Origin of the sequence: Pedobacter sp. SG908 (assembly GCF_011759615.1) — a bacterium.
Taxonomy (GTDB): Bacteria; Bacteroidota; Bacteroidia; order Sphingobacteriales; family Sphingobacteriaceae; genus Pedobacter; species Pedobacter riviphilus.
Map to the genome: position 1 here is coordinate 2523570 of NZ_JAAOYY010000001.1, position 115343 is coordinate 2638912.

Annotated in this window: 90 protein-coding genes and 1 riboswitch (2 of these 91 cut by a window edge); of the genes, 31 read left to right on the forward strand and 59 right to left on the reverse strand. The window is 40.2% G+C overall.

Annotated features, from left to right (window positions below):
- A protein-coding gene (locus FHT21_RS10355; protein ID WP_167294592.1) for a CHRD domain-containing protein crosses the window boundary here: on the reverse strand, window positions 1-134 show its beginning. 304 nt of this gene lie to the left of the window's left edge; the window shows 134 of its 438 coding nt (coding positions 1-134); it begins with the start codon at window positions 132-134; the stop codon falls past the left edge of the window.
- 615 nt (window positions 135-749) lie between these two features.
- On the opposite strand from FHT21_RS10355, the gene FHT21_RS10360 reads away from it, so the two are divergent.
- Window positions 750-4727, forward strand: a complete 3978-nt coding sequence (locus FHT21_RS10360; protein WP_167294593.1) for a hybrid sensor histidine kinase/response regulator transcription factor — start codon at window positions 750-752, stop codon at window positions 4725-4727.
- 312 nt (window positions 4728-5039) lie between these two features.
- On the opposite strand, the gene FHT21_RS10365 is transcribed toward FHT21_RS10360, so the two are convergent.
- From FHT21_RS10365 to FHT21_RS10405, 9 genes are all read right to left on the reverse strand, one after another.
- The gene (locus tag FHT21_RS10365) at window positions 5040-7250 is read right to left on the reverse strand and encodes an alpha-galactosidase (RefSeq protein ID WP_243853956.1); all 2211 of its coding nucleotides are present in this window, start codon (window positions 7248-7250) and stop codon (window positions 5040-5042) included.
- 51 nt (window positions 7251-7301) lie between these two features.
- Complete coding sequence (locus FHT21_RS10370; RefSeq protein WP_208398903.1) at window positions 7302-9344, reverse strand: alpha-galactosidase; 2043 nt, start codon at window positions 9342-9344, stop codon at window positions 7302-7304.
- An 8-nt stretch (window positions 9345-9352) separates the two neighbouring features.
- Window positions 9353-11686 carry a glycoside hydrolase family 95 protein gene (locus tag FHT21_RS10375; protein ID WP_167294594.1) on the reverse strand — a complete coding sequence of 778 codons (2334 nt, stop codon included), beginning with the start codon at window positions 11684-11686 and terminating at the stop codon, window positions 9353-9355.
- Window positions 11687-11854: 168 nt separating this feature from the next.
- Window positions 11855-13075 carry a DUF4998 domain-containing protein gene (locus FHT21_RS10380; protein ID WP_167294595.1) on the reverse strand — a complete coding sequence of 407 codons (1221 nt, stop codon included), beginning with the start codon at window positions 13073-13075 and terminating at the stop codon, window positions 11855-11857.
- 34 nt (window positions 13076-13109) lie between these two features.
- A complete protein-coding gene (locus FHT21_RS10385) occupies window positions 13110-14345 on the reverse strand; it encodes a DUF5000 domain-containing lipoprotein (protein WP_208398904.1) in 1236 nt (411 codons plus the stop codon).
- 16 nt (window positions 14346-14361) lie between these two features.
- Window positions 14362-16293, reverse strand: a complete 1932-nt coding sequence (locus FHT21_RS10390; protein ID WP_167294596.1) for a RagB/SusD family nutrient uptake outer membrane protein — start codon at window positions 16291-16293, stop codon at window positions 14362-14364.
- Complete coding sequence (locus FHT21_RS10395) at window positions 16293-19544, reverse strand: TonB-dependent receptor (protein WP_243853958.1); 3252 nt, start codon at window positions 19542-19544, stop codon at window positions 16293-16295. The genes FHT21_RS10390 and FHT21_RS10395 overlap by 1 nt, the downstream gene beginning before the upstream one ends.
- Before the next feature lie 389 nt (window positions 19545-19933).
- The gene (locus FHT21_RS10400; RefSeq protein WP_167294597.1) at window positions 19934-21526 is read right to left on the reverse strand and encodes a solute:sodium symporter family transporter; all 1593 of its coding nucleotides are present in this window, start codon (window positions 21524-21526) and stop codon (window positions 19934-19936) included.
- A gap of 9 nt (window positions 21527-21535) precedes the next feature.
- Window positions 21536-22558, reverse strand: coding sequence for a GntR family transcriptional regulator (locus tag FHT21_RS10405; RefSeq protein ID WP_167294598.1), 1023 nt, complete (start codon window positions 22556-22558; stop codon window positions 21536-21538).
- Window positions 22559-22925: 367 nt separating this feature from the next.
- On the opposite strand from FHT21_RS10405, the gene FHT21_RS10410 reads away from it, so the two are divergent.
- A complete protein-coding gene (locus FHT21_RS10410) occupies window positions 22926-23126 on the forward strand; it encodes a YtxH domain-containing protein (protein WP_167294599.1) in 201 nt (66 codons plus the stop codon).
- Between the two features lie 148 nt (window positions 23127-23274).
- Here FHT21_RS10410 and FHT21_RS10415 read toward each other — a convergent pair whose 3' ends face one another.
- Window positions 23275-24717: a SusD/RagB family nutrient-binding outer membrane lipoprotein gene (locus FHT21_RS10415; protein ID WP_167294600.1), complete on the reverse strand. Its 1443-nt coding sequence runs from the start codon at window positions 24715-24717 to the stop codon at window positions 23275-23277.
- Between the two features lie 8 nt (window positions 24718-24725).
- On the reverse strand, window positions 24726-27935 hold the full coding sequence (locus FHT21_RS10420; RefSeq protein WP_167294601.1) for a SusC/RagA family TonB-linked outer membrane protein: 3210 nt from the start codon (window positions 27933-27935) through the stop codon (window positions 24726-24728).
- A 318-nt stretch (window positions 27936-28253) separates the two neighbouring features.
- Window positions 28254-28360, reverse strand: a riboswitch (SAM riboswitch).
- Window positions 28361-28498: 138 nt separating this feature from the next.
- Between FHT21_RS10420 and FHT21_RS10425 the strand changes: the two genes are divergently transcribed.
- Window positions 28499-29767: a TlpA disulfide reductase family protein gene (locus FHT21_RS10425; protein WP_167294602.1), complete on the forward strand. Its 1269-nt coding sequence runs from the start codon at window positions 28499-28501 to the stop codon at window positions 29765-29767.
- A gap of 1041 nt (window positions 29768-30808) precedes the next feature.
- On the opposite strand, the gene FHT21_RS10430 is transcribed toward FHT21_RS10425, so the two are convergent.
- The 12 genes from FHT21_RS10430 to FHT21_RS10485 all read right to left on the reverse strand — a co-directional run bounded on the left by FHT21_RS10430 (window position 30809) and on the right by FHT21_RS10485 (window position 46811).
- Window positions 30809-32485 carry a trypsin-like peptidase domain-containing protein gene (locus FHT21_RS10430; protein ID WP_167294603.1) on the reverse strand — a complete coding sequence of 559 codons (1677 nt, stop codon included), beginning with the start codon at window positions 32483-32485 and terminating at the stop codon, window positions 30809-30811.
- A 2-nt stretch (window positions 32486-32487) separates the two neighbouring features.
- Window positions 32488-33075 (reverse strand): TlpA family protein disulfide reductase, encoded by a 588-nt coding sequence (locus FHT21_RS10435; protein ID WP_167294604.1) that lies wholly within the window; start codon window positions 33073-33075, stop codon window positions 32488-32490.
- 60 nt (window positions 33076-33135) lie between these two features.
- Complete coding sequence (locus tag FHT21_RS10440) at window positions 33136-35007, reverse strand: protein-disulfide reductase DsbD N-terminal domain-containing protein (protein ID WP_167294605.1); 1872 nt, start codon at window positions 35005-35007, stop codon at window positions 33136-33138.
- Between the two features lie 21 nt (window positions 35008-35028).
- Entirely contained in the window at window positions 35029-36162 is a 1134-nt protein-coding gene (locus FHT21_RS10445; RefSeq protein WP_167294606.1) for a TlpA disulfide reductase family protein, read from the reverse strand.
- A 68-nt stretch (window positions 36163-36230) separates the two neighbouring features.
- Window positions 36231-37652 (reverse strand): PKD-like family lipoprotein, encoded by a 1422-nt coding sequence (locus FHT21_RS10450; RefSeq protein ID WP_167294607.1) that lies wholly within the window; start codon window positions 37650-37652, stop codon window positions 36231-36233.
- A gap of 10 nt (window positions 37653-37662) precedes the next feature.
- Entirely contained in the window at window positions 37663-38472 is an 810-nt protein-coding gene (locus tag FHT21_RS10455; protein WP_167294608.1) for a DUF4843 domain-containing protein, read from the reverse strand.
- A 30-nt stretch (window positions 38473-38502) separates the two neighbouring features.
- Window positions 38503-39993 (reverse strand): RagB/SusD family nutrient uptake outer membrane protein, encoded by a 1491-nt coding sequence (locus FHT21_RS10460; protein WP_167294609.1) that lies wholly within the window; start codon window positions 39991-39993, stop codon window positions 38503-38505.
- A 34-nt stretch (window positions 39994-40027) separates the two neighbouring features.
- The gene (locus FHT21_RS10465; RefSeq protein WP_167294610.1) at window positions 40028-43360 is read right to left on the reverse strand and encodes a SusC/RagA family TonB-linked outer membrane protein; all 3333 of its coding nucleotides are present in this window, start codon (window positions 43358-43360) and stop codon (window positions 40028-40030) included.
- 278 nt (window positions 43361-43638) lie between these two features.
- Window positions 43639-44757 carry a FecR family protein gene (locus FHT21_RS10470; protein ID WP_167294611.1) on the reverse strand — a complete coding sequence of 373 codons (1119 nt, stop codon included), beginning with the start codon at window positions 44755-44757 and terminating at the stop codon, window positions 43639-43641.
- Between the two features lie 144 nt (window positions 44758-44901).
- A complete protein-coding gene (locus FHT21_RS10475; protein WP_167294612.1) occupies window positions 44902-45486 on the reverse strand; it encodes an RNA polymerase sigma-70 factor in 585 nt (194 codons plus the stop codon).
- A gap of 309 nt (window positions 45487-45795) precedes the next feature.
- Complete coding sequence (locus FHT21_RS10480; RefSeq protein WP_167294613.1) at window positions 45796-46287, reverse strand: anthrone oxygenase family protein; 492 nt, start codon at window positions 46285-46287, stop codon at window positions 45796-45798.
- Between the two features lie 302 nt (window positions 46288-46589).
- The gene (locus FHT21_RS10485; protein WP_167294614.1) at window positions 46590-46811 is read right to left on the reverse strand and encodes a cold shock domain-containing protein; all 222 of its coding nucleotides are present in this window, start codon (window positions 46809-46811) and stop codon (window positions 46590-46592) included.
- Between the two features lie 120 nt (window positions 46812-46931).
- Between FHT21_RS10485 and FHT21_RS10490 the strand changes: the two genes are divergently transcribed.
- A complete protein-coding gene (locus FHT21_RS10490; protein ID WP_167294615.1) occupies window positions 46932-47657 on the forward strand; it encodes a LytTR family DNA-binding domain-containing protein in 726 nt (241 codons plus the stop codon).
- 191 nt (window positions 47658-47848) lie between these two features.
- Here the strand turns inward: FHT21_RS10490 and FHT21_RS10495 are convergent, their stop codons facing one another.
- Window positions 47849-48028: a histone H1 gene (locus FHT21_RS10495; RefSeq protein ID WP_057933955.1), complete on the reverse strand. Its 180-nt coding sequence runs from the start codon at window positions 48026-48028 to the stop codon at window positions 47849-47851.
- Between the two features lie 355 nt (window positions 48029-48383).
- Here FHT21_RS10495 and FHT21_RS10500 point away from each other — a divergent pair, with 355 nt between their 5' ends.
- From FHT21_RS10500 to map, 3 genes are all read left to right on the forward strand, one after another.
- Window positions 48384-49538, forward strand: a complete 1155-nt coding sequence (locus tag FHT21_RS10500; RefSeq protein WP_167294616.1) for a helix-turn-helix domain-containing protein — start codon at window positions 48384-48386, stop codon at window positions 49536-49538.
- Window positions 49539-49728: 190 nt separating this feature from the next.
- Window positions 49729-50340 (forward strand): Crp/Fnr family transcriptional regulator, encoded by a 612-nt coding sequence (locus FHT21_RS10505; RefSeq protein ID WP_167294617.1) that lies wholly within the window; start codon window positions 49729-49731, stop codon window positions 50338-50340.
- 73 nt (window positions 50341-50413) lie between these two features.
- The gene (map, locus tag FHT21_RS10510; RefSeq protein WP_167294618.1) at window positions 50414-51214 is read left to right on the forward strand and encodes a type I methionyl aminopeptidase; all 801 of its coding nucleotides are present in this window, start codon (window positions 50414-50416) and stop codon (window positions 51212-51214) included.
- Between the two features lie 13 nt (window positions 51215-51227).
- On the opposite strand, the gene FHT21_RS10515 is transcribed toward map, so the two are convergent.
- The gene (locus FHT21_RS10515; RefSeq protein ID WP_167294619.1) at window positions 51228-53981 is read right to left on the reverse strand and encodes a glycoside hydrolase family 2 TIM barrel-domain containing protein; all 2754 of its coding nucleotides are present in this window, start codon (window positions 53979-53981) and stop codon (window positions 51228-51230) included.
- Between the two features lie 216 nt (window positions 53982-54197).
- On the opposite strand from FHT21_RS10515, the gene FHT21_RS10520 reads away from it, so the two are divergent.
- Together FHT21_RS10520 and FHT21_RS10525 are read left to right on the forward strand one after the other, a co-directional pair.
- Window positions 54198-54461, forward strand: coding sequence for a hypothetical protein (locus FHT21_RS10520; RefSeq protein WP_167294620.1), 264 nt, complete (start codon window positions 54198-54200; stop codon window positions 54459-54461).
- 8 nt (window positions 54462-54469) lie between these two features.
- Window positions 54470-54661 (forward strand): RNA-binding protein, encoded by a 192-nt coding sequence (locus FHT21_RS10525; RefSeq protein WP_167294621.1) that lies wholly within the window; start codon window positions 54470-54472, stop codon window positions 54659-54661.
- Between the two features lie 190 nt (window positions 54662-54851).
- Here FHT21_RS10525 and FHT21_RS10530 read toward each other — a convergent pair whose 3' ends face one another.
- Window positions 54852-55976: an AI-2E family transporter gene (locus tag FHT21_RS10530; protein ID WP_167294622.1), complete on the reverse strand. Its 1125-nt coding sequence runs from the start codon at window positions 55974-55976 to the stop codon at window positions 54852-54854.
- Window positions 55977-56189: 213 nt separating this feature from the next.
- Here FHT21_RS10530 and mnmE point away from each other — a divergent pair, with 213 nt between their 5' ends.
- From mnmE to FHT21_RS10545, 3 genes are all read left to right on the forward strand, one after another.
- The gene (mnmE, locus tag FHT21_RS10535; RefSeq protein ID WP_167294623.1) at window positions 56190-57548 is read left to right on the forward strand and encodes a tRNA uridine-5-carboxymethylaminomethyl(34) synthesis GTPase MnmE; all 1359 of its coding nucleotides are present in this window, start codon (window positions 56190-56192) and stop codon (window positions 57546-57548) included.
- Window positions 57549-57866: 318 nt separating this feature from the next.
- Entirely contained in the window at window positions 57867-58427 is a 561-nt protein-coding gene (locus FHT21_RS10540) for a helix-turn-helix domain-containing protein (RefSeq protein ID WP_167294624.1), read from the forward strand.
- A gap of 6 nt (window positions 58428-58433) precedes the next feature.
- On the forward strand, window positions 58434-59633 hold the full coding sequence (locus tag FHT21_RS10545) for a site-specific integrase (RefSeq protein WP_167294625.1): 1200 nt from the start codon (window positions 58434-58436) through the stop codon (window positions 59631-59633).
- On the opposite strand, the gene FHT21_RS10550 is transcribed toward FHT21_RS10545, so the two are convergent.
- Window positions 59630-59977 (reverse strand): helix-turn-helix domain-containing protein, encoded by a 348-nt coding sequence (locus FHT21_RS10550; RefSeq protein WP_167294626.1) that lies wholly within the window; start codon window positions 59975-59977, stop codon window positions 59630-59632. The two genes, FHT21_RS10545 and FHT21_RS10550, sit on opposite strands and share 4 nt — an antisense overlap.
- Before the next feature lie 270 nt (window positions 59978-60247).
- Here FHT21_RS10550 and FHT21_RS10555 point away from each other — a divergent pair, with 270 nt between their 5' ends.
- Window positions 60248-60652, forward strand: a complete 405-nt coding sequence (locus FHT21_RS10555) for a hypothetical protein (protein WP_167294627.1) — start codon at window positions 60248-60250, stop codon at window positions 60650-60652.
- Between the two features lie 34 nt (window positions 60653-60686).
- Here the strand turns inward: FHT21_RS10555 and FHT21_RS10560 are convergent, their stop codons facing one another.
- The gene (locus FHT21_RS10560) at window positions 60687-61952 is read right to left on the reverse strand and encodes a thioredoxin family protein (RefSeq protein ID WP_167294628.1); all 1266 of its coding nucleotides are present in this window, start codon (window positions 61950-61952) and stop codon (window positions 60687-60689) included.
- 399 nt (window positions 61953-62351) lie between these two features.
- On the opposite strand from FHT21_RS10560, the gene FHT21_RS10565 reads away from it, so the two are divergent.
- Entirely contained in the window at window positions 62352-62660 is a 309-nt protein-coding gene (locus tag FHT21_RS10565; RefSeq protein WP_167294629.1) for a hypothetical protein, read from the forward strand.
- On the opposite strand, the gene FHT21_RS10570 is transcribed toward FHT21_RS10565, so the two are convergent.
- Entirely contained in the window at window positions 62645-62875 is a 231-nt protein-coding gene (locus FHT21_RS10570; protein ID WP_167294630.1) for a hypothetical protein, read from the reverse strand. The two genes, FHT21_RS10565 and FHT21_RS10570, sit on opposite strands and share 16 nt — an antisense overlap.
- Window positions 62876-62899: 24 nt before the next feature.
- Here FHT21_RS10570 and FHT21_RS10575 point away from each other — a divergent pair, with 24 nt between their 5' ends.
- Genes FHT21_RS10575 through FHT21_RS10585 form a run of 3 tightly spaced genes read left to right on the forward strand, consistent with a single transcriptional unit; the run spans window position 62900 to window position 68372 of the window.
- Window positions 62900-63637 carry an Error-prone repair protein ImuA gene (locus tag FHT21_RS10575; RefSeq protein WP_167294631.1) on the forward strand — a complete coding sequence of 246 codons (738 nt, stop codon included), beginning with the start codon at window positions 62900-62902 and terminating at the stop codon, window positions 63635-63637.
- A 2-nt stretch (window positions 63638-63639) separates the two neighbouring features.
- Window positions 63640-65136 carry a DNA polymerase Y family protein gene (locus tag FHT21_RS10580; RefSeq protein WP_167294632.1) on the forward strand — a complete coding sequence of 499 codons (1497 nt, stop codon included), beginning with the start codon at window positions 63640-63642 and terminating at the stop codon, window positions 65134-65136.
- An 11-nt stretch (window positions 65137-65147) separates the two neighbouring features.
- A complete protein-coding gene (locus FHT21_RS10585; protein WP_167294633.1) occupies window positions 65148-68372 on the forward strand; it encodes an error-prone DNA polymerase in 3225 nt (1074 codons plus the stop codon).
- A gap of 200 nt (window positions 68373-68572) precedes the next feature.
- Here FHT21_RS10585 and FHT21_RS10590 read toward each other — a convergent pair whose 3' ends face one another.
- The gene (locus tag FHT21_RS10590; RefSeq protein ID WP_167294634.1) at window positions 68573-68752 is read right to left on the reverse strand and encodes a histone H1; all 180 of its coding nucleotides are present in this window, start codon (window positions 68750-68752) and stop codon (window positions 68573-68575) included.
- Between the two features lie 102 nt (window positions 68753-68854).
- Window positions 68855-69184, reverse strand: a complete 330-nt coding sequence (locus FHT21_RS10595) for a hypothetical protein (RefSeq protein ID WP_167294635.1) — start codon at window positions 69182-69184, stop codon at window positions 68855-68857.
- A gap of 577 nt (window positions 69185-69761) precedes the next feature.
- On the opposite strand from FHT21_RS10595, the gene FHT21_RS10600 reads away from it, so the two are divergent.
- The 3 genes from FHT21_RS10600 (at window position 69762) to FHT21_RS10610 (ending at window position 78050) form a co-directional block, all read left to right on the forward strand.
- Window positions 69762-73742: a hypothetical protein gene (locus FHT21_RS10600; protein ID WP_167294636.1), complete on the forward strand. Its 3981-nt coding sequence runs from the start codon at window positions 69762-69764 to the stop codon at window positions 73740-73742.
- Between the two features lie 41 nt (window positions 73743-73783).
- Entirely contained in the window at window positions 73784-77563 is a 3780-nt protein-coding gene (locus tag FHT21_RS10605; protein ID WP_167294637.1) for a DUF6443 domain-containing protein, read from the forward strand.
- A 238-nt stretch (window positions 77564-77801) separates the two neighbouring features.
- Complete coding sequence (locus FHT21_RS10610) at window positions 77802-78050, forward strand: hypothetical protein (RefSeq protein ID WP_167294638.1); 249 nt, start codon at window positions 77802-77804, stop codon at window positions 78048-78050.
- Between the two features lie 963 nt (window positions 78051-79013).
- Here FHT21_RS10610 and FHT21_RS10615 read toward each other — a convergent pair.
- Window positions 79014-79586, reverse strand: coding sequence for a UPF0758 domain-containing protein (locus FHT21_RS10615; protein WP_167294639.1), 573 nt, complete (start codon window positions 79584-79586; stop codon window positions 79014-79016).
- A gap of 197 nt (window positions 79587-79783) precedes the next feature.
- Here FHT21_RS10615 and FHT21_RS10620 point away from each other — a divergent pair, with 197 nt between their 5' ends.
- Both FHT21_RS10620 and FHT21_RS10625 read left to right on the forward strand, forming a co-directional pair.
- On the forward strand, window positions 79784-80197 hold the full coding sequence (locus FHT21_RS10620; protein ID WP_167294640.1) for a hypothetical protein: 414 nt from the start codon (window positions 79784-79786) through the stop codon (window positions 80195-80197).
- 56 nt (window positions 80198-80253) lie between these two features.
- Window positions 80254-80484, forward strand: coding sequence for a hypothetical protein (locus tag FHT21_RS10625; protein WP_167294641.1), 231 nt, complete (start codon window positions 80254-80256; stop codon window positions 80482-80484).
- Between the two features lie 61 nt (window positions 80485-80545).
- On the opposite strand, the gene FHT21_RS10630 is transcribed toward FHT21_RS10625, so the two are convergent.
- The 24 genes from FHT21_RS10630 to FHT21_RS10745 all read right to left on the reverse strand — a co-directional run bounded on the left by FHT21_RS10630 (window position 80546) and on the right by FHT21_RS10745 (window position 101531).
- Window positions 80546-81034: a hypothetical protein gene (locus FHT21_RS10630; protein WP_167294642.1), complete on the reverse strand. Its 489-nt coding sequence runs from the start codon at window positions 81032-81034 to the stop codon at window positions 80546-80548.
- Window positions 81035-81266: 232 nt separating this feature from the next.
- Window positions 81267-81968, reverse strand: a complete 702-nt coding sequence (locus FHT21_RS10635; protein ID WP_167294643.1) for a hypothetical protein — start codon at window positions 81966-81968, stop codon at window positions 81267-81269.
- A 186-nt stretch (window positions 81969-82154) separates the two neighbouring features.
- A complete protein-coding gene (locus FHT21_RS10640) occupies window positions 82155-82316 on the reverse strand; it encodes a hypothetical protein (RefSeq protein WP_167294644.1) in 162 nt (53 codons plus the stop codon).
- Between the two features lie 130 nt (window positions 82317-82446).
- The gene (locus FHT21_RS10645) at window positions 82447-84159 is read right to left on the reverse strand and encodes an ATP-dependent helicase (RefSeq protein ID WP_167294645.1); all 1713 of its coding nucleotides are present in this window, start codon (window positions 84157-84159) and stop codon (window positions 82447-82449) included.
- Window positions 84150-86195 carry an AAA family ATPase gene (locus FHT21_RS10650; protein WP_167294646.1) on the reverse strand — a complete coding sequence of 682 codons (2046 nt, stop codon included), beginning with the start codon at window positions 86193-86195 and terminating at the stop codon, window positions 84150-84152. Before FHT21_RS10650 ends, FHT21_RS10645 begins: the two co-directional genes overlap by 10 nt.
- 268 nt (window positions 86196-86463) lie before the next feature.
- On the reverse strand, window positions 86464-87501 hold the full coding sequence (locus FHT21_RS10655; protein WP_167294647.1) for an HNH endonuclease: 1038 nt from the start codon (window positions 87499-87501) through the stop codon (window positions 86464-86466).
- 114 nt (window positions 87502-87615) lie between these two features.
- Window positions 87616-87792: a histone H1 gene (locus FHT21_RS10660; protein WP_167294648.1), complete on the reverse strand. Its 177-nt coding sequence runs from the start codon at window positions 87790-87792 to the stop codon at window positions 87616-87618.
- A gap of 37 nt (window positions 87793-87829) precedes the next feature.
- Window positions 87830-87967, reverse strand: a complete 138-nt coding sequence (locus FHT21_RS10665) for a hypothetical protein (protein ID WP_167294649.1) — start codon at window positions 87965-87967, stop codon at window positions 87830-87832.
- Window positions 87960-88220 (reverse strand): hypothetical protein, encoded by a 261-nt coding sequence (locus FHT21_RS10670; protein WP_167294650.1) that lies wholly within the window; start codon window positions 88218-88220, stop codon window positions 87960-87962. The genes FHT21_RS10665 and FHT21_RS10670 overlap by 8 nt, the downstream gene beginning before the upstream one ends.
- 41 nt (window positions 88221-88261) lie before the next feature.
- Entirely contained in the window at window positions 88262-89572 is a 1311-nt protein-coding gene (locus FHT21_RS10675) for a hypothetical protein (protein WP_167294651.1), read from the reverse strand.
- 12 nt (window positions 89573-89584) lie between these two features.
- Entirely contained in the window at window positions 89585-90640 is a 1056-nt protein-coding gene (locus FHT21_RS10680) for a hypothetical protein (RefSeq protein WP_167294652.1), read from the reverse strand.
- Between the two features lie 3 nt (window positions 90641-90643).
- Window positions 90644-91738, reverse strand: a complete 1095-nt coding sequence (traM, locus tag FHT21_RS10685) for a conjugative transposon protein TraM (RefSeq protein WP_167294653.1) — start codon at window positions 91736-91738, stop codon at window positions 90644-90646.
- Window positions 91739-91767: 29 nt separating this feature from the next.
- Complete coding sequence (locus FHT21_RS10690) at window positions 91768-92061, reverse strand: hypothetical protein (protein WP_167294654.1); 294 nt, start codon at window positions 92059-92061, stop codon at window positions 91768-91770.
- Window positions 92058-92684, reverse strand: a complete 627-nt coding sequence (gene traK / locus FHT21_RS10695) for a conjugative transposon protein TraK (protein WP_167294655.1) — start codon at window positions 92682-92684, stop codon at window positions 92058-92060. The genes FHT21_RS10690 and traK overlap by 4 nt, the downstream gene beginning before the upstream one ends.
- A gap of 60 nt (window positions 92685-92744) precedes the next feature.
- The gene (traJ, locus tag FHT21_RS10700; RefSeq protein WP_243853960.1) at window positions 92745-93878 is read right to left on the reverse strand and encodes a conjugative transposon protein TraJ; all 1134 of its coding nucleotides are present in this window, start codon (window positions 93876-93878) and stop codon (window positions 92745-92747) included.
- Window positions 93879-94033: 155 nt separating this feature from the next.
- Window positions 94034-94735, reverse strand: coding sequence for a TerB family tellurite resistance protein (locus FHT21_RS10705; RefSeq protein ID WP_243853962.1), 702 nt, complete (start codon window positions 94733-94735; stop codon window positions 94034-94036).
- Window positions 94722-95441, reverse strand: coding sequence for a hypothetical protein (locus tag FHT21_RS10710; RefSeq protein WP_167294657.1), 720 nt, complete (start codon window positions 95439-95441; stop codon window positions 94722-94724). Before FHT21_RS10710 ends, FHT21_RS10705 begins: the two co-directional genes overlap by 14 nt.
- Complete coding sequence (locus FHT21_RS10715) at window positions 95425-96108, reverse strand: conjugal transfer protein TraI (protein WP_167295557.1); 684 nt, start codon at window positions 96106-96108, stop codon at window positions 95425-95427. The genes FHT21_RS10710 and FHT21_RS10715 overlap by 17 nt, the downstream gene beginning before the upstream one ends.
- Window positions 96109-96284: 176 nt before the next feature.
- The gene (locus FHT21_RS10720; RefSeq protein ID WP_167294658.1) at window positions 96285-96668 is read right to left on the reverse strand and encodes a hypothetical protein; all 384 of its coding nucleotides are present in this window, start codon (window positions 96666-96668) and stop codon (window positions 96285-96287) included.
- Between the two features lie 76 nt (window positions 96669-96744).
- Window positions 96745-99213 carry a TraG family conjugative transposon ATPase gene (locus FHT21_RS10725; protein ID WP_167294659.1) on the reverse strand — a complete coding sequence of 823 codons (2469 nt, stop codon included), beginning with the start codon at window positions 99211-99213 and terminating at the stop codon, window positions 96745-96747.
- Window positions 99210-99530 (reverse strand): DUF4133 domain-containing protein, encoded by a 321-nt coding sequence (locus FHT21_RS10730; RefSeq protein WP_347878496.1) that lies wholly within the window; start codon window positions 99528-99530, stop codon window positions 99210-99212. The genes FHT21_RS10725 and FHT21_RS10730 overlap by 4 nt, the downstream gene beginning before the upstream one ends.
- A gap of 9 nt (window positions 99531-99539) precedes the next feature.
- A complete protein-coding gene (locus tag FHT21_RS10735; protein ID WP_167294661.1) occupies window positions 99540-99884 on the reverse strand; it encodes a DUF4134 domain-containing protein in 345 nt (114 codons plus the stop codon).
- 70 nt (window positions 99885-99954) lie between these two features.
- Entirely contained in the window at window positions 99955-100482 is a 528-nt protein-coding gene (locus FHT21_RS10740) for a hypothetical protein (RefSeq protein WP_167294662.1), read from the reverse strand.
- Between the two features lie 158 nt (window positions 100483-100640).
- Entirely contained in the window at window positions 100641-101531 is an 891-nt protein-coding gene (locus FHT21_RS10745) for an RteC domain-containing protein (protein ID WP_167294663.1), read from the reverse strand.
- A 402-nt stretch (window positions 101532-101933) separates the two neighbouring features.
- Here FHT21_RS10745 and FHT21_RS10750 point away from each other — a divergent pair, with 402 nt between their 5' ends.
- On the forward strand, window positions 101934-102551 hold the full coding sequence (locus FHT21_RS10750) for a Crp/Fnr family transcriptional regulator (RefSeq protein WP_167294664.1): 618 nt from the start codon (window positions 101934-101936) through the stop codon (window positions 102549-102551).
- 178 nt (window positions 102552-102729) lie between these two features.
- Here FHT21_RS10750 and FHT21_RS10755 read toward each other — a convergent pair whose 3' ends face one another.
- Window positions 102730-103521: a hypothetical protein gene (locus tag FHT21_RS10755; RefSeq protein WP_167294665.1), complete on the reverse strand. Its 792-nt coding sequence runs from the start codon at window positions 103519-103521 to the stop codon at window positions 102730-102732.
- Between the two features lie 327 nt (window positions 103522-103848).
- A complete protein-coding gene (locus tag FHT21_RS10760) occupies window positions 103849-104673 on the reverse strand; it encodes a glycosyltransferase family 2 protein (protein WP_167294666.1) in 825 nt (274 codons plus the stop codon).
- Window positions 104674-105671: 998 nt separating this feature from the next.
- Between FHT21_RS10760 and FHT21_RS10765 the strand changes: the two genes are divergently transcribed.
- The 8 genes from FHT21_RS10765 to glf all read left to right on the forward strand — a co-directional run.
- Window positions 105672-107321, forward strand: a complete 1650-nt coding sequence (locus tag FHT21_RS10765) for a vitamin K epoxide reductase family protein (RefSeq protein WP_167294667.1) — start codon at window positions 105672-105674, stop codon at window positions 107319-107321.
- A gap of 109 nt (window positions 107322-107430) precedes the next feature.
- Window positions 107431-107685, forward strand: a complete 255-nt coding sequence (locus FHT21_RS10770) for a hypothetical protein (protein WP_167294668.1) — start codon at window positions 107431-107433, stop codon at window positions 107683-107685.
- A 58-nt stretch (window positions 107686-107743) separates the two neighbouring features.
- Window positions 107744-109267, forward strand: a complete 1524-nt coding sequence (locus FHT21_RS10775; protein ID WP_167294669.1) for a TlpA disulfide reductase family protein — start codon at window positions 107744-107746, stop codon at window positions 109265-109267.
- 158 nt (window positions 109268-109425) lie between these two features.
- Window positions 109426-110127 carry a glycosyl transferase gene (locus FHT21_RS10780; protein WP_167294670.1) on the forward strand — a complete coding sequence of 234 codons (702 nt, stop codon included), beginning with the start codon at window positions 109426-109428 and terminating at the stop codon, window positions 110125-110127.
- Window positions 110090-110761 carry a hypothetical protein gene (locus FHT21_RS10785; protein ID WP_167294671.1) on the forward strand — a complete coding sequence of 224 codons (672 nt, stop codon included), beginning with the start codon at window positions 110090-110092 and terminating at the stop codon, window positions 110759-110761. Before FHT21_RS10780 ends, FHT21_RS10785 begins: the two co-directional genes overlap by 38 nt.
- A gap of 85 nt (window positions 110762-110846) precedes the next feature.
- Complete coding sequence (locus FHT21_RS25120; RefSeq protein WP_167294672.1) at window positions 110847-113033, forward strand: peptidase domain-containing ABC transporter; 2187 nt, start codon at window positions 110847-110849, stop codon at window positions 113031-113033.
- 7 nt (window positions 113034-113040) lie between these two features.
- Window positions 113041-114324: an HlyD family efflux transporter periplasmic adaptor subunit gene (locus FHT21_RS10795; protein ID WP_167294673.1), complete on the forward strand. Its 1284-nt coding sequence runs from the start codon at window positions 113041-113043 to the stop codon at window positions 114322-114324.
- A gap of 187 nt (window positions 114325-114511) precedes the next feature.
- On the forward strand, window positions 114512-115343 hold the 5' portion of the coding sequence (glf, locus tag FHT21_RS10800; protein ID WP_167294674.1) for a UDP-galactopyranose mutase. It continues 275 nt past the right edge of the window; 832 of the gene's 1107 nt are visible here — the first part of the coding sequence; the start codon lies at window positions 114512-114514; the stop codon falls past the right edge of the window.

Genomic DNA, 115343 nt, shown 5'->3' on the forward strand with positions numbered 1-115343 from the left:
TCGGTACGGCCGGCAATGGTCGGAGTAATTTTTGCAGCGCTTAGGTCAACCTTCCATTGCTTTCTGATATAGATTTCGGAGGTGTAAACCTCTTTCTTACAGGCGCTAAAAAACAGCAAGGCAAGAACAGGCATTAGGCAATGCCTTTTTAATGATAATAGATTCATAAATTTAGGAGTTGATTTTGTTTTGGAATGTCGATTTTATTTAACCTGGAAAACCAAGCGCTAATTAAAATGTGTACCTCCATTTTGGTTGATTATGATGCTTAGACAAAAAATGTCGGTGCACGCCGCTCAAATCCCTAAGTTTTAAAAGCGCTGCTTTTAATAAGAGTAATTTTTGTTTCATGGTTGGTTTGGTTAATATTTACTGTTGGCTTTCGGATGGGTTGATATCAGATTTGCCCACAGCGTTGGTTGTTAGTTAAATTTGGTTAAGCCAATGGCAGAAATGGTTAATCTCTGCTGATGATTGCTCTTTTACCATCTTGCATTCGCTTTACCAAAATTAGTTGGGCATAAAATGAAAAAGGTCGAAAATTGTAAATGAAAGGGTAGAAAAACTGTAATCCCTTAATATTTTGATCAATTCGCCCTATATTTAATCGAAATACATCAACTGATTATATCCCAAAAAAATAACCCAAAATGATAATGCTGCGTTTAAGCGCGATATGTTTTTCCCTGATGCTTTTGATGTGCACTTCCCTACACGCACAAAAGCCAATTGTTTTTAACCACCTCAGGATGGAAAATGGCTTGTCACAAAATTCGGTGATGGCCATTGCGCAAGATAAAAACCAGTTTATTTGGATGGGCACCAGACATGGATTAAACCGCTATGATGGCTACCGTTTTAAAGTTTATAACAATAGCGCCGATAACCTTAACAGCATTTCGAATAATGTGATTAACACCCTATTAACCGATACTAAAGGAAGATTATGGGTAGGTACAGAAAACGGCCTGAATATTTACAATGAAAAAACCGATCATTTTTATCGCATCAATAAACGCAGTTCTGCGAATTCCTTTAGCTGCGATTCAGTAGAATGTTTATATGAAGATCCTCAAAAAAATATATGGATCGGTACAGATAATGGTCTCAACCTGCTGATAGATGTCGAGAAGCAGATTTTTAAAAAATTTCTTTTCGATAAGCCCAATCATAAATCTGGCCTTAGCTTGATTTTCTCGATTCTTAAAGACGAAAAACAAAACCTTTGGGTAGGTACTTATAATGGTTTAGTACGTATTTACCTCGTTAAGGGCAAATATCACTTTGAGATTTTCAGGCACAACCCCAACAATGAAAACAGCATCAGTTCTAATGCCGTAAAAAGTATTATAATTGATAAACAAAAGAGGCTTTGGTTAGGTACCTACAATGGCTTAAATTTATTTGATTACGAACACAAAACCTTTAAACGGTACAAAACCAGTGCGACAGATCAAAATTCGATTGTTAATAACGACATTCGAAAATTAACCTGCGACAAGGCGGGCAATATTTGGATCGGTACACAGGAAGGATTAAGTATCCTCGATCCAAATACCCGAAAATTTAGTAATTACCGTTACGACCCTGAGCAAACAGACGGATTGAGCCAGAATTCTATCCATAGTATTTTTCAAGATATTAACGCCTCAGTTTATTTGGGTACTTATTACAAAGGTGCAAATGTTGTTTACCCATCTGCAACACCTTTTACCGTTTTTAGAAATTCGAAGAAACAACAAGGTTTGAGCAGCAATATTGTAAGCGCCATGGCCGAAGATCAATACCATAACCTATGGATTGGTACTGAAGGCGGTGGTTTAAATTACATGAACAGAAGCAACAATACCTTCACCTACTATAAAGCAGAACCAAACAGCAGCAACGGGCTCAATTCCAACCTAATTAAAACCTTGTGCCTCGATAAAACAGGACAGCTATTGGTGGGTACACACCGGGGTGGTTTGTACGCATTCAATCCCTCAGATCGTAATTTCAAGAAAATAATCAATGTTAAAGATGTAAAAAATAGCCCGGGGAGCTCAGAAGTGATTGCCATAACTGTAGATAGCGAGGGCACTGTTTGGGTAGGCTCCAACGATGGATTATCTACATTAAAAAAAATAAATGGCCATTATGCTTCTACAACGGTTAAAAGCCCATTAGAGCAGAACCTAAGGAACAAGTATATTCAGGTTATATTTGAAGATAAGGCCAAAAATTTATGGATTGGAACGGTGGCCGGACTATACGCTTATCATCCGGCTACTAAAAGAATTACAGCCTATTACCAGAACAAAAGCAACGCAGGTAGTTTAGATCATATTAATTGCATTGTTCAGATAAAGAATGGAAATATTTGTGTTGGAACCTCTTTTGGAGGTTTAAGCATTTTCGATAATAAAAGCAGAAAATTCAAGACCTACAGCGAAAAGGATGGCCTGCCAAACGGTAATGTATTGGGAATTATAGAAGATGAAGAAAATAACCTGTGGATCAGTACAGATAAAGGACTATCTAAGCTGGTTACCAAAACGGGAAAATTCATTAATTACACCAAAAGTGACGGTCTAGCAGGCAACGATTTTAATATCCGATCGTTTTTTAAAGATAGTAAAGGCGAGTTGTTTTTTGGTGGTTACGATGGTTTAACAGCCTTTTATCCCAGTCAGATTGATATTAATAGGAATGTTGCACCAATCACCTTTACTGAACTCAAACTATTCGATCAACCTGTAGCGGTAAATGCGCCAGATGGACTGTTAAAGGAAGATATCAAAAGCACTAAACAAATTACCTTTAAACACGACAATAACAATTTCACTCTCGATTTTGCCTTATTAAATTACATTAAACCAGAAAAAAACAGTTACCGTTATATCCTTAAAGGTCACAGTAAAGATTGGATAAAAACCGATGTGCCTAGTGTTACCTATACCGATCTTCCCGCAGGTAATTATACCTTTATGGTAACGGGAAATAATAATGATGGAAATCCCGGCAGCAAAGCTGCAACCCTTAAAATAACGGTTCTTCCACCCTTTTGGGCTACCTGGTGGGCCTATATTATTTATTTGGCTTTCTTTTCGGGCTTACTGTTTTTAATTGTACGTTATCTTTTTGTGCGTGCGCTGCTTAAACGTACAGAAGACATCCAGAAAATGAAACTAAATTTCTTCACCTATGTGGCCCACGAAATCAGAACGCCACTTACTTTAATTCTTGGCCCGTTAGAAAATCTTTCCAAGCAATATCAAACCGATACCGAGTTAAATCGACAGATTATCCCGATAAAAAATAACGCAAACAGGCTAATGCGGCTTATTACCGAATTAATGGATTTCAGGAAAGCTGAAACGGGGCATCTTACCCTGCATGTTACAGAAGATAATATCGTCGATTTTATCAACGAAATATTCATCTCCTTCTCTCATCTTGCCCAAACAAACGACATACAATATGAGTTTGTACACGAGCAGGAAAACATCAACCTCTTTTTTGATAAACGGCAGCTCGAAAAAGTATTGTTCAACCTGTTATCCAATGCCTTTAAATTCTGTGATAAAGGTGGCAAAATCTCTGTTTCTCTATTGGAAATGGAGAATGAAGTAGCAATTAGCATTTCAGATAACGGATTGGGTATACCTGCAGAAAGTTTAAAAAATCTTTTTAGTGATTATTTCCAGGTAGATGAGCAACACTCCAATCAAATCGGCTCAGGAATAGGTTTGGCGCTTTCGAAAGCAATTGTAGAGGAACATAAAGGGCATATTGCCGTAGAAAGTACTCCTGCTGAAAATGGTAAACGTGGTTTCACTAATTTCACGGTAAGGTTAAAGAAAGGAAAATCGCATTTTAAAACAGCAATTTTTGATGGGGCAAAAGATTATCCTACCCATCCCGATATCTACACGCAACAGCCCGAAAAAGAGCTAACAATTTTAAAATCCAAGAAAGAAACTGATATTTCCACCGAAACCATATTGGTGGTGGAAGACAATAGTGAAATCAGACTGTTAATCTCATCGTTGGTAGGCAAACATTATCAGGTAGCGGAAAGTGAAAATGGATTAATGGGTTGGGAAACAGCAGTAGAAACACTGCCCGATCTGATTATCTGCGACATTATGATGCCGATAATGGATGGTATAGAACTTTGCCGTAGACTTAAGGAAGATGAACGGACCAGCCACATCCCTGTTATTATTCTAACTGCCCGCTCTTCTCATATCCATCAGGTTAGTGGTTTGGAAACTGGCGCCGATGCCTATATTACCAAACCTTTTAGTCCTGAATTGCTTTTGCTGAATGTTCGTAATCTACTGATGTCGAGACAGGTAATGCGTCAAAAATTCCTGAAACACATCCATTTACAGCCGAAAGAACTCACCATTAATGCCATTGATGAAGCTTTTATGCTAAAACTCTTAAAATATATTGACGAGCACATTGCTGATGAAGACTTTGGGGTATCTGAACTGGCTTCGATGGTTGGTATGAGCAGGCCTATTTTGTATAAAAAAATCAGGAAACTCACCAACCTCTCCGTAAATGATTTCGTTAAATCGATCCGTTTAAAGAAAGCAATGGAGCTGTTTAAACAAAATAGGTTTACCATTTATGAAGTGGCTTATCAGGTCGGTTTTAACGATCCAAAATATTTCAGCAGGGAATTTAAAAAACAGTTCGGGAAAAGTCCACGAGCTTTTATGAACGGGGAAGAGTAGTTTGGAGTTTTTAGTTGGGAGCTCTCAGTAGTTTTGAGCCCAAAGTCTTGAGTCCTCAGCCCAGAGTCAGTTACTTGTGGATAGTTCCCCTTACGAAAAATCGTCATTCCCAACTTGATTGGGAATCGTAATGCTTGAGTAGGACTTATAGATTGCATTAAGATTCCCGCCTGCGCGGGAATGACGACCACATTAATTAACGTTCAACTTTTCACCTTATCTCTCTGCAAACTTTGCGGTAAAAAAATGGAGAAACCGTTATTAGATCTCTCCATCTCGCTGCGCTACAGTAGAGATAACGAACTGGTTAATTTACCTCGCTTCTTCCAATTTTAACACTACACTGGTTCTGGTCGCATTAAGAATGGGATTAAAGCCCACTTTCATCAAGAAATCACCAGTATACGTTTTAACACTATCTATCGGTGATTTTGTACCTGGATAAAGGTTGATTTCTTTAATCTGGTATTTCTTTGTTGGATCTAAGCCATTTAATTTAATCGGATATTTACTGTTTTCGCCATAACGGTAGTTTACCAGATAATTAAAAATCACCCCTTCTGTTTTTTGCTCATTTACATATAATATAGATGCTACACTGCCCGTACGTGGATTGGCCAAACGGTATTGTTCACCCTGCCAAATAATCCCTTTTACTGCATTGTAATTTTTAATGGCATCCTGGCAGAACTGAAGTTCCTTCTCAGGTAGTTTGCTAACAACGATATCAAAACCCAATTTCCCCATCATCGCTACATCAGTGCGAAATTTTATTGGTTGTTTTCCCCAATCGGTTACGTGGTTAGAACTGCTGATGGCAGGATAAAAATAAGAGTATTCCCATTGAATGAATATACGCTCTAAAGGATCGGTATTATCACTTGGCCAAAACTCTGTAAAATACTGTAAGGCAGCATAATCTACCCTACCACCTCCGCCAGAGCATAACATCATTGGCACAGTTGGATATTTTGCGCGGATTCTTTGCAGTACACTATACAATCCCCTTACATAATCGATATAAAAATGAGATTGATTTTTTAAATGTGTGGAGTATGCATTATAAATTACCGCATTACAATCCCATTTAATATAAGCCAATTTCGGATTTTTGGTAAACAGATCGTCAACCACACCGAAAACAAAATCCTGTACCTTTGGGTTACTCATATCGAGTTCCAACTGGTTTCTAAAATAGTATTCAGGTCTGTTAGGCTGTTTTACCACCCAATCCGGGTGTTTTTCGTAAAGTTCGCTTTTTGGATTAACCATTTCGGGTTCTATCCAAATTCCGAATCTGGTTCCTACATTATCGGCCTCTTTTACCAAAGAAGCTATTCCGTTTGGTAATTTCTTTTTGTTCTCCTGCCAATCGCCAAGCCCGGCATGATCATCGTTACGCGGATATTTGTTCCCGAACCAACCATCATCAAGCAAAAAGAAATCGACACCCAGTTTTTTGGTATCCTTTAATAAATCGGCCAACTTTTGCTCATTAAAATCGAAATAAGTGGCTTCCCAGTTATTCAAGAGGGTTAACCTACTGCCTTTTCCATCTAATATTTTATAATTACGTGCCCAATCTTGTAATTTCCTACTGGCATCGCCTTTTCCCTGATCAGAATAAGTGTACAAAAAAGCAGGGGTTGTAAAAACTTCACCTGCTTTTAAGCTATAAGGCGAAGCATAATTGTTCATTCCGGCAATAATGCGGAGGTTATCCTGGTAATCCAGCTCAAGATCGACCTTAAAATTCCCGCTCCATTCCATCGCACCGTATAAAACATTGCCTTCATTTTCTTCAGCAGGTTTATCCATCGAAATCATAAAAACAGAAGGTTGAAACAAATTTGCCCTTGTGCCCAGTTTGCTATCCAAAGTTTTAATACCATGGGTAATTTCACTTTGTTCTGGCTGCATTTCCTTAGCCCAATCGCCATGATATTGGTTTAACCAAAAATGTGGTGATTTTAGATACAGATTGGCCGATGCATATTTATGCAATACCACTGTGCCTTTCTCACTGTGTTTAATCTCCGTCCACTGTTCTATTACATCCTGTTTATAAAAAGACTTATAGAACACCGTTACCTCAAAATTATAAACAGGATCTTTTAATCTGATCTTTATTAAACTCACATTATCATCAATAGCAGTAACGGTATGATCAACATATTTCAGATCGAGGGAGTTATTGCCGTCAGCATGGGTAACACTAATAGCTGGTTCTACCAAATTCCTTGATCCTGATGGCGTATACACCGAATTTAACTGACCAGTATAATCTTCTGTTTGTTTGTACTGACCATTAACCTGTGCATATTCCTGTTTATCGGCTAGTTTTTTTCCAAAAAATATGGTGTTTACATCTTTTTTTGCATCGGCCTGTAAAACCAGTGCATTATGGGCAGTTTCGATGGGTATAATGGTTTGCGCTTTGCTATTCGACATGGCAAAAAGAGAAATGGCCATTGCCAATACGCCCTGCCTGAAGTAACCTGTAGTTTGATGTGATCTGTTCATTGTATTTCAATAGTAATCGATAATGTTTTATAGATAGCGGTTGATTAAAAGTTATGGTTTGAGCGTAATTTTAAAGATCGTTGCATCTTTTGCTGCAAGTTTGATTATTTGGTTGTTTTTTAAGGATTCTTTTTTTCTACTAATTAAATTTTCAGTGCCATACACCTGATCTAATTTTAAACCGATCCTGGAGAAGTCGATATTGAAATCATTTGCACCTTCGCTATAATTAAATACAGCGAGATATTTCACTCCGTTAAGTTCTTTTACAAACAGTTGTGAAGCTGATTTGCCCCTGTTTCCTTCTACCGGAACAAATGCTTTTCCATCCTCCAAAATCTTTAAAATTTCGGTATTGTTCAATAAACGCCGGGCCGTGCCTATCCATTTTCCCTGACGCGAAAAATCATCGCCAGTAATACAGGTACCCGTAACGATGGCCGATAAAAACCTGGCCGTATTTTCTCCGTCGGATTGATCAGAGAATACCACATGGTCGGCGTCGATATAATCGTAAAGGTAAGTTTGCCACCAACCATTGCTTACACTATTTAGGGTGTACTCTGTATCTTTTATCGATTTAAAGGCATCGCAGGCAATCCGGCGCACATGCACATACCTGCCAGAAGCCATGCTTGGTGAAATGGCTGCATAAACCAACATTTTACCATCAAGCTGTTTTAACAAGAACTCCATTCCGGTTTTATAAGCCTGCATCCCCGTGGTGATTTTAGGATTGTAAAAATGATCGGATTCTATCGCCGCATGACCTAAAAAATCAATTTTGATCATTTCGAAACCACATTCTTTAAACTTATTGATTACGGCTGCAATGCGTTGCTGCGTACCTGGATGCGTGGGGTCTAATGCCCTTGCCCCGTCTATATCATGATAACCAGAACCTACTTTAGTCCACATCTCGCCAAAGGTATAATCTGTTCCTTCGGCTTTGCGGTTGCCCCCGCCTGCAAACCCCCAATCAACAAATGGTGCCCAATAGATACCCGGTTTTAATCCCTTTGATTTGGCATGATCGGCAAAGGCTTTTAGTTTGGAGTAATCACCCGTCAAACCACCTTTTAAAAGGTTATCCCAATACGAATCGAGATCGATATAAGCTACGTCCCCGCTCCTGAAACTTTTCAAGCTATCAGTAAAAAAATCAGCTACCTGATTGACTTTTTCGAGTGTGATTTTCTCCTGCATGGCACCCCAGCTGTTCCAGCCTACCGGAGTAGCTTTATCCCATTTAAAAACAATGGGCGGTTCCGAAACCCGGTTTAGTTTGGCATAAGTTTCCATGCCTAAACGCCAATCATCAAAAGCACCGAAAAATACTTTCGCCGAACTTACTGACACGCCACTTAAATAACCATGCGGAATTTTATCACGGGTAATACCTTCTTCGGTATAACCACAGATGGCCTGTACACTGATCTTTTTATCGCCATCCATTGTAGTAATGACACCTGTTTTCCAGCGGGTGTGGTCGATAGAACCGATTACAAAACCTTTTCGAGATTGATCATGGTATAAAGACGTTACTTCAGCACTTGAATTTTGCACATTGGCTGTTAAAGGCACTGTATTATAAGAAATGAAAGTATCGTTATCAAATGGTACAAATAAACTCGTGGGTGCATCTAAATTTCCCTGATCGATCAGGTTTCCGCTTAGGGGAACAATATGATTAATGGATAGATCAACACCCTGTAGAGAAATTTCGATTATGAAATAGTTTTTATCGGCATAAGTATAAAAGATCTGCTGCATGGTAGGCAAACCACTTTTCCTTAACCAGAATGTATGCCGAATACCATTACCAAAGCGATTTTTAATGGATGTTTGAGTATAGTTGATCTTATCATAGGTTTTAGAACTGAGCAATGTTTTCTGATATTCAGCCTGCGAAAAAACATTTAAAAACAGTTTCTTCGCCCCGTCCGATACATTAAAAGTACCAGTTTTAATATTGTAGTCTATTTTGCCGGTTTTGCCATAACTGATCATAATTGCAGAAGCAGATCTGCCGGAAAAGAACAGCATGCCTAATATTAAAAGTGCCTGTTGTTTGAATAAAAATTTAAAAATCATGTATCGTTCTAAAGTTTAACCGAAGTTATGGTGCTTAGCTTTCCGTTTATTTTAACTTTTACCCTCTGTGGTGTTGCTGAAGCAATTTTATAGGAGGTAATTTTACCATCTTTCCAGTTCATATCAACCGTAAAATTGCCCCTTGCTTTTAGCCCTTTAATTTCGCCAAAAGCTTTCCAGGCATCCGGAATGGCCGGTAAGAGTTCGATAAAACCATCGTGACTCTGAATCAACATTTCGGCAATGGCCGCAGCAGCACCAAAATTGCCGTCAATCTGGAAAGGTGGACCGGCCGATAGCATATTCGGATAAACACCGCCACCTGCACCATAATTGATATCGGTACGCAAAGTAGGTTTTAAAATCTCCCTGAATAATTTAAATGCCCGGTTCCCATCCTGTAACCTAGCCCAAAATAACTGTTTATAAGCAATTGACCAACTTGGTCCATCATCTCCCCTAATTTCGAGCGTTTTTTTGGCGGCTTCGGCCAGTTCGGGTGTTGAAGTTGGTGTAATTAAACCAGCTGGATAAACGCCGTATAAATGCGAAATGTGGCGGTGCTGTGGATCGGTTTCTTTATAATCTTCTAACCATTCCTGTATACGGCCATCTTTGCTGATTATACCCAATGGAGGAATAGACTTTAATTTCTCCTGTAGCAATGTGCTAAAGGCTTCATCAGTTTTAAGGAGTTTAGCAGCAGTAATTACATTGTTAAAAAGTTCACGAACAATCTGGTTATCGATGGTTGGTCCCATCGAAATGCTTGCGGTTTTCCCATTGGGCAGGTAAAAAGTATTTTCAGGCGATACGGACGGAGAAGTAACCAACCAGCCTGTTTTTGGATCTTTGATCAAGACACTTTGGTAAAATGCCGCCGATCCTTTTAAGATCGGATAAATGCTTTTCAGGTATTTTAAATCCCGACTATAAGCGAAATGATCCCATAGATTGCTGCATAACCAGCCCGAACCTGCATTTGATGCCCCCCATGAGGCACTTTCGCCAGGCTCAGTAAAACTCCAAACATTCGTGATAACGTGGGCAATCCATCCATCGGCATTGTAATAGGCTTTCGCTGTTTTTGCACCGTGTTCGGTTAAATTCCTTACCAGTTCAGCCAATGGAAGGTTTAGTTCCGATAAATTGGCCGGCTCGATGGCAAAGTGGTTCATTTGTACATTAACATCCAAATGGTAATCGCCGTTCCATGGGGTATTGATCTGATTGGCCCACAAACCCTGAAGATTTGGGGGTAAAAGTCCTAGCCTGGTACTGCTGATGCTTAAATAGCGCCCAAACTGAAAGAACAAAGCGCTTAAAGAAACATCATTTTTATAATCTTTATAGAAATGATCTAACCTTACATCGGTTGGTAATTTTGCAGCTTCGCCTTCGCCCAAATTGATTTTTAAACGGTTAAACAGTTTGCCAAAGTTTGCACTGTGATTGGCCAGTTCTACGGCATAAGCTTTTTTTTTCGCTTCTAGCAAAGCACTTTTCACCCTCGCTTCAAAGTTTGCATGTTTAAAATTGGTTTCTGCCGCAACATAAACAATGATTTCGGTTGCATTTTTTATTTTAAGTATATTCCCCTCACTTGTTATATAACCATCTTTAAGCTTGGCACTTACGCGGCTCATGTACTTCATTCCTTTTCCATCAGTTCCATTATCTAGCTGACCAAACATCAACAGTTCATTGCCCTGGCTGGCCAATGTTGCTTTTTCGGAACGACTGATGGAAATGTTGCAGTTCAGTTTTTTGGGATGATCGGTCGTGATACGGATAATATCTACATCATCATCAAAACTGCAGAAATATTCTCTTTTGTATTTTACTCCATTGAGCGTAAATTCGGTTGTGGCCACCGCTTTATCCAGAGACAAAGTTCTTTTGTAAACCGTTGGTTTTACTTCTTTAACACCAGGAAATTCATAATCGAGTTGCAAATTTCCCAATGTTTGGTACTTGCCCCAGGTTGCTCCACCCGAGCCCTGGCCTTTACATACAAAATCGCGGTTAACCAGTTCCTGTGCTTCATCGTTTTTGCCTTCTAATATTAGCTGCCTAATTTTAGGTAAACTTTTATACGCCTCGTAATTGTTGGCATCTTGTTTCCCGCCGCTCCATAAAGTAATATCATTCAGTACAATACGCTCTCTGATAATGCCTCCATCTGGTGTCATACCCAATTTACCATTACCTAAAGGAAGGGTTTCTTCCCAAATTTTAGCAGGTTTATCGTACCACAATATTAAAGGCTGCTGCTGGGCAAAGGTATATTCACCTATGAAAAACGATAACAATGAAAAAATAATCAAATACTTCTTATACATAGTTTCATTTGTGTGTTGTTATATTAGTGGTTAAAAAATGAATCCAGTCACTGGGTTCGTCATTTCGAGCGGAGTGCAACGAAGTCAAGAAATCTAGATAGATCTCTCCATTCTACTGCGTTCCAGTCGATATGACGAAATTAAATTATTAATCGAATCCAATTACATTTACTGCTTGTTCCAAAACCTGATTTCGCTCATATTGCTATAATTTCCATCACCAGTGGTTACATGCTTAATCCTGACACGGATATAACGAATCGGTTTCCCTGCGTTATCCAATTCTGATGTAAAAGCATTTTTTCCATCATCGGTTCTGGTTATATCTTTTAAAAGCGTCCATCCTTTACTTACTGCCTGTGCAGGCCAGCCATTATCGCTGGCCGATAAAGTAGTGGTGGCATTGGTTAAATCGGCCGTTCCCCAAACTTCAAAACGATCAGGATTATTACAACAATCTCTTCCTGTTTCTTCTATGCGGGCTAAATTGGTGTAAATTTTACCTAAATCGAAGGTAATTACATGCGGCATACCACTATTCCCTGCGCTATGGAAAATATTCGGATAACCCTGCGGACCAACGCTTCCATCCCATAATTTACTGATACTGGTACCCGACTCGTAAGTCTGCGCATCGCCTGGTAAACGCACTTCGTTAAAAAGTGATCTATCGCAAAGCACATAGGTAAAAATCTGCGGAAAGGTAGAGAAATCAGACACTGTAAATACATCCAACGAACCTTTGCCCGGAATATAGGATGATTTATATAGGATGCTGGTTCCGGCTTTATAATCAGGCAGTATAATGGCCGTATCTGCAGGCAAAAGAATTTTATCTACACTTGTGCCTGCTGTGTTGGTGTACCTCACAACCGTATTTACATTAATGGTATCTGGTGTTTTAAAATTCAGCTGTACAGATCCATTGCTGTTCAACACATAAGGGTTTGTGGTGTTGTAAGGTCTGTTCAATAAACCCAATTGATATAGCGGACCAAAGACCCTAACATTTCTGGCTTCAATCGGGATGGATTTATGTCCTTGAGCATCGTAAGAATAAACCGTAAAAGTATAGGTGTATTCCTTTAAATTTGGGATGGTTACTTTAATCGTATCCAGTGGATTATGGGTGGTGGGGATAACCACTACCGAATCGGCATTGTTGTTCCAGTACACGGTATATTTAGTTATACTTGGATCGGGACTTGGATTCCACCATAGGGCAGTTCTCAAATTGCCTGGTTTGGTAACAATATTAGCTACACGGCCTGGATAAACAATCTCTCCATCCTTTAAAAATTCTTTAAAGGCAAGATCATCTTTGGTACAGCTGATGATTACGGTTACCAATAACAACAGCAGGCCGCTATTTTTATATATACTTTTCATATCTGAAAATTTATCATTTTATGTTATCTGTTAACTACCTCGGATCGCCGTAAAAGGCCATTTCCATGGCGTGTGCAAATGTACCGTTAGACCATGTTGTACTTACCGAAAGGCGGATATAACGCACTTTAGGATTGGATAACGGGAAGTTGAAGCTTACCCCTGCTTTTACAAAATCGTTATCGGCAGTGGTGTGCGCTACGGGCGTTGCACCCGATGGAGGATTCGGATAGTTGTAATTACCCATATTGATCCAGTCGCCGATAATGGTACCTTCTGGTGCGGATAGAGGAAGCTGCGCATCACGTGGAGCAGCCACATCAGAACCCCATACCGAAAATACTTTCGGGTTTCCGTGTCCATAAGCAAACTTGTCGCTTCCGTCAGGTCTTTCCCATAAAACAAAGCGGCTTAGTTTTGCACTTATACCCAATCCAAATGTAGCGATGGCAGGCATTGCGCCACCTGGGGCAGTATGCCATCCATTTGAGCCTCCGTCGGTTTTACCATCCCATAAATAAGGAAGATCCCAGCCATAGGCAATTACACCATCAGATGGAAGCCTATATTGAAAAAATTTGCCCCTATCCAATAAGGTTTCGAAAAAAGGCGTAATGGTTTTATATGTTGTATCGGAGATATTTCCAAAATTATCGGTTACATAATAACCAATTTTTTTAGGCACCGGAGCATAACCCCTTACCGAATAATTGATTAAATCAGATTTGCCATAATGCTGATCGATTACATCGGAAACATTGTTATCACCCACAGCGAGAAGAATAATCCCCAGATTATTTTTTGATGGGTTTGTACCCGTAATCTTAAAGCCCCCAAAATCAGGATCGGCATTAATGGTCGGTTTGGCCAGTAAATATGGCGGGGTATCTGGATTAACCCTAACCACCACAGGGTCTGATTTAACCTCTGCCCTGCTCACGGCATACAAAGTAACATCGTAACCTTGTTTTTTGGCAAAACCATCAACCATAATCGAATCTGAATAATAGCTCGATTTGGTTTCGCGTGTGGTTACGCCATTTATTTTATACTGCGCCAATACATACAACAGGTTTTTAGAGTTCGGTAAAGAATAGGTGATGTAAGCACCACCATTAAAATTATCTATTTTAACATTGCTTACCACCCCGGGCTTGGTCATATCAGATGAAGCCGGATCGTTATAGGTTTCCATTTTTTTACAGGCAGCAATGCTGGTCAAAACGAAAACAATAAGGGCGAGGTAAATACTATTTTTAATACGTTTCATATCTTAATATTTTAAACTACCAATAAGGATTTTGAACCAGGTTTGGATTTACGACCAGATCGTAACTTTTGATCGGCCATAAATAATCTTTTAAGCCAAAAACAGGAATAAACTGCGTAGTTGGACGATAATAGTTTATGGCATCTGCATTATTGATGCTCCAGCCCTGTATCGGAGCAGTTAGAACTACCTGAAGTTCTTTCCATCTTCTTAAATCCCATCCGCTTTGTCCCTCAAAACACAGTTCTATCCTTCTTTCCTGATGGATAATCTGTCTTAGACCATCTTTGGTGCTGAACTTATTTGGAGTTTTTGAAAAGTTTGTCCAAGACGCCTGTACCCCCTGCAAACCTGCTCTCTGCCTAACCTTATCGATATAGGTGAATACTTCTGTAGTTGGTCCGTTTACCTCATTAAGTGCCTCGGCATATAATAAGTACAAACCGGCCAGCCTGATTAATGGTAAACGGAATGGTGAGGTTTGGAAACCATCATCATAAACCGAAGCATAACTGACCAGTTTTTTTGGCCAATATCCGGTAATATTCAACCGGATGTTATCACTTGGTGCTGCAAAACCATTTCCCCTGGCCGAAACATAATATAACGGATTAACCGGATCGTCCTGGTTATTTCTACCGTTACCGAACCAGATACCGCCATCAAAAGCAACATCGGCATAAAAGCGGGTTTCGCGTGCAAAGTGGCCTTTAATAGTTTCATAACCCTGCTGAATATAATAACGGCTGGCATTATCGCCCATTTTAATTGTATTTCTTCCTGCATAATCCCAGGTTTTATCCTCATTTATCGGTACTCCGTTAACGGTATAAAAAAGCTCCTGCATACTTATCGGTGCAGAAAAAGTAGAAGGGTTAGAGAAGTTATTTACGGCCGATTTTGCAGTAAGCCTTGGAGTTGAAAACCCCTGGTAGTTAAATTCTGGATTTGAAGCCCAGATCACTTCCGGATTCAATTCCCACCTTTCTGCTACGGCATTCTGTACATCTAATTCCCTTTTTAATGAATCGGAAAGTTTACCTACTGTTGATGGCGAATTAAAAGTATATAATTTTATACCCTGTGCCTCTGCAGCAGCAATGGCCGCTTTTGCCGCATCAGCAACTTTCTTCCATTTTTGGGCATCGTAAACAGCCGGGAATAAACTCACGCCTTCCTTATCCTTAACGCTGGTATAATCCGGATTGCCGTTAAAAAGCGGACTTGCTGCCGTAGCCAACACATTTGCTTTAACCGACAGGGCGATAACACTGGTTGCCCTACCCAACTCTGTGGCCTGACTGGTAATTACTGGAGGCAGATCGGCAGCGGCTTCATCCAACAGGGAAACGATATATTCAACCGTTTCATCAACTGGAGCCCTTTTAACACGTACTTCATCAGTAGTACTATTGATGGCCAGATTGGTTTTAATCAATGGAATGGGGCCATACATTTTAAACAGTACAAAATGATAATAGGCTTTTAAGAATTTGGTTTCAGCAATCCAACGTTTTTTTTCTACAGCACCCAAATCGATCGGTTTATCAATGTTCTCCAGCATGATGTTACAGATCCTGATCGAACGCCAAAGGCTATAACTTCCTTCTTCACCATCCCAGGTATTTAAACCCGGTTTTGCAGCAGTTTGGGTTCCTCTTAATAAATTGAAACCGGTTGGATTAAAACCCTGAAAGTTATCAAGCGTATTTGAATAAATCAGCTCTGATGAAGTGGTAAATCCCGGGTTCGTAGCCATATCATTCATGCGCTGCAGATAGGCATAACATGAATACAGGTAGTTTTCGGCCTCATTTCTGTTTCTGAAGGCATAATCTAAGGTACCAATATCATCAGGCGTTACATCGAGGTATTTTTTACAGGATGCAAAAGTGCAAAGCACTAAAAAAATGCAGCTATATGCGAAATATGTTTTTATCGTTTTCATTATAAGGTTACGTTAAGACCAACATTAAATACCTTTTGGATTGGATAGGCAAACCCGTTTCCACCCTGTTCAGGATCCCATAATTTAAATGGACTCCAGGTAAGCAGGTTTAAACCATTGAAATAAATACGGCATGAGTTTAATTTAATTTTGCTAGAAATGCGCTGTGGAAGTGTATACCCAAGCTCTACCGATTTTAGCCTCAATAAACGGCCGTTCCTCATCCACCAGGTACTGGTTTGCGCATTGTTTTCCAGATCCGCAGCATTTACGGCCAACCTTGGATAAAGTGCATAAAGGTTCTGGTTTTCAGGCGACCAGTGGTTATCGGCAAAATCTTTAAGCAGTTGGGTATTTCCTAAGATATATTGCTGGTTACTTGGTACAAACGGGCTCACCTTTGTTGGATCGATGAAGAAAGTCATCCTATCCTGTCCGGTAAAAAAAGCCGAAAGATCAAAACCTTTGTACGCTGAACTAAAACCAAAACCGTAAACAATTTCTGGCGATTGCGGATAACCGATATAAGCTTTATCGGCATCATCAATTTTGCCATCATTATTTAAATCGCGGTATTTAATATCCCCAGCTCTTGGCGGTTTACCATTTGCCGAAAAAATCTGTGTTGGCGAGTTCTGCACCTCTTTGTCATCCACAAATAAACGTTCGGCAATGTAGCCAAAGTTGCGGTTAATAGGCTGTCCGGTGGTATAGCGGTAAGCTTCTGCCCACTGCGGTTCCTCGTAATTAATGTATTTGTTTTTGGCGAAAGTAAAGTTAGAACGTACTGCAAAAGAAAAATCACTAATGTTAAATTTATAATCAAGCGATAAATCCATCCCCCTTGATCTGGCTTCGCCAACGTTGGCACCCACACCTGCTTCCAAACCTAAAGTAGTAGGCAGGTTGGTACGAGGCATATAGATATTATACCTGTAATTATTATAAAACTCTGCAATTAAGCTAAGATTTTTAAACATCGTGGCCTCCAAAGCTAAATTGGTCTGCCTCGAAGTTTCCCAGGTTACATCCTTATTTTCGTAATTATTGATGAATACACCATTACGGTTAGCAGCCCCATTGAAACCAAACTGGGCATAATTTCCGCCACCATTTAGGTTAACATCCGAGATATAGAAAAAGCGCTGAGCACCAATGGCATCGTTACCCACTATACCATAACTTCCCCGCAGCTTTAAGCGGTTAACCACATTTGCTAAATCACCGGTCCAGAATTTTTCATTCGAAAGTACCCATCCGGCACCAATAGTTGGGAAAAAGCCGAAACGGTGGTTTTCCGAAAACCTTTCTGATCCATTATACCCAAAATTGGATTCAATAAAATACCTGCTTTTATACGAATAAGTTAAACGCCCCGCCAACCCTAAATTCCTGTAAGGAAGTGAATTTTGTAAAGAGCTCGCATTACTATAAACCGTTTGTTGGGCAGTACCGATCAATGTACCGCTAACGTTATGGTTGCCAAATGCCTTATCATAATTTAATGAGGCCTGTGCATATAAAAAAGTATTGATATTGGTACCACCTGGATTGTATGAAAGGTATTCTTGTGCAATATTTGGTGCACCACCTGTTACCGACGAATTTAGCCAGTTTAACACATAGGTATTGCTCTGTTTATCATAAGAACCAATGTTATAATAAAATGGTGAATAAGCCCTTTGCGAATCAAAATATGAATACCTATTGGTACTAAAAATAGATTTGAAAGAAAGGCCATCAGTAAAGAAATCCAATTTCTGGTTCACTTCAAACTGTGCCGACATACGCGATTCAGAAGAGTTTTTATGTCCGCGGAGCATAGCCGCATAAGGGTTATTGTCTAAAATACTGTTTACACCGGCACCGCCCCTATTGCCAAATAAAATGTGCTGTGCATTTTGGTTTGCGGCATCTGCCGGGTAAAATGCAGGGAACGAAACCGGACTGGTATGCACCGCTATATTGTATAAATCGGTAGAAAAACCTCCATCGGTAGCCAATGGACCGTTATATTCGCTAAAATTACCCGATAAACGTACCACCATTTCAGTGGTTTTACTTAAATCGATATTGATGTTGGAACGTAACTGGTAATTGCGGAATTTGATGTTATTATCATTGTTATTACGGTCGTCCTGTTTTAAAACACCATTATCAAGATTATACGAACCTGCAATATAATAACGCGCTACACCGCCACCGCCACTAATGCCCAGGTTGGCCCTTTGCGTGCTTGTACGCTTTTTAAAGAGCATATCTAACCAATCAACTGCCGGATAAACGTATTGGTTATAGCCAGGACTTTTATTTACGGTAGCCTGTGTATTGATGATCTGGTTGGGTGTAAACATTGGGTCCATCCCCCGACCAATTGCAGCCTCGTTAAAAAGCCTCATGTAAGTTATCGGATCGGCCAGTTCTAAATTTTGTACCGATTGAGAAGCAGACTGCTCCAACCTGAAGTTAATTTTGGCCTTTCCTTCTTTACCAGATTTGGTCGCCACCAAGATTACCCCATTTGCACCTCTGGCACCATAAAGGGCAGTAGCACTCGCATCTTTTAAAATGGAGAAACTTTCAATATCATCAACCTGCAGACGAGCAAGATCGGAAGTGCTTAACTCTACGTTATCTATCAAAATCAATGGATCGCGCTTATAACCAAAAGTAGTTACCCCGCGGATAAAAAACTGCGAGTTGTCCTGTCCCGGTTGTCCGCTACGCTGATAACCGATTACACCTGCAATCTGCCCGGAAAGCGCATTGGTTAAATTGCTTGAAGGTATTTTAAGGTTACCCACTTTTACCGTGGTGACCGAACCCACAAGCGCTTCTTTACGTTGCTTTTGTCCCAAAGCGGTAATTACCACTTCTTCTGAGAGCATATTTTCTTCAGCAAGCTTTACATTGATTACATTGGCTGCACTTACAGTTATCCTATACTCTCTATAGCCTACATAAGAAAAACGGAGTATTTCGCCGGGTGCTACATCAAGCACAAATTTTCCGTTGTTATCGGTCTGCGTACCTACGTTAACCTTGTTTACAACCGCTACGGTTACGCCGGGTAGCCCTACCCCTAAAGTATCGGTAACCTTACCTGTAATGGTTTTCTTCCCCGTTTGGGAATAACCTTTAGCAGGCATAAAAATCAGGAAAAATACAAGCATCGAACCTGTCAATACCAGTGCATTTTTTAGCCTGCCAGACACCGGTAGGTGTCCACAAAACAAAAATAATTGCTTCATTTGCTAATAAGCTTTTAAATGATGAATTAAAAAATTGTAGATAGATGTAGATCGACAGGAACTAACCTCTTTTAAGATTTTGTAGATCCGTCGGCCATCCTTTAGCAATCGAAGGTAGGCTTTGCATTGCTGCACAATAAGTTGTAAAATTTCTCATAATTGGGGATTATTTGGTTAATGAAAACATTAGTTTAGGCTCGACAAATGATTTTTAACATCCTATTTACCTGTTATGCCCTTCTCTAAAAGGGGATAACACGTTGGAAAGCAGTCAAACAGCTCATTCTATCCTATACTATCCTATCCTATTATTTTCAGATACAATGATAAACAAAATATTTAATATTCCAAGGATAGAAACAAAATATATAAACAACTGAAATACAGTACTAAGCAAGTATATAAGAGGAGAAAATAAAAAAGACAAGCGCCATAAGCGAAATCAATACAACATGATAATAGTGTCTATTCCGCCAGGGAATAATTTCAATCTTGTTATCCAGTACCAAAGTATAGGGAATTTGTTTGGGATACAGCCTCGAAATGGATAACATCAATAAAACGGTGACGATAAAGATGATGGCCAATGTATGCAGGTAGTGCAGGTGGAAAGAAAATACCCACTCACTCATTACATAACAGGAAATAAAGAAAAGCATGCCGATTTTTGCAGCAATAGGTGGCATTTTTTTAGTGATAAAGCCTAAAAAGATAATGGTAAAGATGGGAAGACTAAAAATTGCGCTGATTTTCTGCAAATATTCGTAAAAACCATTTTTCGAAAAAATAATAAATGGAGCAAAGGCCATGGCAAATAACGATACCGAAATCTGGAACAGCCGTCCTGTCCTTAATAAACTCTTATCCGATAATATTTTACCTTTCTTTTCCATAAAAGGCTTATATAAGTTCAAAAGAAACAAGGTACTCGAACTGTTAAGTCCGGCATTAAAAGTAGTAATAGCAGCCCCAAAAAGTACACAGGCCGATAAACCCATTAGAAGTGGCGGCAGTACATCTTTAATGAGCAAAGGAAATACCTGGTTGGTATTGGTTAAAACGGGATAAAGGTGCACCGCGATCAAGCCGGGAACATTGATCAGTAGTGGACAGAGTAATTTGGCAAAACAGGTTAATGCAATCCCTTTTTGGCCTTCTTCCAAACTTTTTGCTGCCAGCACCTGCTGGATGATATATTGCTCCATGCCCCAGTAATAAAGGTTTACGATCAGCATACCGGTAAACAGGGTAGAAAAAGGAACGGCATCTTTACTGCTTCCTATCGAATTGAGGTGTTCTTTTTTGGTCGACAGTACTGTAGAAAGTCCGCTGAAAAAATCGCCTTGCCCTAAATAGCGTAATCCATAATATGGAAGGGCAATAATGAGGATCAGCATACCGGCACTCAATACGGTATCAGAAATGGTAATGGCCTTAAATCCACCCAAAATGGTATAAACAGAACCGATTAACCCCATAATCCACACGAAAACCCAGATGCTCTCCCAATAGGAAAGGTGAAAACCGGAAAGATCGATCAGGTTACTAAAGGCAACAGCGCCACCATAAAGCACAGACGGAAGCAGGTTAATGATATAGCTAAAAAGAAAAACAACCGAAACCAGCGTTTTGGTCTGTTTATCATACCGTTTCTCCAAAAAATCGGGAATGGTGCGGATGCCGGTTTTAAAATAAATGGGAATAAAAAATTCAGAAACAATAATCATGGCAAAAATGGAGGAAATCCCCCAGCCAATTACCGACATGTTATTGATGTAAACCGATTCGTTTTCGCCGATAAACTGGTTGGCGCTAATGTTGCTGAAAAACAATGAAGCACCTATTATGATAAAACCATTGGTGCGGTTGGCAAAGAAAAAACCACTTATTGTTGATCTTTGTGTTTTTCTGGTTTTGAAATATGAAATGGTCGCGGCCAGAACCGTGAACAGGATAAAACTGATGATGGCCGTTGTTCCCACGCGATGGTGTTAAAGTGAATTTCGTCTGATCAGTTTATTTTCCATTACATGTTTAATGGGCTTTAAACTTAGCACAAACTCGGCAGCTAAGCGGCCCATATGTGCAAAATCGATTGAAAAGGTGGTAATCCCATCAAATATGATCTCTTTAACGTTATCATCATTATGCGAAAGGATGCCCAAATCTTTGCCTACTTTTAAGCCTTTTACTTTAGTATCTTTCAGCATTTCCCAAAGCTCAAGGTTGTGTATGGTAAAATAAACCTTATCGGTTGAAATACTGCCTGCCTCATAGCTGTTTTTGATCACCCCATTAATTTTAAATTCTTTTATAAAACGTTTAAACGAAATCAATACTTCATTCGGTTCGGCAGAAGAAGGTTTAAAGAAGAAAACAAATTCGGAAAACTCTTTAATTCTGGGTGCCAATTCTAAAAAAGCATTATAAGAAGCCTTTTCAAACTCCTGAACAATGTAGGAATAATCGCCTTTCAGTTTTACATAGCGATCTACAATCAATAATTTTTCTTTTGGTAATTGTTCCAAAACTTCTTTCGCCTCGTTACTTTCAATAGGTGCAATTACATATAAGCCATACTGGCCCTTGTTACTATTGATGATAGACTCGAAAACGCTGAAATTATTATGGTGGAAATATACATCAACCTGGATGTTCTCACCCAAGTGATCACGAAAATTCTGGTAAAAAGTTTCCTGAAAGGTATCGAAAGCATAAATCAGTAAACACACTTTGAGGTGCTGTTCTGTATCGTCGGTAGCTACAAAATAGCCCATCCTGTTTTTCGATTCTAAAATCCCCCGGCTAATCAGCTCCTTATAGGCCTTACCAATGGTTTCTTTAGCAAAACCGGTTTCCCGCATCATTTCGTTTACCGAAGGCAGCATGTCGCCCTTGGCAATCAGTTTATGATTAAGGCCATTAATGATTCCCTGTACAAGCTGTTCGTGTTTAGAGAAAGAATTTATGATGCTCAAATCTTTGATTTCATTGAACAACTTTTCCTTATTCATGTAGTAATATTTGGTTTAATCGATTTATCGGAGGTTAATTGCCCGAAATATATAAATTTAATGGAGATATATCAGTAAAAACTTTATCGTTGTGCCTGATGATGCCACTGAGAAAGATTACACTAATTATTGGGTATATCTAATAACTTACAAAAGTTTGCCACGGAGAGGTAGATTAACATGGAGGTATTTTTCTGTGGTTTCCTTATTTACGTGGCAAAAAAGATCGGTTAACAGCAATATCAACTGTGAAATCTAGCATAAGTAAAACGCAAACCAACTAAAATCATTTGTAACAACAGCTATTAGAAAATGTCTAAAACTTTAAACGATCTCAAAATGTTTAACTAATAAAAAAGAAAAGAACATGGGAATTTTAAAAACAGCAATTATTGGCGCCGCAGTTTATGCTGGCGTAAAATATATCACCAAAAAAGATCCAATTACCGGACAATCGATAGTAGATGAACTACTAGATAAAGCTCCAGAATGGGTAGAGAAAGCAAAAGGATACACTGAAGACCTGAAAACCAGGGCAAGCAATGCTGCTGAGGATTTAGCCAGATGAATACCAATTAAAAGAAAGGAACCTGAACAGGTTTATCTTTTTGTTTGATTGTAAGAAGCAAAAAACGTCCCGAATTTATATCGCGACGTTTTTTGTTTTTAGTGTCAGGTGGTAACATCTGACGACACAATAAAACCAGATTATTTACTTAAAAAGTATCAAACCAAAGTTTGGTAGTCAATAAATCCGCCCCCTGGTTGCTTACCGCATTTTTATAATTCTGTCCATTTAACGATTGTTCAGAACCCGGATAAATAAAACGTACCGGAATTTTTCCATTCAACACCGTATTAACAGATGCAGTTAATTGCGGATAATCTAACCTTCTCTGCTCTGCCCATGCTTCTAAACCCTGCCCAAATAAGGCAATCCATTTTTGCTCCCCGATTGATTTTTTATAATTGCTTGCATCATATTGTACCGCAGCCTGATTAATATAATCATCAACAACAGTTCCAGATAAACCATATTGTCCAAATGAAGCCCTAATGGCCTGGTTATATAAGTCAGCTGCATTTTCTGTAGTAAAGCCACGTGCTGCCGCTTCTGCCCTATCAAAAAGCACTTCAGCGTAACTTAAAATTACGGCAGGTGCTAATGGATTTAAAAAATAAGCACCTGGTTTTGAAGAATTTGCCAAACCTATTGCGCTTGCCTCCGAGTTTGTAGAACCATTTGGAATACCTACATAAACTTGTGGTGTTACATTTTCTGTTTTACTTGCATATATTGGCAACCTTGGGTCTTTTAAGTCAAAAAGTTTATCCACTATGGTTTTGCTAATCCGGTAATCATTTCTAGTTTCAAATGATGCCGCAACAGGATTTTGCTGTGGTGAGGTCTGATAAACAAGCTGAGCATTAAATGCATTGCTATTGATGTAATTCCCTCCTTCAGCCTTAATCTCATCAATTACTGCTTTTGATTTTGTCGGCTCTTTATCCGCAATACGCAAAGCAATACGCAAACGCAATGAGTTTGCAAATTCCTTCCAGTGGGTAATATTACCTCCATACATGATATCACCAGAAATAGCTGGAGCTCCTAAAGCAGGATCTAAAGCTGTTTGGGCAGATTTTAAATCGGCTAAAATTCCATAATAAACATCCTTTTGCTTGTCGTAAACTGGTGTAACAAACTGTTTAATTTTTCCTGCCTGAGTATATGGAACATCTCCATAAGCATCGGTAAGCAATAAAAACACCCACGATCTCAGTACCAGGGCTACACCTTTATAATTTGGATTACCTTGGGCATCTGCTAATTCGACAATTTTATTTAAGCCAGCGATACTCTGCGCATATCCTGTAGACCACAATGAGGTAAAACTACTGTTTGAATAGATAAACCGATCTTCTTCCGTGTACTGTACTTTAGCCCAATGTTGTACAAAAAGCAAACTCGAATTCAGATTATTTGTAGTACCCCAGTAGGTATCTGATGTATTTTTGATTGCCCCGGTAAGTAAATAATCGGCCTGTGGAATTTCAGGGGCATTCGGATTGATGTTTACCTCATCCAGTTCTTTGTTACAAGATGTAAAAGCAATTGCCAAAATGGCCAGAATATATAGTTTTTTATTTTTCATCATGGAGATAATTAAAATTTAACATTTAGATTGATACCATAACTGCGTGTGCTCGGGTTAGATAAACTTTCCAAACCCTGACCGTTACCAGTATTGAAAGCAACCTCAGGATCAATATCTACTGTGTTGCGGTGAATAATCCACAGGTTACGGCCGACAAGCGATACCGAAACCCCTTGTAAACTTAATGGGCGAAGCCATTTTGATGGCAGGTTATAACTTAATTTAACCTCGCGGAGTTTTACATATGAAGCATCGAAAATATTTGCTTCATCAATATTTCTGAACGATTTATAATATTGTTGAGCTGGTAATACTTTCTCATTTCGTTTACCATCAGCCGTTACGCCATCAAAAATAATCCCATCATCATAAACTGTTACGCCCGCCGGAGCAGTCCCATTTACCCTTACTGTACCATTTTCTTTCTTATTATCCGGATAATAATATGAGATTCCGCCATATTCTGTTGCTCTTCCAGGAAGTGTAGAAGCCAATACTCCTGTATAGGTACCTGTTGCATAGGTGCCATTATAGATAGAACCACCAAAACTTGCGTCAACCAATACCCCTAAACTGATACCTTTATAAGTGAAAGTATTATACACACCACCAATCCAATCTGGCGTATATTTCCCCAGTACCTGTTTGGTTGGATTTGTTGCAGGTGCGCCCGTTGCGTTTACAACAATATTACCATTACCATCTCTCAAATATGCTGATCCGAACAATGAGCCGTAAGGCTGACCAACGGTAGCAATAACCTGTGCCGAGTTAGAAGCCACTACATAATTTGTTAACAATTTTTCGGCATCTAATTCTATTACCTTACTTCGGTTTGCCGCAAAATTTACATCAATATCCCAGGTAAAGGCTTTTTTTACTGGCGTAATTCCCAATTGTGCTTCTATCCCTTTGTTGTTGATTTTGCCAGCGTTAAGCAATTTTGAGCTGAAACCAGTACTCTGACTTACATCAGCAGCCAAAATCTGATTATAACTATTGGTATTGTATGCACTTAAATCGAAACGTAACCTTTTATTAAAGAATACCGCCTCAAGCCCCAGTTCTGTAGAAGTAGTAGTCTCTGGTTTGAGATTAGGGTTTAAATCTATAGCACCCGGACTTAGCTGAGGATTTGCAACGACAATGTTAGGATATAACTTTTGCAGATCGGAACTGATGCTAAACGGCGCACCAAATGCATAAGTATTAATCAAACGGTAAGGATCGGCATCTTTACCAACTTTAGACCAACCTCCGCGTATTTTTAAATAGTTAAGAGCTTTGCTTTTAATATCGAACGCCTCGGTTGCTACAAAACTTCCATTAAATGATGGGTAAAAATAAGACCTGTTCTGCGCCGGCAAGGTAGATGACCAATCGTTACGGGCCGTAATGTTGGCAAAAAGGTAATTCCTGAAGCCAATCTGGCCAGAGGCATAAACACTATAAGATTTTAGTCTTGATAAATTATTTAATGAAATCAGGGGATCGCGAGAGTTTTTAAGGGTATAAAGTCCGGCGATGGCCAGTTTAGGTGCACTTTGATCGTTCTGCTCAATATATTGTCTACGGATGTTCCCACCACCTAACAATTCGAGGCTAAAATCATCATTCAACTGTTTGTTAAAGTTTAATGTCGCATCTGTATTATTTTCACTTACGGTAAAGGCACTCTCAGTATAAGAGCCGAAAGGTGTTCCATTGGTACCATAGGCAATCCTAACTTTACGTCTATCGTTGTAATAATCGGTCCCTGATCTGAAATTGAAATCAAGTCCATCAATAATCTTATAGTTAAGGGCTAAACTTCCAATAATCCGGCTACGGTTTTGCGATACTGTATTTTCGTATGCTACCCAATAAGGATTGCTGTAATAACTGTTGTTCCAGTTAAACGTTTTTCCATTTTCGTCCAAATAGTTTTTCAATTGGTTAATATCAACCTGACGGCCGAACCAGGTAAACTGCAACATCGTACTGGTTGATCTCGAACCGCCTGTTCCAGGTAAATTATCAGAGTTAAGTTTGCTATAATTTGCATTGGCAGTTAAGGTTAACTTCGGTGTTATTTTTAATGATGTATTGAACACAAAGGAATTTTTGCCCTGACCAGAGTTAGGTACTATCCCCACCTGTTTTAGGTTATTATATGATATCCGGTAATCATATTTTTCACCAGCATCTGCAACCGATACCCCATTGTTCAATGAATATCCTGTTTGAAAGAAATCGCGCACATTATCGGGATGTGCCACAAAAGGAACGGCTACTCCCTTCGAAAAAAATTGTGGAATTAGTCTTCCATCCAATTTAGGACCCCAGCTTTCATCTACGCCATCGTTAATGCCTTTACCTGCACCGTCTACGTAACTAAACTTGCCTTCCGATCCCTGACCGAAAGCATTTTGATAAACGGGCAGGGTAAGTAAAGTTTCTAAAACAGCATTCGAATTGATGGCAATGCCTAATCCTTTTTTCGATTTACCCGTTTTGGTTTTAATGAGTATAACGCCTGCTGCAGCCCTCGAGCCATATAGCGCCGCGGCATTTGGTCCTTTTAACACACTCATCGATTCTATATCTTCCGGATTGATATCTGAAATGGTATTGGCATAATCTCTTGCCCCAGCCGAATTTAACTGAGAGTTATCTACCGGAATCCCATCAACTACAAATAATGGCTGGTTATTTCCTGCAATGGAAGTTTCTCCCCTAATAACCACTCGTGACGACCCCATACTCCCCTGGCTGTTAGTTACCCGTACACCAGCTATTTTTCCGGCCAGTGCATTTACCAGGTTGGATTCTTTAGCTTCAGCCAAATCCTGTCCTTTTAATTCCTGAACAGCATAACCTAGCGATTTTTTCTGTCGCGAAATACCCAATGCCGTAACCACTACCTCATCCAACGCATTATCGCTTGATTGAAGAATGACCGAAACTGGGTCTGCGTTTTTATTGATTTGTATTTCCTGACTCTTAAAACCGATATAAGAAAATACCAATGTGCCCTTATCTGGTGCACTAATAGAGAAAGCTCCTTTTGCATCAGAAATGGTGGCCTGTTTGGTTTCTTTTATTAATATGGAAACACCTGGGAGTGTTTCACCATCTGCCGACTTTACAGTTCCGGTAACCGTGACATCTTGAGCGGAAAGCTTTTGTGCTATGAGGAGCAAAAAGATAAGCGCTATTGATTTTAAATTTTTAAGCATATTGTGTAGTTAATTAGTTAATAAGGGATAATAATTTTGGGCAAAACAATTCCTAACGGTTAATAACCGTGTTTTATAAGAAAACAAAGGAATGGTTAGATCAAAAAAGCCTGTTAAATGGAGCGATTTTAACAGGGCATGCGCATTCGGAAGTATGCACTAAGGTTTACATCAATAGCTTTTAGCTTGTCTGTTTTTTTCATCTGAATAATTTTCTTTAAACCGTATTTACTTTTCAAGCGTGCATCAGGGCAAAAAAAAAGCACCCCATAAATCAGAAGTGCTCCATATATTCTTATAAGGATAACGCAAACAACTGACTTAACTACCCCAGATTCATCTGAGATGGAATTAGCACCATTTCTAAAAATTAGATGGTTGCTAAGGCTTCATAGGGCCATTCCCTCCGCCTTTCTTGATAAGTATTTTAAAATAACTGGGGCAAAGGTATAATTAATTCCATTTATCCTATAGTTTTTATAGATTTTTATTGAAATATTTTTTCTTTGGCAATTACATCCATATCTTTGTCTACTAATTTAGTCGATAAATATACATCCCCAATGAAACTAAAATCCATTTTAGCAGCCGTATTGGCCATATCAACAACTTTTATCTATGCCCAGGAACATAATACTTTACCCAATCAGGTAGTAAAACTCAACAAAATAAAATCAAAAGCCTTTGTTGCCCTCGGCAATTGGCGCGGCATAGCGAAAGTAAAGGAAGGTCTGGAAATTCCTTTTAATTTCGAGATCAATGAAAAAAGCGGTCAACAGAAATTATATTTCCGCAATGCCGAAGAAAGTTTCGAAGGTGGTCTGGTAAAACAGACTGCTGATTCACTTTTCGTAAAACTGGATCAGTTTGATAACGAACTCGCATTTGCAATAGATGGCGATCATTTATCTGGTACATTAAGAAAGCAAGATAAAACTGGCCAACCTTTGGTAATTATTGCTGAACGAAAAAATTATCGTTTTAAAACGGCAGATAAACCAGCAACAGCAGACTATTCTGGTAGTTATGATGTGGTTTTTAAATCGCCAAATGGTAAAGAAGAAAAAACAGTAGGTTTATTTAAGCAAACGGGAAACAAACTTACGGGTACTTTTCTACGCGTAACAGGCGATTCGCGCTATCTGGAGGGTGTTGTGGAAGGAAATGAGTTTCAACTTTCTAGTTTTATTGGCTCATCTCCTGCCTATTATAAAGGAACTTTCCAGTCAGATGGCTCATTAACCGGTGAAATTTTAGGTGCAAGGGGAAGCCAGTCTTTTACCGGGACCAAAAATAAAGATGCTGCCCTGCCTGATCCTTATAAACTCACCTACCTTAAAAAAGGATATAAAACACTTGATTTTAGCTTTCCTGATATCAACGGGAAAAAGATTTCGCTAAAAGATGAGAAGTATAAAAACAAAGTGGTGATTTTGACCATCACCGGAAGCTGGTGCCCTAACTGTGTTGACGAAGCTACCTTTTTGGCGCCATGGTACAAAAAGAACAAAAACCGCGGTGTAGAAATTATCGCTTTACATTACGAACGCTCAACCGAACCTGAATATGCAAAAAAGGTGATGACACGTTTCCGCGAACGTTTTGGAATTGATTACGACCAGGTTATTGCAGGTACTGCCGATAAACAGGTTGTATCCGAATCGTTGCCTGCACTCGATTCTTTTTTATCGTTCCCAACCACGATAATAATTGATAAACAAGGTAATGTAGCCCAGATCCATACTGGTTTTAATGGCCCGGCCACTGGTAAGTTTTATGATGAGTTTATTAAAGAATTTAATACAGAAATTGATACGCTATTGAAGAAATAGGCATAGCACTCTCATTTCTTATCGGTTGGTGTCTCACCAACCGAAATAAAGCGTTGGTCGGTGAGACACCGACCAATAGAACTTCCTTGATTTCCGTGCTTCCGTGGCAAATTAAATGGTAGCACAGGCAAGCCGCTCCAAATAATAAATAATAATGCATAATGTATCGTTTTTGGAAAGCAGGTTTAGCGCACTTCAGTTCGGGCAGTCCTTCTTTCCTCTTCTATCTTTTTGCGAATGTTATTGCTGTTTGTTTGGCTCGGCAGCAAAAAGGATAGCCGCTACAATAAGGTTTATTTAACAAAGGTTTGTACAAGGAACAAAATAGCGTTTTACATTTTGTTCTTAGTAGCAACTGTGTTTTTAGCCCCGGGCAAAGCGGCATCCCTGAAGCACAGCGGAGGGATACAGCAAAGAACGGGAAATAACATTAATAGTAGCTCAGCCTTTGCGCTCCAGAAATTAATTTTACTTTTTTTTAGTAAAGCAGGTGTAATGCCTATCGGCTACGGCAGTCCTTCTTTCCGCTTCTATCTTTTTGCGAATGTTATTGCTGTTTGTTTGGCCCTGCAGCAAAAAGGATAGCCGCTACAATAAGGTTTATTTAACAAAGGTTTGTACAAGGAACAAAATAGCGTTTTACATTTTGTTCTTAGTAGTAACTGCATTTTTAGCCCCGGGCGAAGCGGCATCCCTGAAGCACATCGGAGGGATACAGCGGAGAACGGGAACAAACTTTAATAATTACCCCTGACATTGCGCTTCAAAAATATATACCGTCCCCTTTTTGGAAAGCAGTGTTAGCACGCTTCGGTTTAGGCAGTCCTTCTTTCCGCTCCTATCTTTTTGCGAATGTTATTGCTGTTTGTTTGGCCCTGCAGCAAAAAGGATAGCCGCTGCAATAAGGTTTATTTAACCTGGGCCAGTGCACCAAAAATAGATAAAGGAATTTAAATAAAGATTCTTCGACAGACTCTCCGTAGGAGTCCTTTGGACAGAATGACAACCTTTACTGACTGCTTCAGTGGCAAAAGCACCAAGCTATTGAATAGCTTTCGATACAAAACTAATAATTGTTTTCTTTGGTATCACCACCGTTGTTGTCCGGCTAAACCGAGCAATGTTAATCCCATAAAAATGCCCTTCCCAATCAAAAACTGGCGATCCGCAGGCATTTGCTTTAATGGCTGCATCGTGTGTAAAAACAGCATTAAAACCATCTCTTCGTTCTGATTTTCCACCTTCAAATTTCTCTGCCGGATGATTGGAGACCGGTTGCCCCCTTCCGTCGAGCTTGAAAGTTTTGTGCATTTTCCCAGTTGCGTTGGCCCACTCAAAAGTAACCTCATCTCCTGCCCAATATTTCATCATTTCGGGCGCAAATTCATTTGCCTTTTTGATGAGTTTCCCATTAATGCCAATGAGTTCATCGCCAACTTTTATTCCTGCTTTCTCGGCCGGGCTACCTTCTTTAATTAATGAGAATTGAACTGGGCTGGAATTGTATACCACCATAGCTCCCAAATAAGGTTGACTGTTAATTTTCGACAAATTAAATAGCGTACTGCCCAAAATACTGCGCATCACTTTGCCAGCGGGATCAATGCTATAAAGAAGTTTACCCATTTCTATTTTAACGCTGTCGCCATCAGAAATATTTAAATCAATTCCACCAGTTATTCGCTGTTCAAGTTCAAATAAAACCAGGTCGTTTTCCTGATCTTTTCCAATCAACTTAATCGGCACTGCGATTCCATTAATATCACATTGTGCTTGTTCGCCAACCATAGTGTTTTTACTCAGTAGAAACTGTTTTTTAGCTCCATTTGCTGTGCTAACATTCAATAAAGTAGCGCAAATATCCTGGTTTTCTCCTTTTATCAAACTTTTGACGAAAAAGCAGCTGTTTTTAAGCCTTGGTATATCAAAATCAGGGTGTAAAGCCTTTTGTTTGCTTTCTTTCTGTAATTGCAAAGACAAGGGATCTGTTTTCACACTATCTTGTTTTTCAGGGAAAGCCGTATAAAGTGTTTCACTGTTCAAGGCTGTCCAATAACGGCGGTAAAGGTCAACCGGAATTTCAAAATTCATTTCTTCTGAAACATCAATGGCACTGTGCAACCCGATTACACGACCATAATAATCGAATAACGGGCCACCAGAATCGCCAGGTTCCATTTTGCAGGTGGAGCGGATAAAACCATATTCGTTTTTTACTTCTGCAACACTGCCCAACCTTAAAGTTGGGAGTGTTTGGTTTAAGCTTTCGGGATAAGAAATACTGATACAAGGTTCGTTTTTAAGCAAACTTGCCGAATAACCCATCTCTGCAAACGGATAGGTGCCTTTATCGGTAATTTTCATCATGCCCACATCTGGAATGCCAGGCGTATCTTTATTTTCTATTTTTCCTAAAGCCATTGCAATACATTCACGTCCATCAGGAAAAAACACCTTATAATTTTTACCCGGTAAAATGGTATGTGCAGCCGTTAAGATGTAACCATCGGCACTTACTACCACGCCGCTAAACTGTGCACTGGTTCTTTGGTTCTGCTGTACATCGAAGCCCCACATGCGTACACTTGCAGGATATGCCTTTTTAACCGCTTGGGCAATGGTATACTGAAATTTAGCCACCAGCTTTTTCTGTGCGGTAGCATTTAGGTGAAACAGTATCACTAAGGTTACTGTTAATGCCTTTATAGAATTATTCATTATTATTTATGATTTTTTGCCAATGTAATCCGCTCAGAAATTTCCTGGAGCGCAGCGGCATCGGTTCCGGTAAACCCAGTTAGTTTAAATACAATATTACCTGCTTTATCGATAACGAATTTTGCAGGGATAGCAATCACCCCATAATCTTCAACCGCAGCATTACGCCCAGCTTCATCTTTCAGATCCATCAGCACCTGAAAATTAAAACCCGATTGTGCGATATATTTTTTTACATCTTCAACTGGTGTTTTGCTGGTTTCCCAGGTATGGATAAATAAGAACTTTACAGAAAGATCATTTTTATAGGTATTAACGGCAAGCTGCATCGCAGGAAAAGATTTTTTGCAGGGTACACACCATGTCGACCAAAAATCGAGTACAATTACTTTCCCTTTTAGATCCTTTAGCGACACTACATTTCCAGCGAGGTCTTTTAAGGTAAAATTGGGTGCAGGCAAGCTAATCATTTCTGCCAAAAGTTTCTTATGAAGAGCATCTGCTTTATTCGCAGGAGGTTGTGCCTGTAGCGAAGTACATGCGAGTACACTCAGCATAGCCAATAGGCAAAGCCTGAAAAAAGGTATCATATCTTTTAGGGTTAAAAACAGTAAGGCCATTTTACAGGCCCTACTGTTTGCATAAGTAGCTTAAATGAGTATTTCTAATATCTTTTCTTTAGGTGGGTAACATTTGGTTTCATCACACACCTGATAGTATAAGCCACATTTAATTTTAGTGCCAGCTTTGGCCTTACTGTAATCGACCATTATCCTAAAATTTGCCTTCCCTTCAAAAATAAACATGCCCTCGTTGCCCGGATAAGGAATAGCTGCTGTTGTTTTCCATTCTTGATCAGCCACTGCACCTTCAGGAAGTTCCAATCTGGTTTCGGTAACCACAAATGGATTATCTTTAGATACATAAGCATAAATATGCCAGCCTTTTAAAATTTTAGCTTCGATAAGCAAACTGTCTTTTTTATTGTCATTACCGGGAATAAATCTTGCAGAAACGGCTACTGGATCGGCTGTGGTAGATTCACCACCTGCAATGGCTTTTGGTAATTGATAGCTTTGTTGTTGGCCAACAGGAACATTTTTCCCATAGGTGTTCACCATGAATTTAAAACCACCAGATTCGGTGTAAAACAGGTTATTGCGGTTTAGATTGAGCCAATTTCTCCATTCAGCTGCTTTGTTGAATTTTTGAGTAGTGTAACGTTCGAGCAAACGTTGAGCCATTGCTACCTCTTTTCTGGCCTCCAATAAACTTACACATTTATCTAAAAGCGCCACTTTACGGTTAGAAATACCTAGTTTTTGTGCATCATGGTCTAACTGAAGGGTATACACGCCAGAGGGATAAAAATACTCATAATTTTGACGGTAATACTTGTGGTAGAGACTGATATTAGTGCCATAAATAGCAAATAAACTATCTCCTGCATAACCTTTTACATAATCCTCAAAAGATTGGGTATCGTTGGTTACCGGCATTTTCAAAAACATTTCGTTGCCATGGCCAATATCTTCTCCCTTTGCTTTTTTATCCTTTAATTCCTGCTGCATTTTAAGCATGCGAAGATTGCCTTCCCGCCGCAAAACAATAGCCTGATTATAAAGATCTTTGTTTAACCGATAAATTAGCTCATCTATGCCGCTACGGGTTTCGATCTGCACTTTTTTAACAATAGCCGGAAGGTGATCGAATTTTTTGATGTAACAGATCGTGTTTACAAAAACATCTTTGGCCTCATCTGTCATATAATCTGGAGAGCCTGCAAAACCCCACATAAAGTAATTTCCTTGGCGGCCCAGTGCTACTGCCTCGGCATTTTTAAGGCAAACGCCACCTGAAATAGATTCAGCATCGGGCGAATCATTAAATCCTTCTCCATGCGAAACCATGCCGATTAGATAAGGCTCTTTAGAAGAAAAACCCTGTTTTACCACCCGCCACCTATCCATTTGCTTGGGTGTGCCAACGCCTTGATATCCGTTAAAAAAAGAACCTGGCGTCGCTTTTTTGACCATGCTTAGTTTTACGGCATTTGGCGTATTAAAAATGGGATGATCGATTTTGATATTTAAAGCTTCATCATCTAAACACTGGCAATACCAATCGAATTTTAAACCTAAAGGCAAACCTACGTTTGGTGCCATGGCATGCATTAAAACCATAGGACGGCTAAAGTTTGCTGACATGTTAACCGGACCGGCATCCATTAAGGTTACATCAACCTCATCAGACATTTCTACCTTGTAATCGGCAACATCGACTACCTTAACTTCGGTAAAACGCTGTTCCAAAAAGGCTTTAAAATCTGCCATTCTGGTTTTATATATTTTTTCGACCACACTTGGCGTAGTTGAATAATACACTACGTTTTTGGGCATTGCTTTATCGGGATTATACCCAACATACAAAACCTTTAAGGCAATTTTCTCCCGATATTTCTCAGTCCCAAAAGTGAGCAGCGAAGCCAGCATCAGACATGCTGTTAGCATCTTTTTCATCATCTATATTTTATCAGTCAATAACTAATTGAATATTTCAGCAAGCTTTTTATTCAAAGGTTCGCCACGTAAGCCATTACCGATAATTTTACCCTTTGCATCTACCAGAAAACTTGCAGGTACGGCGCGTACGCCATATAAACGGCCCACTTCGTTGTTCCATCCTTTCAGATCAGAAACATGAATCCAGTCTAAACCGTCTTTTTCAATCGCTTCTAACCAGCGCTCTTTTACATTATCCAACGAAACTGAAATTATTTCGAAGCCTTTATCTTTATAGGTTTGATATTGTTTTACCAGATTCGGATTTTCGGCCCTGCATGGTCCACACCAACTTGCCCAAAACTCAACCAGTACCACTTTTCCTTTTAAACTGGCTAATGAAACTGGCTTACCTACCACATTGTTCTGGGTAAAAAGCGGCGCTACATTTCCAACAGCAGTAATGCTACTTGCAGCAATACGCTGAGCGAGTTCTTTACCCATATCGGTTTCGCGGTACGCTTTGTTCAAGGCATTAAAAAGCGGCTCTACTTTGGCTACATCAACCTTACTACCGGCAGCTTCTGAAAGCGCCACCAAAGCGAAGTATGAAGTTGGGTGTTCTTTAGCAAATTGAAACTGTTTATCAGTTCTGTTCTGGATGTTTTTTCTGAAGCGCAGATCTACCGCTTTCCTGTAAGCCGTATCTTTTTGCTGCTCTGGTGTGCCACTGTTAAAATCGATATTTACAGCTTTAGTTAAGGCCATAATAGTACCACCAATGGCCTTGTTATAGGCATCATATTCCTGGTAAACCTTTGAGCCCGCAAAAACAGCATTCTCTAAAGAATCTTTCGAGCTAATTGTGACCTGTTCTTTCCCGAAATAAAAGTAAATCACATCTCCGGTATACACTGCCTTACCCTTACCGCCACCGCTATGATCTAAGGCCATGCGCGCATAAGCATTGCCAGAAATATGCCCGGTAAATTTGAAATTTCCGTTAACCAGGACCACAGAATCTTCATGGCTTACACCATTATCCATATAATCGATATAAGCCATTGCTGGCGCACCTAATGTGCCTATTTTACCTGTTAAACTAAAATTCGGCGCTTGTGCCCAGCATAAAACCGGTAACAAAAAGGCTAATGCTGTTAATTTTATAATTTTCATTTGTATGTTTCTTTATAATTTAAAAATTTCCATGCCCAAGATTTTGAATACCTAAGCATGGAATAGGATTATTTTCTGATTGCGATATCTACAGGAGCGCCAGGTATACCTGCTATCTTTTTAATGAGTACACCATTTACTCCTGTGGTTATATTTAAAAAAGAAACCGTTTCTTCCGTCCCTACCATCAATGTTTCTTCGTCTTCACTAAGTTTTAACATCGAAATCGTTTTTCCAGTAAAGCTGGTAGCCAGTTCCCTCAACTCTTCATTTACGGGATTATAACGGTAAACTTTACTACCATTGGCAATATAGATTACCCCATTTTTAGCGCCACTCCATTTAGTATTTTCATTAATTAACTCCTGGCGCACAAATAACCGTTTATGCTGAGGTGTAAAGGTGAATGGTCCGTTAAACTGGACGTTAAACTTAAGTTCATAAATTTTACCATCGGTTCCTTTGCAATAAGCGAAACAGTCAGCGTTGTTAAGTTGCTCGATATGAAGAAGGTCCATACCCACATTTAGCGGATCAAAAGCATTGGCAGTGGTAACCGAATATTGGGCACCAAAATAAACAGGGGCGCCATAAAGATTAATCCGCACAAATTGTTTTCTGTTCCGGTCAAATCCAATAAAATAAGTAGCCGATTGCGTAAAACTCATTACAAAAGATGGGGCCAGTTCATAGTCACCATCAGCTGGCAAACCAAACATGCCGTAAGTGGCGGCCTGATCCCAGGTACTTGTTGTGCCACCATAAAACTTACCGTTAACAACCCCCATCATCACCCCTTGAGGATGCGAGATCAGTGAACCAACCTCAAGATTATCTGGTTGTGTAAAGAAGTTATCCTTAAGTGTATTTGGATATTTTGGATCTTCCTGCATGGTATTGGGTTCCAGCCTGATTCCCCCATTTTTTGTAATGATCCAATAGCCCAATAAGGTACCGCCAGTAAATGTATTCTTTAACAGAAATAAATTTGTTGGATTAGCAGGCAAATCTTTCCCCTGCATGGCCCGGTATAAACGTGCCTGTACACTACCATCTGGCTTTACGAACGAAAACTGTGTGATTCCGTTTTCAACGCTTAGTACTGTTGTACCTTTGGCAAATTCGGTTCCGCCATCTATGTAAAATTTATGGAAGTATTTCATCCCATTTGCTTTGTTATAAACGGTAAGGCGTGCAGCATATCTTTTAGCCTGCAAACCGAAAATAATCCTTAAAGCTGGTCCGTTATACAAAACATCATTCCCTTCAATTACACTAATTCTCCATTGAAGTTCTACACTCGCGGCGTCTGCACCTTCTATTTTTGGTTTGATGATCAAACTATCACCTACACTGGCAGTATAAACAGAATCAAGATTGGCCAATTTAGGCTCAATTGGCATATCGATATCATAATTGCCAAGGTCTTTATGACAGGCGGCTAAAGAAAACACGCCTATTATTAATAAGATTAATTTTTTAATATTCATGTCCTTCGAATTAAATAACCTCATTGCCATTTTCATCTATAAAATAATATTTACCATTCTGCATGTTTTTTCTCAAAAGCGTTTTTTTAGACGGATTGCTTTTATTGTAGAAATAATAGCTATCGGTATTGCCAGGTGTTACTTCTTCAATAACATAGCCTTTTGCGGCATTTTTGGCGACCCAATTAAATGGATTGTTTAACATCGTGGTTAATAAACCTATATAATAGAGGTTTTTCGGTGCATCAAGTCCGTCGGTAGTAAGAGAAGTCTGCGCAGTTACCAGAATAAACAGCTCATGCTTGGTTCTCGAGTAAGGCGGTAGTGGCCAAGTATCCCACCAACTCGGTTTTTCCAATTTAGATGAGAATACTACTTTTGCCCTGATTAGATAAGGGTTTTCGATGCCTAGATCAGGCGTACCCGTTAATTTGATCAATATCGAAACCGACCTGTTTTCAAGCTGTCGGTCCTTATTATAAATAACCACCGGAATGTAACCTATGCCCCTGTTCGGAAGAATGGAATATTGCGGTTTCAAAGCTTCATAATGTAGACCAGGTGTGGCTGTAGAAGAATCAGCATCTACACGTGCACTGAATTTCCGATCTGCATCGGTTCTGATTCCTGATAAACGTACCGGCAGCCACACGGTATCCTGAGCTAGTGTAGGATTATAGGCAAAAGTTCTTACTATACTGTCTTTATCTCCGTTGTAAATGTCGAAATAAACATTTGCACTGTGATCAAAACGCATTTCTTCTGCTTTCTTGCAAGAAACCAGGCAGATGATTGCGAATATTAATATGTATATTTTCATAATTTGTGCTTTATAAAATTTCAAATTGTTTTATCTGCCTCCATAAACAATCTCATCATTAGGGAGCGGCAGCACGAAAATGTTATCAGAAGCTGGGATGATTACACCAGTTTGCCCAACAATCCCTCTATTTAGCCTTTTATACATATAGAAAAGCTGGCCTTCTGCCAACCACTCCTTACGTGCATCTTTAAGCAGCTCTTTTAACAGATCTTCTTCACTGTTGATGGATAAAGGATCTCCTATCTGCCTCGCTTCGCGAACTTGTTTAAGGTAATTAACTGCTGTCGTGGGATTATCTGCATATGAACACTCGGCAGCGATATAATATAGCTCACTAAGCCTGATTGCCGGGGCCATCAGATAATGTAAATTGGCGTTTGCTTCTGCGCTTAAAGGGTTTCGGCGGTATTTAACAATATCGTAAGATCTTGACGATTGGTTCGAAGTAGCGGATAACCAGTATTTATAACGGGAATCACTTGCGCCAGCTGTTGCTTTTTCATAAATATAATCCGCAGCATCCTCAATTAAATAAAAGCCCCTGGTGCCACTTTGAAACCAATTGTCTTTTATCTCTTTTGCGGCACCCGGTATATACCATCCAAAAACAAGTTCCTTATAAAGAATCCGATCTTTCTTTGAATCTTCGAAAGCCTCAAAATCACTTTTTGCTGTCCAGGGGAACTTTTTAGAGTCGATTACCTCTTTTGCATTCTGTAAGGCATTAACTTTATCGTTTTTATAAAGATATACCCGGGCAAGCGTGCCACACACTGCATAATAATTTAAGCGGTGCCTTCTGTTCTGTAAAAAAAGACTCGGGTTCTTCTCCTCCGTATTTTTTAGCGTATCGGTAACCAAAGGATAGTTTACGATATAACCGGCACTGCGGATCGGATCTACCATTAATAATTGTTTCGCTTGCTCCAGATCCTTAATAATGAGCGCTATCGTTTCTGATACGCTGGAAACAGGCGTAATCTCTTTGGTATATTTGTTTGCATAGGGAATTCCTTTTGCAGTGGCATTTCTTAAATAAGAAGGTGCAAAAAGACGTAATAAGTCGAAATGCAAATATGCCCTTAGTGCGAGTGCCTCTCCTTTAACAATAGCATAATTACTGCCGCTAAAAATGTTCTTTTTTGCATCTACGTTTTCCAGAATCAGGTTACAGTTAACAATGGCATTGTATAAACCAGCCCATATTTTATCCTTCCGTTTAATAAATTCGCCATGTTTATAATTGTACAGCGAGGTTTGCCTGTAGTCCTGTCCATCATCACGCATCGAAAAATTTTGCGCCAATACTTCTGTTGTACCAAATGTAAGCTCTTTACCATACAGATCTGATTCTGTACTGCGGTTATACACGCCGTTTATGGCTTCCATAAAACCACTTTCGGTACTGAATAAAATTGGAGCTGCTATCTCTGATTCCGGCTCAACTTCCAGCCACTTTTTGCAGGAACTCAATAATCCTGTGATTAAGATGAGGCAGATTAACAATCTAATCTTCATATTTTTATATTTTAAATCTGTTAATTAATATAGCTTAGAAAGCTGCTCTAATAGAAAAGGTTAAACTCCTGGTAAATGGATAATTAATTCCTCTTTCTTCTTTTACTGATGACCAACGCGCCACATCATTCGCAGTTACCTGAAACATAAGGCTCGACATCGACAATTTTGATGCGATTTTTTTGTTCATATCATAAGAAAGGTTAACTGATTGCAGGTTGATCAGGTTATCAGGCTGTATAAATCTCGAACTAACATCCGTTTCGCCATTATCTGCTATATTTTTATAAAAAGATAGGTCGCCCGGTTGCTTCCATTTTTCTTCGAACACACGTTTATCAACGTTATATCTTGGGTCGGCATTTTCAACACGTTCTACCAGGGTTAGGTTGTATTTATCGCCACCGAAAAAGGTTTGAAACTGCACATACAGGCTAAACCTTTTGTAGTTAACCGTTCCGCCAAAGTAGCCGCTCACTTTCGGGTTAGGATCGCCAATTACAACATAGTCTCTCTTATCGTAATCATAGGTAAGGGTACCATCTTTTTTGAGGTATAGCTCTCGTCCGTTTTCCGGATCTATGCCTAAAGAACGTACACCATAAATGGCATTAAAAGGTTGTCCTTCGCTAAATCTAAGCAAGGGAATCCCCCTGTAGCCACCGTCACTTGGCTTTACAGATTGTAGTTCGTCTGCCCTATCATTATATTTCTTTAAGGCGTTTGAAATTCTTACCACCTTATTTCTGTTGGAAACCATACTGGCATTAAGATTTACCGACCAGTCTTTACCTCTTACCGCATCTATGGTGAGCCCCAATTCAGCTCCTTTGTTTTCCATATCGCCAAGGTTTTCTTTATAAGATAAAAATCCTGTTGACGGCGGTAAGGTAATATCGGCCAAAATATCTTTGGTAAACTTTTTATATATCCTTGGCATAATCATTACACGATCTTTAAAAAGCCCGATGTCTACACCTATATCCGTCATTCTTGTTTTTTGCCAGCCTAGGTTTTCATTTCCATAATTATTTACGTGGGCACCAATACCAGATGAATACCAGTTTCCCGTATTATACTTATAAATGGTTTTTGATAAGTAAGGATCAAACTCTACCGAACCGGTGAGGCCTGTTGAGGCTTTTATTCTAAGCTGGCTAATCACACGATTATCTTTAAGAAATTGCTCCTGATGTACATTCCAACCTAATCCGAACGACCAAAAAGGAGCCAGTTTATTGTTCACGCCGAATTTTGATGAACCATCAATACGAACCGTTCCATCCATCAGATACCGGTTTTTATACGAGTAGTTCATCGTAAAAAATGAACCAAACAAACGAGCCTTTTCGAGCCTGCTTTGCGGTTTTCCGTCTTCGGCATAACCTTTGGCAAAGCCAATGCTGGTAAAACGATCGTTAGCAAAGCCAATAGCCGTAAACTCTTTCTGGTCGCGCAGCTCTGTACGGGCGTTTACACCAACCAAAGCGTTAAAATAATTGCCGCCTATCTGCTTTAACCAAGTTAACCTAATGTTGCTATCCCAATAGGTTTCTTTCATTTCCCGGTTTGTATATTCTCCTTTCTCATCTATTTTATCTGTGGTGTACAGGTAATATTTATTGGCCTGTGGAGAGGTGAATATATCATCAGAATTTGATCGTGTGGTTACACTCATCTGCGCCCTCAACCTCAGGTCTTTTGCCACTTCTAAATCGGCAGAAAGGTTATCGATAATTTCGGTGTACTTAGATTTATTAAAACTGCTTAAATTCGCGTCAAACAGTGGATTAAATACATATTCTTTTGATCGGTCTTGTTTTTCATATACGTCCGAAATCCTCATCGCCACGCCATTTGAATCTTTTAATGGATAATAAGGATTCATCCGTACATAATTAGAAAAATCACCATATGGAGATTCGGTAGCGCCTACCTGTGTGATGGATAATTCATTTCTGAACTGAAGTTTCTTCACATTGTACTGAAAACTCATTCCACCAGAATATTGATCCCTTTCAGAACCTTTCATTGCTCCCGGCCGGGTCTGGTAACGAAGATTTACATTGTAGCGGAATGCCTGCGAACCGCCATCCAGGTTTACAGCATGCTTATGCCCTATCGTGTTACGCAGGGGTTGCGATAACCAATAACTGTTAACCCCACCAATAACATTAGCTTTTTTGTGGTAATAAATTTCATCAAGCTGATCTTGTGGCACCTGTTGTTTCGAAGAACTGTACAAACCCGCTAACACTTCATAATCTAGCTTTTCAGCTGCATCTAAAACCTGATAATCAGTCAGATCTGCAGCGGTAAGATTCAATTCGTAATTGTATTCTACCCGTAATTTCCCTTCTAAAGGTGTTTTAGTGGTAATCACAATTACGCCATTTGCCGCGCGCGAGCCGTAGATTGCCGTTGCGGCTGCATCTTTTAATGAAGTAACCGATGCGATCCGGTTAACATCCAAATCAAATACTTTCTGCACACTCACTTCATATCCATCAAGCATAAAAACAGGCATATTCGCCGTTCCAAGAATTTCGTCCCTTCTCAATACCTGTCCGTCGCCGCTGGGTAATGCAGAAGCTCCCCTAACATTGATAGAAGGAATTCGGTTAGGGTTTGAACCTGCAAGATTATTATCGATCAGTTTAAATGAAGGATCGAATGTGCCGATACTTTGCAGCAAATTCTGTGGATTTACCCTTTTCAACTGATCTCCAGATATCGTAATTGCGTTACCGGTATAGTTATCTTTTTTAATCGTTTGATAACCCGTTACTACTACATCATTCATTTGGGTCATCTTAGGGCTGAGCTTAACGTTTAACGTTTTAGTAACTGTAACCTTGGTTTCAAACAAGTCGTAGCCCACATAACTGAAAACCAAAATGCTTCCTTCGTCAACATTGACTTTAAATTCGCCTTTATCGTTGGTAATGCCTACGCTTGCCCCGTTTTTAATAGAAACATTAACGCCGGGAAGGGTTTCACCTGTAGCTTTATCAGCAACAACACCTTTTACCTCAATTTTTACCGCTACACTTGCTGTAACAACTGGCAAATTCTCCTTGCGGTTAATCACGATGGTTTTATTAACGATATTATAACTCAGGTTTTGGTCTTTTAAAGCAGCATTCAGCGCATCTACCAGCGATGCATTATTAAACTCGACTATAACATCAGGTTTATCCTGCAGCAATTGCCCCTTATAAAAGAAAAAATAGCCCGTTTGCTTTTTAATCTCCTTAAAAACTTGTTTAAGCGAGGTTTTTCTTCGAGAGAGCGTTACTGTTTGAGAAAAGGTAGCTGCCGACAAATGTAAGGCACCAACAAATAGTAAGATTGTAGTCAATTTCATGACCAATAAAATTTTAATCTTTACCCTCCGCATGTCGCACACGGGGTTGTAAAGGGTAGTTAATTTCATACCTTTGTAATGAATGAGGTTAAAAAATAGCAGCTGGGTTTCGAAGCAAGCTGCTTGTCCAAATTTCTACCGGAAGCGTTGTCGCGCTTTCGGTTTTTTTTTTCAAGGTACTTGGCTAAATTTCTGGTAGTTTTTTCATCATAAAGTTTAGTTAGTTTGTAAATTGGTTGGTTGATTTTTGTGGCTGTTTTAAGAAAAGCCGTTCTTTTTTAATTTCCAGTTACTGTTAGTACCTTACCCTTAGCATCAATATGAACATGGTTCAGTTCTAATATTTTAAAAACCTCGGCAAGGTTGCTGTTCTTCGGTATTTCGCCTACATATTTTTCTGATGTAATTTTGCCCTGATAAACTACATCTACATCATACCAGCGCGAAATCTGCCGCATAATAGTTTGGAGATCATCATTATCGAAAGAGAAAATATTATTTTTCCAGGCCATTTCTTTATCTATATCTACTTGCTCATTGATAGATAATCTAGCACTATTTGCATTCAACAACGATTGCTCACCTGGGTGCAGATTTACCGAACCCGATGTAGCACTCACTTTTACGGCGCCTTCTAACAACGTGGTTTTAACAATGTTCTCATCGCTATAGGCATTAATATTGAAATGTGTGCCTAAAACTTCAACCGTTTGCACATCTGTTTTTACCTTAAAAGGGCGTGTATGGTCTTTCGAAACTTCGAAATAGGCCTCTCCATTTAACTCCACCAGCCTTTCATTTTTTGCAAAAACATAAGGATACTTTAACGTTGTGGCTGCATTAAGCCAAACTTTTGTTCCATCGGGCAAACTTACCTGATATTGTCCGCCTCGTGGCGTGGCAATTGTATTTGAGCCAGTTGCTGCTGCATTTGGTATTTCTTTAATGATATATTCGAGCTGACCGTTTTTAGCCTTCCGGATTACAATACCATTTTGATTGGCAATCTGACCATTTTTAGCATCATCAAGGTCAACAACAGTTCCATCGGCCAGTGTAAGTACCGCTTTATGTTTGCCAGGAAGAATATCTTTTAATTCAGTTTTGGCAGTCAATGGGGTCGCATTGCGCTGTACCATAAAATAAATTCCCAAACTCATACATACAACAATACTAGCCGCAATGGCAAGCCGTTTAACAGTAACCGATTTTAAAGATCTATTGCGAGGACTTAATTGGTTCCAAACTTCTTGTTTACTGGATGTTATAAGTGAATGGTTAGGCGCTTCTTTTTGAAAAGGGAGCTGAAGGTACCAATCTTCAACAATAGCCATTTCTTCGGGCGTACAGTTACCGGCAAGATATTTATCTAAAAGCTTTTTCGCATTTTTCTCCATTAAAAAAGAAGTTTGTCAGGTTGATTAATGTATATACGGCTAAGGTATAGCCCTGGGGGTATCAGAAAATTATTTTTTTTCAGAATAATTCCAATATAGCTTAATCTAAAGAAAAAAAACTCACTTAAACATGCTTACAGCAGGTTACCGGTAAATTTTAAAAAGGAAAGCAACGTAAACAACTACTCCCAACCTCGATTTAAGAATTCGTAGCGCTTTTTTAACCTGCGTTTTAACCGTTAACTCAGAAAGCCCTAATTCGAGTGCAATTTCTTTATGCGATTTATGCTCTTTGCGACTTAAAATAAATATTTCGCGCATTTTGGGTGGCAAAGCATCAATTTCCTGTTCAATTAATAGCGCCATTTGCTTTTCACGCACCATATAATCAGTCAATACGTGGTCTTGATCTATATAATCCTGTAAAGAATCGACGTATTTACTTTCTACTTTTTGATGTGCAAATACATCCAGCACACGGTTACGTACGGATGTATATAAATATGCTGACAAGTTACCGTCAGGCGCTACCTGTAAACGTTTAACCCAAAGCGATTCGAACAGTTGGTGTAATACATCTTTCGCCTCTTCATCATCGTTTAAGCGTTTGCTGGCATGGATGAAAAGTAATCCATAAAAGCGGTTATAAATTTCGGTAAAGGCCAGTTCATCACCTTGTGTTAACAAGAATGCCAATTCACTATCAGAATATGAACCGTAAACACGCATAGAAATCACGCAAAGATAATACAAATACAATCGGTTTCATCGGCTTGTACCAGGACTTATCTTGTTTATCTCTTGATATTTGCATTTTTTTTACATAAATCAGCGTATTTTACGACCTAAAAAAAGAAACAAAGCAATTCTCAAAGCCTTTGTCATTAAAAAAAGATAAAAAACGGTACTTATAACAATTATTGCATTTCGATTGATGAAATACCAACAGATAGATTAAGCGTTTTTAACCACGGATCCACACACTGATAAACACGGATTTGTATCTGTCTCAAAAGCTATAAAATTAATATACAAGCCTTAAACATTACGGCTTAACATTGCGGCATACGCTAGCAGTACAATACAGATAAATGAGGCGATGGTTCTGATCCGATGGAATAAATTCCAGCTTGGCTCAAATTTTTCGCGCAAAGCAGTTAATTCTGTTGCACCAAGTTTATCAAGATCTGCTCCATCCAATAGGTTGTTGAGCGGTACATTACCAATTATCGTAACCAGAAAAACACCACCAAAATATAATAAGGTTGCCGCCAAAAGCAAGTAAAACACCATAGGCTGCTCTCTAAAAAACCAAACACTTATGGGTAATATCACTAGCGTACCCATAAAAGAAATAAAAAAAAGCGGATTTAAAATAGCCCGGTTGATTGATTGCATCGCTTGTAAAAAAGAAGCATCAGAAAGACGCGCAAGGCCCGGGATAACTGAACAGGAGTACGCATAAAAGAGGCCACCAATAAGTGCAGTAGAAACTGTACTCAACAAAAGAACCAAGGTTTTGAAATTCATAAACAATTGCTTTAAAAATACCCGTACCCGAAAGGTATTACGAATTTAAGCAAAAACGTTATCCGAAAAAATCCTATCTAAAAATAGAGCGCTAATTTAGATAGGAAAGAGAGATAATCCAGATATGAAAAGTTAATAGGTAGATGCTAATGAAAATAATACTTATTGCTTCCAAACAAAACACCGTTTGGATTAAGTTTTCTACATTTTATTGTTCGCATACGCAAGATCGTATTCTGTCCTTAATTTTAAGCACCAGTTTACACAGATCGGTCTGTTTTCGTTACAGATCGGTGCAAATGTTAATCAAACCCTACAGCCAGCACTACAATATTAGTTGCCTGGCACCCCACCTGCCCCTGTTCTAAATTAAAGCGAACCTTGGTTCCTACTTGTAAAGAAGGCCGGTAAATCCCTATCAATTTCTGGTTATCTGCATAAATCATTTCTTTTCCACCATCGGGGGCGATAAATCCGAAACCTCTTACCGGATTGTACCATTTAATCACTCCTGTATACATCATAAAGCTCTTTTTACCTTAAATTAGCCAATATCAAGAAAATTTGAGGCAAAACAGGACAAAGCGTTCTATTTTCGGTATGAAAAGGTGTAATTTCGTTATGTATACCAAGAAGATTAACAAATGATTAAGTGTATAGCCATTGATGACCAGCAAAACTCGATTTCGGGTCTTGAAAAATACATAGCAGACACCCCAAATATGAAGCTCCTGGCTAGCTACACCGATCCGATGGTGGCCTTGAACGAGCTGAAAAAGATTGATCAGGTAGATGTGATATTTATGGATATTCAAATGCCACAGATTTCGGGCATCGAACTTTCTAAAGCAATCCGTTCCAAAACCCGGAAACTGATATTTACCACCTCACATGAGGAATATGCCTTTGAGGCATTCGAGGCAGAAGCAGATGCATATTTACTTAAACCTTATGGTTATGCTAAATTTGCTTTAACCGTAAACCGCGTTTTTGAGGAAGAAATACAAAATATAGAACAGGAAACTTATTTCTTGGTCAAAAACAAATCAGAAAACCACAAAGCGGTTTTAGTGCGTTATGCAGATATCATAGCTTTTGAAAGTTTCCATAACTACATTAAAATCCACACCACAGAGAAAGTAATTATTGCTTATTTAAGCTTGAAAGATGTTAAAGAACAACTGAACATTAAAAAGGGCTTTATCCAATTGCATAGAGGGTATATTATTTCCATCAACCATATTTTACATGTAGAGGGAACAAGGGTAACATTATCTAACCATGTTAGCTTTACAGTGGGCGATCTTTACTACAGTGATTTCCGCGATTTCTTTACCGACAAACTTATTACCAGTAAACGTAAAGCATAAAGACCAAAATCAGCATATAAAAAGAAAAAGCTGTATCATAAAACAAGTTTTTTAATGTTGTCACATTAAGCCCGTCGAAATGCCTTAAACTGCGTTATGGCAGATCCTTCGACAGGCGCTCCGTAGGAGTCCTTTGGACAGGATGACAATTCTATATTTATGATACAGCCTTTTTTTAAAGCGAAAACAAATTATTTAGCGCTATTTTTTTTATCAGTTACTTCAGCTCTAATTTCTTGGGCTAAAACTTTTAGGTCTTGCATTGCTTTACGTACACGTGTACCTGCAGCAGCATTACCACCGTCATAAAATTTAGTTACGTCTGCTTCAACAGAAGAGATTAGATCTTGCACTTTTTTAAATTTGTCCATAATTTTTCTTTTATAGGATGCTAAACATCCATTAATTAAATAATATTCCTTTCCGCTTACAATAAACGGGCCGCAAAACTATTGCTTTTTATAAATTAAACAAACGTTTATGCCAAATCATTATTGCAGATAGTATAAAAAGGCCAATAAAACATAAGGACAGCCACTTGCTGGCACTAATCTTATTTTTGATAAGCTATCTCATTTTTAACATTTTGCAAATGGCACGTTTTATAATAAAATATTTTACAATCGGGGGAATTTAAATTAACAATTATGTTTTATCTTGGTTGGAAATATGCAGTCTCTGAATCTTCTCGTTAGCACCAGTTGTTTATTCTTACTTTTATTTTCTATGCATCTTTTTTTTGCAAAAAGAGGGAATAAACTGCTTAACATTCTGCTTTCGGTTATATTTTTTGCCCGATTTGGCCAGATTTTAACTTCATTGCTCTTTAAATCGGGCCAGCCTTATGCTTTGGCCTTTTTCCATCAAACTTTTACTCCGTTTTATTATGCTGCTCCGGCCTGCTTTTACCTCTACATAACAGGTTTTCTTCAAGATCGTAAAAATTTACAAAAAATAGAATGGCTTCATTTTGTACCTGCCTTGTTAGCCATTATCCACGTTATCCCCTGGCATTTCTCTACAACGCTCAATTGGAATTTAATAGGAAGCCAATTAGCCGAAAACGGTTACTTCTCGCTAAAAGCAAAAAGTGGCCTGTTTCCTCCATATTTTCATTATTTATTTAGGCCAGTGCTTGTATTTGGATATTTATGCCTTACCTGGGTTGCCGTACTCCGTTTAAAAAACAAACCACAACAGATACTCGAAGGTGAAGGCAGAAAATGGATCATCTTTTTTCTTCGGATTGCCACCTTTTTCCAGTTGTTTAGTTTGGTGCCTATTATTTTAAGAAGCTTACACATCCCATATGTGAACGCTTCATTTATTGTACTTAACTGTTTAGCACTATTAGTCATTTTATTGTATGCACTCCACAAGCCTTATATTTTTTATGGCTATTTGCTGGTGGCTGTAGACTGGACTAAAAAACCTGTAACTAAGAAATTAGAAACCAACCAAGCGGAAACTGATGCCCCCTTACTTTCCTCATCAGAAAAAGATCTAAAACCTACAATTGCTACAGTCAAAAAAATTAATCTTTTAGATGCACAACTGTCTGACTATGCCTTTGCGATGAAAGAAATAATGGAACGGGAACAACTTTATCTGCTTCACAACTTTCAGATTATCGATCTGGCAGCAAAACTCAACATCCCCATACACCACTGCTCTTTCGTAATTAACAAACATATCGGCAAAAATTTCCGCGATTGGATAAATAGTTACCGGGTTGATCATTTTTTAAAACAATACCCCCTAAAATCAGATAAAATAACCATCGAAGCCATCGCCTCCGAAGCCGGTTTTAAAAACCTGGCTACATTTTATAATGCATTTAAAAAAGAAACAGGCGTAATGCCAACCACCTATTTTGCATAATAATTAAGCCGTTAACCCGTTTATAGCCATTTTTTAGTCTAACGATCGTATCGTTAGAGGCCACAACCGCTCTGCATTTCATCAAATACTGAAATACCAGGTACTTTTGGTTTCAGATCATCATATGATTATGGTGTTTCTAAATGAGAATGCTTTTATCCATTCTCAAAAATCTAAACAAGCTTTAATTATGTCTTATTCAACATCATTTTTGCGCCCGCTTTTTGATTATATCGCGCAATTCTATCCATTATCTGAAGCCCTTAAAGCCGAATATGAAAAATCTTGTAAGCTCATCCACGTTAAAAAGAATAAACATATCCTTTCACCAATAGACAGTAACGCCTCGCTGTATTTTTTGGTAAACGGTCTCGTACGTGGTTTTGTGCGCGATGGTAAAAAAGATATCAGCACCTGGTTTAGTTTTGGAAATGAATTAATAGGCGCCATACGTCATCCCGATCAGCAGCTAAGTAATTCTATAGAGTATCTTCAGGCCTTGGAAGAATCTCAACTCATCTGCATTCCATATACCTTTATCGATGTGATGTATACCAACTATCCGGAGGCTAACTTCATTGGTAGAAAGCTGTTGGCACTTCATTATTATGCGGCATCAGAAAGATCAATCCTGGCAAGGATACCCAAAGCAATGAGCAGGTACCGTAAACTACAGGAAAGCAGTTTGGATATTACCAGAATACCGCAACGATACCTGGCCAGCTACCTTGGTATGCGCCTGGAAACCCTGAGTAGAATCAGAAATAAGGTTTTAGCACTCGATTATCGGTTATGCTCTTAATTTAGCTACAAATATTCTATCATTCAATCCTTCGTCTTCTTTCCTTTTCGCTTCTTTTGCTAAATTTGCAGCAATGATTTTATATAAAACTAACGAAGAAGTAGAGCTGATGCAGATCAGTGCCTTACTGGTGAGCAATACCCTTGCAGAAGTAGCTAAAATATTAAAGCCAGGCATTACAACCCTCGAGATTGATAAAATAGCTAACGAATTTATACTTGATAATGGTGCTGTACCTTCCTTTTATAACTATAATGGCTTCCCTTTTCATATCATCACCTCGGTAAACGATGTGGTTGTACATGGCTTTCCAACTAAAGATGAATTGAAAGATGGCGATATTATCTCAGTAGATGTGGGTACCATAAAAAACGGTTTTCACGGCGATCATGCTTATACCTTTATTATAGGCGAAGTATCGCAAGCGGTATTAAACCTGGTAAAAACGACTAAAGAATCACTTTTTCTGGGTATTAAAGAAGCTGTTGTGGGCAAACGCATTGGCGATATTGGTGCAGCTATCCAAAATCATAACGAAAAGCAGGGTTATGGCGTAGTAAGAGATCTGGTAGGCCATGGTTTAGGGAAAGATATGCACGAAGATCCACAGGTACCGAATTATGGGAGGAAAGGCAATGGTTTACTATTAAGAGAAAATCTGGTACTGGCCATAGAACCAATGATAAATATGGGCAAAAAAGATGTTTTTCTTGACGAAGACGGTTGGACGATCAGAACGGCTGATGGAAGTCCATCTGTGCATTTTGAACATGATGTTTGCATCAAAAAAGGCGAAGCACTTATTCTTTCTGATTATGCCCCTATCGAGGCCGCAGAAAAGCAGAACAGTAACCTCAATACTTCTTATTACTAATATAAGGGATGCGTTATTGGTTAAAATCAAATAATAGCGTCCCTTTAAAGGTTTTTCCATCTGTTTTGTTTTTCTGGCTTTGCGGTCCTAATAATAAAGCCGACTGAAATTTGGTGCCAATGGCACTTATCCCTTTTAAGAAACCGATATTCCCTTCAGGGAAGGCAGGTTCTACATTGTTGTTGCTTAGTGCGGCAGCTTCACGGGCAGGCCTGTACATCTGTAGATAAGTATCTTCATCGGCTATATAAACCGTAAACGGGGCTTCTTTATTTTCTACCCTAACCCAGTTCACTTCAGCATGATAGCCTTTAAACTCAGGATAACCCCAGGTTTCGCCCGTAATCGAATTATTATAATCCTTATGCCAAACCCCAAACTGCTGCCCTTTTAACCTGTTTTTCCAAACCCGGTACGGCCCGCGGCCAAGGTATTTCATTCCGGTAATTTTATCCTCCGGATAATTAAAGGTAATCCCCATAAAATCAGCATCTCCCTGTTGGTTAAATTGGTATTCAAGTTTCGCTAACTTTCCGGCTTCAAATATCCACCGCGCGTGCAAATGACCAGCACCCTGGTAATCAGATTCAACAATATACTTTGCTCCTTCCGCTTGATGACTAAAATTTTTCAATTCGGTATTTACACCAGCCAACACCGGACCTTTCGATAAAGAAATAATGGCATTGCCTTTAACAACTTTCTCCAGGTAGCCCGATGCCTTTTCAAAATAATAGCTTATACCATCCTGTTTAACCACAAGCGACTGCTTAGTTTCTTCGACTTTTACTTCTGAATTGTTCAGGGTAGTTTCTTGCTTCTCCGCAATTAAACGGGCAGCTTTTATTGGCCAGCTCCAGGTAAATATTTCCTTTTTATCAGCTCCATAAACAGTTAAATATAAGGCATCACTTTGTGCCCAAGATTTTGGCAGAACCAGATTGAGCGTACCTTTTGCACCAGGCTTAAGCCTGGAAGTTACTGCCCCATTGGCATTTACAGTAGCCTTTGTGCTTTCCGTATTAGCCGATGGGAAACTCACTAATTTCCATTTAAAAGTACATTGATCAAGATCGGTAAAACTGAAACGGTTCTCCATTGGAATTTTTCCATTAAAATCACTGTCAATTTTTGGCAGATCAATAAAAACAGGAGACCATATCTCTTTTATGGCGTAGAAACTGCCTTCCTTTTCTCGATGTGGACCAACAATTCCATCGGGTGCATGGTTTCCATCGCCATCATAAATGCCGTTTTTATCTATCCGGATTACGTCTTCATCCACCAAAGCCCAAATAAAACCACCGGCACCGTGAGGGTGGATTAACATCTGATTCCAGAAATCGTCTAACGCAGCGCCAGCACCACCGTCGTAAAGGCCATGCATAAACTCGGTCGGAAAAAAGACTTCCTGCCCTGAAGTAGCCGCCTTAACCATATAATTATAATCTGGATAATGTTTGGTGTCGGTTCCGTTAAACTTCTCCCAAGGATGAATTACAGTACGTTTCTGTGGGTCGTATAGGGCATAGTCATTGTCGAGGTCAGTATTAAAACCTCCCTCGTTGCCATTGGCCCAAAAAATAATAGAAGGATGGTTTACATCCCTGATTACAAGCTCTTTTACAAGCCTGTGCCCAACGGTATTATCGTATTTTGCCTGCCAGCCAGTTAACTCATTAATCACATACAAACCTAGTGAGTCGCAGATATCCAAAAATTCTGCATCTGGCGGATAATGCGACATACGAACGGCGTTCATGTTCATCTCTTTCATTAACCTTACATCCATTAAATGTACCTCGCGGCTTAATGTACGTCCGCTTTCGGGCCAAAAGCTGTGGCGGTTAACACCTTTTAAAATCATTTTCGCGCCATTAACATAAAAACCATCGCCATTTCGTAGTTCAAGTGTTCGGAAACCGAATTTTTGCTTCACCTGATGAATAATCTGCTGTTTATTTTTGATGCGCACTACCACTTGATATAAATTGGGAAATTCACTACTCCACAATAAAGGATTTGAAAAAGTAGCCTCCAGGCTTTGCCGGCCATTGGCGGCATCCGCTTTTATAGCAAATGCTTTTCCTACATTTTCACCAGTTATTTTTTTTACCTGGGCTTCAATAATATCGCCGGCAGCTAAATTTTGTCCATAAACATCAAGCTGGAAGCGACCATCGGCCTTAGCATTAACCGCAACTCTTTCTATAAACCTGTTTGGTACAGTTTCCAGGTAAACCGGACGGAAGATGCCGCCAAAAATCCAAAAATCGCTTGTTCTTTCGGCTTTATTTATAGAAGCATTTTCAGAAACTTTATCAACCGTTACTTCCAGTAAATTCTTTCCTTCGGGTTTTAAAAGTGTTGTAATATCATATTTAAATCGATAAAATCCGCCTTGGTGCACATCACCTGCCAACTTTCCATTAATACTTACCTTAGTATCGGTCATAGCCCCCTCAAAAACCAGGAATACTTTTTTTCCTGTTATTTTACCCGTCAGAAATTCATAACGATAAATCCCCTGTTCGTTCGCTTTAACTTTATCGTGCCCGTAGTTGTAACTTCCAAAGCCTTGTAATTCCCAATTAGATGGCACAGGTATTTTTGTCCATATACCACTTTTACGGCCAGCGGTGCAATAAAAATCCCATAGTTTAGTATGATCTTTATCCGTTCCTGAAAGATATGTTTTGATCGTTTCCTGCGAAAAACCGGCGGAAGAAACCAATAGCAACAATAATGGCATTAATCTTTTGATCATGATCTATTTTTTGGCATTAGCATTAGAAAATAGCTTCCTTTTTTATCAAAAAAAGGTTTTTGGTTTATTAAACAACGCGTTTACAAGATAGTAGAATTTGTGAATAGATGAGGTTGCATAACCAGCATTTTACATCTTCATCCTTCATAAATTTAAATTAACCTATTAAAAACATTAAAAAATTCATACTTTTAATTAAGAAACTAAACAACCTTGATGAATAATAACAAACTATCCGAACTTAGCCTAACCGAACTAAACAAACAGAAAAAACAATTAAGAGGTCTGTTAATTGGAGGTTCTATTGTGTTACTCTTTTTGTTTGCTGCACTTTTATACCTTATCGCTAAAAAACAAAACTTTGTACTTCTTGCCGTTATTCCAGGCTGTATGTTAGCATGGTTGCCGGCGGTAATTAGATTAAGTCAATTAAATACTGAAATAAAACTACGCAGTTCAGAAACAACCCCAAACCCGTAAACACTAAAATGGAAACAACAAATTTAAAAGATGGCGATTACTGCGTTGTAATTAAAGGAACACATATAGGTAAGCATGGCCGGGTAAGCGATATAAATACGAGTAAAACAGGCCACATTACCATTACTGTAGAACAAGATAATGCGGTTAGGTTTAAAACCCTCGGCAGGAATGTAGTACTAGAAGCGCATACAAAATAAATACCTGAAATTAAGATCGCAATTCAATCTTCTACCACGGGTTAACATTAGCTTAAATTTTTTATGCCAATGAAAATTCAATATCATCTGCATTTATCGTCGTAAAATCTGGGGAGGGACCTGTACCTCAATTGTTTCCCCAGATTACGCTGATTATCGTTAAGCTCACTACATTTTCCATACCCACAGGCTATCCCTTTTCTATTCCTGTTTTGGTAGCCACTGGTTTTTTCTTCCTAAAGTTGGGAAAAGTCATGGGACTTTTGGCCGGGCGTTCATCTCCCAATAGCACTCCCCATTGTTTAAAAGATTCAGTACGATCGAAGATGATTTTGAGTACGGCCACAATAGGCAGTGCGAGGAACATGCCTGAAACACCAGCTATACTGCCACCAATAAATACCCCTAGAATGGCAAACAAGGCATTGATTTTTACCTTAGAGCCCACAATACGCGGCATTAGTATGTTGTTATCTAAAAATTGAACAAATGCAATTACACCTAAAACGGTAATAACCGGCCATAATTCTTGCGATGAAGTAAGTGTTAACAACACCCCTATTACGTTACCAATTAGGGCGCCCACATATGGTATCAGGTTTAATATGGCGAAGATTACGCCGATTAACAAGGCATGTTTTATACCAATTAACATTAATATCCCCCCCAACAAAATGGTCATATAAGTGATCTGGATCAATAGTCCGATTAAGTAGCTTTTAATGATCGATTCAGTTTCATAAATTGCTTCTTTCACTTTTGGATGATCGTCGGTTTTAAACCACATAAATATAAAGCGCAATAAAATATCTTTATAAAAAAGCATCAGGTAAATATAAATGGGCAATAAACCGATAAAGACAAAAATACCGCTTAAGGTTACAGCAGCACCACCCGCCAGCGAAGTCCCCATGTTCATCAGATCGTCGCTCTTAGCTTGTATAAAGGCTTTTTGCTGCTTATCGTCATAATGGGTAATACGGCTAATCCAATCGCTTAAAGAATTGATATGCTGCGTTACATTTGCTTTTATCTGTGGAAAATCTTTAACCAAAATGCCAATCTGGTTCGAAAAAAACCAAATAATCAACGCTACAAAAAGCGCGACCAATAAAATGGATAGAATGATGGCTAACGATTCGGGTATTTTTTTTCTTTTTAAAAAGCGATATACCGGTAGCAGCATAATGCTGATAAAAAAAGCCATCAACATCGGCATGATAATATCTCTTCCGATTACCATAACGGCTACAATGGCCATTAATCCTAATAATTCTATCGACCGTTTAACGGTTAGGGGTAAATTGTTCGTCATAAAAAGCCTATTCTGATTTGAGGTTTAAACACAATCGGGATTAAAATGTTTTAAGATAAGCTTTAATATTGAAAAGTGGAACGAGTTTATAGTCTGGAGTCGGCAGTCCGGAGTCTGAAGTCAATTAACCGATTAAGCAATGCTTAAAAAAATTACTTCCCTTACACGATATACCCATAGATTAGCCTTATTTTTGCAGCTTTAATACCACATATGAACAATCAAGATACCATTATTGCTTTATCTACTCCCTCAGGTTCTGGCGCCATTGGCGTTATCCGGTTATCTGGTCCAGAGGCAATTTCTCTTACCAATACCGTATTTGCAGGAAAAGATTTAGAAAAGCAGGCCTCGCATACTTTACATTTTGGCCTGGTTAAAGATGGCGATCATATTATTGATGAAGTGGTGGCAGGTTTATTTGTTGCCCCTAAATCGTACACCAAAGAAAATGTAGTAGAAATTTCCTGCCATGGCTCCAACTACATTATCCAGCAGATTATTAACCTATTAATCAGTAAAGGTGCACGTGCGGCCAAACCTGGCGAATTTACCTTACGTGCCTTTTTAAATGGTGCTTTCGATCTAAGTCAGGCAGAAGCTGTTGCCGATTTAATTGCCTCCAATTCGAAGGCTTCGCACGATGTGGCCATGCAACAGATGCGCGGTGGCTTTGCCAACGAATTAAAGGGTTTACGCGAACAACTGATTCATTTCGCTTCGATGATTGAGCTTGAGCTCGATTTTGCAGAAGAAGATGTAGAATTTGCCAACCGCGAACAGCTCAAAAACCTGGTCAACAAAATCAATTACGTTTTACAACGCCTGATCTCCTCTTTCGAAATGGGAAATGTGATTAAAAATGGTGTTCCCATAGTTATTGCAGGCAAGCCTAATGTGGGTAAATCTACCCTATTAAATGCCCTCCTGAACGAAGAACGTGCTATCGTTTCGGATATTGCCGGAACCACTCGTGATACCATTGAAGATGAACTCACCATTGGTGGCATTGTTTTCCGTTTTATCGATACGGCCGGAATCCGCGATACCGCCGATATTATTGAGGCTTTAGGGGTAGAACGTACCTTAGAGAAAATGAAACAGGCCAAGCTGATCATTTACATGGCCGATGCTGCCCAAAGTATTACAGAAATTGAAGAGCAGATCCGGGGTTTAGGACAGTTGGCTATCCCCTACTTAATTTTGGTCAATAAAGCCGAACTCCTTACAGCTGCACAGCGTAAAGCTTTCGAAGCTTTAGATGTTGTTTTTATTTCTGCTAAAGAAAAGCAGGGCATCGATGAATTAAAAACCACCTTACTGGAACAGGTTAATTTGCACCACATTAATACCAGCGAAACTTTGGTAACCAATATCCGCCATGTAGAAGCATTAAAACAAACCGAACATGCGCTGCAAAGGGTTTTGGTCAATGTAGATAATCCGGTTACTTCTGATTTTTTAGCCATGGATATTAAACAAGCCCTGCATTATCTTGGTGAAATTACAGGAACAGTGACTACCGATGATTTACTGGAGAATATATTTACGAAGTTCTGTATCGGCAAATAATCCCCGAAAACAACCACTAATTACGACAACTTACGGCAATTAACATACTGATTGTTAATAAGTTATGTTAATATTTCTCCGCCAATTTCTTGGAGGTTTACCACTATTTTTCGCATTTTTGTTGCTCATTTGTTGCTCGAGCGACTGAAATTTTCCCCAAAAAAATCATGGGTGAAATGATGTCGCTTATCGACACTTAACGACACTAAAAAACATTAAACGGCGCTAATAAGCCACTATTTGAGGGGAAATTACCACTGATGTTCTGGGGGCTAAAAGTCCTGTCGACCTACAACAAATGCGACAAAAAAGGATGAAATGAGTAGCAATATAACAGTTGAACGAATCTGCGAACACTGCGGCAAGACATTCTTGGCAAAAACGACGGTCACGAAGTACTGCAGCCTGAATTGTAACAGGCAGCACTACAAACAAAAAATCCGTAATATAAAGATTACTGCCAGCAATGAACAGATGCTTAGTGCCCGTACAAAAGCGATCAATGACCTGCCTGCTGAGTTCCTTACGGTGAAACAGGCTGCTCGCCTGCTTCACTGCAGTAAAAGGATAATTTATCAGCAGATCAATAATGGCAGGATCAAAGCAATTCAGCTTAGCAAACGGAAAACACTGATCAAAAGAAAGCATTTGGATAAGGCCTTTAAACAGGTCGATTTTCAGCCGGTTCAGCAAACTGAAAGAGCTAAAAATCCTGCGCTGGTTTACTGTATAAGTATGACTGATGCCCAACAGCATTTTGGTATATCAGAAAAGGCACTTTATGACCTGATCAAACGGAATGATCTTGAAGTATTCTCTAACGGAAAGTTCAACTATGTACTTCGATCAGCATTGAACCAAATATTTTATAAAAGTTAATAAGTTATGGGAAGCGTTACATTGAGAAGGAAAAATCTTATTACCGGGAGGCAAAGTCTTTATTTGGATTATTATCCTCCGTTTTTAAATAGTAAGACCGGGAAAGCCCAGCGTTCTGTTACGCTGAAATTATACCTGTTCACAAAACCTGAGAATGAACTGCAGCGCATTCATAACAAAGAAACACTGCTCACCGCTCAGACCGTCTGTGCACAGCGCCAGATCGAAATACAGAACAGGCACTTTGGGATCATTTCAGAACAGGATCGAAATGCAAGCTTTACCGAGATTTTTAGGCAGGTGTCCAAAAGCCGCCGGAAATCAATGAATGATCACTGGGAAATGGGACTGCGTTATTTTATTGCCTTTAGCGGTCATGATCTGCGTCTGCCGGAGCTCTCTGACTTTCTTTGTGAAGATTACAAAAACTATCTGTTGAGTGGACCCGGGATCTCGCGCTATGGACGGCCGATCAAAAGGAATACAGCAGTTACTTATTATGCCAAATTTCGGGCCGTATTGCGTCATGTCTACAGGCGAAAACTCATCCCACTGGATCTGCATGCAATGGTTGATCCTATATCACCAAAAGAAACGAATCGGGAAAGACTGACTATGGAAGAGTTCCAGCATTTGGCAGATACACCTGCCAGCTCGGACTTGATGAAAAATGCAGCGATTTTTTCCGGGCTTACCGGGCTTAGGTGGTCGGACGTGAGTACGTTGCACTGGTCTGAACTTAGGGGTAGTCCAGGCAGTTTTGAAATTCAGTTTTCGCAAGGTAAGACAGAGAAGGCAGAGGTAATGCCCATATCGGATCAGGCTGTTGCCCGCCTTGGAGACCGAATGGCACCGGGAGATTTACTTTTTCCAGGCCTGAAGTATAGCCAGCTAAAATCATTCTTTACCAACTGGTGTACTGTTGCGGGTATTTTTAAGAATATCACCTTCCACAGCTTCAGGCATACTTTTGCCACACTTCAGCTCGAGCTGGGTACTGATATTTACACCGTATCTAAACTCCTCGGACACCGCTCCCTGAAAAATACCGAAATTTATGCCAAGATCGTGGATAAAACCAAGCGCCAGGCGGCGGCCAGGCTTTTGCTAAAAGATGTTGAAGATGAAAGTATCGGTGGTGGCCAAGAAAAAAGACCGGCTATTTTTATCCTGCACAGAAATGAGGAGAAATTTGGCGTAAGCTAAATGAATATGTCCTTTTTATCCAAGTGATTGCTTTTACTTTGCGATTCGTGAATGATTTCAGATGCGGTTTTACGTCTGGAAGCTGAGACCCAATTTTTGAGTTCCGATTGGCTAAAGTACAATCGTCTGCCCGGCTTGCTTACCGGTATCTCCATTCTACTGACTTTAGAGTATAGGGATTGCACGGAAACCTTTAGATAATCAGCAGCTTCCTTTACCGTTAAAAGGTCACTCGATCCGTCATCCGCCGGATTAAGGTCTGATACCATTTCTTCGATCCGTTCTACTTTTTCAAATAACTGACGGATGATTTCGGGAAGTTTCTCAAAGCCAAATGGTTCCATAGCGCAGTCTAATTTACCGCAATTTTGGGCATTATTTTGCTGATATTATCCAATATTGGACGGATTGGACTTTTGATGTATTGCCTGCAAATTCCGATCCGCCCTTCTGCGCATTTACGCTGATCTAAGCCGGGAAGCAATAAAAATACGGATACTGTATATTGGCAATAAAAAGTTTGGCAACCTTGCCATTCTGACCAATAGTCTGCAAAATATGAAAACCACTTGTATTTAAGTCAGGGGTTTATTAAGTTTAAGAAACAAACCGTTATGAACCAGAACCCAATTGTATTATACATAGATGCTAACAACAATGACAGCTTTCTAAGCTATACCCAAAATCCAGATAAGATTTCTAGAAACATCAATCATTTTGGAGAAGAATATGCCCAAGATATAGAAATACGAAAATCTATATACACCGATGATGTAGTCAGTATAAACATTGTGGGAAAATATATCTGCATTCTACATACCAATACAGAATTCCAAAGGATGCTCCTTTTTGATGCTATGGCTATTCCGGATGTAGATATGGTTGAGACTTTTTTATCCAAACTGTACAATAGCGCGTTATCTGATGATTTCTTATACAAACTTGAATATCTAAAGACTCATTCTTCCCAGCCTTTTTATCCAGTTTTGTTAAGCAGTGATGTTCCTTCCGCTGAATAAAACTTCAAACAGATAAAATCAGCCTCAATAACATTTATTTTCCTGCTGAAATTGCCTCAAGTTCAGATCGCAGCCTTTCTATACTTTCCTTCTTATAAATCTGGCTGGCGAACTGCATCCATTTCAATGCATCGAGCAACGATTTATCACTTTTGTGTAGGTCTTGTTTAAAAAAATCAGAAACGGTATACAGGATAGTCGCTATATTGGCCGAATACTGAACCGCTGCTAGTTTTTTTTCTTCCTCAAAATTAGGAATCTTGGTACTATCTTCTTTCCCGCTCAAAAAAGGCCACATAGCCTGCTCAAACAATATCTTGTCCTTCACTCTGATTGAATCAAGCGGAATAGACATCTGTTTTTCCGCTATCCTATATCCTACTTTCTTTAATCCGGAAGTATCCCTGGCGGCATGGTAGTAATGCAGGGCGAGATTATCTACTGAAGGGAGTTGTTTTTCGGCAAGCAAAGGTCTTAAAATTTCAACATAGGTCAAATAATGCTTAGCATCATCAACTCTTCTGTCCTTAACTGCTCTTCCCAGTGCATAATAGAGCAGTTTATCATACAGTTTTTGAGCCACTAGCTGCTGATCACCTTTAGGAACCCCATTAATATGTTTTAAAATAACGGCAAGTGCATCTGAAGGCGTACTTCCGATGTTTTCACTTAAAAAATGTAATGTACTGGCAGCATTTCGTTCGTCATCCGAAATTAGCGGAACATAGACATTAAGTATTTCTGCATTATCCAGTCCCATCTGGCTACGTTTAATAACCAGCCGCTTCAAAAAATCTTTATTTCTATCTCCATCTTTGAAACGGGCTTCCATCTCTGCAAGATCCCTCACCTTAAACTGATTTAGTGCTTCTTTACCGGCTGTTATAAATTCTGAAGCTTTAAGATAATCTCCGTTTCTATAAACTAAATTTCCCAGCGTGTCTAAGAAAAGATAGGTCGGGTATGCCTTAACCGCATAACTGTCGGCTAGTTTAATCCCTTCTCCCCGTTCGGCATTCAAGCGGTAACTGATAAATGAGCTGTTGTAGATTTGAGCCACCTCGTTTGAAACAAAAACTTCCCTTTCCATGCGCTTACACGGCAGGCACCAATCGGTATAAACATCAACGAAGATGGGTTTGCCTTGCCTTGCAGATTCTTTGAGTAGAGATTTCCAGTCCCCCTTGAAAAATTTTATCCCATTAGGACCGGCAGTCTGGGCGACAGCTATCGTAGCTAAACCCGAAAAGATCAGGAGCAGGGAAAAAAGGCGCATTTTCATAAAATAAATATCGCCCAAAAATCCTATAAAAAAAATAAGCAATATCCATTTAGAAAACAAGCGAAGATTTAATAAGTTAGCGCTATTAAAGTTTGCTAATCCAACTAAACCATCATCAGCCTCCCCCCTTCCTCTAACATCTTTCAGCCCTCCGGTAAGTAATGGTCAGAGCAAATTAAAAGGACGGCCAGCTGAGTTAGAACAATTTGTAAGATTATCCCTTTTTGGCTTTTCTGACCGCAGATACAGGTTTTATCAAAGCCCTATATTTCACAATCAGTCAGGCATTACCTTTTCATTATCTTAATGGAGAACCATAATATCGATCCCTGTTCAAAATGCCAACGACATCCATCTCAAAGGTATTTACAGAAGTATTTTTTTTTGTATTTACCGGCTTTTCATTAACTTGTTTACATGGAGATAAATGAGTCAAGCGAATATGTTAAGGCGAGAGCCTTGCTCCTAGCCGAATATTTCAGTCAGCGCGGATGGCTGGTGACCGCAGGAAAAAACAACCGTATACTGATTTATGTGCAAAATGAAGAGATATGCAATCTTACTGGAGACCAATTGATGGAGATAATATGTGAATCTGACTGGCATATACCGGGGACAGGCTTAAAGACCAGTCCGGTTACCTACATGTTTTACCATCGGGGCGAATTTTACACAAAATTCGAGGTACTTTCCAGTAGTGAATATGATATCTATGATAATGATTGAATCAGTTGATAACCCCAGGGCGTAGTTGAAATAAAAGATGAAAGCAAAACATCTGCCTCTTCAACATCAACAAATCCCGGCATATACTCCAGCTCCTCTTTTGGCAGCCCTGGCGATTGTCCTGATTCCCTAAAAAACTCAGCTGTTTCCATATCCAGCACAAATGTGCAAAATAATTTTAAAATGCTAATATTTTTAGCATTATATTTGTCCATGTAAAAACAAAAAGGAGGTTGATCATGGAACAGGCAGCAAAAAAACAGGTCATTGAAAGCTTAAGGGAGCAGATCCTTTCCATGCAGGGTTATAAGACCGTATCCAAAAGTCAGCACAACATCTCAGGTCTCGAGCTTTTTGCACCTGCTTTTCCAGGCAGCTCTTTCCCGCTTCAGGGTAGCCATGAATTCATATCTGAAAGCCGGGAACAGACCGCGGCTAGCAGTGGCTTTATCAGCGGGATACTGTCCGCACTGATGAAGGACGGCAGTCCCTGTATCTGGATCAGTGCCTCCAGAAAATTATTCCCGCCGGCAACCAAAAGATTTTTGCTAAATGCGGCATCTATTATCTTCATCGACCTGCAAAACGAAAAAGAACTCTTATGGGTGACCGAAGAAGCACTTAAATGCGAAGGACTCGCTGCTGTGGTCTCCGAAATCCCGGACTTGAATTTTGCCACCTCCAGAAGATTCCAGCTAGTGATCGAAAAAAGCAAGGTCACCGCCCTATTCTTAAGGGAAAATCCAAGAATATGCTCCAATACCACCTGTTTGGCCCGCTGGAAGATCAGCCCATTGCCCAGCATACTGCCAGAAGGCATGCCCGGTGTTGGTCAGCCCAGCTGGAAAGCAGAACTGTTGAAAGTGCGTAACGGCGAAGGTGGCACCTTTGAAGTATGCTGGTCTGGCAGCACATTCGAGCAACCACAAAAAGAAAACACCAGGGCTTTACCTATCCATGAACTGCAGGCAGGATAAAGATGACAAAACGATTTTTAAGCATATGGTTTCCGTTTCTGCTAACGGACTGGAAGACTATCCGCCGCCCGGAATGGAAAGAACGGGCGATGGTATGTGCTGGAACCGGTCACGGACGTATGATGGTCACCGCTACAAACAAGGAAGCAAACGCCCAGGGCATCCATAACGGAATGCCACTTGCCGATGCGCGGGCCATTGTCCATGAGCTCGAAGTCTTTGATGAAAAACCGGGAAGAAAAGAAAAACTGCTCGAAGGCCTTGCCAGATGGGCCATCCGTTACACCCCGCTCTCTTCTACCGGCCCCGATGGCATCCTGCTTGACATCACGGGATGCTGTCATTTATGGGGCGGAGAAGAAGCCTACCTTAAGCATATCAGCAGCAGACTCCAATCGTCAGGTTATACCGTAAAAGCGGCAATCGCCGATACCATTGGCACTTCCTGGGCACTGTCCCGTTATGGTAAAGGAGCTGAGATCGTAGCACCATACCAACAGCACTTTGCTTTACTTCCCCTTCCACCGGCAGCACTCAGGATCCCGGGTGAAACCACCGAAAAACTGCACAAACTGGGCTTAAACCGGATTGAACGCTTTATAAACATGCCCCGCAGCACCTTAAGAAGAAGGTTTGGCGAGAACCTGCTCATCAAAATAGCACAGGCCATGGGCGATGAACCTGAGGCCTTTATCCCAATTACCACCATTCAGGAATTTGAAGAAAGGCTGGCCTGCCTGGAACCTATCCGCACAGCCAAAGCTATTGAAATCGCCATCGAAAGACTGCTTGGCAAACTTTGTTTAAGAATTAAAAAAGAAGGATTGGGCCTGAGAAAAGCAGTACTGAAAGGTTACCGGATAGATGGAAAAACAATATCAACTGCTATCGGCACCAACCGCCCAAGTGATGACCCCATACACCTGATGAAACTCTTTACGCTCAACATTTCGGGAATTGCACCTGGCATGGGCATCGAGCTTTTCACGCTGAGTGCTGAAAAGACCGAAAAAATGGAACGTCCACAGGAAAAAATCTGGGCCGGTCAGGCCGGCCTTGACAGCCAGCCGCTGGCAGAATTACTGGACCGCATAGCTGGAAAAGTGGGTAAAAACGCCATCCACCGTTACCTGCCCAGGGCAGACTACTGGCCGGAAAGAGCAATTAAACAGGCTAAAGATCTCAGTGAAGACAGCGGAATAAATTTCTATAATCCCTTGAACCGTCCCATACAGCTGCTTCCAAGACCGGAACGGATCGAAGTTACCGCACCCATCCCCGATTATCCGCCCATGCTCTTTATCTACCAGGGTGTGCGTCACAGCATCAAAAAAGCAGACGGACCGGAAAGACTCGAGCGTGCCTGGTGGCTGGAAGAAGGAGAACACCGTGATTATTATACTGTCGAAGATGAAAAAGGGAACCGCTACTGGCTTTTCCGCTCAGGCCACTATGCCGCCGAAAACTCGGCCTGGTTTATCCATGGATTTTTTGCCTAAAAGGAAAAGCGATGGAATATACCGAACTTCAGGTCACCAGCAACTTCAGTTTCCTGCGCGGCGCTTCGCACCCCGAAGAAATCGTGGAAGAGGCTGTCCACATGGGTTATAAAAAAATTGCCATTACCGATCACAATACCCTTGCAGGGATCGTGCGTGCACACGCCGCCGCCAGAAAACTTGATTTCCAGCTCATACCTGCCTGCAGGTTAAACCTTGTGGACGGTGCATCCCTGCTCGCCTATCCCACGGACACCGAAAGCTACGGCAGACTCTCTGCACTGCTCAGCCTTGGCAATCTGCGTACCGAAAAAGGCAGCTGTGAACTCTATAAAAAAGATATATTCGAATATTCAAAAGATATTATTTTCATCGCCATCGCGCCCGATAGCCTTTCAGAGAATTTTGATTTTCAAGCGGACTTTTACGCAGACCTTCAGACCTACAAAGAGGGACTTGGGAAAAACCTGTACCTGGGCATTAACAGGAGCTATCAGGGAGAAGACCAGAAGAGGATGTTCCGCCTTTCGGAAATCTCCAAAAAAAACGGTATTCCGCTGGTGGCAACCAATGATGTCTATTACCATAACCCCGAAAGGCGTGAACTGCAGGATGTACTGACCTGTGTAAGGGAAAAATGCACCATCCAAAATGCAGGCTACCTGCTTTTCCAGAATGCCGAGCGGCACTTAAAGCCGGAAGAAGAAATGAAAAGGCTTTTCCGCCAATATCCCGATGCACTCAAAAATGCCGTAAAAATTTCTGATGCCTGCACTTTTAGCCTTGATAGCTTAAAATATATTTATCCAGAGGAGATCACCTCGGAAGGCAGAACGCCACAACAGGAACTGGAATACCTGACCATAAAGGGGGCGCACGAAATCTTTGGTGAACACCTACCCAAAAAAGTAACCGATAACATCAGCCATGAAATGAAATTCGTGGAGGAAATGAACTATGCTTCCTATTTTCTCACCGTTTACGATATCGTGCGTTTTGCAAGGAGCCAACATATCCTTTGCCAGGGCCGTGGCTCTGCCGCCAACTCCACCATCTGTTACTGTTTGGGCATCACCTCGGTCGACCCCACCAAATTCGATCTTTTATTTGAACGTTTTATATCTTCCGCCCGCAACGAACCGCCCGACATTGATGTGGACTTTGAACATGAACGCAGGGAAGAAGTCATACAGTACATCTATAGTAAATACGGACGCGACCGCGCAGCCATTGTAGCGACCGTCACCCAGCAGCGCCAAAAAGGTGCGATCCGCGATGTGGGTAAAGTGATGGGGCTATCGGTGGATACCATCAACCGGCTCTCTTCCTCCATCTGGGAATTTACCGATGAGTGGTTCGAGGGCGGAAAACTTACCGAACAGGGCCTCAACCCGAATGATCCACTGCTTCGAAAAGTACTTGGACTTACCGCCCAGATGATGGGCTTTCCAAGACAGCTGGGTCAGCATACAGGAGGCTTCGTCATCACCAGGGGCAAACTGACCGACCTCTGCCCCATCCTCAATGCCCGTATGGAAGAGCGCACCAATATCGAATGGAACAAAGACGATATCGACACATTGGGCTTTCTCAAAATCGATGTACTTGCCCTTGGCATGCTGACCTGCATCAGAAAAGGATTCGATCTGGCCAAAGCGCATTACAACCTTGATCTGACCATGGCCAAGATCAACGAAAATGAAGATCCCAAGGTTTATGAAATGATCAGCCATGCCGATACCCTGGGCGTTTTCCAGATCGAAAGCCGTGCCCAGATGTCCATGCTGCCACGCCTGAGGCCCAAATGTTTTTATGACCTGGTGATCGAAGTAGCCATTGTACGTCCAGGCCCCATCCAGGGTGATATGGTCCATCCCTACTTAAGACGGCGTAACGGAGAAGAAAACGTGGAATATCCTTCCGAAGAGTTAAAAGATATTCTGCACCGAACATTAGGCGTTCCCCTCTTTCAGGAACAGGCCATGAAGATCGCCATTGTTGCCGCAGGCTTTACCCCAGCAGAAGCAGATGAGCTGCGCAGGAGCATGGCCACCTTTAAGGCCAAGGGCATGGTGACCAAGTTTGAAGAAAAACTCATCACCGGTATGACCAGTAAAGGTTATACCGAGGACTTTGCCAGACGCGTATTCAAACAGCTCGAAGGTTTTGGAAGCTATGGTTTCCCAGAAAGTCATGCGGCCAGTTTTGCCCTGTTGGTCTACGTATCCTGCTGGCTCAAATGTTATTATCCCGATGTCTTTGCCACAGCCCTGCTCAACAGCATGCCCATGGGCTTTTACCAGCCTGCCCAGATCGTCATCGATGCTAAAAAGCATGGAGTGGAAATCAGGCCCATTGACATCAATTATTCCACCTGGGACAACCGACTGGAAGAAAGGTCCGGAAAATTTCATGCACTCCGCTTAGGTTTTAGGCAGATCAAGGGCATGAATACTGAAGATATCGAATACCTGACCAATGGCAGAAAAAAAGCATACAGTCATATCCACGAACTAATGGATGCCGGGCTCAGCTTATCTGCCCTGGAACGGCTTGCCGATGCCGATGCCTTCCGCTCCATTGGTTTGGACAGAAGAGCTGCCCTTTGGGAAGTATCCGCCATGGCCGACCGCCCGGTTGCACTCTTTGAAAACCAGCCTTCAGAAAGCAGCCTGGAAATGCAGGCCACCCTGCCCCTGATGAGCAAAGGTGAGCACGTGATCCAGGACTATGCCTCCACATCCCTATCGCTAAAAGCACACCCGGTGAGCTTTGTACGTGAACAGTTAAGCCTGCTCCGCGTTTTGCCAACCCAAGACCTTGCGCAGGCAAAAGACGGACAGACCATAAAAGTAGCAGGTCTCGTCCTGGTCCGCCAGCGTCCCGGTACAGCAAAAGGCGTATGTTTTATCACCATTGAGGATGAAACAGGATTTACCAATCTGGTCGTATTTGAAAACCTGTTTGAAAAATTCCGCAAAGAAATCATCCAGTCCAGACTACTGATGGTTGAAGGAAAGCTGCAGATAGAAGGCGAAGTGATCCACGTGATCGTCAAACGCTGCTTTGATCTCACCAGCCTCCTGCGATCGATTGACAGGGAAGAAAACAATGGTTTCCCGGCAGTCGCTTTCTCCAGATCTGATGAAAGGACAGCACCCTATTCCGGCAAAGACTTACCACATAAAGGCACTCCGGTAGACTCCGTAATTCCAGGAGGCAGGAATTTTAAGTAACAATCATTTATGTTGGGGCATTAAAATACGCTTTATTCTGCAACAGGGACAGCAGCGGATACCAGCCCGTGGTTAAGGCCAGCAGGCGTATGAGCGGACAGCCCGGCTGTTGCCCAAACGGCAAAGCACGCCAAACCCAATAAAAGCAAAAAAGCCACTGATTAATACCAGTGGCCTTATTTCCCAAAACAGTTTCCTGTTTATTTTGCGCTGTTCTTTTTCTCGGTCACCTCAGCCCTGATCTCCTGAGCAAGGTTTTTAAGGTCCTGCATTGCTTTACGTACACGTGTACCAGCTGCAGCGTTTCCTCCATCATAAAATTTTGCTACATCAGCTTCAACTGACGCAATCACTTCCTGTACCTGTTTGAATTTGTCCATAACTGTTTTTTTAAGGGCCAAAAGACCCGGGTATTAATTTACTTTATTTAATAAAACTCTATTCCAACTAAAACTAAACATTTCAGGGAGAAAGCAAAAGCACTATTGGAAATCCAGATGCCCGGCATCACTGCTTACCCCTATCGCATTTGCCCTCCAGAGGATAAAGCCCAATCTGCCACAGCATTCTGCCACGAAATATTCTATATCGGCAGGAACGTCATTCACGATCCGGAAGCGGATCTTGTATTTAGGGTTATAACTGATATAGACCACCAGGTCATCATCGGAAAATCCCCTGCCGGACAACGGCCTGAAATGGACTTCCTGCAGCTCCTTGGCCGTCCGGACCAAACGGTCGTTCATTACTTTCGCCAATGCTTTTTCGGGCTTAAAATCTGTCTCTAAAATAGCCAGTACGGTTACGGTCATATCGCAAAAATAGACAGATAATGCGCATTGTCAAGATGCGACAAATAAGTTCCTGAAAATCAAGGGAAATATTTTTAGAACATTTGAGTTTCTTATTTTATTCGAAATAGATAGGATCTTCTGTCTGATAAATATGGCGATTATAAAAATCAGCCCTATTTCTATATCAGACAAAACGACAAACAAATCTAGGACGAGTCACATCCGGCAATCAAATTGGTGGCCAGTTTGGCCGGAAACAGGGATCATTTTTACTGAAATACACATGACCAGCTATAGCGAGACAAGACAATAAATAATCTTAAAAACGTCATAACAACGGTTTTGTCATAAAATATAGCAGGTTTGTGTAAAAATCTTTACTATACAGCCTCCAATTCTAAACTTTGCAATCTAAAAAATTCAACCAAATATGCACTCTCAAAAATATTACAATCTACAGTCACATCCGTTTCCTTACCTTTCGAAAGTTATCTTGCCCATATCAAAAAGCATGAGTTAAGTAATTCTTATCGTTCAGGGTCTGACAACTTTTTTCTTTTCTTAAATCCAACTTCTATCCAAATACATAAATTTTATGATGAAACGATTCGTTCAGTTTTTGGCATTCTGTGCCCTTTATCTACTATCATTCAATTGTTACAGTCAAGCTGATATACCTATAGATTACCAAAGGGGAACAGCAATGGTTGCTGTTCCCCTTTACGAGATCAAAGACCGGGGGATCAGTATCCCCATTTCGCTTTCCTACACTTCAACTGGGGTCAAACTGGCTTCAACTGAATCAGGAGGTGATCTGGTCGGAATAAACTGGTCTCTTCTGGCGGGAGGGAGAATATCAAGGAAAGTCAATGGTCTTCCGGATGATTATTCAAGTATGCAAAAAGCGGGATGGCTTACCAATAACACCTCAAAAAGCATAGAAAACTACCTCTTCAGTGCAGATAATGCGCTATCTACGTGTGATGAAGGGCCAGACTGGACCAACCTTGACAGCAATACGGGCTTCCGTTATAAAGACACTGAACCGGATGAATTTGAGATAATGTTGCCTGGGCTATCCGGAAAATTTGTATTCGACAATAACAGGACGATCAGAACTGTTCCATACCAAGATATTACGGTCAAACCTACTTTTGCGGCCGACGGGGCTATCGCCAGTTTTGAGATCCTTTCACCTGAAGGCATAAAGTATGTGTTCAGCAAACGGGCAATGACCATTGTAAGGACAGAAATGATGCAGGAAAATCAAGACGAAAACAATATCACCATATTTAGGAGGAATTATGATCTATACAAATCTCTGCCTGGGGACATTATGGCAGGTGCTGGTGTAACTTATACAATGTATTGGGCGCTTACAGAAGTTCTCTCTCCCCAAGGAGGAGACATCAAAATAGACTATTATGAACCTAAACCACTGACAACATATAACTATACTACCGGAGCCGCGGAAATTGCCTCCCCAGACGTCAGCCCTGTCGCGTTAGTTGATGCAGTTTCTACAGTGAAAAGATTTTATCTCAAACTATCAAAAGAACAGGAGCTGCGTATCAAAAGCGTATCAGCTTCTACCGGCAGCCGTGCGGATTTTTTTATTTTCAAAAACCAGCAACCAGGGATTGACCTCAATAGATTAGAGGAGGCCTATACCAAGATTACTGTTTCTGATTCCGTTGAAAACCAGTTGCAGGTACTTAAGAACTTTGATCTATCCTATTATACCGTAAAAGATCCGCTAAATAAAGTCAGAAGGTCTTTTTTAAAATCAGTACAGGAAGGAACAACCTGCTATAAATTCCCGCCTTATACCTTCAACTATTTCGGCATTGACAACTCAACGACAAATCTTAATGAAGGATCAAGCAATGCACAGGATTATTTTGGATATTCCAACAACACAGAACCAGGCCTAGTTGATGTTCGGGCTCCAAGCATGTGGTATGGAGCAGATCCAGGAGGTCAGATACATTTCAGTTTGTACAATTCTATTGTTACAGGAGATATTACCTATAGATTACCAACAGAACCAAATATACCAAACAGCCGTGAAATCCTGCCCTTAACGATTACAGATGGATCATTATCAAAAATTGTATATCCTCCGGGTGGATATGTGACCTTTGAATATGAGCCAAACCAATATTACAGTCAGTCGGACAACACGCATTTTCTTGCCCAGGATACTTACGGTCCAGGAATTAGGATAAGAAAGATTGTAAGTCATGACGCATTAGACGAAAACAATAACATGGTAAAAGAGATCGAGTATCTAAACGAAAATGGATCATCAAGCGGCGTTGTTACTTCGCCATATCAGTTCGCCGTCGACGCTAACGCTCTATTAGTATCAAAATTTAATCTCAACGAGAATGCAGAACTTAGATATCAAAGAGTGACCCTTAAGGTTGCCGGAAAAAAAAGCACGGTCTTTGAATACGAGATGCCTCCGGCATTCCCTGCCCTAACATCAGGCGATTGGAACGCAACATTGATCAAACCAATCCGGTCAAATATTGACGGAATATGCCCTGAAGGAACCTTCCTTTCGTCAAAGCCTTACAGTTACCCATATGTCAAAAATACAAATACGGATCAGCAAGATGGTCTTTTAAAGCATAAATATGATTTTAATGGAGATGGAATTTTAGTAAAGCGTACAGACTATGAATATCAGCGTATCACACCCGGCGCTGCAATGATTAAAGCCTTCAAGTTCGACAATATGTTCAATAGTTATCTGGTTGGTGAATATAATATCCTAGCTGATGTTAAACGCGTGCTTAAGAAAGAAACTTCGACAGACTTTGATCCTTCAAATCCAGCGATTAAAGTTGAGAAATCTGTTTCAAGTTTCTATGAAAGCACAAAGCACAAGTTCCTTACACGTATTTTAAGCCAAAACAGCACCGGTGAGACCCTCGAAAGAACGTTTTCTTACGCAAAGGATTTCAGTATGGATGCAGCATTTCCCGATGAGACATCTCTTGCCCTAAAAAACATGAATGATGCCCATATCTTGACGCCAATTGTTGAGGACGCTTCATGGATAACAAGAAATGGAGTAAAACGCATCCTAGGATCAACCTTGACCAAATATAAGACTGTGGGCTCCGTAGTCGGGCTAAAAGCAGAAATACTATCCTTACCAAAGCTTGATGGAGGATTCTCCACAGCTGTCCTTTCACCTGTAGGAGGAGTCCAGCAGTTTATTTCAGACCCCCAATATCTTTCTACAGGAAAGTTTGAAACATATGACGACAAAGCGAACCTCATCAATTTCAGCGATGGAAAAAAAAATCAGAAAGCTTTTCTGTTTGGGTACAACAAGAAATATTTGATCGCCGAAATCGTAAATGCAAAAGCTGATGAAGTCGCTTTTTCAGATTTTGAAGTCAGTACTGAACAATCGTTTGAAGTAGAAGATTACGAAAACATCAGCACCAATGATTACTATTCAGGGAACAAAGCACAATACCTTAACTATAGTTACTGGATAAAAAAAACAGTCCACAAAGGGAGAGGCAAATTCTATCGCTTAACCTACCACGGAAAGACCATGGAATTTGCAAACGGACAGGTTGACATTGAGTTAAGCGATGGCAACCATACTGTTAGCGCATCGATAACAACCAATCCTTCGCTTACTGAATGGAAGTTTTACGAGAAAATGCTAGATGTCTCATCACTGAACAGCACTTTTACCATTACCATCAGGCCACGCTGTGATCTTATCATTGATGACCTTGCATTTTACCCTGCCGCTGCCACACTGACGGCCTATACTTATCAGATCCCATTTGGGAAATCTGCTGAAATCGACAGCAGAGGTAATATGGTTTCTTATGACTACGATGATCTTGGAAGACTAAAATTCGTAAAGGATGGGGACAGGAACATTGTGAAACATATCCAGTATAAGATCAACAACGATTTCCCGGTTGAATTTAGTGCCGATTTCACTCAACAAGTAACATCTAACATCGAGGGTTACCAAAAAACCACTCCCGGAAAAGCAAATGTTGGAGACACTTATTATTTTAAACAGCAGAATACCTGCGTCTCTGAGTTGACACATAGCTGGTACGTGAATGATATTTATCAGGGCAATGGTCCTGGCCTGGACTATACTTTCAATGCTATTGGAAACTACACTATTAAACATGTCGTTTCCCATCCGATCTCAGGCACAAAAACAGCAGAGACAACTTTAGAAGCAATCAAAATCCCACTAACAATTGAACTGAATACTAATGGCGCGAGGGAACTGACTTGGTGCGACTATCAAAATGGTACCATTACCAAGACTTTCACAGCCACTATCAAAAGCGGAAGTTCAAATGGGCCTGTCGTCTATAACTGGACTTTTCCTCCGTTCAACAATACTAACCCAGCAATCCAGAAAATTGCTGGCGGTGGAATAAACGATAACTACATCACCATCAGATATCCTTATGGTTATTATGTAATGTGCAGAGCGAGCAATGGACAGCAGGAAACCCTAACCGAATCAATACGGATCGATTACTACAATACAGATTGCTTGAATGGTCAATAAATTACGTCCTCTATCAACCTCTTAAAATATAGAACCTTTATATGAAGTATATATATATCACATTGTTAAATCTGGCAGCCGGCCTTATTGGCTTAGACGCAAAAGCGCAGGTGCAAAGGAACTTTGTAAAAACGACAGTCCTCCTTAAGGAAGGAAAAAAGACGCAGACCGATGTTGAACTAAGTCCCTCTGCTGACAAATTCATCACATATGAGTATCAAGATGGTTTTGCCAGACCCATACAGCTGATAACAGTAGGATCAAGTCCTTCCGGTCATGATATGGTCCAACCAATACAATATGACAATTACGGAAAGAAATCAAAGAATTACCTTCCATATACCGCCACAACACAGACCGGAGTTTACCATGAAGCACAGTTTACCGAACAGGCTGCATTTTATCAGAACCCAAACGATAAAATCGCAGACAGCAATTCCCCATACTCCATTTCCAGATACGATGAATCCCCCGCAGCTAAATTATTAGAGCAGGGAAATCCCGGAGATGATTGGCAACTGGCGAGCGGGCATACGATAAGACAGGGATTTTCTGCCAACACGGCGGAAGATCACGTCAAAATCTATAGTCAATCCGGAATACAGGGTGAATTTTCAGCATCCCTGCTCTCTAAAACAAAGACAATAGACGAAAACAATCATGAAACACTTTATTTTTCGGACAAAAGCGGAAGACTTCTTTTAAAAAGAAAGCAGCTTGACGCCAGCATAATTGAAAACGGACAGGCCGAGCAGGTTCCCTATCTCGACACCTATTACATATATGATGATTACGACAAAATCATTTATCAGATTCCGCCAAAGGCAGCTGCAAAGCTCGCAGCAAATGCGGTAAGCTGGGACCAGAATTTTATAAACGGCAATCTATTCAGTTATACCTATGACAAACTCGGACGGATGGTTACCAAGAAAACACCTGACGCTGCAGCTGTGTATATATGTTATGACAAATTCGACCGTCCAGTATTCATACAGGATGGAAACCTAAGGGCACAGAACAAGTGGTTCTATAATAAATATGACGTCGGAAACAGAATCATAATGCGTGGTATTTATAATTATCAGGATCCTCTGAGCCCAGGAGACAGCCCCCGAGAGAAACTTCAGAATTACCTTGACCAAATGAATTATGCCACCTCGCCCCAACTTAGCTATGAGGAAAGGGTATCAAATACAATCCATGGCTATACGAACCAGACTTTCCCCAGTTCAGGAATAGAAATCCGGTCAGTATACTACTATGATGACTATGATTTTGACAACGACGGTAGTGCAGATTACAACTACATTCCTCAAGGCCTGCCAAACGAAGAAACACTAAATATCACAGGAAGCGGGTTTGGCCAACTTACAGGCACAAAAAATGTATTACTGGGAACCTCAGACTGGCTCATAGCCGTTTCCTTCTATAATAAAGAAGGCAAAAGGATCCAGCTTAGGAACAACAATCACCTATCCTTGGACGTCAATAATCTGACAACAGCTGTATATAATTTCAATAATACTTTAGCAGTCACCAAAGTGGCGCACAATGCAGGGCTAGGGAGGGAAACAAATGTTGTAAACAGATTTGTTTATGATCACATAGGAAGAATGCTTGAATGTTACCAGAATAATAATTCGGCTGCCCAAGATCAGTTACTGGTCAAATACGAATATAATGAAATTGGACAATTAGTCGACAAAAAACTACACGACAAGGGCAATGGTAGTTTTTTACAGTCGGTGGATTTTAGGTACAACATCCGTGGTTGGCTAACAAACATTAACAATAGTTCATTAATGGCTGATGGGACGAGCAATGACGAGGCTGACGACCTTTTTGGAATGGAATTCATTTACAATACAGAACAGGCTGGGCTCACAGACCTACCTGGCGCCACTCGGAATTGGAATGGGAACATCACCGCTGTAAAATGGAAGGTGCAGGCCGCTGCGACAAGTACGCATAACGGAAATGCAATTAGGGAAAGGAGTTATCTGTTAGCCTATGACAAGATGGACAGACTGAGCAATGCAGGTTACAGGGCATACGATGGTGCATCATGGACCGCCGAACAGGGAGGCTATGATGAGTCCGCAGTCTATGACCGGGCAGGTAACATATTGGCACTACAGCGCAATGCATTAAGCAACGGCTCATCTACGTCTACACTAATTGATGATCTTCATTACACTTATAATGATGGTGGCAACCAATTAAAAAAGGTCGAGGACTTGAGCTCTAACCCTGAGGGATTTAAAAACTCAGCAGACAATGCAGTTGAATATGCTTTCGATGATAACGGAAATACGAACCGTGACGACAATAAAGGAATCAGTCAGATGATCTACAATGAGATAAACAAGATCGAACAAATTATATTCACTGACGGCAGAAAGATTACATATCAATATAGTTCCGATGGAACCCGCATTTCAAAATCCGTTTATCAGACGGGAAGCGGGACCCCGTTCAAAAAAACAGATTATATTTCCGGGTTCGTCTACGAAAATAATGCCCTTAGCTATTTTTCTATGCCGGAGGGAAGAGTCAGGGCATCAGGACAAAATCTAACTTATGAATACTTTATCAAGGATAATTTAGGAAATGTAAGGGTTTCGTTTGAACCAGTGGATATCGGCGGGACATTGTATACAAAACTGGTACAAGAAAACCATTATTACCCATTTGGCCTTTCAATGAAGGGAATGGCCATACAGATTGCGCTACCTAGCTTAGCAAATAAAAACCTGTATAATAACGGTAGCGAGCTTCAGGATGATTTCGGAGATGACCCTAACACCTACAGTACCCCAACACGGGAATATGACCCTGTTTTGGCTCGCATGAATAGTATTGACCCCATGTCGGACAAATATGCAGATTGGAGTACATATAATTATTCTTTTAACAATCCGGTTAATTTAAATGACCCAAGTGGGGCCGACCCTTACAATTGGAGAGACCCATATGATTATGGAGATGATTATTTCAAAGGATGGGACGGCGGTTTTGACGATGGCAGCTCTGGCAGTAGTTCAAGTGGCTACGGTGAAACATTCGATGATTTAGTGAACAGGCAATTCGGAGGGAACCCCTGGGCAATGGCCAATTATTTTTGGAACCAAAGCCCAGCGGGTACAGATTATCATTACGTGCCTTCGGGCGATGGTTATGCAGCTGCAAGAATTTCCGGCTTCACTGCTTCCGACGGGATGATGTTCTATACGGTAGGCTCATATTTTCAAAGCGACGGCGAAGGGAACTCGGTTATAAGCAACGGCGTTTCAGGGGAATACACATCAATAATGATCAACAATAATTCCCAACCTATTTCATCTAATCAGAGCGTTGAACAGAGCGGACCTGACTGGAGGGGAGTCGGAGAAGCCACCCTTGGATTGCTCGGAGGAGTAGCCGAAATCGTTACTGCTGTGGGAACTGAATGGTTTTCAGCTGGCCTTAGTACACCGGTTTCACTAGCTCTTGCCACAGATGGAATAGTCCGCGCAAGTACTGCTTCCGTCAAATTGATGGCAGCTATTGGGGGACAAACATGGGCAAGGTCAATGCCGGGGAATTTGGGCGGAGTTATTGGCGCGGTCGCCGACAATTATACCGGATCTACCAACGGACAAAAAATCGGAACTTTGGTTAATGATGCTTTTACCGTAATTTTGACGGGAGGAACATCGGGTACAATGACAGCACTATTGGATCCAGCAGTTCCGATGGCAATGAAAGCGCTTACACTAGGCGCTCAGACAGGTGCCTACTCAGATGTATTAAGTAACGGAGGTGTATATGACAGAAAATAACAAATGGACTTTAGAGGCAAACAGCAAAAGTGATCTCTTTTACAGTAAATGGAAAAAAGACACTTCGCAAAGTGTTTTTTTCGCCGCTCCAGTTGCGGTTGTAATCTGTTTGGTTTGCTTTACTCTGATAGTGGGGGTCTCAGTCAAGCTCATTTTTATATTGCTATTACCATTGGGCGCCATTATAACAAGCTTGGTATACAGCACACTATTCCTTAGGAAAAAGTATATCAACGGCATGATAAAAAAAATACATCTTGAGAACTATGTCATCCAGATCGAAACTTATGGTTGGTTTAACCATAAGCCCCTATATGGTTCCTTTTCTGTAAACGACATTCATATCAGTAGTCATTCCGATAATGCTTTTTTCAAAGGGAAACACTTATGGATACTGAATGGAAAAGGAATGGAAAACACCAACTTATACATGATTGAAGATTTTTTTGATAGCAATTTACATTCATTGATAAAAGAAATTAACTAAGATAGTATCTGTTTGACAATCTTTGTACAATAGTTTTAGCTGCTACCCTAAGCGTGAGCAGTAAATAGCACATATTATAAAACCACAGCCCAGTAAAAAAATCCTGGACTGTGGTTTTAAATACCATATTGCCGATCAAAAAACTTTAAGCTTGCAATCTGAACTGCCTCCGAAGCTTGATCTATAGATATAATATATCGATAGATACGAAAGATCTGTCAGATGATTTCTGAAAAAAAAATATGTTTTAATGACGCAGGCGCGCTGCTGAAAAGAAAAATTATTACAAATATGGCATCTGCGCTTAAGATGGGCTTTCGCTAAAAGTGTGCACCAGTTTTCGTTCCAAAATGTGCACCACCCTTTTTACCATCCGGTCTTGATGGAATCGTAAAGACTGAGCCAAATATATCCAATCTTCCCCGATTCCTTTCCTTCATTTTCCAATCTATCTTTCCTGTATTTGATCTGTCAATCCTCCACGGGAGATGGTTTTGCAAGAAAAACAGCCCTCCTGGACACGATTTATAGCAAATCAGCCGAATTTTAAAAACACATCAGAATAAGGAATATAATTTTTGATTTTAAGGCTATTAGAACATCTCCATCTCGGTTTCTCTAGACGAAACGACAAATGATCCAACCCTGCTTTTCAGAAGCTTAAAACCGCTTAAAATGAGCCGAGCAGCCACTTTCAAGCGAAATCTAGTGACCAATATAGTCCGAAAAAGATGGCCACGATGGATGTAAACCAGTGGCCACTTTTAGCGGAACCCCCAATTTGCTCAAAAAGGTAGAAGCAAAATTTTGTGCAGTTAAAAGCACCTTAACCGCCCACATCTACCCTCATTCACCCCTACCTATCGTTCACCAAAAACCCAGGCCTTTTAGCCCATAAAAAAACAGAATAAAAAAGCCCCTGGCGCGACACCAAGGGCAAACAAAAATCAGAAAACAATAAATCTAATACCTTCCCAACCGCCTGCCCAGTTCCATCGCCGCCATAACCGAACTCGATTTGGCGATCCCCATCCCCGCAAAACGGCAAAGCCCAGGAAAACCCAAAACAGATAATTCCTGCAAGTTTCCCTCTACACTGCCCAGTATACGGTAAGCCAGGTCAATTGCCGATTCACTAGGAGTCCCCGAACCGATCAGCATGGCCAGCAGCTCCGTATCGGTCATTGCAGCCGGACCATTCTCCAGCATTTTTTCCCGTGGCCGCAGCTCCGCTTCCATTCCTTTAATCCCCCGCACCTCCTTCTGCTGATTCAAAAGGTGCATATCCTGAACAGAATCGTAGCCTTGCCCATAATGAGCGGCCATCGTCATCAATGAAGAAAAGCTTCCGATCAGCATTTCAAAATCCTCTTGAAATACCCGCAAGCGCTCCATGTGGTAAGTGCCATCTTCTTGCGCATCGCTCCTTGTAAAACAGATGTAATTACTCCTGTTACTGGCAATCTTATAATCCAAAAAGTAACGCCTTTTCCCACGGGAGAAAGTTTCTGATACCAAAATGTTGTGTTTTTTCATCACCTATAAAATTTAATTCCAGACCAAAATTGCCCCAATCCTCAAAACATTACAGCAGAAAAAATCAACTTATCTGATAACAAAAACGAATAACAGTTGCCAGAAAAAGATAACCGTTTCCAAAGCACCCTAACCGTTTTCAGAAAAAATTATCCGATATTAGATACTATAAACCATTGAAAAACAAGCACAAGACCATGAACCAGAGTGCAGCACCAACTGAAAAACCACACTGCCGCTACTGCGAAAAAGAACTGCACGGCAGAGCAGGAAAAATCTTCTGCAACGTAGACTGCAAAAACAACTACAACAGCCGTATCCGGTCAGTAAAACGTGCAGCAGAAAACAAGCTTTTTCCGGATGTTATAAAAGCAATAAAAAACAATTACAGGATCCTTCTGGATTACGACCTTAAACCGGGAGATTTCGGAGAAAGCATGGTAAAGAAAACCGAACTGAAAAGACAAGGCTTTGACCAAAGATTCTGCACTGGCGCGGTCATCGAGAACAACAGGCTTTGGAAATGCTGCTTTACTTTTTGCTGGCACGAGGACGAACACTACCTATACCTGAAATGCGACCCCTACCTCAATAACAGCAACAAATATTAAAATTTGTGGAATAAAAGATTTCCAGGCAAAGCATTCAATCCATTATCTTTGCATCAATGAGTCTACCCATGCGCATCACCTTTGAGAACAAAGATTACACCTATACCGTTCTCACCAAAATCATCAATAACGAAACAAAGGAAATAAAGATCAGTCTACATGGTGAAGAACTGACTTTAGTGCAAAACCAAAACAAAGAATGGGATGCCCTTGAACGGACAATCGAGGATGACCATGGACTGATCCAAGCAATCGCAAAAAATATCGCCCTACGGTACCGCGTATAAACTAAACTTTACGATTATTCAGAACCCAACAAATAAAACATTGTCAAGTAACTATTTCTCCTTACCTATATCTTCTCTTAGGCTGGTATCGCTTAACAGACTTTTTCTTTCCAAACGTCAACAATAACAAAACGCCTGCAGCAATACCTGCTAAAATCCACCCTAATCCAGAACCGTCCTCACTATCAGGAACAATACGATGATGCTCATCATAGTCCAACATATATTTATTGGAACTTCTTTTAAGTACAATATCCGCTAGCGCTTCATATTCCAAATCCCTATCTTCTTCTTGAAGATCAATCACCATTACCCTCGCATGATCCGCTTTGTATTTAGCAAATTTTAATACATCAATTGGGTTGGTTACAACTACTTCGATATAAAAAGGCCGCCCTCCAATGGTAATCGTTGCATCCGGAATCAACTCATTATAGCCAACCTCTGCGATGGGATCGCAATAATCAAGCATACCTCTATAAGGAACCTGTATGCTGTTATTATCTAAAATAATCTGCTTTGCGAGCAAGTGCAGCTCCGTCTCGGGCATAGGATTACAGGTTGCCCTGTTACTATGCCTAAAATGCTTTCTCCGTACCGTATTTAGAACAGCCTCGAGCCTTCCACTACAGTTATAACAAACACAGTTACATTTTAATCCAGTTTGAGTAACCTTTGAGATCGGAACAATGGCCCTTGTTATCAGGTCAATACCGACAATTGGTTGAGCGTTCATAAATAGAGTACCTAATTACATTTAACAAAAAAATATCAATGAATAATTACGATAAATAAAGAGTTAATTTTTCTACGAAACTAGATATTTGCTTTTGAAAAGCCTCGTAAGGGTTTTTAAGTTCCTCATAGTATTTGGCTGATACCGCGTTATTTTCATGTACTGCCTTCTCGTAATCTTGAAAATTCTTACTCTTAAAAGCAGCCATTTCTTTAAATAAGGCAATTTTGCGTTCACCAGTATGATTGTTAAAAACCTTTTTAATTTTGAGTACACTAGTGATAATTTCCGATGTGCAAACCATAAGTTCATTCTTTCCGTCCAAAAAAACTGAAAGCCTATGATAGTCCACCATCAATTGATCGAATAGATCGTTGATTTCTCCAATGTATTTAACCACAGCACTCATCTTTTGGTCTTCCTCTGAAATAAAGTCTCCAAAGGATTTAGATAGTTTTGCAAAATTCAAGATCAATACTTTATCATAGTAATTCAGAAGTAGATCCGTCGATTTTTGCAGAAACAAGTGTTTCTTGTTAACGCCCTGTAAAAGTGACGCTCTTAAACTTTCGATTTCCTTACTATAAAGAACTTTAACTCCTTCAATCTTGAAAGTAATGTCCGCTATATCCTGCTTCGTTGCTAGATTTTTTCCTTTTTCAGTCAGATAGCTCTTACCGAAAATTTTAAAGACTGTAAATAATGTAAGTATGATGTTTACTGTGACAGTAATATAGATGTATTCCATTCTGATACTAAAGATTGGCTCAAGCAAGGAGGGCTATTATTTGTTTATTTGAATTCTCTACTAAATAACAATACATTTTATCTCCTGTGATATTATTTTAATTTAACTGGATAGAATTAGGTGACTTCATATGAGGCCAATCTTTGCTCAATATGCTGTTTAATAGCAGCCACGACCAAGACTTTTTCATCTTCTAAAGAAAGGTGCAGTAATCCCGCCAATCGTATCTCCAATCTGACCTGTTGCAGAAAAATCCCAGCTACTCCACCAGGCTTTGCGCGTGAATAAAAAAAGCGAAACAAACAACAGCGCTACTCCTGCTGCCAAATACCAAAAATTTCTTCTCATTAATAAAACGTTAATTTTTTAAAAATATCAAAAAAAAATCCCCCCGGTCTATATAAATCTTTTATTAAATAACCTTGTAAAACCGGTAAATCGGCATTTTTCAATTATGATCACTTGTTGAACAACTACGTTAAGGATATACCAACACCTCAAAACCTTTAGCAGTTAGCATAGCAGTGTTCGCAGCAGAAAGACTGGGCACCCTGATATAAAGGCGATTCTGCGCGCGGCTAATGGCAACATATTTTATACGGTTTTCTTCATTACCCAGGTCTGGTTTTAACAAGAACCCAAGCTCTTCCGTTTCATCGAATGACCCGTCCTCAGCTTCAGAGAGCATCAGCAAGGTGCAATCAAATTCATCCCCTTTGGACTTATGAATCGTCCTGTAAGGTAATGATTCATCAATTGCATTGATACAAACAGCAAGATCTGAGTAAGATGCTGTATTATACAAATTCTTGATTGCCAACCCTGTTGGCTTAGGCAAAACCGCAATCGATGAAGTGTTAATAAACTCAAAAAGATCCATTACATTTCCCCCGATAAATTGGGACTTCCCATTCAAAAGCGTCTTTAAAATCTCAAGACTGCGCCTTGGAGCCAGCTGTTCATCCTCGATATCATCAATCTTCTCTATTTCCTTTAGTGCATCCTTGAAATATCCCTGTTCGGCGTACTCTACAGCCCTTGCACACCAAAGCACTGTCCTCCTCCTTTTAGAACTGGAATCTCCAGTTGACATCTCCAATATAACATTGCGGACTACATTAGTAGAAATCCCCTTTCTTATAGCATTGACCATCAGGTTATCCCTGGAGAGAGTGCAAATATCTATAGAACCAGTTATCTCGATCACTTTTTTAAGGCAACTTATTTTGTCGCCGACAATAATAACCGGCTTTTCCCCCACTACCTCCCGGTTTGCCTTTTGCACAAGATCTGTCCGTACCAGATTGAGCAGATCGACGATCTTCTGTGTACTTCTCCAATTATCCTCGATTTTAAATTCACGGCAACCAGTGGGAAAAAAAGCTGTCAATTGATCAGCAGTAGCTCCCATAAAACTGTAAATGGATTGCGCACTATCCCCAACAACGCCTACAATGGTTTCTTTTTCTAAAATCTTGTTCAGCAGCTTCAATTGAATTGGACTGATATCCTGAAATTCATCAATAAAGAAATATGGGAATTTGGCCCTCAATACATCAAGAATAAATGGAAAAAGCCTTATGAGTTCAAAGGACAGATATAGTACATCATCGTGATGGACAACTCCCCTTGACCAGGCCATTTTTTTGTATATCATGTAGGAAGCATTCTTGATGCTGTATCCGTCAGCCTGGTAGGGATATTTCGTCCCAGGGAACAATATACCTGCATCATCGAACTTCCAGCGTAATGCATGAAATGCAGCAGCAACTGCCTTATCATCTTTGATCCTGACCTGCTTAGTTACTTCTTTCCATTCCTTCAAAAAAACATACCCAGTTAAAACCTTATCGTCATGTCCCTTAAGTTCAGCGACATTGAGCTGATAATCGGACGGTAAAAAATGGGCATAGGGTTTTAGCACATGCTTATATAGAAAGCCATGGATCGTAGTTACCTCCACCTGATGTATCCCATCCCGGAGTCTTTTGGTGATGGTATCTACTGCGACATTGGTATACGTAATGCAGGCTATCTTCCTGGAAATGTCCAACCTTTTAGAATTGGTGAGTACGTTGTTGATCTGTTCAACCAGCCATTTCGTTTTGCCGGCACCTGGCCCGGCAAAAACCTTAAAGTGCGTTTCAAAATCATCTAAAACGCTATCTGAGTTGATAATAGTTACAGACATACCCAATCGATTGCGTCCCTTATATAACCCGGTACCGTGAACGCAAATGGCGAAGTGCTTGTAAGGTTTTCTTCAAGCGCAATTGCCAGTTCGAGTGCATTTTCTCCTTTACCTACAGAATTCAGATATCTTGCGGCAACTAATGAATGAGTTAGCTCAGGCCCAGACCACCCAGCGGGAGAAAGCTTCAGAGCATCAAGTATCCGAATATTTTCATCTGTGTCACGCAAAATACTGTCCTTTTCAATCTGTGTTAAATCTTTCCCTGCGATAATGGCATCCATTAATTTTTCCAGTTCCTCCCTGTTTTTGGTAGATTCTGTGAGCAGTTGTTTACAGATCGGATTACATACCAAGAGTTCATATTCTAAAGTTTTACCCTTCAAGTGATGTTGGGTAAAAAACCGGATCGAAGAATGCGCTGCAAACAGTGCTAGATTGGCCCCCGACTTTTCCTTGTAGGTATAAGTTGGCTGCGAATTTGTTTCAAAGGGATAACATGCCTTTGAGCGCTCACCTGGCTTTTGATGCTCCGGATCTCGATCGGTAACGCATGACACCCTCTTAGCGATTGTACCTGCTTTGGGAAAATCAAAAAGCTTGAGAAAATGATCAAAATATCTGCCACCGATATTGATAACTGCTACGTGTCCATCCTCCAAGGATTTGCCAGCTACCTTGGTCAAGGTCGACATTAGCATCTGTTCGGCTAATCCCTCCACCAAGATGATATTTTTCGCAAATAACATATCAGATCTTGTTGCATCCAAGAACCGCTGTACGAAAGCTTTTGACTTGAGGTCTTCAGGACTACTAGAAAACACCCTTCCTGGATATCCAACACTGAGTTTACTTTCATGCTCGCTCAAGCATATTATTTCATCCAGTGAAACTGCTGAGGTAATGTGTGTAGAATGTGACGTAATAAATACCTGCCTAGCCTTGTTCTGAACATTTTCCTTCAGGAATTTTAAAAACTTATATTGCATTGCAGGGTGCAGATGAGCCTCTGGTTCTTCAATCACAAGTACAGGAAACACTTTGGCATTACTACCCAGATAATCCCCATTAGTATCTACCTGCATCTTGGCAAGTAAAAGAGACATAAAAATAAGGTTATTGTAACCTAGCCCATTGTGTGTTGCGGGTATTTCCATTCCAGTTGCGTACCTGATAATCAGTCTTAATGCCGAATAAAGTTCTACCTCTGAAATACTCCCATCAAAGCCTGGAGCGGCTTCATTAAAAGATGCACCGGTATCTTTTGCATATTTTAGAATATGTCCCTGCCCTTCCTTCATCCTTTCCTGCAGCAATCCTAACAGTTCACTTGCGTTCTTTGCAAATTTTTCTTTCTGAACTTTGATTTCGTCAATCTTCTCCTGTGGGGTCTTACCATTATTTTTGATCTCATAATCAATAAAAAAATCAACGACCTCTCTTAAAAGGGTATTCCTGCCGGTAAACATATCACGTTCGACATCTCTTATCGCATTCAAGAACTGGTAGTCAAACTTTCCTATCCCATCTGCATCGGCTACAACTTTCAGATTCTCATTTCCTGCATAAATCTTGTGGATATATTTCCTTAAAAAGGAGTGTTTAATCATATTCCACGCATCTTTGAGATCCGTTGCGGAAGACAAGAGCTTACGGTACTCGTCATGCTCGCCTTGCGGAAGGAAAAACTCATAAGTTAATCTTGCCAGATAAGGAGTTTCCAGCTTAACGAGCCAGCTCGCCACTGTAACTAGGTCATCACCTGCTAGATTTTCCTTTTCGCTTTCTGATATTTCAAGCGAAATCTGAACCCTAGGTGGATCAGCTTGAAGTACGGCTAGATCAACATTTTTGTGGAAATCATCTATTTCAAGTTTTCTGGAACCTGAGCCGTCAAGAATTAGTGAAATGGATTTTAAAAGATTGGTTTTACCAGCATTGTTGTGACCAATGATCACGTTGACTCCTTCACGGAAATCAATCCTTGTGCCAGAAAAATTCCTAAAACCGGAAATGGTCACGGAAGAAATGTACATAAGAGAAAAATTTAGATTGCTAAAGTTAATCTATTTTAACAAACCAACCGTAGCATGTTAACCGAATGCAGATAATTTTGATTAAAATCAATCCGAATTTGCGGATTAGAAAAATAAGATGTTTTAGCGAGCGATCAGAAAACTCAATATCAAGGTTGAAAACTAATTCATTGATGTAGTCCAAAATATTTCACATTTTAGAACAACTGAATCAGTTCTAAAGCCCGGCTAAGTCTACCTTCATGGTTATTATAACTAAACACCGTTTCTAAATATCGGGCTTAAACTGCCCCTTTTCATCAACGAGGTAACTCATAACGCCTTCAAGAATATGCTTTTTAACATAGTCAAAGTTAGGATCATTCTCGTCCATGACATCCTTTAATGCCCAAAATAATATTTCTCCATAATTTGCAGTATCCTGGCTAAGCGCTATCTTTTGGGGAAGTTCAGCAACGATTCTATACTCATTATTCTCAAATTTGGAAGAATATATAGGCCTGTTTTTCAAAATCAGGTTCACATCGACAAATTTGGCGAATAATTCCCTGTACTGAAAAAGGTTCAGCGGACTGCTTATCTGCATCAATAAATTCCAGAGTACATTAATTCCCGCACAAGAGTCATTTAGCGTAGTCATTATGCAGATATCATTGCTTTTGATCATAAGTGTTTTACTTAAAAAATGATCACGGTAATCGAAATCCATATCATCATTTTTAACCGGTAAAACAACGAGTGATCCTATAACCTTCGTATCTATAATCGCACCAGTAAATAATGATCTTGCTATGCAATGTATATGATGCATTGTCTCCCAGTAATAATTATCACCTATTTTTTCTGCAGAAAGGCGTAAGTCCCTTGACATTCGGAGCTGCAAATCCTTGAGATGGGTTTTAATAAAAATCAATGACATCCAGATAAACAATAACATATGATTACCATCTGCCACCCACTTGTTAAACCCTTCAGCTCCCAATGCAAATGCATCAGATACAGGAACCTCAATACTAGCACCTAAAAAACTATTACATTCTTTACAGCAGGGTGTAGTATAGGATCCATACTTAAAAGGTGTCTGGTTGGGCAGCGTGATAGTACTACTAAAGAGATTGTGCCTTTTCAACAGCCAGTGAGGTATTATATGCTCCTCATTAAATTCCTTTTCCTCTCTATCGGCTCCACAAATAAAGCAACGTGCTTCCTTGACAATCTTTTGTTCAAAATCCTGTAATGAAAAGAAAAGTATCTTTCCTGATACAAAATCATATAACGAGTCATTAATTATACCAACTGCCTTCATATTATGGTCTAGATCCTTCTAAATTATCAATATAATTCTAATCCGCAATTTTTATAAAAAAAATGCCCGGTTAAATAACCAGGCATCCAAACAAACCACAAAACCAACCTTAAATCAAACTTTATTTTTCTTTGCACTCACTTCCACACGAATCTGTTGTGCAAGTATTTTCGCCTGCTGCATGGCAATACGCAACCTCGTGCCAGCTGTCTTATTACCTTTACCAAAAAACTTCAGCGCGTCTTCCTCTGCTCCCAGAACAAGCGCCTTTAACGAATCAAATGTTTTCATACAATAGTTTTATAGATTAAAAATTAATGAATTAAAATTAACCCATGGTCATGCCGCCATGTTTATCCAAACTTAGTTGACTATCCTTGGCCGATACTATAGTTACCCCATACTCGGCCTCAAATTCTGCTTGTTTCAACAATAACCAACCCACATCTCTGGAAAGATTACCCATCTCTGCCACAACCACCATATCCAGCGCACCAGCACAATGCTGCACCATATCCTCCAAAATCTTCCATGACATGCCCCCCATCACCTTCCTCAGAAAGCACCACCCTCAGTTCAATCCCATGCTCCTGACAGTAATCATAAATCCGTTCCGCCTGCCAATCAAGTTCCCGCAGGTCCCCGTAGCGCACAATCCTGGCGTAACCAACAGCAACCAATGTTTTATTCTCCTCTTCCATAGCACAGTGTTCGATCACTTACAAATAAAACCGAAAGCCAGAAAAACGCGAAGAGCGGGTTAACCACCTATCCCCATTCCTGCTTCCTGCTGTTTATCCTTGTTTTTCCCTTTCTCTTGCCCAGCATCAAGTACATTAGCAAAAGCCTCCTTGGTCATAAATTGTTCACGTTTCTCAAGACTACCATCAGGTGTATAAAAATTTACTTTACCGTACCTTGGAACCGCTTCCAGCAAAAGTTTTACCGATTGCCCATCTTTCTCCACACTCACTAACGGTGTCAATCCATTACGCAGATCCGCTTCCAGTTTTTCACGTTTCTCAGGCACCGCCAGCTCCTTGATCCTATAATTATCCAATACCTTAGGCAGATCAAAGCCATACTGCGGATCATGGTACTGTTGCAGGTTGAAATTACCGTTCGCCCCAGCCCCTTTATCCATATCAAACTTCACCCAGGCCGCATACACCTCTCCCGAATTGAAATTTACCAGATCATCCCGATATACCGCATAACCCTGGATCATCTGCGCGGACTGCTGAACCGTAAAGCCCTTTCCCCGGTCAGGCCACATGGTCTGCATCGCTGGTTTTCCGTAAAAAGTCCCCCTGAAAGATTTGGCCACAAAATTTACCTTGCCATTTTCCATTGTTGCCAAGGTCTGTTGTTTATGGGCCGCATCTTTTCCAATGGCCAATTCCACAGCACCCTCGCGTTTTTTGAAAGCCTCAACTGCATCGGTAACCAGATCGAACTCTTTAGCTGAACCTGACTTCCCTTTTTCGCCCGGCGTAATAATCAGGTAATGCTGATCCTGCTCCAAAGGCTTACCCAGGTTATGGGCAACAGTAAATTTATTAAGAAAATAATACTCCGATTTGGAAGACTGCTGCAGATAAAACTCCACATCCACCTGCCCTTTATTGGCAGGCATCGCCTGATGAACTTTAAATTTCGGCACACCTGTCTTCATCAGTTCTTCCATTTTCGCAATGCTCTGCTCCGACGCACCGAGTGCCCTCATTTCGTCTTTTCGGTCTTCTAAATTGTTTAAATTCATAGCTTTTGTTTTAAATGATGTTTTAGGATTATTTAATTTCTGATCTGACATCAGCCCTGATTTCTCCAGCTCCTTAAGCTGGTAGATCATATCCGAAATCGGTACCGACTGGTGCCAGTTAAAGATCTGCTGGTGTTCCCGTTCAAAGACAAAGGCATAAGCTGCATCAGCAAAACAGTTCAGGTCAAACTCCGAGGAGATCGGAGTGTCACTGTCATAAACCACCCATTTACAGCCTAGTGAAACCTGCTCCTCCAGATATGCCCTAAGCTCAGCTGCCAGCCCTGCTTTATCGATAAGTTCAACCATAAAAATTTCTTTTTATCCGCTAAGCTCCAGCTGTGATTCCTTTGATTGATCCAACGGTTTGACCGTACCTAGCTCAAACAAAGGCTCCGTTTTTACTGGCACAAACATGTCTTTAAGCTTTTCAAAATCGATTTCCTTTTTAGCTGAATCAAAGAATTCCAGCCTGTTTTCAAATGGCCCGGCACGGATATAAAATTTATCTTTTCCCGGGACACTGATTTCCATCCTATTCCCCTGCTCCAATCCACGCAATACCAATTCAGTACTGATCACGTAACATTCAAGCGCAATGGCATGATCCAATAACTGTTTTTTAAGATCATAATCCTGATCGATGCCGGAAGAAAACAATAGTGGTGCGGTAGAAAAATCCTTCGCGATATCATTAACCCTCATCCAGCTTTTTTCCCATTTACCATCCAACCTTTGATAGTTTTTCAGCACAGATCCACCCTGCAACAGATTGATCGCTTCAGCCAGATCAACTCCAGTGCTCTTAGAAAAAAAACAGGACTTTTCCGTTCCATCCACCTGCAACAGACTTGCATCAAATCCTGCAAAGCGATAATTCCCTAAATCTTCCTTATCCAGTGAAACCTGAAGCGATAGCCTTTCTCCTGTGTTTAAACCCCGGACCACTTCTAAAACAACATGCTGCCTTTCATAATCGAGCTGTTCTTCAAGCTTCAAACTCATCCCTCCTAATCCCAATGAAGAAAGCTGCGCTTTTAGCGAATACATATTTTCTTCCCTTAGCCTAAAAAACCGTCGCAGGTGCAGTGGTTTATCGATCAGCGCAGCCTTAAGCCCTACGAAAAAACGCAAAACCAGATTTGGGTAAAGCTGCCTACGAAGCTTAGCCGTCACCGAACGGAGCAGCTGAATATATAGCCTTTCCATTTCCGATGGCCTGACCGATACCCTAAAAAGCCCCTGAGATAAAAACTGATATTTCAATTGCCTTATCTTACGCTCATCCAGGTTAGCACCCATTAGCCTGTCAAGGGATTTCTGCCGCTCCTCCCAGGCCAGGTAAAGCTGCTCCGCCCTATTGATCCCCGGATCCATGAGCTAGCGCAGTTTTAGTTTATTGTCACGAAGCAGCACCGCCTGCCCTCCTTTTAACTTCACCTTAATTTTGCGCAGCTTTTTGGTCAGCATTGACTTCGCCGCATCAATCCCCGCACCCGCAACCTGCGTAACCAAGGACTGATCGAAAGTGTTCAGCGCCACATCGCCAAGGGCATTCCCTGCCCCATCATTCACCGCCACAGTCAGTACCGCTTCCGGCGCATCCAGCCCCAGCATGCCATCATAACTGTACAGCGACAGGTCAGACGGTATAATGGCATTGCCCAAACGGATCTGTCTGATATCAAGCAGCAGGCGCTGATTGGTAATCTTACATGCCCCAAAAAGCTCATGCCCCTTTGGGATCAATACCCCGTTCACACGTAAAGTATCCAGTAACAAAAGTTTGATTGTTGCGCCCTGAACCACTTTTTTATCGGAAGCGATCACCGCAGGGATGGCTTTGAACAGGCTATCAGTATTGATTTTTTTCGCTCCAGCCATTTTTTGCTTTACCCGTTCAGGATGCTGGATATCGATAATGTTTTCCATCATCGCATTCAATTGCTTCATTTCCGGATCCTCGGCAGCATTTTTATGATCCTGCATCATCTTCATCAGCGCCTCGAGCCTGTCCACATCGTTTTTCATGTTTCCGTTACCAGAACCAGCCACGTCACCGGGACCGTATCCAACTCTAGTACCGGCAACGCTCCCGACACCACTGGTATTTTCTGCCGGGCGGTCAATCTCACGCTTCAAGGCTTCCAGTTTTAGCGAGATCTCTCCTGTCTGCTCATCCTGACTATTTTTAAAGCCTAAGTTTTCGCTCATACGCGAAAGTGAAGCGGATCCCCTTAAAGCAGAATCGCGCTCCGCCTGCTCATAAAAAGCCATTTTATCAGCCGGCTGCTGTTTTTTAATCGCCGCATCAGGGAGCGAAAAATCCACTTTTCCACGCACATCAGCAGTATCGTCAGCCTCGCTCTTTCCACCGCCCAGCATAAAAAATCCCGTGGTCAGTATAGCTGCTGCCAGCAATGGCAAAAAAATCAGCAGTACTTTCTTTTTCTCTATTTTTTTCCTGTTTTCCATCTTGATTGTTTTTTATTGGTTTAGTGATTCTATTTTAAAAAGAGCAGCACAGCTGAAAGGATCAGGTACAGACAGTACATGGAGCCAAGCGCTACGAAGCAGATCAACGATAGCCGCATCTTTCGTTTCGAAATTCCCGCGGTTTTGGTGTTTAAATAGGTCGCTACGAAACGCTGTCCTTTCATTATTTCCCCAGCCAGGTGAGATGACAGATCGGTTTTATTTATCCGTCCAACACCTTGACCGGCACCCAAAGTTCTATCTTCTAAAGCGCTACTACCTTTCGCTGTCTTACCCTTAAAGAAATAGTTCAAAATCCTCATGGTTTCTCCACCTTTAACGATTCAGCCCTGTTTTCCAGCAGCTCAAATTTCCTGATCAGAAAGCCATGGGGATTATTATCCGTCTGGTTCTTTAGGTCATCGATCACGCCCTGACTCACCAGCTTTCTAAACACCGTGGAAGAAGAGCGTACCAGTTTCTGTGTTGCAAAACACCTGAATGGATAAGGAAAGCGGTCCACATCCAATTGTATACTGTCTACGGTAATTTCCTGCGAGATATTGGCTGCGATCAGGTTATTGTAATAACCGTTCTCCTGAAAGTTATCATACTGCTTTTTTGCCGATTCATCGGCCAGGTATAGCGCCCTTGTGACACTCGCCTTGATCGCTTTATCATCAGGAACCAGTGAAAAAAAATACTGGTGAAAGGTCCTGATATGATCACGCAGCTCCACCGGTAGGTTACCCTTGCGGTCAGAAGCCAGAGCCGTTAACAGCTTACCGTTATATAATATATAAATACGCTGATCTTTCAGGTTATAAAACCGATAGTACTGATAGATCGCAAAACAGCTGATCACCATACAGGCAACGATCAGAAAAAAGCTAAACATGCGGATATGCTTGAAAGCGGTATCTATATTTTTAAACTGGCTGAACATATAAATGAAATCATTGGTGAATACTTAATAACTAAATGATGGCAAGGGCCAGCCCTGTGGCTATCTTCCTTCAATGCGCTGCTGCTGATGCGGATTGTCCGGAAAATAATCGCCCTGTGCCCCGGAAGAAAAACTCTGCTTGATATTGCGGTAACCATCGCCCAGGACATCTGTTGCCATACCACCGCCTGCTTTTGCCGCTTGCGATCCCGAACGCGTAGTAGCAGACACGATCGAATTTACTTTTTGCAGGATCGTATTTCCCCCACCTGCATGCACCACATAATTGGCCACATTCGGTACACAGAAATAACCCACAATGCCGATAATCAAAAAAATCAGGTAAGCGGTATCTAAACCGGAAAAGAAAGTATCCCCCTGCTGCTCTATCTGCGAAAGATCCAGCTTTAACATATTTTCCTGCACCTTTCCCAGGATACTGGAAAAGATATTACAGATCGGTAGCCACAGAAAAATGTTCACATAGCGTGCGATCCAAACCGTCAGCGTATTCTGAAATCCATCAAAGACCGCAAATCCAAATACCAGTGGTCCAAGGATCGCCAGTACGATCAGAAAAAACGTACGCACGGTATTGATGCAAAGCGCAGCCGCGGCATAAAGGATCTCCAATACTTCACTCAGCCACTGCTTGATCGAGTTCCTGAAATTGTAAGATGCCTTGGCCATATTAAATTCCAGCCCGTGCCCCAAGCCATCCAAAAAAGTTTCTTCCTCTCCGTTTGGATCCTTCGGATAAGCATATTTATGCCATTTATCCATATCACCACTACCGTCTTCCCCGACATACATCTGCCAATAACGGCTCTTTTTTATCGCGGCTTCCTTCATTTTGAGCAACCGTTCGATTGCTTTGTTGCTGTTAGCAACCATTGCATTGGTCGCTGAAACCGTTGGCTGCAATACCCCGTTGATCATGCCCAGCACCGCTGGAAAAAGCATCACTGCCATGCCCAAAGCAAATGGCCTGAGCAGCGGGAAAAAATCAATAGATTCCGCCGACGCCAGCTGTCGCCATACACGGGAAGCGATATACCACAGCGCCCCAAATCCTGCCAGTCCCCTGCCAACATTGATCATGGCCGAACAAAGCGGCAGCATTTCGCTGTATACCCTGTCCAGCACAGGCTGCAGGCCAGAAATATTCTGCGCCGCCCCTTGCGCAGATGCCATAATAGGTAGCAGTAGAGAAGCCATGCAAGCGCATAGGAAAAGGTTGATCTTGCTATACATATATCTAAATTTTGAGTTTTAAACTTTTTTTGAGCCCAGCAAATCAGCTTGACGTCCCGCAGAGCACATAAGCCTCGCCATCAACTTACCTTCGATCAATTCCTGCCCCTAAGCGCATGACTCAGCCCCTTTACATCCGCCCGTTCCCTGCTTCTTTGCAGGTCCAGCATGGCTGCCTGATCATTAAAAGCGCGCAAAAACATCAGCTTTTCTTCCGTATCTGCAAAGATCCGATCGATCGCCGCCAGCCTTTCCTGATCACTCATGCGCAAATTCGAAGAAGTAATCACCGTGAGCAACTCATCCAGGTTATCCTTGCTCAGCTCAAAAAGCTGTTTATAAACCCCTGCCAGGTAAGCCATATCTTCCTGCGAAAAATTGCCCGAAGCGGAAAAACGCTTAAACGCGCGCTTGTATTCAGAAACAATCCGTCCCTGGTCTGTGATGATATCTACTACTTTATGGTACTTTTTAACTTCCGGACTGACCAGCATCATTCCATCCAGAAAGACTTCATGCAAGGAAAAATTCCCTTCAGCGATATCCTTTACCGCCTTATAACCATTGGAAATCAGCAAATAGCCTTTCTTCATATCGGTTAAAATATTCTTCAGCTGGCTAAGCTTTTCGACATTCAAAAGCAACTGCTGCGCTTCAGCTGACTGGCCATAACCAGGACTAGCGAGTAGCAACATTGGAAGGCAAAGCATGGCAATTAAGTATACTCTGAAATTTTTTATTGCTACGCTCGGTATCCTGCAGGCAAAAAACAACATCAAAAATCTATTCAAATCCATACGCCCTCCTCAAGTCTAAAATATCCAGATGATCCCTTTCCCTATTTCTAACCAAGCCTTCTACCTTTCCTATAAAATCGGCAGTAAAAGCAGCCTTATCCGGCATCGATTCATATAACAGATCAATTCGCCTGATGCGTTCAGCTTCCCCCATCTCCAGCCTGCCCGAAGTCACTACCAAAAGCAGCGATTCCAGATCACGGGAGCAGTCCGCCAGTACCCCAGCTTTCACTCCCAGGATATAAAGCTGATCATCTGGCGAAAGCAAAACATTTCCCTTGAACTCCCCAAACCATCTTGTAATACTGATCTGGTAGGCCAGGATTTCAGCCACCTTCACATTTTTTCGAACCGATGGGCTTACCGTTTTCAAAGAAGAAATAAAAGCCCCGTGCAAACTAAATTCACCATTTGTGATGTTCTTAATCGCCTGCAGACCACCATCCACCAACCGGTAACCCTTCCTCGCATAATCCAGATATAACTGCAAAGCAGCGATCTGTTCCAGCAGGTATTTTTTCTGTGTTTTCTTCTGGTTAAAAAATTCGCCAAAAGTCTGTGCCTGAACGGCGCCTCCAAAGCAGAACACAAAAACCAAAACACCAACAATGAAAGCCCTCACCTTGAAAGCAAAACACTTTAACACGCCAACCGCCAGTACCGAAACCTTTCCAGCCTTAGCGCAACACTCATTTCTCGATTCCATAGATTTCTTTTAGTTTAGCGCTTTCCTCCATCGAAGACGCCCGTTGAATGCTTAATACCGCATTGCCCCGGTTAAAGCTTTTCAGGTCTGTATAATTCACATCCATCTTTTCAGATGCCTTTGAAATGATCTCCAGCCGCTCCGCATCACTCATCTGCGTTTTAAAGGAATTCACCACCAATAACAGTTGATCAATATTTTTGATGCTTTCATCCAGTATCCCTGAATACACCTTTTGCATATAGTCCAGCTCCGAGGGCTCAAAATGTTTATCCTGCCGGAAGAGGTTCCAGGCCCATTTATATTCATCTACAATCGCCACCTGTTTTACCGTCAGGTCCTTTACCTTTTTATAATAGGCAATGGCGGATTTGATCTTCCAGAGTTCCTCGTAATATTCCTTGTATAGTTCCTTCTGCCGCTGCGTCCAGTCCGCAATCTCGCTCAGCTTTAATTTAGAAAGCTGGTTTTCTAAAACCTTCTGCGCATTCTGCAGCCAGATCGTCTCATTCTGCAATCGCTGAATTTTCAGGTCCACCGCCTTGATCACCTTTTTCACCCCAGCCTTGATCACTTCCACCACCGCGATCTGCGCATCCGCTCCTTTTGGAAGCGCCACGATCAAAGTCATCGTGCTCACCGGCAGAATTACCATATATTGTTTCATCTTCCCCTGAATTTTAGTCCATAGTTTTCCCAGCCGGTCAGAAGACCGGTCCAATAGATTTTTCATACGTTAACTGATTTTTATCCCTTATAGATGTAGCTAGGCAATGGTTTTGCTTTCAGCAATACTTCGCTACACCTTACCATATATAGCCTTGCCAATGACTTGCCTCCAGATTACTTTCCAGCCAACTTCCGAAATTCCCGAGTCCCTAGCAGCAGCACACCCGAATCGGGATAAAAGCTGATGATCTTGGAATTCCTGGGCACCTGAACCGACTTGCTTTCTTCATCCCAGATACCCAGCCATTGCTCAGTATCATGCTCCAAACGGCCCGGCTTTCCATTCTCCAGCCGCTTGAAGCCCGTCTTCCGGACAATAGAATAGCTCCCCTTGACCTTGTTAAAATCTCCAACGACCAGCGTATCCCAGGATTCACTATATTCTCCTTTGGCATGATCCACATAGGTACCCGGGATAAAAGATTGCAGATCCGCCATGCCTTTACAGGCAGCAAAAACCAGCGTTAATAGGAATAGATAAAAGCTTTTTGTTTTCATGGTTAGATTGTTTTAGGATTGGTTTACGATATAATTACATCAAATGCTAATCGTCTGTTAATCATGAGACCAGCATTTATTTAGTTTTTTGCTTCGCCCTCATCTCCGCCGCCAATACCGATATACCTTTCTGCATACTGCCGTAACGCGCAGCGTATTCCTGCACCTTTATCTTCTCGCGCTCTTCAGTGGTATAGGCCAGGTATTCTTCAAGACTTACTTCTGTCCGGTAGACTTTACTCATCTGCCCACCCAGCGAGATAAAGATTTCCTTGTATTTCAGTTTGGGATCATTGGCTTTATTCATCGAAAGCACCAATGCCTTTTCCTTATCCGTTAGCCCAATCAACTCCTGTATCTGGTCAAACTTGTTCTGGTACTTACTCTGGTCCAGCAATATCTTACAATCCGCATTATTGATAATCGCCTGCTTGACAATAGGGGAAGAAATCACATCCTCAATTTCCTGGGTCACCACGATCGGCTCCCCAAAAAACTTACGCATTGTTTTAAACAGGTAGCGGATATATTCAGCCATACCCTCCTTTGCAATCGCTTTCCAGCATTCTTCGATCAGTACCACCTTTCGGATACCTTTCAGCTTTCGCATCTTGGAAATCACCATTTCCATAATGATCAGTGTCACTACCGGAAATAAAATCGGGTGGTCCTTCACATTATCCAGCTCAAAAACAATAAACCTTTCCGACAGCATATCCAGGTTTTCCGAGGCATTAAGCAGGTAATCAAACTCCCCACCCCGGTAATAAGGATTGAGCACATAAAGGAAATTCCCAATATCAAAATCCTTCTCCTTCACTTTTCCATCAGATAATACCTGCATATATTCCGACATCAGAAACTCATAGAAGGAATTAAAGCAGGGAAAAATATCACTCCTAACCTCCAGATGCTCATAATACAGCTTCAGTGCATTGGAAATTGCCACATATTCTGACCTTCGGTAAGGCTCATCATCCTTTTTCCAGAGCGCCAAAAGCAAAGTTTTGATGCTTTCTTTTTTTTCGGTATCCATCAGATCCCCATCAGCGAGATAAAAAGGATTGAACTTGATCGGATCCTCCTCGCTATAGGTAAAATAATACCCCCCGACCAGCTCACATAATCCCTTATAACTGTGCCCGATATCCACCAATATGCAGTGCGCCCCTTGCTCATAATAAGACCGCATCATGTGGTTCACGGCAAAAGACTTCCCCGATCCAGATGGGCCGATCAGCAGTTTCGCCCGATTGGTAATCAACCCCTTTTCCCAGGGCTCATCACTGATATCCACATGCACTGGTTTTCCTGTCAACCTGTCCCCCAGACGGATCCCGAAAGGGCTCAAAGAACTCTGATAAGCCGTTTCCAGGTTAAAAAAACAAGCCGCCTGCTCTAAAAAAGTATCAAACGAATCGTTCATCGGAAAATCCGCCGCATTTCCCGGCAGTCCCGCCCACCAGATCTGCGCTTGTCCATCCGTCTCCTTTTTGGCCGAGGCATCCAGCCCTGCTATTGCCGAACCCACCAGGTTTTTCAGATCCAAAGACTTCGACCGGTCCGAAGACCAGGCCAGCACATTAAAGTGTGCTTTTACCGGCAAACGCTGCGAAGCTACCGCTTCATTTAAAAAATCATTTACCGCGTCTCTTGACAAAGCATTCTCACGGGAATAGGCCGATAGCGACTGCAGACGCAGTTTCCTCGCCTCCAGCCTTTTCAGCACCTTATCGCGGTCACCTATAAAAATATACTGGTTTAAAATGTGGTTACAGGATAACAGCGATCCCAAAGGGCTTGCAAAACCGATACTGAACTTTGACCTGTCCGAACTGTATTTATCATAATTGATCCTGGGGCCGCAAAGCGCAGGCAAATCCTCCACATCCGAAAGCGTATACAGCTCACAGCGTTTATCCCCAACCCGGATTTCATCGCGCAAATGGATATCTGAGATCAGCGGCATTTCCGCTTTGCCCAATAAAAAACAATAACGCTCGATCAGCCCCGGCTTATTAGCCGTTCCTGCCAGATCATCGTCCCCCAAACGCACCAGAGACACAAAACCGCTATCCGATAAAATCCGGACAAACTGCCCTACATGATCCAAAAAAGAACTGAACATCACAGGATCCACCGTCTGTTCCGGAACAATCCGCCTCCGCAGGATATTGCTGTAAGCCGAATTTGAAAGCTTCCGCCCTATTGGCTTTGCTGTCAGCATCACATAACACTCATGCTCCAAAAATTCCCGCTCATTAAAAAAGCGTTCTGAGCTACCGGCCAAAAAGCTGTGCGCTGCCGAAAAATCAGCCTTAAACCTGCTTTCCAAAAACCAGTCCTGTTTATGCAGCACCGTCCCCACAGGCAACACCCTGATCGCCTTTACCCAGGCCTGGTGATAACTTTCGTAATCCCTTTCCGAAAGCGTAAAAATCTCCGGCAAGGTTAACCTGAACACCACCGTCAGATCCCCCTGCATCGACTGGATGCAATCATGTTCTACCTTATAGATCGGAAATATATCAGCTGCCTCTATCATGACCGTACGTTTTTTAATCCTGTAAATAACCGTCGTGAGCGGAACACCAGATATTTAGGCAAACCGCGCTTGGCCAGAAACTTCAAAAGTCCATGCTCTCCGAACCTTGCACTCATGCGGAACACCACCACAAACAGACCACCGCCAAAAACCACGACCAAAACCATCAAAAACACCAGCGGCACACCCGATACATAACCAATAGCGAAACCGATCAGCATCAGCACTAGTCCCAAGGCCAGGTAAGCGATATACTGCGCCTTTAAGCCCTTAAACACAATTGGCCTTCCAACGCCCTTATTGATATGATAAACCATAGCCATGAATCAGATCCCAAAAAATGATTTTAAAACCGTCGCCACAATCACCAGGAAAACACAGCTCCCAAACCAGGCAGAAGCCACCTTGGAAGTATCCGGCTCACCCGCATTCCACTTGTTGAATACCTTGACCGCGCCTATGATGCCCATCACCGCACCGATCGCATACATCAGGTCACATCCCGTATCAAAATACCCCACCACCTTATCGGTCGCTTCCTGGATCCCTGCATTGCCATCCTGCGCAAAAAGCGGTAGCGCAGACAAAAACTGACACCAACAAAAGATATATACCGTCAATAAAAATTTGGCAAAAAGCGTCCTTAAAGGGCTATTGAATTGATTTCTCATAGAAATTGGAATAAGTAGATAGATGTAGGGTTAAAAAAAAGGTCGAGCTAAACAAATAGCCTTGCTAAGGCTAATACCAGAGATTCTCCATTTCCTCGGCACTGAGATGAAAAGCTGCATGCTCGGCGATATATTCATTGATGCGCCTGATCCTTGGATGCGAAGCCATACCAGGATAATTCTCCTTCACCGTTTTCATCAGCTCCAGAAAATCCCTTTTTGATCCGTCCTCCTTTGCAAGCAATAAGAACACATTTTTGATTTCCTCCAGCAGATCCGGCACCAGCCCCTGCTGATCCTCCACATCACGCCCCTCGAAATCGACAAAACCGATCTCTTCCATTCCCACCGAGCTCATGCCTTCAGGTAATTTTGCTTTGCCCATCAGGTCATCCGCCAAAGGAATTCCTGCACCAGCCGGACTGGTATGTTGCTGACCGCGAGAAGCGCCCAGATCAGCCTGTTTTCCAGTGTTGCCAACATCAAATTGCCTCTGCTTTCCTTTAAGATAAAAAAACAGCAAAACACCACCATACCAGACCAGTGCCAAAACCAATAACACCATTATAAACTGAAGCGTAGAAAAACCTTGCAACATAACCGCTCAACTTTTTCCCGGCACCCCATTGTACCGGGATTTGATAAAGCAAAGTTGCAATGCCCGCAAATCTTCCTATCCAATATTGGATAGATTGGAATTCAAACCAGCCCTAAAAGAGTCGATAACCCACATTACCCTACAACTAATGATATCCACTAAAACCCATTTCTCCGCCTGGCCTTTTCCGGATCATAGGCATCATCCTCATCCATTTTTTTCAGCACCGCCGAACGCATCATATCCAGAAATGCCGTTTTACTCATCGTTTTTCTCGCCTTCAGGTCATCAAAGCCGCGTTTAGGTACCCGAAGGTTCACCCCGAAAAACGTACCCACCACCTTGAACAGCTCCACAATCCCGATACTGCCATTATTGACCTGCCCCGTCAGATGAATACCATGTACCAGCTCGATCAGGTGGATATCCTCCCCCGTCCATTTAAACTCGCGCTGCAAAGTCCCAGTAGGATCAACCACAGTAGCGGACATAGGCCCAGGGCCGGAAAGCCCATGCAACAACCTCAGAATATCGTTGCGAAGCCGTTCTAAAGCCATAAACCAGCTGACCAGTTCACTCATCGCAGTCCCCAAGAAGGGTCCATAACCCAAAACAATAGGCTGAAGCACATTCCCAGCATCCACAGCAGAATAAAAAAGCTCATCCAGCATACCGCCATCCAACCTGAAATAGTCATAGTGCAAAGTATGCTGCTCAAAAAAAGCAGCAATGGCACTCAGCCTGGAGAGATAATATTTCTTTTTTGCCTTCAGCCCGGATTCGGGAACACCCACCAAAAGATAATGGTATTCTGTATAATACACGATCAAAGACTTAAACCTGGGATAGGTAAATTTATAATAACCGATCTCTTCCTGCTTATCCAGCGGCGGATGGGCAGCTAAAAAATCAGTCAAATCCTTCAGCGCATCCGCAACTGCAGAAACCTGCGCCTTCAGCAGCGGCACAGGAGACAATTCAACGAGGGACAAAGATTCCAGCCGGGCATGAAGCTCACCCAGCAGCTTTTCACTAAACTTGTTGTACATAGGTTGATATTTAGATCAGTTCCCACCTCGCCCGTTAACCGGCAACAACTCTCACAGGCAGAAAAAAAGTAAATTCATTATAGACAATGGTATCCCCAGGAATATAAGCAATAACGCCCCACATTGATCAGACCCTCTATCGTAAACTGTTCGTATTCAAGAGGCAATGCAAACTGAAGGTTCAGTCACTTCCAGTTCAACCCTTTCTGACACATTTATTCCTCTTTCTTCACCGATACAATTTTTAGTCAAATTCATAAATAGAAAGCGTTAATATCACCCAAAGAGCAATACCATACTAAAACCGCCCTATAATTCGTTATAAATAAGTATCCGTTCCGACAGAACAATATTACCCCGTTTAAAAATAACAATGGTTGATCTGTGACACAATCGATCAACATGCCACAATTTAACGATCGCGAGGCCGACCTACTGGAAACATTAAGCTTCATCATCCCCCTTCCAACTCCTATGCAAAACCGGGTAAAAGCAGAAAGCCTTATTGAAACTTTCGAGCGCAAAAAACTGCTTTTATCGCCTGGTGAAACCGCTCGCCGTGTCTACTTTGTACGCAGTGGATTCCTACGTGCATATTTTATCGACGACAGCGGAAACGAGTGCACGACCTGGTTCACAGGCAAGGGCGACCTGATGATCTCTATATCTAGCTTTTTTACCCAACAGCCTGCAAATGAGTATATAGAAGTCCTTCAGGACTGCAAGCTGCAGTCCATTAGCTGGCTAGAACTCAATGCCTATTACGCTGACTTCAGAGAGGCCAACCTGGTGGGCAGACTTATTACCCAGCGCTACTTTACCCTGAGTGAAGAAAGGGCCATACTACTGCGTACCCGGAGCCCCGAACAACGCTATGATCTGTTACTCAGAAACCATCCAGAAATCGAGCAACAAACCACCCAGCAAAATATCGCCTCCTTCCTCAATATCAGCCGCGAAACGCTTAGCAGAATCCGCCGAAAAAAAATCAGAATGTGTCACCAGACACAAAAACACTGAATTACCCAAGCCTTTTTGGGTCAAAGTGAGATAAAAAATCAACGCATAATTATTAACTCAACTACCGCCAACGAACATATAAAACTGCAGTCAGAAGATGAATCGAATAAGTATCAAACTATTTTAGGACTAGTTAGAGCAAAATCTAAACCGTGTTTTCATTAAAAAATAATGCTATTTATTTTCCCTTTACTGGATGATATAAAATGTTTTGAATAGTGCCAATATTCATCATAACTGGACGATATCGCATAGTACTCATATTCATAAATCCATTGTTTTGGTCATCGTTTTTATAAAACTTGTTTTTAAATTCTTTAGAAGAATATTTACCATTCCCACCAAAGTCCAAAAGTTTCCCCCCACCTAATTTTATTAATGTCGGCATTAACACTTCATGGTGGCCAGTCCAACCACACAGAAGTTCTTTATGTAAAAATTGCAGAGCGGAATTCGAAAGACAATAGACAGGATTAAAGGATCTAACTCTTTTAGAATGCGGGACAAAGTATTCTTTGTTTGAAAATGTATCCCACCATGGCCAATCCTTATCGTCATCATAATCAGTTATATGACTTGAAACAAAATCGAATTCGTAACTAAGATTATGAAACTCAGAAAAAAAGACACTCCAATTACCACTAAATCTAACATCATCTTCGATTAACCAATAAAAGCTGTAAAATGGTTTTTTCATAAAGAAGTCTAGAAGAGGAAAGTGATTACTACCTGGTAATAATTCATTTGTTATGGGTGTATAACCTAGTTCATGTAAAATATTATCGGTAAATATGTGATTAGTGCAATTATTAATTTCAGTAGGTAAGATTGATAAATCATTCTGATGGTAAAGAAGAATGGAATCACCTAATTCTAAACTTTCGTCATTTAGTTTTTTAAATAATGATAGAACTGTAGGCGTAGCCTTGTTTGTAAGAAAAAGAAAAGCATGTTTTTTTTCAATTTGCATTTAATTTAACCCTCGATTAATATATTAATGAATAATCTAAATCGGAAATATTAAATCCGTCTAAGGGACCTATGTTTTCAGTAGAGACCTCTGTGGAAAGATCATTATAAAAAATCTTTTTGCTAAGCATAATACTTATTTTGTTTTTGAAAAAAAAATTCATGTCCCTTAAGCCGCAATTTTCATACTTACATCTGCTTTTAGCTTAGAGATATTTTCTATAAGACCTTTTTCAGTTAAGCTTCCTTAACATTATTTTTTAAGGATTTTAGTAAAAATTATCGCAGAAAATACTCTTCATGAAACAATTAAAATAGATCACTTCAATTAAAGGTACTGGTTGGAAAATAAAGTAAATAACTCGTCTTTTTCAGCTGTTCTTTGATTGTATAGGTAGTAATAAGCATCAATACTAAAGCGATCTTTATGAATAACATTATTTGTTTTGGATCTCTTCATTTTACATTTCACAAATTCTTCTAATGACTTTGTACAGTAGTGTTTGATAAATGCAGTATCAAATGAAATATCTGCCTCATCCATTCTCCAGAAACTTTTCAAAGTTATTATCCTATTATCTGCACTATAATACGGCATATGGTCAGCTAGTGTATGAGCGTTAATACTGTGAATGTCATTAATATTAACCTTCTTCAAGAGTGATTTAACAGCACTATTGAACAAGTAATCATCAGTACCGGAATCCAGTGGTAATGGAATGGTGAATCTATCTTGTACCAGGGCATCTTCATAATAAATTTTATCATTGTCCCCAAAATGAAGATTGTTAAAAGCTATTTTTGTTACATTATCATCAAATGAAGAGATAAAATCTTTGATATTATTGTGCTTTTTTAACTCCAGGAATTCATCATCATCGACAAATAGAACCCAATCAAAATCGTAGTAAGTAAAAAAATTTTTCCTATGCCAATCGTCATTGAAAGAATAATTTCTATAGTCAAAAATCTCAACCATATCTTTTTTATTAAAGCTCTCAAACACCTCGCAGGGATCGATCATGTCGTCATCATTATTGTCGTAAAAGACGATTTTATCAAAACCTAAATTTAGGTAATGCTCTGTAAATTCAATTAAATATTCATTATCTCCTTTGATAGGACAGGAAACAACTACATTGGTTTTCTTCATGTTTTTATTTGGTCACTAAATATTTTTGATGTCCCTGACGATAACCATAAAAACTAACCAGCATTTTAAAGTTTGAGCGTCTTTGAATGGGAAGTTAGGAAATTAGGATTAATATCTGAAATAAAATCCTGATGACCCCTCTATTAACTGATCAACATCCTCTCCTAAAATTTACTGCTAAAAAAGCGAGAAAACAAAGAAAGACATTTTAAGCACATCAGCGAGACCCCAAGGACATTTCGACTTGAAAGAAGATTGATTAGCTGACTAACGTGATATACTTAAAACTGATCAAAACAAAAGAATGAGCATTTTAAAGCAAAAAGATTGATCATTTTAAATCGAAAAAAGTGGTCACCGTACGGTCCCGAATTTGCTCGTAGTTCCTGAATGATAATACTGGGATAGCTTTCATTTAAGTTAGTACTACTAGAATAAGTTTACATCGCCATGTAAAATTTCCTGAAAGTATGTGACGATGAAATTAAAGGCATTTGCTACCTACAAGGCTATCTGTTGTTGAATAAACTTATAACTATAGCAACATGGAATCCTAAACCTTGACTAAATTCGACTTTAGAAAAAGTAGCAGATGATTTGTTAAAATGCAAAGCAGCTTTCTGTTTTGCAACAAATTTGTTACCAACTAAAAACCTCAAATGTTTTTGATAATATTGTGTATAAGCGTTACAAAGACGCTCAATATATAAACCATTTAACCTCTCATGAAATACATCCATTCTCAATCACCAAATCTAATTATCCAATCAGTCTATCAACGGGGTAAATTACCCCTAAAAATTAAATATATCTCTTCCGAGAAAATTTTAAGAGACACGATCTATAGTAATTAATTTTCGTCTGGCAGAATTGTTTCAGAATATATCAATGTCTTGATCCATTAGTCACCTCCTAAAAACTTACGCATTGATTGTAAGGATGATCGATCAGCATTATCATTTCTTTTAAAGACATCTTGACAGTTAATATTTTGAATCATGTTAAAGCTCTTAAAAAACTACTTTCAACCAGAAGAAAACACATTAACGGTAGCTTATAGCTTACTAAAGACATTAAAGGTAAATGTTACTCAAACCTCACTAAAAGATAGGTTGGAGCAACATCCTCAATATCCCAGTCTACTATGTATTTCTGATGCTTTAAATTATTATAAAGTGCACAATGTAACCTTAAGGGTGACTATTGAACGTCTGAAAGAAATCGAGCAGCCATTTTTAACAGTGCTTCGATATTCCGACGACTTGGATGCCTACTTTTGCTTGGTAAAGTCTCATTCTGTGGATGGAATTAAGTTTTTGAACTCCAAAACTGGAAGAAATGAGATGCAGGACTGGTCAGAATTCGAAAAAATATTTCAGGGTATTATTCTTATTGCCGAAGCAGACCAGAATTCTGGTGATAAAAATTTTAAGCGTGAACGATTAATAGAGCGAAAAAGTAGATTTACCACCAATTTATTATTTCTATTTGTGCCAATTTGTGCAATAACCGCCTGCATTTATAAAACGAGGCTAGGAATATTTCCATTCATGTATGGCATCTTAAGCTATTTCGGATGTCTAGTCACCTATTTATTATTATGGTTTGAATTGGACAGTTCAAATAAAATTTTCAATACGGTTTGCGGGAGAATACAAAAAAACAGATCCATCGGATGTGATGCTGTCTTGAAATCAGAAGCTTCTTCCTTTCTAGGGATTAGCTGGAGTATCTGGGGAGCAGCATTTTTTCATGCTCTCTTATTTACACAACTGTTCAAAGAATCCCATAACGGTGAAATTCTACAGAGTCTTAAGGTAATTTCTTGCCTAGCCGTTAGCTATGTCCCATATTCAATTCTTTATCAATGGAAAATAGTTAAAGCTTGGTGCAGATTATGCTTGATGATCCAATCATTACTATTTGCGCAATTTCTGATAGTGCTTTGTTCTGATCATTTTGATACAGCACTTTTATTCTCTCTGTCACCTTTTCGATGGGACGGCCTGCTAACTTTTGCAGCAATAGGGCTCTTATGTATTTTGCTTGCCGATCAATTTCTTAAACTTGCAATATCAAATAAATTACATAAAAGCGAGTTAAAGGAGTCTTTAAAGATCAAACTAGATCCGATCGTTTTCGACTCGGCTTTAAAAAGACAAAAGCCTGTAAACGCCTCAACTGAGTCATTAGGAATTTTACTTGGTAATCCAACTTCCAGTAATAAAATTATCAAAGTCTGCAATCCCTATTGTGAACCCTGTGCAAGAATGCATCCAATTTTAGATGGTCTTTTGGAGCAAGTAGCTGATTTGAGTATTCAGATCTTATTCACTGCAAGCACCAATGAAAAAGACGAAAGGAATAAGCCAGTTAAACATTTGTTAGCTATATATGAAAGCAATGGAGAGACATTGGTAAGGCATAGTTTGGACGACTGGTACAATGTTCCTATGAAAGATTATGACCGATTTGCTGAAAAATACAAAATTGAAGGGGACCTTAATAGGCAAGTGGAAAAGGTTGAAAAAATGCATGATTGGTGTAAAAGTATGGAGATAGCATATACTCCGACTATTTTTTTTAATGGATATCAATTACCTGATGCCTATACCATAAAGGATATTGAATATTTACTTAAATCTTAATACCCAAACGAATTTGCACTTTATAAAGTTAGTACCCTTCAAGGAAGGATAGCTGACAAGGCCAAGTCACCTTAATTGACACATATTTTTAACCTTTAATTTAAACAAAATGAAAAAACTAAAATTAACCAACTTTGATTTATCAGAAATCTTATCACGTGATGAACTTAAAAAAATTGTAGGAGGTGACTTTGGATCCGGTTCGGGATCTGGATCAGGAACTGGGTATCCTAAAATTGACGCTTGCGCAGGTAAGAAAGAAGGCGATTCTTGTTCTTTTATGTACAATGGCTCACCATCTTATGGATATTGCACAGCAAAACTAGCTCCGGCTTATACTATGCACTGCTCTAATCTTCTTTAAGAATCAAATAATCTCAACAGACCTCGTAAGGGGTCTGTTGGATACAACCAAAATACCTATGAATAAAAACTTAAAATTTAATCTGATCTATCTATTAACGCTCCTACCTCTGCTCTTATCGGTAAAAAATTCTTTTGGAAAAATAATTGATTCGGGAAGAATTAAAGCTGGGATTGTTAAAGTATCAGGAAAAATTACCAGCCCGGGCACGACAAATAAAAATGATATTGTAGTAAGCATTACCGTACTACATCCAATTACGGGCGAAAATGTCCAATACAAATCCCCTGTTAATACGCTTGGTCATTATTCAATTGATGTCGAGGTCGAAACTGATGTATCGATGATCGCGTTTAGCACCAATGTGAATTCAGAAAAAATGCTGCTTTTTAAGTTAAAACACGATAGTGAGGCAAATATTGATGTTAGCTATACTAGAGATAATGATATTGAAAAAATTGCTGTCAAACCAGAAATGATGTCTAATGACGTCCTTCGCGGTTTTGATGATATAAATAAAATGGAAAGTTATAGATCGGGCAGACCTATCGAACCTCTTTATAGTAAGAGTACAGATCATTTTTTCAATTTTGTTAATACTATCCTCTCGGAAAGACTTTCCATAGTAAAGAATGACTCATTGATCTCGCAAGAATTAAAGAACCTAATCTCATACGATTATCGCTTATACATATATACTACTTATGTATTTGACTACAATCAATTTATGACACTCAATTATAAAAACTTTAATAGGGACACCACCAATAAGCCTGATATCCAAAAGATTGACAGGACCTACTTTCGTTTCTTAAAAGATTTCAACCTGAATGATCAAAAATATTTACAGTGCTTCAATTTTCCAGATTTTCAGCTGGGACTTCTTCAAAATGAGATATTAAACCTGCCAATGATAGAGGATCAGGATATTCCCTCATGGCAGAAAAAAATAAAATCTATTTTGGCTGGTTTGGTAGGATTTGACAAAGGTAACTATTATGATATTTTGACCGCAAACGCCTATGCCAGGCAATTGAATGAAATGGTTAAACCACTAACTGATAAGCAAAAAGAAAACATTTCAAGATATTGGAAAAATGGAGAGATTGCAAAAATATTATTCCGAAAAAATCAAAAAGTAACTGAACAGAATAACGGAAAAACACCTGCTGTCATCAACGATATCTCAGCAGTTCCGGACGATAAAGTTATGGAAACTATTCTTTCCAAATATAAGAATAAAGTTGTTTTTATCGACTTGTGGGCTACATGGTGCGTTCCATGTTTAGAAGCAATGAAACAATTCAGAACTACGAAAAATAGTTATCACGGTAAAGATGTAGTGTTTGTTTACCTAACAAATGGTTCTTCGCCAAGAAAATTATGGGAGGAAAAAATAGTGGGAATAGGCGATGAGCAGTATTATTTAAAAGCGAGCCAATGGAATTACATTATGGAACACTTCGGATTTGGGGCCATACCTTCATATCTTTTATATAACAAGGAAGGTAAATTGATTAATAAATTCACAGCATTTCCAGGAGCAAATGAAGTGGGGGAAATGATTAAAGGACTGTTATAGCATAAACTGACAGCACCAGTATTATCTGTTCCATGAAACAGTAGTTGTTTAATGTAAAATGCATGAAGAGCTGACTTTCCGAATATATATAGTGAATGAGTGAATTAACTTTTTGCAATCTAACTCCAGCTCAATTACATAATTGACAATTAAAATTAATGACAAGCGAGAAAAAAATACCTGTATTTGCCATCAACCTCAAATCAAGAATTGACAGGTTTGAAAACATCACTTTAGAGTTTCTTAAGTATAAGGAATTTAGATTACACGTTGTTGAGGCTATAGCAAATCCCAATGGGGCTGTTGGTCTGTGGCAAACTATTTACAACATTATAGAAGGTGCACAAAAGCGTGAAGAGGAGTTTGTCATTATCTGTGAAGACGATCATATTTTCACAGACCAATTCCGTACGGATCAATTTAAAACCATTGTTCAAAAATGTAAGTCGCTGGAAGTTGATGTTCTATTAGGTGGTGTTAGCTGGTCAAGGGGCGTAATCCGTTCAACGGCAGACCTTTATTGGGTCGATCGTTTTAATGGTACCCAGTTTATGATAATTTATAAGGATTTTTTCAAAAAATTCTTAGCAATGCCTATTGACCCAGATTTAACCGTGGATTTTGCAATTTCAAATGTAACAAATCATATTATGGTTACTTATCCATTTATCTCAATCCAAAAAGAATTTGGATACTCAGATGCAACTCATCATAATAACGAAAATGTTGGTTACGTTGATGGCCTTTTTAGAGATTCCAGCAATAAATTTGACCAATTAAATAAAGTATTTAAAATCTTATATCCACGAATAAAAAACAATCATGCAGCGTTCCGAAAAAATCCAGGTTTTTGCGATTAATCTTCCAAATAACCCCAAACGGATAACAGAAATACAACATCAGTTTAAATATCGGGAGGAATTTGACCTTAATATTATCCGAGGGGTAAAATCAAAAAACGGCTACATTGGATTTATTAAGAGTGTAAAAAAAATAATAAAACAAGTTATCTCACTAGATTATGACTTTGTTATCATTTGTTCTGACGATCATCTGTTTACTGAACACTATAATAGGGAAAAATTTCTTGAATGTATTCATGATGCAGGTAATGCTGGGGCTAAAATTTTACTGGGAGGACTCGAGCAATATGGCGAAGTTATCCCGCTAACTGATAATTTATTGTGGGTAGATCACTTTATAGATTCCACATTTTATGTGATATATAGATCTTTCTATCAGGAAATTATCGAATCCAGTTTTATCGATGGGGACGCAAATAATAAAATAATCAGCTCAAGTACGAGCAACAAATTTTTGGTTTATCCTTTTATTACGAGTGAAGGAATCTCTGAAAAGAAAAAAAGAGGGTTAAGGGATTTCCCAAGAGAATTTTCTAAGAACTTTCAGCTTGAAAGCATTAAAAGACTTGAAAATATTTTCTATTTAAAAAGATTTGAGGCTACTAAAGGCTTAATAAATGGGAATGATTAATTCAGCCGAACAATTTCTTTATTCAGAAATTCAAACATTACATTAAATAATAGACAAACTCATACCCCAATATAATTTAAACCGAGTGAAGAAAAGATTTCCACATTATAAACAGTTGGACATGATGGATTGCGGTGCCACATGCTTGAGAATGATACTGAAATATCATGGGCAATTGGTTTCCATCCATAAAATACGGAAATTATGCCAAACAACTAAAAATGGCGTCAATCTGCTTGGTATTAGCGAGGCTGCGGAAAAACTACAAATGCGAACCCTTGGAGTAAGGCTAAAACTAGACCAACTTGATGAGATAGAATTGCCAAGTATCCTTCATTGGAATCAAAATCATTTTGTTGTCCTATATAAAATATCAAGAGCCAAGTACTACATAGCTGATCCGGCTGGTGGTTTAATTACTATGGACCGCAGGGAGTTCTCACAAAACTGGTTTGCAAACAAAGAGCTACACGAGGGTTTATCTTTGATATTAAGCCCTACTCCAAATTTTTATAATTTGGATAACGAAGAAGCAGAACCAAGTCTAGAATGGGGAAAAGTTTTTGTATACTTCACAAAATACAGGTCACTTTTTATCCAGTTATTTTTCGGAATGCTGCTGGGTACAGTACTGCAGTTAGTTACTCCATTTTTAACCCAATCAATTGTAGATATCGGGGTCAATTCCAAAAATTTAAATTTTATCAATCTTATTCTGATTGCACAATTGATGTTGTTCGTTGGGGAAACTTCAGTGAGTTTTATTAGGTCCTGGATTATGCTTCATATCAGTACTAGGGCTAATATTTCCATTATCACGGATTTGCTAATCAAGCTGATGCGCTTACGAATGGATTTCTTCGATATTAAAACGCATGGCGATATTATGCAGAGAATGAACGATCAGCAGCGAATAGAGAATTTTCTTACCGGCAACACACTGAGTACTTTGTTTTCGTTGATGAATATGCTAATATTTGGTGTGCTACTGATCATTTATGACAAGATCATTTTTCTGATATTCCTTTCTTCAACAATCCTTTACTTTCTTTGGATGTTATTGTTTATGAAGTATAGAAAAAAGCTTGACTACCAAAACTTTAAGATATCTTCCGAAAACCAAACCTATACTGTTGAAATGATTCAAAGTATAAGGGATATAAAGCTGAATAATTCTGAAAAACAGAAAAGATGGGTTTGGGAATCTATACAAGCAAAGCTATTCAAGCTAAAGGTAAAAGGATTGACATTATCTCAATATCAAAGTATAGGTGCGATTGCGATCAACCAGTCAAAAGGAATACTTATTACTTATTTATGTGCCAGATCAGTTATTCAAGGGGAAATTACCTTAGGTGGAATGATGGCCATACAATACATTGTTGGCATGGTTAGTAGTCCTGTATCATACTTACTAGGCTTTATGCAGTCATATCAAGATGCCAAAATTAGTCTCGAAAGATTAAACGAAATATATAATTCCGATGAAGAGGAAAGTATAGATGTTGACTACGCCAACGAGCTGCCTTCGAATAATACGATTGAAATCAGAAACTTAACATTCAGATATTATGGTGCAGGTAATGAACCAATTTTCAACGATTTAAGTTTGACCTTTCCTCAGCATAAAACAACGGCTATTGTCGGTCTTAGTGGCAGCGGAAAAACGACGATCTTAAAATTATTAATGAGGTTCTACGACTTTGAAAAAGGAGAAATATTGGTTGGCGGCAAAAAGATAGATACGATCAGTCAGCATGCTTGGCGGGAAGCCTGCGGAATGGTCATGCAGGAAAATCACATTTTCGCGGATACGATTGAAAGAAATATTGCTGTGGGTGACGAATTTCCCGATGCCGGTAGGATCCAGGATGCTATCCGGATTTCGAACCTTCAGGAATTTATAGAAGAACAACCCTTCGGTTTAAATACCAAAATTGGTACAGCAGGACGGGGGGTTAGTCAGGGTCAAAGGCAACGTCTTCTCATTGCGAGGGCTGTCTACAAAAATCCGAATTACATCTTCCTTGATGAAGCAACGAATTCTTTGGATGCAAACAATGAGAAAGCAATCATAGATAACTTGAATTCTTTCTTTAAGGAGAAAACGGTGATAATCGTTGCACATCGGCTTAGTACTGTTACTCACGCAGATAATATTATTGTACTTGAAAAAGGAAAAATCGTTGAACAGGGGAAACACGCTGACCTTATCAGTAATCGAGGCCAATATTATTTATTAATTAAAAATCAGCTTGAATTGGGTAAATAATTAAATTATGTTGAAAAGTAGAAATTACGAGGAGCATCTTCATAGCGAAGATATACAGGAAATTATTGCAAAGCCTCCTTCATGGTTATTAAAGCGGGGCATCGGATTAATCTTCCTGACAATCATTCTAGTACTTAGCCTATCGACAGTAATTAAATATCCAAACAAGGTCTCCGCAGTATTGAAAATAAATGCAATCAATGGGCCTAAGATGGTCTCAAATCGCCAGGCCGGAAAAATAACTAAAATACTGGTTACTGAAAATCAATCTGTTAGTCAGGATGATGACTTAGCATATATCGAAAGTACAGCTGATCCAAAACAGGTCATCAGGCTACTTAAATCACTCAATGCTTTACGACAGACTGAGCAGTCAAAAAGGATAGATCTTTACCATTTAACCGCACCAAATTATTTACAGTTAGGCGAGCTGCAAGCATCCTACCAGACTTTTTATCAAGCATTTATAAACTTCACAGGTTCAGTAGCAAATGGAATAAACCTTAAAAAAAGAAATTTCCTTTTGAAAGAAATCGAAAATCTGAAAAATCAAGGGATCAAAATCAAGCAAAACTATGAGTTACAGAAAAAAGAATTGGTAATCGCCCAAAATCAATATCAGAAATACCGAACCCTTTCGGAGAAAAAAGTGATATCTCAAATGGAAATGGATCAACAGGAGGCTTTGTTTTTGTCAAAACAGCAGCCTATCAACATGACTGAAAATTCGATTCTCAACAATAATGCTACAATTTCGGCCAGGGAAAAAGAGATTTCCGAGATTGATAATCAAATGCGGGAAGAGCAAATGAAATTCGCTCAATCATTGAACAGCCTAATTTCAGATATTGAGTCCTGGAAAAAGCTCCATGTGATTTCTTCACCTACCGATGGGAAGATTGTATTTGCAACAAGTATTCAGGAAAATCAATATGTTGACAATGGTCGGGAACTATTCTATATTAATCCGGGAAACGAGTCATATTTCGGTGAGATGAACATCTCCCAAATCAATATGGCAAAAATTAAATCTGGACAAAAAGTGCAGGTAAGATTGCGAAGTTATCCTTCTCAAGAGTTTGGCTTTATTGATGGCGTAATTACATCAATGAGTGCAATTCCCATAAAGGATAGTATTTTTCTTTCCCAGGTGAAGCTTTTCCGTAATCCGAAGGATTCTTTAATTCATTTAAAACCTGGGATGATCGCTGATGCCGAAATCATTACTGAAGATCAATCTGTCTTAAAAAGGATATTATTAAACGTGACCAAAAGTCTAAATATGAGATAATTGATCATTTTGATTCTTTAAATACAAGTAATCAAGACAACAACCCAAACTTCCAGCATTTCGCCGACATCCTGGTTCGCTTTCGATTTAAAAACCGATTAAGCCATCGTTAATATAAGCAAGGATGCACTACAAGCTAAGAGGTTACATTAGATACATTTAAATAATGATTTTAAACAGTAAAAAGATGGATAAACCGTATGACTTCTTAATTGTTGGTGCGGGACTTTTTGGAGCAGTATTCGCAAGAGAGATGTCTCTACGCGGAAAGAGGTGTTTAGTTATTGACAGACGAAAACATGTTGGTGGTAATCTGTATTGTGAACAAATAGAGGGAATTAATGTTCATAAGTACGGACCACATATTTTTCACACGAACGATAAAAATATATGGGATTTTGTTAACTCGCTGGTAAGATTCAATCATTTTGTTTATTCGCCATTAGCAGCTTATCAAGACAAACTCTACAATCTTCCGTTCAATATGAATACATTTTATCAGATTTGGCATTCTAGATCTCCCCAACATGTTAAAATAATTATTCAGAATCAAATAAACGAATCAGGAATCTGCATTCCTAAAAACTTGGAAGAACAAGCCATCAAGATGGTTGGATCTCAGATCTATGAAATGTTTATAAAAGGTTATACCGAAAAGCAATGGGGTCGTAAAGCTAAAGATCTTCCCAGTTCAATCATTAAACGAATACCCGTCAGATATACATTCGATAATAGGTATTTCAATGACACCTATCAAGGAATTCCAATTGGAGGCTATAATAAATTGATAGATGCGCTACTAGAAAAAATAGAAGTTCGGACTAAAGTTGATTTCTTTTCGGACAGGATTTTTTTTAAAGAAATCGCTGACATCATAGTTTTTACAGGTCAATTGGATGAGTTTTATGATTACAGGTATGGCAATCTGGAGTATAGGAGTTTACGTTTTGAAGAAAAAATTTTGGATCGTAAATATTTTCAGGATGTTGCTGTTGTAAATTATCCTGAGATCAGTATAC

Excerpts from the sequence above, each read along its gene's own strand:
- FHT21_RS10460 (WP_167294609.1), bottom strand. The coding sequence starts at position 39,993 with ATGAAGATTAGATTGTTAATCTGCCTCATCTTAATCACAGGATTATTG.
- FHT21_RS10525 (WP_167294621.1), top strand. The coding sequence starts at position 54,470 with ATGGAAACAACAAATTTAAAAGATGGCGATTACTGCGTTGTAATTAAA.
- FHT21_RS10780 (WP_167294670.1), top strand. The coding sequence starts at position 109,426 with ATGACAAGCGAGAAAAAAATACCTGTATTTGCCATCAACCTCAAATCA.
- FHT21_RS10515 (WP_167294619.1), bottom strand. The coding sequence starts at position 53,981 with ATGATCAAAAGATTAATGCCATTATTGTTGCTATTGGTTTCTTCCGCC.
- FHT21_RS10595 (WP_167294635.1), bottom strand. The coding sequence starts at position 69,184 with ATGACCGTAACCGTACTGGCTATTTTAGAGACAGATTTTAAGCCCGAA.
- FHT21_RS10660 (WP_167294648.1), bottom strand. The coding sequence starts at position 87,792 with ATGAAAACATTTGATTCGTTAAAGGCGCTTGTTCTGGGAGCAGAGGAA.
- FHT21_RS10795 (WP_167294673.1), top strand. The coding sequence starts at position 113,041 with ATGTTGAAAAGTAGAAATTACGAGGAGCATCTTCATAGCGAAGATATA.
- FHT21_RS10555 (WP_167294627.1), top strand. The coding sequence starts at position 60,248 with ATGAACCAGAACCCAATTGTATTATACATAGATGCTAACAACAATGAC.
- FHT21_RS10575 (WP_167294631.1), top strand. The coding sequence starts at position 62,900 with ATGGAACAGGCAGCAAAAAAACAGGTCATTGAAAGCTTAAGGGAGCAG.
- FHT21_RS10675 (WP_167294651.1), bottom strand. The coding sequence starts at position 89,572 with ATGGTTGAACTTATCGATAAAGCAGGGCTGGCAGCTGAGCTTAGGGCA.
- FHT21_RS10750 (WP_167294664.1), top strand. The coding sequence starts at position 101,934 with ATGCCACAATTTAACGATCGCGAGGCCGACCTACTGGAAACATTAAGC.
- FHT21_RS10715 (WP_167295557.1), bottom strand. The coding sequence starts at position 96,108 with ATGAAACAATATATGGTAATTCTGCCGGTGAGCACGATGACTTTGATC.
- FHT21_RS10410 (WP_167294599.1), top strand. The coding sequence starts at position 22,926 with ATGGGAATTTTAAAAACAGCAATTATTGGCGCCGCAGTTTATGCTGGC.
- FHT21_RS10530 (WP_167294622.1), bottom strand. The coding sequence starts at position 55,976 with ATGACGAACAATTTACCCCTAACCGTTAAACGGTCGATAGAATTATTA.
- FHT21_RS10725 (WP_167294659.1), bottom strand. The coding sequence starts at position 99,213 with ATGATAGAGGCAGCTGATATATTTCCGATCTATAAGGTAGAACATGAT.
- FHT21_RS10630 (WP_167294642.1), bottom strand. The coding sequence starts at position 81,034 with ATGCCCGAGACGGAGCTGCACTTGCTCGCAAAGCAGATTATTTTAGAT.
- FHT21_RS10455 (WP_167294608.1), bottom strand. The coding sequence starts at position 38,472 with ATGAAAATATACATATTAATATTCGCAATCATCTGCCTGGTTTCTTGC.
- FHT21_RS10710 (WP_167294657.1), bottom strand. The coding sequence starts at position 95,441 with ATGGAATCGAGAAATGAGTGTTGCGCTAAGGCTGGAAAGGTTTCGGTA.
- FHT21_RS10430 (WP_167294603.1), bottom strand. The coding sequence starts at position 32,485 with ATGAATAATTCTATAAAGGCATTAACAGTAACCTTAGTGATACTGTTT.
- FHT21_RS10615 (WP_167294639.1), bottom strand. The coding sequence starts at position 79,586 with ATGAAAAAACACAACATTTTGGTATCAGAAACTTTCTCCCGTGGGAAA.
- FHT21_RS10605 (WP_167294637.1), top strand. The coding sequence starts at position 73,784 with ATGAAGTATATATATATCACATTGTTAAATCTGGCAGCCGGCCTTATT.
- FHT21_RS10540 (WP_167294624.1), top strand. The coding sequence starts at position 57,867 with ATGAGTAGCAATATAACAGTTGAACGAATCTGCGAACACTGCGGCAAG.
- FHT21_RS10655 (WP_167294647.1), bottom strand. The coding sequence starts at position 87,501 with ATGAAGGCAGTTGGTATAATTAATGACTCGTTATATGATTTTGTATCA.
- FHT21_RS10500 (WP_167294616.1), top strand. The coding sequence starts at position 48,384 with ATGCATCTTTTTTTTGCAAAAAGAGGGAATAAACTGCTTAACATTCTG.
- FHT21_RS10730 (WP_347878496.1), bottom strand. The coding sequence starts at position 99,530 with ATGGTTTATCATATCAATAAGGGCGTTGGAAGGCCAATTGTGTTTAAG.
- FHT21_RS10375 (WP_167294594.1), bottom strand. The coding sequence starts at position 11,686 with ATGTATAAGAAGTATTTGATTATTTTTTCATTGTTATCGTTTTTCATA.
- FHT21_RS10690 (WP_167294654.1), bottom strand. The coding sequence starts at position 92,061 with ATGAGGATTTTGAACTATTTCTTTAAGGGTAAGACAGCGAAAGGTAGT.
- traK (WP_167294655.1), bottom strand. The coding sequence starts at position 92,684 with ATGTTCAGCCAGTTTAAAAATATAGATACCGCTTTCAAGCATATCCGC.
- FHT21_RS10470 (WP_167294611.1), bottom strand. The coding sequence starts at position 44,757 with ATGGAGAAAAATGCGAAAAAGCTTTTAGATAAATATCTTGCCGGTAAC.
- FHT21_RS10395 (WP_243853958.1), bottom strand. The coding sequence starts at position 19,544 with ATGAAGCAATTATTTTTGTTTTGTGGACACCTACCGGTGTCTGGCAGG.
- FHT21_RS10625 (WP_167294641.1), top strand. The coding sequence starts at position 80,254 with ATGAGTCTACCCATGCGCATCACCTTTGAGAACAAAGATTACACCTAT.
- FHT21_RS10420 (WP_167294601.1), bottom strand. The coding sequence starts at position 27,935 with ATGCTTAAAAATTTAAAATCAATAGCGCTTATCTTTTTGCTCCTCATA.
- FHT21_RS10775 (WP_167294669.1), top strand. The coding sequence starts at position 107,744 with ATGAATAAAAACTTAAAATTTAATCTGATCTATCTATTAACGCTCCTA.
- FHT21_RS10550 (WP_167294626.1), bottom strand. The coding sequence starts at position 59,977 with ATGGAACCATTTGGCTTTGAGAAACTTCCCGAAATCATCCGTCAGTTA.
- FHT21_RS10570 (WP_167294630.1), bottom strand. The coding sequence starts at position 62,875 with ATGGACAAATATAATGCTAAAAATATTAGCATTTTAAAATTATTTTGC.
- FHT21_RS10485 (WP_167294614.1), bottom strand. The coding sequence starts at position 46,811 with ATGATGTATACAGGAGTGATTAAATGGTACAATCCGGTAAGAGGTTTC.
- FHT21_RS10450 (WP_167294607.1), bottom strand. The coding sequence starts at position 37,652 with ATGAATATTAAAAAATTAATCTTATTAATAATAGGCGTGTTTTCTTTA.
- FHT21_RS10645 (WP_167294645.1), bottom strand. The coding sequence starts at position 84,159 with ATGTCTGTAACTATTATCAACTCAGATAGCGTTTTAGATGATTTTGAA.
- FHT21_RS10755 (WP_167294665.1), bottom strand. The coding sequence starts at position 103,521 with ATGCAAATTGAAAAAAAACATGCTTTTCTTTTTCTTACAAACAAGGCT.
- FHT21_RS10385 (WP_208398904.1), bottom strand. The coding sequence starts at position 14,345 with ATGAAACGTATTAAAAATAGTATTTACCTCGCCCTTATTGTTTTCGTT.
- FHT21_RS10705 (WP_243853962.1), bottom strand. The coding sequence starts at position 94,735 with ATGGATTTGAATAGATTTTTGATGTTGTTTTTTGCCTGCAGGATACCG.
- FHT21_RS10370 (WP_208398903.1), bottom strand. The coding sequence starts at position 9,344 with ATGATTTTTAAATTTTTATTCAAACAACAGGCACTTTTAATATTAGGC.
- FHT21_RS10415 (WP_167294600.1), bottom strand. The coding sequence starts at position 24,717 with ATGATGAAAAATAAAAAACTATATATTCTGGCCATTTTGGCAATTGCT.
- FHT21_RS10740 (WP_167294662.1), bottom strand. The coding sequence starts at position 100,482 with ATGTTGCAAGGTTTTTCTACGCTTCAGTTTATAATGGTGTTATTGGTT.
- FHT21_RS10580 (WP_167294632.1), top strand. The coding sequence starts at position 63,640 with ATGACAAAACGATTTTTAAGCATATGGTTTCCGTTTCTGCTAACGGAC.
- FHT21_RS10490 (WP_167294615.1), top strand. The coding sequence starts at position 46,932 with ATGATTAAGTGTATAGCCATTGATGACCAGCAAAACTCGATTTCGGGT.
- FHT21_RS10405 (WP_167294598.1), bottom strand. The coding sequence starts at position 22,558 with ATGAATAAGGAAAAGTTGTTCAATGAAATCAAAGATTTGAGCATCATA.
- FHT21_RS10680 (WP_167294652.1), bottom strand. The coding sequence starts at position 90,640 with ATGGATCCGGGGATCAATAGGGCGGAGCAGCTTTACCTGGCCTGGGAG.
- FHT21_RS10640 (WP_167294644.1), bottom strand. The coding sequence starts at position 82,316 with ATGAGAAGAAATTTTTGGTATTTGGCAGCAGGAGTAGCGCTGTTGTTT.
- FHT21_RS10360 (WP_167294593.1), top strand. The coding sequence starts at position 750 with ATGGAAAATGGCTTGTCACAAAATTCGGTGATGGCCATTGCGCAAGAT.
- FHT21_RS10495 (WP_057933955.1), bottom strand. The coding sequence starts at position 48,028 with ATGGACAAATTTAAAAAAGTGCAAGATCTAATCTCTTCTGTTGAAGCA.
- mnmE (WP_167294623.1), top strand. The coding sequence starts at position 56,190 with ATGAACAATCAAGATACCATTATTGCTTTATCTACTCCCTCAGGTTCT.
- FHT21_RS10365 (WP_243853956.1), bottom strand. The coding sequence starts at position 7,250 with ATGAACAGATCACATCAAACTACAGGTTACTTCAGGCAGGGCGTATTG.
- FHT21_RS10665 (WP_167294649.1), bottom strand. The coding sequence starts at position 87,967 with ATGGGTAATCTTTCCAGAGATGTGGGTTGGTTATTGTTGAAACAAGCA.
- FHT21_RS10620 (WP_167294640.1), top strand. The coding sequence starts at position 79,784 with ATGAACCAGAGTGCAGCACCAACTGAAAAACCACACTGCCGCTACTGC.
- FHT21_RS10565 (WP_167294629.1), top strand. The coding sequence starts at position 62,352 with ATGGAGATAAATGAGTCAAGCGAATATGTTAAGGCGAGAGCCTTGCTC.
- FHT21_RS10585 (WP_167294633.1), top strand. The coding sequence starts at position 65,148 with ATGGAATATACCGAACTTCAGGTCACCAGCAACTTCAGTTTCCTGCGC.
- traJ (WP_243853960.1), bottom strand. The coding sequence starts at position 93,878 with ATGGCATCTGCGCAAGGGGCGGCGCAGAATATTTCTGGCCTGCAGCCT.
- FHT21_RS10600 (WP_167294636.1), top strand. The coding sequence starts at position 69,762 with ATGATGAAACGATTCGTTCAGTTTTTGGCATTCTGTGCCCTTTATCTA.
- FHT21_RS10435 (WP_167294604.1), bottom strand. The coding sequence starts at position 33,075 with ATGATACCTTTTTTCAGGCTTTGCCTATTGGCTATGCTGAGTGTACTC.
- FHT21_RS10480 (WP_167294613.1), bottom strand. The coding sequence starts at position 46,287 with ATGAATTTCAAAACCTTGGTTCTTTTGTTGAGTACAGTTTCTACTGCA.
- FHT21_RS10745 (WP_167294663.1), bottom strand. The coding sequence starts at position 101,531 with ATGTACAACAAGTTTAGTGAAAAGCTGCTGGGTGAGCTTCATGCCCGG.
- FHT21_RS10465 (WP_167294610.1), bottom strand. The coding sequence starts at position 43,360 with ATGAAATTGACTACAATCTTACTATTTGTTGGTGCCTTACATTTGTCG.
- traM (WP_167294653.1), bottom strand. The coding sequence starts at position 91,738 with ATGGAAAACAGGAAAAAAATAGAGAAAAAGAAAGTACTGCTGATTTTT.
- FHT21_RS10440 (WP_167294605.1), bottom strand. The coding sequence starts at position 35,007 with ATGATGAAAAAGATGCTAACAGCATGTCTGATGCTGGCTTCGCTGCTC.
- FHT21_RS10425 (WP_167294602.1), top strand. The coding sequence starts at position 28,499 with ATGAAACTAAAATCCATTTTAGCAGCCGTATTGGCCATATCAACAACT.
- map (WP_167294618.1), top strand. The coding sequence starts at position 50,414 with ATGATTTTATATAAAACTAACGAAGAAGTAGAGCTGATGCAGATCAGT.
- FHT21_RS10610 (WP_167294638.1), top strand. The coding sequence starts at position 77,802 with ATGATAAAAAAAATACATCTTGAGAACTATGTCATCCAGATCGAAACT.
- FHT21_RS10445 (WP_167294606.1), bottom strand. The coding sequence starts at position 36,162 with ATGAAAATTATAAAATTAACAGCATTAGCCTTTTTGTTACCGGTTTTA.
- FHT21_RS10545 (WP_167294625.1), top strand. The coding sequence starts at position 58,434 with ATGGGAAGCGTTACATTGAGAAGGAAAAATCTTATTACCGGGAGGCAA.
- FHT21_RS10760 (WP_167294666.1), bottom strand. The coding sequence starts at position 104,673 with ATGAAGAAAACCAATGTAGTTGTTTCCTGTCCTATCAAAGGAGATAAT.
- FHT21_RS10785 (WP_167294671.1), top strand. The coding sequence starts at position 110,090 with ATGCAGCGTTCCGAAAAAATCCAGGTTTTTGCGATTAATCTTCCAAAT.
- FHT21_RS10765 (WP_167294667.1), top strand. The coding sequence starts at position 105,672 with ATGTTAAAGCTCTTAAAAAACTACTTTCAACCAGAAGAAAACACATTA.
- FHT21_RS10505 (WP_167294617.1), top strand. The coding sequence starts at position 49,729 with ATGTCTTATTCAACATCATTTTTGCGCCCGCTTTTTGATTATATCGCG.
- FHT21_RS10520 (WP_167294620.1), top strand. The coding sequence starts at position 54,198 with ATGAATAATAACAAACTATCCGAACTTAGCCTAACCGAACTAAACAAA.
- FHT21_RS10735 (WP_167294661.1), bottom strand. The coding sequence starts at position 99,884 with ATGAGAAATCAATTCAATAGCCCTTTAAGGACGCTTTTTGCCAAATTT.
- FHT21_RS10390 (WP_167294596.1), bottom strand. The coding sequence starts at position 16,293 with ATGAAAACGATAAAAACATATTTCGCATATAGCTGCATTTTTTTAGTG.
- FHT21_RS10590 (WP_167294634.1), bottom strand. The coding sequence starts at position 68,752 with ATGGACAAATTCAAACAGGTACAGGAAGTGATTGCGTCAGTTGAAGCT.
- FHT21_RS10720 (WP_167294658.1), bottom strand. The coding sequence starts at position 96,668 with ATGAAAACAAAAAGCTTTTATCTATTCCTATTAACGCTGGTTTTTGCT.
- FHT21_RS10475 (WP_167294612.1), bottom strand. The coding sequence starts at position 45,486 with ATGCGTGTTTACGGTTCATATTCTGATAGTGAATTGGCATTCTTGTTA.
- FHT21_RS10770 (WP_167294668.1), top strand. The coding sequence starts at position 107,431 with ATGAAAAAACTAAAATTAACCAACTTTGATTTATCAGAAATCTTATCA.
- FHT21_RS10650 (WP_167294646.1), bottom strand. The coding sequence starts at position 86,195 with ATGTACATTTCTTCCGTGACCATTTCCGGTTTTAGGAATTTTTCTGGC.
- FHT21_RS10380 (WP_167294595.1), bottom strand. The coding sequence starts at position 13,075 with ATGAAAAGTATATATAAAAATAGCGGCCTGCTGTTGTTATTGGTAACC.
- FHT21_RS10635 (WP_167294643.1), bottom strand. The coding sequence starts at position 81,968 with ATGGAATACATCTATATTACTGTCACAGTAAACATCATACTTACATTA.